Below are 113,546 nucleotides of genomic sequence, written 5' to 3' on the forward strand. Positions count from 1 at the left end.
CGGCGCGCTCTTCGAGCGACGTTTCGCGGTAGGTGGCGAAGGCCGCCTCGGCGAGTTCGCAGGCACGCTCGACCTCGGCCTTGCCACCGCCCACGTAGGTGGGCTCGAGGGTCTCGCCGGTGGCGGGGTTGACGGCGTGGATGGGCTGGGAACTGCCGCTAACGGCGTCGCGGCCGATCAGCATCTTGCCTAGCAGGGACATGGTCGCTCCTGAGTGTCCGACATGAATGAGAACGGAAGCCATCGATTCAGGCTTACTGGTACTTTTCAGGCTTCCTGGTACTTGGCGTACATGGTCCGCGCGCGGTTGAGATGCTGGAACATCATTTCGCGCGCCGCTTCGGGGTCACGGGCCAGGATCGCCTCGAGCACGTAGGTATGCTCCTCCTCCACTCGGGCGAGGTACTTGTCCGTGGCCGCGGTGTTGATTTCGATGCTCATCAGCTTGGCGCGGGGAATCACGCTCTGGCTCAGCTGTTCGTAGAAGACCTGGAAGAAGGGGTTCTTGGTGGCGGCGGCGATGACATAGTGAAACCCGTAATCCTCTTCACGCGCCTGGGACTTTGCCGCTCGCGCTGCGATGAAGGCGGCGTGCTTCTCCTCGAGGATGCGACGATCCTCGGCGTCGTGCCGCTCGGCAGCCAGCGCTGCCGCCGCCGGCTCGAGATGTAGCCGCAGCTCGAGCACGTGGAGGATGTCCTCGACGGTGGTCGGACTGATGCGCTCGGCCGGCATCGCCTCGACCGTGGTCGAACGCAGCACGGTGGTGCCGACGCCGCGGCGCGTCTCGACCAGCCCCAACGACTTGAGATGGGTGATGGCCTCACGGATCACCGTGCGGCTGACGCCGAAGGCATCGCACAGCCCGTTCTCGGTCGGCAGCTTTTCGCCCACATTGATATTGCCATTGACGATCAGCGCCTCGAGCTGGTCGGCGACATGCAGGGACAGGCTTCCCTGACGTGAAAGCTTATGGACTTTCAGCGGCTTCGAGTCAGTCTTGAAAACGCTTTTGCCTGTCATGTCACCATCCATCGGTCATGGGTCGCCGTCGTTGAGGAGTATCTCGCCACCGGGCCGTCATCAGTCGTCGGGGTGCCCGGAGGTGGCAAACGGTCCACCCTGGTAGATGACCGCCGGATCCTTGGGGTCGAGATTGGCATCGAGCGCTTCCATCTCTTCGCGCCACGGCTCCGAGCTGTCCTTCGGCACCCAGCCGAGGAAGGCGGCCTTGCTGTTGTCCCACCAGCGTTCGGCGTTGTTCGAGAAGCCGTAGACCACGGTATAGGCCAGGCGCGGCGTGACGATGGCACGCTGCACCAGAGCGACGAAGTCCTCGGCGCTCAGCCAGATCGCCAGCTTGCGCGTATCGGTCGGCTTGGGGTGGCACCAGCCGATGCGCACGCTGAGGGTCTCGACGCCGAACTTGTCATGATACAGACACGCCAGGTCCTCGCCGAAGCACTTGGTCACGCCATAGAGCGAGTCGGGCCGACGCGGCACGTCGGCATCGATCCGCTGCGTGCGCTCGTAGTATCCGGTGGTGTGGTTGGAACTGGCGAAGATCACCCGCGGCTTGCCGTGCCGACGCACCGCCTCGTACAGATTGTAGGTACCCACGATGTTGGCCTGCAGCAGGCTCGCCCAGGGTTTCTCCAGCGAGACGCCACCCAGGTGCACGATGGCATCGCAGCCCTGGACCAGCGCATTGACGGCTTCGGCATCGGCGAGGTCGCACGCCATGAGCTCCTCGTGGTCGGCCGCCTCGCCGAGATCGGCAATGTCCGACAAGCGCACCGTACGGGCCAGCTGCGCCAGGTACGGACGGATGATGCGGCCCATGCCGCCGGCGGCACCCGTTACCAAAAGACGATCTATCATGCATTTCCTCCTCTCATCGGATAAGGGTCAGAAGCCGTACAGGGCGGCGGGGTTGTCGACCAGGATGCGACGGCGATCCTCGGGACCGGCCCACTCGAGCAGCACGTCGAGCTGTTCGGCATCGTCCGGGTACTGCTCGCGCGGCACGCCGACGTGAGGCCAGTTCGAGCCCCAGATCACCCGCTCGGGGGCATGGCCGATGACCCGGCGGGCGATCACTCCCACGTCCTCGTAGCGCGGCCCGCCGGTCAGGCTCGCCTCGTAGCCGGCGCAGACCTTGAACCAGGCATTGCCGCGGTCGAGCAGCCGCAGGATGTCGTCGACACGGCGATCGTCTGCCGCCACCGGCGGCATGAACTTGCCGATGTGATCGATGATGTACTCGCCCTCGATGCGCTGCAGGCCTTCGAGATAATCGTCCAGCTGCTGGCCGTTGAACTGCACCATCAGATGCCAGCCCAGCGGACGAATCCGGCGCTCGACCTCGAGCATGCTGGCATGGGTCACCGCACCGCCAGGCAGGTTCATGATCCGCGCCCCGCGCACGCCCTTCTCATGCCAGGCGCGCAACGCTTCGGCAGGCGTTTGCGGTGACACCGCCGCCACACCGCGGGCAGACGTCGTTCCCAGTTGGGTCAGCGCCTCGAGCAGAGCGCCGTTGTCGAGCTGATAGGCGTTCGGCTGGGTGATTACCACCCGCTCCAGCCCCAGGCGCGCCTGCACGCGGGCGTAATCCTCCGGCGTCGCCAGCTCGGCGATACCGGGCCCGCCGGGCTGGGCCTCGAAGCCGGGCAGGTAGAGATGAATGTGGCAGTCGGTGGCGCCCGGCGGTGTTCCGAGCCGCGGCGCCGGCCCTTCCAGCGGCCGGGTATTGGCAGGTATCGCTGTCACGTCGTCATGCCTCCTTGAGGGCGAAACGGCTGAGCGTCTCGCGGTCGATCTCGATGCCGAGCCCGGGCCCATCGGGAATCGTCACCACGCCCCGGTCGTGCTCGATGGGCGTGGTCACTACCGCTTGGCGGAAGGGGTTGACGGTGCGGTCGAACTCGAGAATCGGCTCGATCGGGCTGCGCCGCGGCGGGCTGGGTGGCAGCGCCGCCATGAATTGCAGGCTGGCGGCCAGGCATACGGCGGTGCCCCACACATGCGGCACCAGGCGTACGCCGTGCAGCGCGGCCATGTCGGCCACGCGGCGAATCTCGCTGAAACCGCCGACACCGCAGATGTCGGGCTGGAGAATATCCACGGCGCGGGTGGCGAGTGGCTCCTGCATGGCATAGCGGCCGTGCCAGGTCTCGCCCCCGGCGACGGGGATCGGCTGGTCGGCGCGCACCGCGCGATAGGCCGAGACGTGCTCGGGCAATACCGGCTCCTCGAACCAGTCGATGCCGAACTTCGCTGCCCTGCGGCCCACCTCGACGGCTTCGAGGGTGTCGTAGCCGTGATTGGCGTCGATCATCAGGCGCATGTCGGGCCCGATCGATTCGCGCACCGCCTCGATGACGCGCAGGTCCTCCTCGACGTCGAAGCCGATCTTGATCTTCACCGCATGGAAACCCTCGCGGCGGTATCCCGCCACTTCCCGCGCGATGTCCTCGACACGATCCACGCCCTCCCGGCGGAACGAACCGGTGGCATAGGCCTGCACGCTGTCGCGGAAGCGGCCGCCGAGCAGGGTCGCGACCGGCACCCCGAAATGCTTGCCCTTGATGTCCCACAGGGCGATGTCGATGCCGCTCAGGGCAGTGACGGTCAGGCCGCGCTGGCCCTGGTCACGCAGCCGATTGTAGAGATCGAGCCAGACCTTCTCGGTCTGCAGCGGGTCCTGGCCGACCAGGGCGGCGGCATAGGCCCGCACGACGGCGGCGTTGGGCTTGGCCGGGCCCAGGCACTCGCCCCAGCCCGTGGTGCCGTCGTCGCAGATGACCTCGACCAGGCAGTGCTGGCGCCGGGTGAAGTGCATGGAGGCGCTTTCGAAAGCGGTCTCCAGCGCATGGTCGAGGATATGAGTATGTACGGCTGCAATCTTCATACAGGGAGTCCGTTGTACGGTTCGGTCGTTGGATGCTCAGCGGAACAGCGCAGGCAGCGACAGCGAGACGGCCGGCACGTAGGTCACCAGCATCAGGGCGACGAACAGCGCCAGGTAGAATGGCCAGATGGTACGCACGGCCTGCTCGATCTTGATCTTGCCGATCACGCAGCCGACGAACAGGCAGGCCCCCACCGGCGGCGTGCACAGGCCGAGGCCCAGATTCATCATCATGATGATGCCGAACTGGATCGGGTCCATGCCGAACTGCATGGCCACCGGCAGGAAGATCGGCGTGCAGATCAGGATCAGCGCCGCCATGTCCATGATCATGCCGAGCCCCAGCAGCAGCAGGTTGAGCAGCAGGAAGATGACGATGGGATTATCGGAAAGCGCCATCAGCACCTCGGTCAGCAGCTGCGGCACGTTGTACAGCGCCAGCAGGTAGGAGAACGCCGAGGCGCAGCCGACCAGGATCATGACCAGCGCCGTGGTTTTCACCGACTGCAGCACCGCCGCCTTGAACGACGCCCAACGCAGCTCACGGTAGACCAGCGCAGTGACCACGATGGCGTAGATGGCGCCAAAGGCCCCGGATTCGGTCACGGTGAGAACGCCCGACAGCACCCCGCCGACAATGATCACGGCGGTCAATAGGCCCGGCAGGGCCGCGGCAAGGCTGATGACCAGCACATTCCAGCCGGGGAAGGTCTCGCCCTGGTAGCCACGCTTCACCGCCACCAGGTAGGCCGCCACGGCCAGGGTCAGACACATCAGAATCCCCGGCACGATGCCGGCGATGAACAGCTGGGTGACCGAGATACCGCCGCCGGCCGCCACGGCATAGAGGATCATGTTGTGGCTCGGCGGTATCACCACCCCGGCGACCGATGAGGTCACCGTGACGTTCACGGCATAATCGGCGTCGTAGCCCTTCTCCTTCATGACCGGCACGAGGATCGAGCCGAGCGCCGACGTATCGGCCACGGCGGAACCCGAAATGCCGCCGAAGAGCATCGAGGAGGTGACGTTGACGATACCCAGGCCACCCCGCACCTTGCCCACCGCAGCCGACGCCAGACGCACCAGGCGGGTGGAAATACCGCCATGCAGCATCAGTTCGCCGGCAAAGATGAAGAACGGGATGGCCAGTAGCGAGAAGACCGAAATGCCCGACAGAATGCGCTGGAAAGCGACGAACAGCGGCAGCCCCTCGTAGAGGAAGGTCGCGACGGCAGCCAGCCCCACGGCGAAGGCCACGGGCGCGCCTGCCAGCAGGCCGAGAAAGAAGAGTCCGAACAGAATGGCAAGGCCCATGGTCAGTTGCCCTCGTCAGAGTCGTTGCCGGAGAGTCGCGACACGATATTGGCCACGGCGAAGAACACGATCAGTCCACCGCAGATCACCAGTGGCGCGGCACGCCAGCTCTCGGAGAGACGGATCATGGGAATCGCCCGCTCAAGGTTGGTCATGACCAGGCCCCAGCCCTGGTACGCCATGAAGGCGCCGAAGGTCACGATGAAGAGATCGGCGATATAGCGGAAGATCGTCCTGAAGGGCTCGGGCATCCCCTCGCGCACGAAGTCGATGCTCAAGTGGGTGTTTCCTCTGACGCCGGCCGCCGCCCCCAGGCAGGTGACGTAGACGACGAGCAGCAGGGAAGCCTGCTCGACCCAGGTTGGCGTGTTGTTCAGCACGTAGCGGCCGAACACCAGCCAGCCGAAGATGGCGATAAGGAAGACCAACAGTACGCCCGCCACCGCCAGGCAGAGATTGGCGATGGCGTCCAGTATCCGGCTTGTCCGCTTTCGCAGCTGGGGAGGATTCACAGCGACCTCGTGGTCAGCATAGGTTCTCAAGGCGTCAGCCTCCTTCCCCCTCGGCGCGCCTGGCGCCGAGGGGGACGTCACGGCGAAGCTCAGTTTGAGTTCCGGATGGCGTCGATCAGGCTCTCGAGGTCAGGATTCTCCTCGATGAAAGCCGCATAGACGGGTTCCATCTTCTCCTGGAAGGCCGCCTTGTCCTCCACTTCGTTGATCTCGATACCGGCATCCAGCACGATCTGCCGGCTCTCCTGAGAACCCTCGACCCACAGCTGTCGCTGCAGCTCGGACGCCTTGACGGCCTCCTCGCGCACGATCTTCTGATCTTTGGGCGAGAGCGCTTCCCAGCTTGCCTTGGCGATGCACAGGCACTCGGGAATGATCAGGTGTTCCGTGAGAGAGTAGTAATCGGCGGCCTCGTAGTGGTTGCTGGACTCGAACGAGGGATAGTTGTTCTCCGCTCCATCGAGCACCCCGGTCTTGAGCGCCTGATAGACCTCGCCGTAGGCCATCGGAGTGGCATTGCCGCCGAGGGCCTCGATCATCTCGACGTACAGGTCGTTGTTCATGACCCGGATCTTCAGGCCCTGCACGTCCTCGGGCGTGTGCACGGGGCGTTCGGTGTTGTAGAGACTGCGCGCACCTGAATCGAACCAGGAAAGGGCGACCAGGTTCTTTTCCGCCAGGGCGTCGGCGAATTGTTGACCGATCTCGCCGTCCATCACCTCATGCATGTGCTCGACGCTGCTGAAGATGAAGGGCAAGGAGAGCACGTTGGTTTCCTTCACGATGGGGCCCATCGGCCCCATGTTGAAGTTGGCGAAATCCAGCGCGCCGTTACGGGTCTGCTCGATGGCATCGGGCTGATCACCGAGTACGCCGTTGTTATAGACCTGTACCGTGAGCCGCCCCTCGGTGCGCTCGGTCACGTTCTCGGCAAAGGCTTCCAGCGCCTCGGTATTGGGGTAGCCCGGCGGGTGGATGTTCCAGCCGCGCCAATCCTCGGCCTGGGCCGGCAGCGACAACGCCATCACGGTGGCGGATACGGATACGGCAACAGCACTCATCGTCTTGGTCGTTGTATTCATGTTTTTCACGACGCACTCCTCTGAATTGTTCTTGGTGTTGTGGTTGGTGAACCTCCAATCGGTTCCGCTCTTCCAGGGTGGGCATGACCAGAGGCGCTCGTACGCTTCCGGCCGGGCGGCCAATGATTTCGGCACCCGCCTTGATCAGGCTGACGGCATACCCCGCTTTTCGGTCCCTGAGATCGACGAAGGGAATGAAGAAGTCGTTGGTGGATAGCTGTCGGCATCGAAGCGGCCTTCATCACGGCGGCTCTGGAAAACGTCACGATCATTCCTCTTGGTCGACGCGCCTTACCGGTTCTCTCCGTGAAGCTTTGTAGAAAGCTTTCTTTTTATAATACATCATACAACATACAAGCTAATCGCCCGCCTCCAGGCTTGCAAGCCAGCCCATGGTCGAACTCGACTAAAGTACAAGCGGAACGCTACGCGGCTTGCCGCCATGGCGATCGCAACTGAAAGGTGCCAGCAAGGCTCAGCGCACCAGCGCCGGTTTCTTCGGATCGAACTCCCAGCCGGGAATCAGGTACTGCATCGCCATGGCGTCGTTGCGCTGCGTCACGTCGAGTCCTTGATAGAGGCGATGGGCCTCCATCAGCTTGTCTTCGTCGAGCTCGATACCCAGGCCGGGCGTTCCGGGCACCGCCAGCTTGCCGTCGCGGATGCGGAACGGCTCCTTGGTGATGCGCTGGCCGTCCTGCCAGATCCAGTGGGTGTCGATGGCGGTGATCTCGCCGGGGCAGGCCGCGGCCACATGGGTCATCATCGCCAGCGAAACATCGAAGTGGTTATTGCTGTGCGAGCCCCAGGTCATGCCCCACTCATTGCACAGCTCCCCCACCTTGACGGCGCCCTGCATGGTCCAGAAGTGGCAATCCGCCAACGGGATGTCCACGGCGTTGAGCTGCACGGCGTACTGCAGCTGCTTGAAGTCCGTCGCGATCATGTTGGTCGCGGTGGGCAGGCCAGTACGCTTCTTGAACTCGGCCATGGTTTCGCGCCCCGAGTAGCTCTCTTCCTGGCCGCAGGGATCCTCAGCATAGCTCAGCAGGTGCTTGATCGGCTCCAGCACCCGCACCGCCTCGTCGAGCGTCCAGGCGCCGTTGGGGTCGAGCGTCAAGCGCGCCTCGGGGAAGGCTTCGTGAAGGGCGCGAATGCAGTCGGCCTCTTCCTCGCCACGCAGCACGCCGCCCTTGAGCTTGAAGTCCTTGAAGCCGTAGCGCGCATAGGCCGCCTTGGCCAGGTTGGCGACCGCCTCCGGGGTCAGCGCCTCGCGGCAGCGCACCTCGTCCCACTCGTCGCTGGGGTTCTCGGGCCGGGGATAGGGCAGGTCGGTCTTGGCCGGATCGCCCAGCAGGAACAGGTAGCCCAGCGCCTCGACCTCGTCGCGCTGACGCCCGTACTGGCCCAGCAAGTCGGCCACCGGCCGCTGTACCGCCTGGCCATAGAGGTCGTACAGGGCCGACTCGATACCGGTGATGACATGCACCGCCACGCGCAGATCGAAGGTCTGACGACCGCGCTCCTCTCGCCCGTTCCTGGCCAGCAGCAGGCGCGCCTGGTTGAGGGTCTGCTTGATGTCGTTGACGCGCGATCCCTCGACCAGCGAGCGGCACTGCTCGAGCCCCTTGAGGATGCCGGCGCTGGACGGGATCTCACCGACGCCCTGGTGACCTGCATCGTCCTCCAGGATGACCACGCAGCGAATGAACCAGGGCGCATGGCCACCACTGAGGTTCAACAGGAAACCGTCGTAGCCGGCAACCGGGACGATGCGCAACTTCTTGATCTTGGGAAACATGAGACGTTCTACCTGTGAGTCTGGATTGGGGCCCGGTCTGTGCATCACGTCACGGGGGCCGGATTGAAAAGCGCCAGATCGTTGTGGATACCCAGCCGGTCGGCCGCGGCCTGCCGGCGTCCGCTCGCCACATCGAGAATGAGCCGGAAGAGTTCCCAGCCCACCGCCTCGATGCTGGCATCGCCGGTGGCGATGCGACCCGCGTCGAGGTCAATCAGATCGTGCCAGCGCCGGCCCAGCGTCGAGTTGCTGGAGACCTTGAGCACCGGCACCATCGACAGGCCATAGGGTGTGCCGCGTCCGGTGGTGAACACCTGCAGGTTCATACCGGCCGCCAGCTGCAAGGTGCCGCAGATGAAATCGCTGGCCGGCGTGGCGGCGAAGGTCAGCCCCTTGCGACGCAGCCGCTCGCCGGGACCGATGACGTCGACGATGGGCGAGCTGCCGGACTTGATGATCGATCCCAGCGCCTTCTCGACGACGTTCGATAGGCCCCCTTTCTTGTTGCCGGGGGAAGGGTTGGCGCTGCGATCGGCCTGCCCCTGGGAGAGATAGTCGTCGTACCACGCCATCTGCTCGATGAGCGCCCGGCCCACCTGTTCGTCTATTGTCCGGGGCGTCAGCAGATGGATGGCATCGCGCACCTCGGTGACCTCGGAGAACATCACGCTGCCCCCGGCGCGCACGATCAAGTCAGTGGCGAAGCCCACGGCGGGGTTCGCGGTAACGCCCGAGAAGGCGTCGCTGCCGCCGCACTGCATGCCCACCACCAGGTCGGAGGCCGGGCAGGTCTCGCGACGGCGGCGATTCAGCCGCTCCAGGTGGCGCTCGGCCATGGCCATGATGCCCTCGACCATCTCGCCGAAGCCGTGGAAGGCGTCGTCCTGCAAGCTCAGCACGTTGGCGTCGGGGTCTGCCGCTTCGGTGTTCGTGTAATTCCTGACGGGGCGGTCGTCGACCAGCGTGGAGGGTTGGAGCTTCTCGCAGCCCAGGCCGATGACCATTACCTCGTTACCGAAGTTGGGGTTCAAGGCGATGTTCTTGAGGGTGCGGATCGGCACGATGGCGGCCGGTGCGTTGATCGCCACCCCGCAGCCGTAGGTGTGGTTGAGCCCCACCACGTCGTCGACGTTGGGATAGCGCGGCAGCAGTTCGCGCTTGATGCGCGCCACCACGTAATCCACCGTGCCGGCCACGCACTGCACGCTGGTGGTGATCCCCAGCACGTTCTTGGTGCCTACGCTGCCGTCCGGGTTGCGGTAACCCTCGAAGGTGAAGCCCTCGAGCGGTTCCACGTCCGGGGCCGGCCGCGTGGCCAGCGGCAGGTCGTCCAGCGCCGGCGCCTCGGGCAGCCGCACCCGGGCCTCGTCGACATGCTCGCCCCGGGCGATGGCGGCCACGGCGTTACCGATGACCTCGCCGTAGCGCACGATGGGAGCGTCGATGTCGATATCCCGCAGGGCCAGCTTGTGGCCCTGCGGGATCCGGCCGGCCGCAACCAGCCCGTCGCCCAGCGCCTGGCCTTCAACGAGGCCCCCTGCCTCGACGACGATGGCGACGTTGTCGTCGGGGTGGACCTTGATGATCTTGCCTTCGAAAGCGCGCATAGGGTTCCTCTTCGCTATGCCTGGGTCATTGATCAGCCGAGCAGTTCATGACGATGCTTGGCGCGATTCTTCAGGCTCATCGTGATCGAGAACGCCACCGAGGCCAGAATCAGCAGCCACAACACCACCGCGATGGGGCTCTTGGTGAAGAAGATCGTCAGGGTTCCGGCCGATTCGAGACTCTTGACGAAGTAGACCTCCGCCTGGCTGCCCAGGATGAAGCCGATGATCAGCGGCGCCACCTCCAGGCCGACCTTCTGAATCAGATAGCCCAGCACGCCGAAGATCAGCAGTGTCCAGACATCGAACATGATGCCGTAGTTGATGGCGTAGGCCCCCACCACGCACATCATGACGATGATCGGGAACAGGATGTGCTTCGGCACCATCACTACCTTGGCGATGGTCTTGATGGCGTAGAACATCAGGAAGAACATCACGACGTTGGCGAAAATCAGCGCCGCCATCATGACGTACCAGGTCTCGGCGTTCTCGGGGATGAACAGCGGCCCCACCTGGATACCCTGGAGGGTAAAGGCACCGATCAGCACGGCGGTGGTGGAATCGCCGGGAATGCCCAGCGACAGCAGCGGGATCAGGGCTCCGCCGGTCAGCGCGTTGTTGGCCGATTCGGAGGCGATGAGCCCTTGGGGCGCGCCCTTGCCCATCTGCGAAGAGTCGCGCGCCAGGTTCTTTTCCTGGGTATAGGCCAGCACCGAGGCGGCGCTGCCACCGACCCCCGGCAGCATGCCGACGAAGGTACCGATGAAGGAGGAGCGCACCAGGTTGGTCAGGCGCCCCTTAAAGAGGGCCAGCGAGAAGGTGGCGCCCGCTCCCTTGCCGATTTTCACCCGCTCGTCGCTCAGGTCGCTCTTCACCCCCTTCTCGGCTTCGAGAAGAATGGTGGAAATGCCGAAGATGCCGATCAGCACGGGCAGCAGGGAGAAGCCTTCGAACAGGTAGGGCTCCATGAAATCGAAGATCAGACGGGTCTTGCCGTTGCCGCCGTCCGAGATGCTGTAGTCCCCGATCAGGCTCAGCCAGATACCGATCACACCGCTGAAGATGCCCACCAGCATGTTGTGGGACAGGGAGGCGATGACCGTCAGGGCCAGCAGGATGATCAGGAACTTCTCGATATAGGAGAACTTGATGGAGAAGTCGGCCAGCAGCGGAGCGAACAGGAACAGCACGGCGGCACTGATCAAGCCGCCCACCAGGGAAGCGACCACGCTGATCTTCAGGGCCCGCTCCCCCTCACCCCTGCGCGCCATGGGATAGCCATCGAACGTCGTGGTGATCGACGAGGGGGTGCCGGGAATGTTGAGCAGCACTGCCGGTACCATACCGCCCGAGATGCCGCCCACGTACAGGCCGAGCAACAGGGCCAGGCCATGGTTCAGGCCCAGCGCATAGGTCAGCGGCAGGCACACCGCCACCGCCATGGTGGCGGTCATGCCGGGAATGGCACCGAACACGATCCCGACCAGGGCGCCCAGCGCGGTCAGGAGGAAGAAGGTCACATCGAGAAGTGAAAGGATTTCCATGGTGGCACTCGCTTCGGTCACGGCAGGGTGATCTGGAACAGCTTGGCCAGGATGAGCCAAGCCAGGCTGGGCGCAGCGAAGGCAGTGAGTGTCACGATGACCAGTGCTTTCCTGGTCCATTCATGCAGATACAGAAGCGACATGAGAAAGACGAAAGGTATCGAGACGAACAGAAACCCGTAACCCGTATAAGGGAACATGTCCCCCACCACCGTCATCAGGTGGAAATAGGCCACGATCAGCGCGAGCGTACCGAAGAAACGCAGGCTATCCATGGATTCGCCCAGGATGGGCAGCGCGCGCTCACCGCGCCTGACAGCAGCCAGGAAGGGGACGACCTGGGTCACGACCACCAGGACGAACAGTACGGCCATGATCCAGGTGATCAGGGTCGGGAAGAACAGATGAGAAGTCCCGAAATCGATCGAGACACTGAGCAGATCTGACAGACCTGATTCCATAGCCGCTCCGTTAGAGACAGGTCGACCTGCCTATCGTTGTTCTGGCGTTGCGTTGTCCGGACCGGGTGCCGACAGCGAATTCGTCGACACCCTGGCACTGATTTACTGGATGTTTTCGATGATTTCCTCGTAGCGAGACCGCTTCTCTTCCAGGTACTCCGACGCTTCGCCCGACGGACGGAAGTTGGGGATGAAGAAGGCGCTCTTCTGGATTTCCTGGATCTCGCCCTCCTCGAAGATCTCGGCGAGCGCCTCGTCGATCTGCTCGACGATGCCCGGATCCATCTCCTTGTTGTAAAGGAAGAAGAACTCCTTATCGAAGGTGAAGGTCTCGTCGTCGCCCATGGTCACGTGCACGTTGGGCTCGACGAATTCCAGCAGCTGCTCGCGGGTGGTCTGACCGAGCCCCTCCTCCGGCGCCTGCTGGATGGTCTCCTGGCGGGCCGTCAGCCAGACGAAGCGCATGGCCTTCTGATCGTCTTCCGGCAGGCGGGTGTACTGTTCGTTGGCCTGCACGGAGCCGTTGATCAGATCGACCTGATCATCGAAGAGCAGTTGGTTCTTGTCCGACTGGGAGCCGGTATTGACCGCCACCAGGTTGTCTTCCTGCCCCGGATGCTCGATGGCGATGGCATTCTTCAGGGCGCTGAAGCCGATCTCGGAGACACCGCCCGGCTGGATCGCCACGCGCACGGTCTCGCCCTCGCCCACTGCCGCGATGATGTCGTCGAGGGTCTCGTAGGGCGAATCCTTGGGCACCAGGTAGGCATTGCCCGGGTTGATGGCGACGGTCGGCCCGATGGTGTACTTCTCGAAGATGTCGGCATAGCCCTCCACGCCATACAGGTGGCCCAGGTAGGACTGGTCGTGGAAGATCATCAGCGTGTTGCCGCGGGCATCGCGGTCCAGGGTACGGAATGCCGAACTCGCGCCCACGGCGTCGACCTTCATGTTGATATCGAGCTTCTCGGCCAGCTGGTCCACCACGATGCTCGAGTTCTGGTAGGTGTCGCCACCGGTCGAGGTGGAGCCGATCACGACCCGTACGTTGCCCCGCAGCTGGCCCTCCTGGGCCTGGGCGGCGCCGATCCCGTAGGACAGCGACGTCATCAGGACGGCCGACCCCAGTCCTACGATAGTCTTCTTGAATACTGGCATGCTTCACCTCATCAGCTTCGTTGTTGGTTTATAGTTGCCTGGCCTTCTCTACCAGCGTCGCGAGCTGCTGGCGCTCCTCGATGGAGGGCATGGTCAGCGGCGCCCGGACGCTGCCGGCCGGGCGGCCGATGATCTCGGCACCCGCCTTGATCAGGCTGACGGCATACCCCGCTTTTCGGTCCCTGAGATCGACGAAGGGAATGAAGAAGTCGTTGGTGATTTGCTTCACCACCTCACGATTGCCCTTGCGCAGTTCCTTGTAGAACCTGACCGCCATGTCCGGTACGAAGTTGAACACGGCGGAGGAATAGGTGTTCACCCCGATGGAGAGGTAGGCCTCGGCGAAGATCTCCGCAGTCGGCACGCCACCGACATAGACCAAGCGATCTCCTACCGTCTTGATGATCTTGTTGAGCAGCTGGATGTCGCCCTTGCCATCCTTCAGGCCGATCAGATTGGGGCAGGAATCGGCCAGCGCCTGGACCGAATCGGCGTTGAGGATGCCGTTGCCGCGGTTGTAGTAGATGACGTTGAGCTCGGTGGCGTCGCAGATCCGGCGGGCATACTCGACGAGCCCCTCCTGCGGGCATTCGGTCAGGTAAGGCGGCATCAGCAGGATGCCGTCGGCCCCCGCGTCCTCGGCGGCCTTGGCATAGGCCCTGCCAGTCTCTACGCTCAGTCCGGCGCTGGCGATCACCGGCAACTTGCCGCCAACCGTCTCCACGGCCACGCCCACGACGTCACGGTACTCATCGAGCGAGAGATTGAAAAACTCCCCCGTGCCGCCGGCCACGAACACGGCGGAAATGTCATGGCTGACGAACCACTCCAGACGACGGCGATAGCTGTCGGCATCGAAGCGGCCATTATCATCGAAGTCGGTGATGGGGAACGACAACAGCCCATCCCCCACGGCATCTACCACTGCTGCTCTGGAAAATTTCACGAACGCTTCCTCTTGGATTGGCACGCACCGCTGGCCAAGGACCCGCTGCGGCCGATGCACTGTCAGAATGACCGCCACTAATCGTCATACATCATACAACGTACAAGTTAATGAAGGGCTTCCACGCCTGCAAGGCGACGCCTGGAAAAATAGACGAAAGTCTAGAGGGAGCGAAAATTAGCCTTGACGAATGCTGCCATGGACGGCTTGACGTTCAGCCCAGATCGCCGAAGCGATACTGCAGCAGTGACAGCGCCACCACGGGGGCGGTCTCGGTGCGCAGGATTCGCGGGCCGAGGGAGAGAGGTACGAAGCCGGCGGCCGTGGCGGCCGCGATTTCGCTGACGGAGAGCCCCCCTTCGGGGCCGATCAGCAGCGCCACGGAGGCGGGAGCGCCGTTTTGTTCGAGAGCCCCTGCCGTACCGGGATGGAGCACGAGGCGCAGCGATTCGACTCGGTCGCTGAGCCAGGCATCGAGAGGCTGCGGTGGATGAACGGGAGGAACGGTGGCACGGCCGCACTGCTCGCAAGCACTGGCGGCCACGGCTTGCCAGTGGGCAAGCTTCTTCGCCTCGCGCTCGCCCTTGAGTCGCACATCGCCGTGCTCGGTGTAGAGCGGCGTGATGGCGGCAACACCGAGCTCGACGGCCTTCTGGATGGCATAGTCCATGCGGTCGCCCTTGGAGATCGCCTGGCCCAGGTGCACCGCCAGCGGCGATTCGCCACGGCCCGCCTCGACGGCCTCGATGCGCGCCACTACGCGCTTGCGGCTCGCCTCGACGATTACCGCGAGGGCTTCGTGGCCGACACCGTCGAAGAGCCTTACCGGCGCACCTTCGCCCAGGCGCAGCACGCGCGCCACATGGCGTGCAGGGCCCTCGGGCAGAACAACGTCGCCGCCGACAATGAAGTCGGCGGCGACGTGGATGCGCGGGTTCGTTGCCATGGCGGACAAACCTACTGCGCTGGCTGCTCGCCCTGTTGCTGGGCCTGCTCGGCCTGACGCTTCTTCTTCTGGGCGTAGATCGCCTCGAAATTGACCGGCGCCAGCATCAGGGGCGGGAAACCGCCGCGATTGACCAGATTGTCGATACATTCGCGAGCATAGGGAAACAGCATGTTGGGGCAGAAAGCCCCCAGCGTGTGTTCGAGCTGTGCCCCTTCGATGCCGCTGATGCGGAACAGGCCGGCCTGCTCGATCTCGGCCAGGAAGGAGGTGGTGCCCTCCTCGCTGTGGCGAACCTGCGCGGTGACCTTGAGCGCGACTTCGTAGAGTTCCTCGCCGACCTTTTTGCTGGAGGTGTTCAGGTCAAGGCCAACCTTGGGTTTGAACGGCTGCTGGAACACGGCAGGCGAGTTCGGCGCCTCGAAGGAGATGTCCTTGACGTAGATGCGCTGAACGGCGAACTGAAGCTGCTGCCGGTTCTGCTGATCGGCGGCCTGGCTGCCGCCGGCGGCGTTCTGGCTGTTCTCTTCGGCCATGGGAAGATCCTTTTGCGTCTTGTGTATTGGCTATTTCTTGACCATCGGCAAGCCGTCGGCCTGCCACTGCATCATGCCGCCCTTGAGCTTGTAAACACGGGAGAAGCCGGCCTTGACCAGCTTGGCCACGGTGAGGCCGGACGTCTGCCCGCTCTTGCAGACCACGATGATCGGCTTGTCCTTGGTTTTCTCCAGCTCCCCGAGGCGATCATCGATGCGGCTCTGAGGGATGTTGCGTGCGCCGGCGATATGCCCGGCCTTGAAGTCCCCCGCCTCGCGGGTATCGATGACCACGGCATCCTCGCGGTTGATCAGCTGGGTGGCCTGGCTGGAGGTCACGCCACTGGAGGCGCTGTTACGCACTTCGTAAGCGATCCAGGCGGTCAGCACCAGCAGGAAGGCGCCCACCAGGAGTGGGTGATTCTGAACGAATTCGAACAGCTGATCGATCATGGGTCCGGCACACTCTTTATCGGGAATGTCCTGTCTCGGACATCGGAAATGTCGCTGAACGGATCTGGGCGACCCGGAAGGCGGAGATTATACACCAAGCCATGGCACCTGCGGCATGGACTCGCCGACGCCCCGCTTGGCCATGACGCTTGCCCGCACCGTGCGCTATGATGCCGCAAGCCGACTCAAGTCGCGACCCCCGTCGCCCCGGTTCTGTCACGCCCGGCGCGGACAGGCTCCCGGACGGTTCCAGGTCGCGCCGATAACGTATGCGAGGCCCACTCCCCGATGACGACCGAGACCCCCCCACGCCCCGTCGCTTTGATCATTCTCGATGGCTACGGCCACAATCCCGACCCCACCGACAATGCCGTGGCCGCGGCACGCACGCCGAACATGGATCGCCTATGGCAGGAGCGCCCTCATGCGCTGCTGCATACCGACGGCAGGTACGTGGGACTGCCGGAGGGTCAGATGGGCAACTCCGAGGTCGGTCATATGAACCTGGGCGCAGGCCGTGTGGTGTACCAGGAACTCACCCGCATTTCCAAAGCGATCGAGGACGGCGATCTGGACACCATCGCTGCGCTGACCGACGCCATCGACGCCGCAGTGACCGCCGGACGCGCCGTGCACTTGCTTGGCCTGCTGTCGCCGGGCGGCGTGCATAGTCACGAGGATCACATCCTGGCCATGGCCGAGCTGGCCGCCCGTCGCGGCGCCCAGCGCATCTACGTGCACGGCTTCCTCGACGGCCGCGACATGCCGCCGCGCAGCGCCCTGGCTTCCATCGAGCGCACCAACGCCCGACTCGCCGAATTGGTAGGCGCCGACAACGGCTTCGTCGCCTCGATCGTCGGCCGCTATTTCGCCATGGACCGCGACAATCGCTGGGATCGCGTCGAGAAGGCCTACCGATTGCTCACCGAGGGGGTCGGCGAATTCGAGGTCACCAGCGCCGAACAAGGGCTGCGTGACGCCTACGCTCGCGACGAGAACGACGAATTCGTCTCGGCCACCGTTATCCAGGCCGAGCACGGCCCCGCGACCATTGCCGACGGCGACGCCGTTATTTTCATGAACTTCCGCGCCGACCGCGCCCGCGAGTTGACCCGCGCCTTCGTTGAGGACGATTTCGACGGCTTCGAGCGCCGCGCCCGTCCGGCGCTGGCCGGTGGCAGCCTGGTCACCCTGACCCGGTACGCCGCGGACATTTCCGCCCCGGCCGCCTTCCCACCGGCCGACCTGCACAATACCTTGGGCGAAGTAATGGAGAGCCGCGGCCTGACCCAGCTGCGTGTCGCCGAGACGGAGAAGTACGCCCACGTCACCTTCTTCTTCTCTGGCGGCCGCGAGGCCGAATTCGAGGGAGAGACCCGCGTGCTGGTGCCCTCGCCCCAGGACGTCAAGACCTACGACGAAAAACCGGAAATGAGCGCCGTCGAAGTGACCGACCGCCTGGTGGAGGCGATCGACTCGGGCCGGTACGACCTGATCGTGTGCAACTACGCCAACGGCGACATGGTCGGCCATACCGGTGACTTCGACGCCGCGGTCAAGGCGATCGAGGCGGTGGACGCCTGCGTCGGCCGCGTGGTAGAGGCAATCGAGCGCGCCGGCGGCGCCTGCCTGGTTACCGCCGACCACGGCAACGCCGAGCAGATGGTCAACCCCGACACCGGTGTGGCCCAAACCGCCCATACCACCTTCGAAGTGCCGCTGATCTACGTCGGCCCCCGCTCCGTGAAGCTGCTCGACGACGGTCGCCTGTGCGATATCGCGCCGACCCTGCTGACCATGATGGAACAGCCGATTCCCGAGGAGATGACCGGCAGGGTGCTGATCGAACCGGCATGACGGGTCACGGAACCGACTTGCCATGAACCGAGGCCGGCACCATCCCGTCCCGGGAGCCACGCTGCTGGTTCTCATCGCGCTGCTGGGGAGCGTCACGCTCGGACTCAGCCCTTCCCGCGCGTTCGCCGAGCCCAGCGAGCGGGAAGCCCGAGAGCGCCTCGATGCCATCGGTAGCGAGATCCAGGCGGTCAATCGTCGCCTCGGCGACACTCGTGAAGCCCAGGGCGAAGCCAGCCGTGAACTGCGCGAAGTGGAAACCGCCCTGGCCGACACCCACCGCCGGCTGGATGAGATCCAGGCCGACCGACGCGATACCGCTGCTGAGATCGACGCGCTGGAGACCTCACGCGACACGCTGCAGGACGAACGCACCGAACAGGTCGAGGCGCTCAACGTTCAGTTGGGTGCCCTCTACCGCCTGGGCCTCACGCCGCAGCTCAAGCTGCTGCTCAACCAGGACGATCCGGCCCGCCTCGATCGGCTGCAGACGTATCTCAATCGCCTGGCCAGGGCGCGCAACGAGCGGCTCGACGAGATCGCCCGGCTCGACGCCGAGCTGGCCGAAAACCGTCGCGAGCAGTTGGCTCGCAGTGCGCGCCTCGACGAGCTGGCCGACGAACTGGCCCGACGCAGCGCCGAGCTGGCCGAGCGGATGCGCGAGCGAGAGACGCTGTTGGCCGATCTGGATCGACGTTACAGTGACGAGCAGACGCGCTTGGCTCGCCTGAGCCAGGACCGACAGGAGGCGGAGCGTGTCCTGGAACGGGTTCGCGAGGAGCTGGCCCGGTTGGAACGGCCCCCGCCCTCCACCGCCATCGAGCGCACTCGGGGCGACCTGCCCTGGCCGGTACAGGGCAATGTCGCCTCGGGCTACCGTCACGACGATGGCGTGCACCGCAACGGCATGCTGATCGAGGCGCGCGAAGGCACGCCGGTCACGGCGGTACATGCCGGACGCGTGGTATTTGCCGACTGGATGCGAGGCTTCGGCAACCTGCTGATTCTCGACCATGGTGACAACGTCATGACCCTGTATGCTCACCTGCAGCATTTCAGCGCCGACGTCGGTCAGGCCGTCTCGCGCGGCGATGCCATCGGCACGGTGGGCATGAGCGGAGGCCACACGACGCCGGCACTCTATTTCGAGGTGCGCCGCAACGGCGACCCCATCGACCCCCAGGCCTGGATCGCACGGAGATGATCATGAGAGGGATTTCACAAGCCCCGGACCACGGGATATGCTGGACAGCCTCGCCTCGAAACTGCGGAGTTCGCATGCCTTCACGCCCTGCCCGCCCACTGTCCGCACCACGACGCCTGTTGGCGACGCTGCTGCCGATGGCGCTGCTGGCCCTGCCCCTCGTCGCCCCCCCGACCCAGGCGCAGGCCGAGCCGACGGTGGACGAGCTGCCGCTGGAGGACATCCAGACCTTCGCCGAGGTGTTCGAGCGCATCAAGCGGGCCTACGTGAAGGAAGTCGACGACAGCACTCTGCTGCGCAACGCCATGCGCGGCATGCTCAGCGAACTCGATCCCCACTCCGCCTACCTTGACAACGAGGAGTTCCAGAGCCTGCGGGAGTCCACCGAGGGAGAGTTCGGCGGCATCGGTATCGAAGTCGGCCTCGAAGAGGGCCGTCTGACCGTCATCACGCCGATCGACGATACCCCGGCGGCACGTGCCGGAGTGCAGGCGCGCGACGTCATCCTGGGGATCGACGATATCCCCACCGAGCGACTCTCGCTGCAGGAGGCGGTCACCCTGATGCGCGGCGAGCCGGGTAGCGAGATACAGCTGACCCTTCAGCGCCGCGGCGAAGACGCCCCCATCGAGGTCACCCTGACCCGCGAGGTCATCCGCACCGAAAGCGTGCGCAGCGAGCTGCTGGAAACGGGTTACGGCTACCTACGCGTCAGTCAGTTCCAGAATCGCACGGGTGATCAAGTCAACGATGCGATCCGCCGCATGGAACGTGACGGACCGCTCCAGGGACTGATCCTCGATCTGCGCAACAATCCCGGCGGCGTGTTGCAATCTGCCGTCGCCGTCGCCGATGCCTTCCTCGAGGGCGGGTTGGTGGTCTATACCGAGGGTCGCCTGCCGGATACCGAGATGCGTTTCTCCGCCAGTCGCGAGACGGCCGCCCCCGACGTACCGCTGGTAGTGCTGATTAACGGCGGCAGCGCCTCGGCCGCGGAAATCGTGGCCGGTGCGCTGCAGGACCAGCGGCGGGGGATCATCATGGGCACCGGCAGCTTCGGCAAGGGTTCGGTGCAGCAGGTGATGCCGCTGGGCAACGGCGAAGGTCTCAAGTTGACCACTGCCCTCTACTACACGCCCAACGGGCGCTCGATCCAGGCATTGGGCATCGAACCCGACGTCACCGTGGTACGCGGCCGCATCGAGGTGACCGAAGGCAGTCGCCAGTTGCGCGAGGCCGACCTGGAAGGCCATCTGCAATCGAGCAGCGAGCCGCGTACGACGAGCGAGATGCCCTCCCAACTGCGTGAGGATTACCAGCTCGGTGAAGCGCTCAACCTACTCAAGGCGCTCAATGTCCTGGAGCGACGCGAGCGCTAGAAACGCCGCTCAGCGACAGGAAGCCGGCAGCGTTCCGCGCTGGCCGATCGCCTGCTGCATGATCAGCCGCTTGACCGGCATGAGCCGGTCAACGCCGGATAGCCCCAGGTTGCGCAGCAGGGTGAGCGCCGGATGACGGGTACCGAACAGCAGCCGGAAGCCGTCCATCAGCGCCAACATCGCCGCGTTGTCGCCGCGCCGCCGGCGCGCATAACGCTCCAGCAGCCGGGGCTCGCCCAGCGGAACGCCGCGCCGCCGCGCGGCAAGCAGTTCCTCGGCCAGCACCGCCACGTCCATCAGGCCTAGGTTCACCCCCTGACCTGCCAGCGGGTGAATGCTGTGCGCTGCATCGCCTACCAGGGCGAAGCCCGAGCGAACGTAGCGCTCCGCGTGTCGCTGGGTCAGCGGCACCGCCAACGCCGGGTCGATCACCTTCACCGCCCCCAGGCGAGACTCGAAGGCGGCTTCCAGTTCGCCCGCAAGCGCCTCGGGGGGAAGCGCCGCCAACCGCGTGGCCTCCTGGGGCGAGGTGGACCAGACGATCGAGCAGTATCGCTTGTCGTCGTCCACCGTCAGTGGCAGGAAGGCCAGCGGTCCCGACGTCAAGAAGACCTGGCGCGCCACGCCGCCGTGCGGCCGGCCGGTGCGCACCGTCGTGACCACGGCCACGTGACCGGTATCCCGCTCACGTACCTCGATGCCGGCCAGTTCGCGCAGCGGCGAACGCGCGCCGTCGGCTGCCACCACCAGCGGCGCCACCAGGCGGCGACCATCCTCCAGCGTCACTGCGCACCCGTCCGGCGATTTCTGCAGCCCCGTCACCCTGGCGCCGAACCACTGGCGGACGCTGGGCAGCTCGGCCAGGCGCGTCTCCACGGCTGCCAACACCACGTCGTTCTCGACGATATGGCCCAGCATCGACACACCGGCTTGCTCGGCGGAGAATCCCACCTCGCCGCTACCTTCGCTGTCCCAGACCTGCATGAAGTGGTAGGGCGTCACGCGCCGCGCCTGCATCCAGTGCCAGGCGCCGAGTCCTTCCAGCAACCGCTGTGAAACCGGCGTCAACGCACTGACGCGCACCGCCGGCGCTCCTCGCCCGACCCGCTCGGCCACCAACGGGGCCGGGCGTGCATCGAGCAGCGCCACGCTGACGCCCGCCTGGCCCAACAGTGCCGCCAGCGTCGCGCCCACCATGCCGCCGCCGACCACGATGACTTCGAAAGGCGTCAGCGCCTGACTTGACTCGTCCTTCATCCCGTCTCCTTTGCGCCCCGGTATATCGGGTGCGCTTCGCCGATTGCCGGCCGTGTCATGTAGCGAATCATCAGCGCTCCAGCCCCATGGCCCGACGCGCCAGACCCCGCCGCAAAGGCCCCAGCAGATTGAGCCCGACCAGCCCCGCGGCGCGCGCATGAGCCAGCATGCCGCTGTCGACGCCGAACAGCCGTACGAGCCCATCGCTGAAGCGAATCACCTGATGTCGGTCGACGATGCGCCGTGCCTCGAAATCGCGTAGCACCAGCATGCCGCCGGGCGACTCGCCCTGAGCCAGCGCCTGTTCCAGCGAGGCCACCAGATCGGTGACGCCGCGCAGCGCCAGGTTGAAGCCCTGCCCCGCCACGGGATGCAGCGAATGAGCGGCATTGCCCAGTACCGCCAGGCCGGGACGAATGGCCTCGCGTGCAGTGACCAGGGTCAGCGGGTAAGCATGGCGAATGCCGACACGGCGGAAGCGCCCGGCACGATCGCCGAAGGCGCGCTGCAGCTCGGCCAGGAAATCGCCGTCACTGAGCGCTAGCCGCGGTGCCTCGCGCCCCGCCGGATGAGTCCAGATCAATGCCATCTGCTGCCCGGGTAGCGGCAGCAGGGCGATAGGGCCTTCGCGGGTGAAGCGCTCGTAGGCGATACCCGCGTGGGGCCGGCTTATTTCGACATTGGCGATCAGCGCCACCTGGTCGTAGGGCACGGCGTCGCTGGCGATCCCCAACTGCTCCTTGAGCCCCGAACACCCACCGTCGGCCAGCACCGTCAATCCCGCATGCAGCGTACAGCCGTCGGAAAGGGAAAGTCGATAACCCTGCGCCTCGGGCACGATGGCTTCCACGCTGGCGGGGCAGTGCCAGGCCAGCGGAAGATCGGCTAGGCGCCGATGCAACACCCGCCCCATCCAGGCATTGGGAACGACGTAACCCAATGCCGGCTGGCCAAGCTCCGCGGCCGTCAGCCGGGTTACGCCCAGCCGGCCCCGCTCGCTGACATGGATATGTTCGATGGCGGCGGCCTGCTCCGCCATGGCCTGCCATACCCCCATGCCACGGAAGCGTTCCGCCGATCCCTGGGCGATGGCACTGGAACGCGCATCGAAGCTCGGCTGCCATGGGGCCTCGGCGAGCTCGGGCAGCGGTGCGGCCTCGATCACGGCTACCGTGAGCGTATGGCGTGAGATCAGCGGAGCCAGAGCGCAGGCCAGGCTCGCCCCCACCAACCCGCCACCAATGATGGCGATATCCACGCGTCGGCGCGTCGCGAGGTTCATTCCAACCCTCTACGACAGGCCGTATCGTAATGTAAATTACGTAATAACACAGCCGTACCCCTCCTTTGTGATCATTTTTTGGCCATCAGCGCTTCTATTTCAGCCACGCGTTTGGGCACGGAAGCTGTCAGCACTTCATGCCCCTCGTCGGTAACCGCCACATCGTCCTCGATGCGGATGCCGATCCCACGGTAGGGCGCGGGTACGTCCTCATCGTCGGGAAGATAAAGCCCGGGCTCGATTGTCAGCACCATCCCCGGTGCCAACGGCCGAGACTCGCCCTCCTGGCGATAGTCGCCCACGTCGTGCACGTCGAGCCCCAGCCAGTGCGAGGTTGAGTGCAGATAGAAACGCTTGATGCTGTCATCCTCGATGCGCGCCTCCACTTCGCCATCAAGCAGCCCCAGGCGAATCAGACCGGCGGTCAGGTCACGCAATACGCCGTCGTGTATCGCTTGCAGCGTGGCCCCTGGGCGAACCGCGGCCACCGCTCGCTCCTGGGCCGCCAACACGACATCGTAGAGCTCGCGCTGGGCGGTATCGAAGCGTCCACCAACCGGGAAGGTTCGGGTGATGTCGCCAGCATAGAGGTCGAACTCGGCTCCGGCGTCGATCAGCACCAGCTCACCGTCACGTAACGGTTTGTCGTTTTCAATATAGTGCAGCACGCAGGCATTGGCGCCTCCGCCCACGATGCTGTCGTAGGCCGGCCCACTGCCGCCGTGCCAGCGGAATTCATGTTCCAGCTCCGCCTGAAGGTGAAACTCCATGAGCCCGGGGCGAGCCGCTCGCATGGCTCGCACATGGCCGCGCGCAGAAATCTCGGCGGCATGGCGCATCAACGACAGTTCGCTTTCACTCTTGATCAGGCGCTGCTCGTGAACCAGTGGTGTCAGGTCGGCGAAGGCGCGCGGCGGGCGGGCGCCACGCCGCACCTTCGCAACGAGCCGACCACGAAACGCCTCGGCCAGTGCCAGCGCTTCGGTATCGTCCAGCGGCAGGTAGAGGGTCGTGCGGCCATCGAGCAGTTCTTCCAACCGCTCATCGCGCTCAGCGTTCTCGAAGGCCTGATCGATGCCGTACTCGCGCACCGCTCCTTCGGCCCCCAGCCGCCTTCCCGTCCAGGCTTCCCGCATGGGATCACGATCCTGACAGAACAGGACGCTTTCACCGTCGCTGCGCCCCGGCAGCAGCAGCAGCAGCGCCTCAGGCTCGGGAAAACCGGTCAGGTAGTGCAAGTCGCTACGTTGACGGAAGGGATAGTCGCTATCGTGGGAGCGGGTAATGAGCGAGGCGCCGGGCAGCAGCACGGCGGCGTCCGCCGGCAGCTGTTTCATCAGCGCTTCTCGACGGGCACGGTACTCGTCGTTGCCGATCGGCGCGGGGCGGGGAAGGGGATCGGACAGCATCATGGCTCCTTGCGTGCTCGGAAAATGAATCCTAGTGGCGGGTGGGCTCGCTGCTTTCCACCTGCGGTTGGCCGGGATGCTGCTCGGTGTAGAGCAGCATGGCGGCCATGCGAGCATGTTCGCTCAGGGCGAACAGATCGTTCTCGTTCTCGGCGCTGTCGTCGATGTCGGTCTCGATGTCGGCGATCCCGGCAAGGTCATCCACGGCCTCGCGCAGAGCAGCGGACCAACTCTCGCGCGGGTCATCGCCGGCGTCGGCGATGACCTCGAGGAAGCCCAGCGTCCATTCCTGCAGGCCCCGGGCGCGCTCGGCCAGGGAGAACAATTCGTCGGGCAGCAGCGGCTCATAGTTGAGGTCACTGTCGGCGAGCGCCTCGAGCGTCTGCCGGCGCCAGGCCAGCAGCGTCTCGGCGCTCTCGCGGTCGCGTGGCTGCTCCACGCCGAGTCCCAGACAGACCTCTTCCAGCCAGGCCTCGGGCCCAAGGTCGTGAAGCGCCAGTTCGGCGCACAGTCGTCCGTCGAGAAAGGAAGGCGACTGCATGCTGCCATGAAGCAGGAAGAGATCGGCCAGCGTGGAGAAGTCGGGGCGTTCATCAGTCGGTGACATGGAATAATCCCTTGTCGGATGGCGGCGAGAGGCGTCGCGTTGACCGCTCGCAAACGGCTCTCTTATAGTGGATGATCGAAACGATCCTGCGTGATTGACAGGATGTTAACGCATCGGGCAGACAAGCCGACACCGGAGCCCTCCATGAGCGATGACGCCTCCCGGCCTACCGCCGAGGTGACCCTGCTGGGCCGCCACTATGTGTTCGCCTGTAACCCCGGCGAAGAGCAGAAGCTACAGCGGGCCGCCCGCTATCTCGACCGTGCCATGCAGGGCATCCATGCACAGAATAACCTGCTCGGCAGCGAGCGTGTGGCGCTCATGGCCGCGCTGAACATCACCCACGAGCTGCTCGAGACCATGGATACGCGGCGCAGCGAAGAGCAGCAGCTCGACCATCTCAGCGAACGGCTGGAGCGGGCCATGGCGGGAGCGCCACGCCACGGACGCACCGCTGCCGAATGACATTGGACGCATCCCGCTCCTCTGTTAGGATGAAGAGGTTCCCTGGGGTGTTGGCCAGTCGTTGAAGTCCCTCGAGCCTATGAGCAATACCCAGGGCGGCCATTTGCTAGCCGGACCCGTGTGCATGTCCGTGCGTCGGAAAGCCTGACGGTTCGGCTGCGGCCACCCACCTTGAACCAAGGGTTCAAGGGCCAGAACGACAGCGGCACTCTGGGGAACCTCTGCACGCCATGAGCCACCTGAGCGACGATCCCACCTCTCGCACTTCACGCCGTCATCTGCGTCAGCAGCTGCGCAGGCGCCGGCGCGCGCTGACCCCACAAGAGCAGGATCAAGCGGCTCGAGCCCTTTGCCGACGGCTGCGCCGGCAGCCCGAAGTGCGACGTGCCAGGCGAATAGCGCTCTACCTGCCCAACGACGGCGAGATCGATCCACGGCCGCTAATTCCCTGGCTGACTGGGCGGGGTGCCCGCGTCTACCTGCCGGTACTCAAACCCCTGTCCGACAACACGCTCTGGTTCGTCCATTATCATCCGGGCACGCCCATGCGGCGTAACCGTTTCGGCATTCCCGAACCCGAGACGCGCCATGGCGCCCATCGCGCCCGCCGTCTGCCGGCCTGGGCGCTGGATCTGGTCCTGCTGCCATTGGTCGGCTTCGACGACCTTGGACAACGCATGGGCATGGGCGGCGGCTTCTACGATCGCAGCCTGGCCTTCACCCGCCGCGGCGGACCCCGCCCGACGCTGATCGGGCTGGCTCACGAGTGTCAGCGCGTGGAACGCCTGCCGACCGAACCCTGGGACGTACCGCTCGATGCTATCGCCAGCGATGCGAAGATACTGCGGCCCGGCCGGATGCCGTAAAAACACCCAGCGAAAACACAAAAAAAACCGGCCGAAGCGGGGCTTCGACCGGTTCCGAACAGTCTCTGATCATGGCACTGGCGGCCGGCTCAACCACCGGTCATCAGCGCCTGGGCATAACCGGTTACCACCACGCCAATGCCGAAGGCCAGCACCAGTGCCATGACCAGATCGGGCTTACGCTTCATTATTACCTGCTCCCTGACGCACTCGAAGGATGAGACATCGCCGCGGGGGCCCGCGGTTGGGCAGACTATAGGGCCTGTGACGCTAGGGTGACAACCGCTCAAGGCAATGATTACACAATGAAACCTAAGCCATTTCTCGGCTTTGGCGTAAGTCGGTGCTCACCAACGTGATCGCATCACCGGCTCAGGCCATGAACAGGCGATAGGCCGCGTTGTCTGATTCCTTCCAGTAGCGATAGCCAATGGCATCGAAATATTCCTCGACATGGGAGCGATCCCCATTGGGGACCTGCATGCCCACCAGCACGCGGCCAAAAGCGGCGCCATGGTTGCGATAATGAAACAACGAGATATTCCAATCCTGGGGCAAGTGGGTGAGAAAGTTCATCAACGCGCCCGGACGCTCGGGAAACTCGAAGCGGTAAACTTCCTCATCGAAGTGCTCCTTGGGCCGACCGCCGCCGAGATGTCGAATATGCAGCTTGGCCAGCTCGTTGTCGGTGAGATCGACCACCGGATAACCGGCCTCGCGCAATCGTTCGATCAACGCTTCGCGGTCCTCACCGCCCGGCTTGACCTGCACGCCGACGAAGATATGCGCGGCCTCGGGATCGGCGTAGCGGTAGTTGAATTCGGTCACCATGCGCTTGCCGATGGTGCGACAGAACTTCTTGAAGCTGCCGGGACGCTCGGGAATGGTCACCGCCAGGATCGCCTCGCGCTGCTCGCCCAGCTCGGTACGTTCGGCGATGTGCTGTAGGCGGTCGAAATTGGTGTTGGCGCCCGAGTTGATGCATAACAGGGTCTGATCCACGACCCCGGTCTGCTGGACGTATTTCTTCAATCCCGCTAACGACAGCGCCCCGGAGGTCTCCGACACCGCCCGCGTGTCGTCGAAGATGTCCTTGACCGCCGCGCACATCTCGTCGGCATTGACAGTCACGACGTCATCGACAAGGTCGCGCACGATGGAGAAGGGCACCTTGCCGATCTGGGCCACGGCGACGCCTTCGGCGAACACCCCGACCTGTTCCAGCGTCACGCGTTTGCCGGCCGCGAGTGCCGCCTTGAGACAGGCGCTATCCTCGGCCTCCACACCGATCACCTTGATGTCGGGGCGCAGATACTTGACGTAGGCCGCCACGCCGGCGATCAGGCCGCCCCCCCCCACCGGCACGAAGATGGCATCCAGCGGTCCGCTGTGCTGGTGCAGGATCTCCATGGCCACGGTGCCTTGGCCGGCGATCACGTCGATGTCATCGAATGGGGGAATATAGGTGTAGCCGTGCTCGCGAATCAGCTCCTGGGCATGGTCGGCCGCCGCGGCGAAGGCGTCGCCCTTGAGCACCACCTTGGCCCCACGGGCGCGCACCGCCTGGACCTTGATGTCCGGTGTGATCCGCGGCATCACGATGATCGCCTTGACCCCCATCTGCTTCGCCGCCATGGCCAGTCCTTGGGCGTGATTGCCGGCCGAAGCCGCGATCACACCCTTGGCCTTCTGCTCATCGGTAAGTTGGGCCATCTTGTTGTAGGCCCCGCGAATCTTGAACGAGTAGACCGGTTGCAGGTCCTCGCGCTTGATCAGTATCTGGTTGTTGAAGCGCCGTGAAAGGAAGGGGGCCGGGGAGATCGGCGTTTCCCGGGCGGCGTCGTAGACCCGGGCCTGGAGAATCTTCTTAACGGTGGCTTCGAGCATCCTGATGTCCCAGAAGGAGAGTGGCGCGAAATACAGCCGCTCGGAAAACGCCGCACGTATCGACAGGCGGCATGCTGCGCTGCAGAGAACCCCTATAGGTAGCATTTTCGCCGCCTTGTCGTCCAGCGGCGGCGTCGGCACGGGGCGAGGCCTGGTCTATAATGCGCCGCACCCGCCCATCCACTGGCAACGAGCGAGACATGACCCAGGACGAACTGAAGGACGCCGTCGCCGCGGCCGCCATCGATGAGATCGCCTCCCGGCTCGAGCAGGATACCATTCTCGGCATCGGCACCGGCTCCACCGCCAACCGATTCATCGATCGCCTGGCCCGGTTGCGCCACCATTTCCAGGGTGCCGTGGCCAGCTCCGAAGCCAGCGCCGAGCGTCTGCGCGGACATGGCATCGAGGTATACGAGCTCAACAGTGTCGGCACCGTTCCCTTCTATATCGACGGCGCAGACGAAGTGAACGCTCACTTGCATATGATCAAGGGAGGCGGTGCGGCGCTGACTCGCGAGAAGATCGTGGCGGCCTGCGCCGAGCGCTTCATCTGCATCGCCGACGCCTCGAAGAAGGTCGCGCGCCTGGGGGCGTTCCCACTGCCGGTGGAAGTGATCCCCATGGCGCGCTCCTACGTGGCGCGCGAGCTGGTCAAGCTGGGCGCCGACCCGGTCTATCGCGAAGGAGTGATCACCGACAATGGCAACCAGATCATCGACTGCTACGATTTTCTGATCGATGACCCGGTGGCCATGGAAGCGCGCCTCAACGCCATCGTGGGGGTGGTCACCAATGGCCTGTTCGCCGCCCGCGGCGCCGATGTCTTGCTGCTGGGCAGCGAGCGCGGCGTGGAGCGCCTGACTCCGGCCTGACACTAGCAAGCGCTCACTTACCCGGTAGCAGGCGCGCCAGACCCTCCAAGGTGCGCGCCAGCGCTCCCCGATTGGCAGCAACCACTGCCAGGGCCGCATCGGCCAGGCGGTGGCGCTCGGTCTCGTCGATGAACAGAGTGGCCAGCGCTTCGGCCAGCGCCGTGCTATCGGTTACCTCCACCAGGGCGTTTCCTTCGCGCAGCGTCGCGGCGACATCGGCGAAGTTGGCCAGCTCGGGGCCGGTCAGGACCGGCACGCCCATGGCAGCCGGCTCGAGCAGGTTATGTCCCCCCACCGGCACCAGGCTGCCGCCGACGAAGGCCAGGTCGGCGGCACCATAGAGAGTGAGCAACTCGCCCATGGTGTCGCCCAGGTAAACGGCGGTGCGGGTATCGGGCCATTCCTCCAGGGAACGCCTCGCCAACGCCATGCCGCGCTCATGGCATAGCGCGGCTACCGCCTCGAAGCGCTGCGGATGTCGTGGCACCAGAATCAGCAGGGCTTCGGGAAAGGTGAGGCGCAGCCGGGCATGCGCCTCGAGCAGTACCTCATCCTCGCCAGGGTGGGTGGAACCCGCCACCCACACGGGCCGTGATCCCAGCCGGGTGCATAGGCGCTTGCTCGCCTCGATCGCCGACGCCTCGGGTGTCAGGTCGTATTTCAGCGATCCCACCACCTCGAGCCGCGTCGGCGCCATGCCCAACGCACGGAAACGCTCGGCATCGTCGCGCGACTTGGCGGCCAGCCAGTCAACGCAGGCGAGCGCTGTCTCCAGCAGTGGCCGCAGACGTCGGTAGCCGCGAAAGGCGCGCGGCGAGAGGCGCCCGTTGACCACCGCAACGGGGACGCCGCGGCGTCGACAGGCCGCCAGCAGGTTGGGCCACAGTTCGGTCTCGAAGAAGATGGCGAGCGATGGTGCCAGGCGCGTGACGAAACGCCGCGCGGCACCGGGAAAATCGAGCGGTACGAAGCGATGTTCCATCCGTTCGGGTTCGCCGGCCTGCCGTCGCGCCTCGATCAGCGCGTGGACGCGCTCGGCGCCGGTAGCGGTCATGGTGGTGATTAACAGGCGGTGGTGCGGATAGTGGGTCAGCAGGGCGTCGATCAGCGATCGCGCGGCCTGTACCTCACCCACCGAGGCGCAATGCAGCCACACGGTTGGCCTTCCGCCAGGCATCCTCAGGTTCAGTCCAAGCCGCTCGCGCCGCAGGTTAGTGAGCGCATGCTCACGCCACGCGCGTCTCCAGATCAAGGGCGAGAGCAGATAGAGCGCTACCGAGTAGAGCCAGCGGGGCCAGTGGCGGGCACGCAGCGTCATTACCCCTCGCGATCGAGGATGGTGGCGATCATCGCCGTGGTGGAGACGCCGTCCTCGAAGCCCAGCACTTTCACCTCGCCGCCGGCGGCACGCACCGCCTCGCCGCCGGCGATCTCCTCGGCGCGGTAATCGCCGCCCTTGACCAGCACGTCGGGCAGCACCGCCTCGATCAGCCGCTGCGGGGTGTCCTCGCTAAACGGTACCACCCAATCCACCGCACCGAGGCCGGCCAGTACCTGCATGCGACGGGAAAGCGGGTTGATCGGTCGCCTGGGCCCCTTGAGCCGGGCGATGGAGGCGTCGTCGTTGACCGCCACCACCAGGCGGTCGCCGAGCTGGCGAGCGTGCTCCAGGTAGGCCACGTGGCCGGCATGCAGTATGTCGAAGCAACCGTTGGTCATTACCACCCGCTCGCCGCGCAGCTGCGCGGCACGCACCGCTTCGATCAGCGGCGCCTCCTCGATGAGGCCGAACTCGGCCAGCTTGTCGCCATGCACGGCGGTATAGAGCTCGGCGATGGAAAGCGTGGCGGTGCCGGGCTTGGCCACCACCAGGCCGGCGGCCAGGTTGGCCAGGGTCATGGCTTCGGGGAAGCCGTGTCCGGCGGCCAGCGCCAGCCCCAGCACGCCGATCACGGTATCTCCGGCGCCGGTGACGTCGAAGACCTCGCGTGCCCGTGTCGGCAGGTGCAGCGGCTCATGGCCACCCCGGATCAGCGTCATGCCTTTTTCACTGCGGGTGATTAGCAGCGCCTCGAGATCAAGCTCGGCGCACAGCGCCGCGCCCTTGGCGGACAGCTCGTCATCGCTTCGGCAATGGCCGACCACCGCTTCGAACTCGGCCAGGTTGGGGGTAATGACGCTGGCGCCGCGGTACTTGCCGAAATCGCTGCCCTTGGGATCGATCAGCACCCGCTTGCCTGCCGCACGCACCCGAGCGATGAGTTCCTCGACCCGGTTGAGGGTCCCCTTGCCGTAATCGGAGAGAATCACCAGATCGCAGTCGGGCAGCCCTTGTTCGACACGGGACAGCAGGCCACGGGTATCGAGCTCGCCCAGGCCGTCCTCGAAATCAAGCCGGATCAGCTGCTGGTTGCGGCTCATGACCCTCAGCTTGGTGATAGTGGGAATGCCCGGGCTGCTCTCGAAGTAGGTGTCAACGCCGGCGGCGTCCATACGGGCCACCAACCGCCGGGCGTTATCGTCGTCGCCGACCATGCCGCTCAGGGCGGCGTGAGCGCCCAGCGAGGCGATGTTGAGCGCCACGTTAGCCGCGCCGCCGGGGCGATCCTCGCATTCCTCCACGCGCACCACCGGCACCGGCGCCTCGGGAGAGATGCGCGAGGTGGCGCCGTGCCAGTAGCGGTCGAGCATGACGTCGCCCACCACCAGTACGTGCGCCTGCTCCAGCGCGGTCAGGTCAAGCTTCATCGGTTTCATCCTCTTGCTTGCGGCCGTTCGGGCGTGTCAACAGCGCATCGAGTTGGCCGATCACATCTTCGATGCGGATCAGCGTCATGGCGTCGGCATGACGAACACGCTGGCCCCAGTGGATCTCGTCGGGCTCGCGATGCAGGTAGGTGCGCACGGCATCGGGATAGCGATTGACGACGTAATCGCGCCATCGGTAAGGCGCTGCCCGGTCGGGGTTGGTGGTGGCGAACAGGCCTACCACGGGCGTGCCCATGGCATTGGCCATGTGTACCGGGCCGGAATCGGGAGCGATCACCGCGCGAGCCCGGCCGATCAGTGCCAGCAGGCCCTTGAGCGTGGTACTGCCGATGGCATCGATAACCGCCTCGGCATGGCTGAGTGCGACAATGCGCTCGCCCATCTCCCGTTCCTGCGTGCTGCCGCCACCGCTGAGCACCGTCTTCAGGCCGTATTGAGTCCAGGCGTGCTCGATGACAGCGGCATAGCCCTCCGCCGACCAGTTGCGGAAGTTGCGCAGGCGCGGATTGGCGCAGGGGCTGATCAGCAGGTAGGGGGTATCGCCGGTCAGTGCAGCAGCCTCCTCGATGGCTTCGGCCGGCACCGGCAGGTTCCATTCCAGCGTGAAGTCCTCGACGCCCAGCAGGCGGGCGAAGTCGAGAAACGACTCCAGCACGTGGGCACGCGGATGCGGTGCCAGCTGGTAATGAGTGAACCAATGCTGGGCATCCTTGGCCCGCGCCTTGTCGTAGCCGATGCGCACCCCGGTCTTGAATCCCAGCGAAAGCACGCTGGCGCGCAGCGCCTGCTGCATGTGGAGCAGCACGTCGAAGTGAGTGTCGGACAGCTCGCGCCACAGGCGGCGCATGCCAGCAAAACCGCTGGCTTTGTCGTAGACGATGAACTCGACCCCCGAGAGGCCGGCCAGTAGACTGTGTTCCGCCTTGCCGATGATCCAGGTGATGCGGGCTTCGGGCCACTGCCGCTGCAATGCGCGTACGGTGGGGACCAGGTTGCACACGTCGCCGAGGGCGGAGAGTCGCAGCACGGCGATATGGCGGGGTTGGGCAGGCAGAGGATGCTTCATGCACTTGGCAACATGTCGAACGGGAAGGCTTTTCATTCTATATGATGCGGACAGTGTATGTGACGCCGACCCGACGCCACAAATCGGCCCGCTGCTCTTCGACCCTGACCACTGGCAACGAGAGGGACGTGTCGTAGGCGAAGCCCCCGGGCGCGGCAGCAGCCTGTTCCTCGACGCCGGACCCGAGCAGTGGGTGCTACGTCCTTATCGCCGTGGCGGCCTGATGGCCAGGTTGAGCGAGCATCGCTACCTGTGGACGGGGCTCGAGCGCACCCGTGCCTTCCGCGAGCTTCGCCTCACCGCCGAACTCTTCGCTCGCGGCCTGCCGGTGCCGCACCCTGTGGCGGCGGGCGTTACCCGCCATGGCCCCACCTATTCGGCGGCCTTGATCACGGTGCGTCTACCAGGCGCCCGTTCCCTGGCGGACTGCCTGAACGACGCCGACCCGGCCCTGCTCGAGCGCGTCGGGGCGACCGTGCGGCGTTTCCACGATGCCGGTCTCGATCATGTCGACCTCAACGCCCGCAACCTGCTGGTCGACGCCCAGGGCAAGGTCTGGCTGATCGATCTCGACCGCTGCCGCCTGCGCTCCCCCGGGCAATGGCAAGAGGCCAACCTGCAGCGCTTGGGGCGGTCGCTGGCGAAGTTCGGCGCGTCGGATGCCCTGCCCCTCATTCGCCAAGGCTACGCCGGTAGCGAGCCGGCCTGACACGCGCTACGCGTCTCCAGCGTACTCCCCGGTCAGGGCACGCACGTGGGCGCTCATGCCGAACCTCTCGACGGCCCTCGCCCGGGCCGCCTGGCCCAGGCGTCGGCGCAGCCCGTCGTCCCGGCCGAGCGCTTCCATCGCCTGCGCCCAGGCCTCGGGCGACTCGGGATCCGCCAGACGACCACAGCCGGTGTCGAGCAGTTCCGGAATCGCCCCGCTATCGGCACCGATCACTGCCTTGCCGGCCGCCATCGCCTCGACCACGGTAAGGCCGAAGGCCTCGTTGCGCGAGGGCACGCAGACGATGTCCAGCGCCTCGAATAGCCGCGGTAGGTCGGGCCGAAAACCAGCGAAGGTGATTCGTTCCTCCAGCCCCAGTGCGGCCACCTGTCGCTCGAGACTTGCCACATAGACCTCGTCGCTGCCCTCTGCTGCCGTCAGCCCGCCGATCAGCACACCGTGCCAGTCGAATCCCGGCGTCCACTGACTCAGCCGGGCCAGTCCCTCGAGCCAGGTACGCTGGCCCTTGCCACGAGTCAGGCGACCGGGCAGGCCGATCGCCACACTGCCGGCCGGCACGCCAAGCTCGCGTCGCAGCGCGTCGCATGCCGCTGAGTCCAGCTGCGGTGAATAGGGTGCCAGGTCGATGCCCAGGTAGAGCCGCCGGATGCGTTCCGGTGGCAGCGGAAAGGCCGCCAGGTTGCGTTCGCGCGTGGCCTCGCTAATGGAGAAGAGCCGCGTGACGCGGCCATAGGCCCAGCGATGATAGAGATCCTTCTTGGGCCGGGTGACGCCCATGTGGTCGGTGAAGAACAGCTTCAGACCCGGGCGCAGGGTCGCCAATAGCGCCCCCAGGCGAAGATCACTGGATTTGTGGCAGTGCAGCACCTCGATGGCATGTCGACGAAGATGGGCCAGGATTCTCCCTACCTGCAGCAGCGCGCGGCCCCGGCTGGGCACGGTCAGCGGTGCGATGCCCGCCGACGCCATGCTGTCGGCGACTCGCGAGCCGCTCAGGGCCAGTCCATGGGGCTCCCAGCCCTGGCATTGCAGCTCGGGTATAATCCGCGCAGGATACATTTCGAGTCCGCCCCAGCCGTCGGACAGGCAGATGTGCATGACCTTGTGCGCCAAGGCTGTCTCCTTCTTCGTACCGGGGCCCGGGAGCCCAGATGATCTTTTCTTCACCCATGGCCGATCGCAACGCAACGGATACGGCACCGCGCATCCTGGTGGTGCGCAACGATAAGCTCGGCGACTTCATGCTGGCCTGGCCGGCGCTCGCCTGTCTCAAGGCAGGAGCGCCCGACGCTCGGATCAGCGCGCTGGTGCCGGCCTATACGGCACCGCTGGCCCAACTCTGCCCATGGATCGACGAGGTGATCGTCGACCCGGGCGCCGCCGCCGGCCGGCAGGGCCAGCGCTCACTTCTCGTCAGCCTTCGAGAGCGGCGCTTCACGGCCATGCTGACGCTGTTCTCGACACCCCGTGTTGGCTGGCTGGGCTGGCGCGCCGACATTCCGCTGCGCATGGCGCCGGCGACCAAGTGGGCACAGCTATTCTACAACCGGCGCGTCACCCAGCGCAGGTCACGTTCGGCCAGGCCCGAGTACCACTATAACGTCGAGCTGGCCGAGGCGCTGCTGGTCGCATTGAACCGTCAGCCCACACCTCGGCCCGAACCGCCCTACTGGCCACTTCCCCCCGCGACCGCCGATGCCCAGCGCCGCGCCATCGCCAACGAACTGGCTATCGATGCGTCACGGCCCTGGCTCTATCTGCACGCCGGCAGCGGCGGCTCGGCGGTCAACCTGACGCCGGTCCAGTACGCCGAGCTGGCGGTGACGATCGATACGCGACTGCGCGGGGCGGATGAACGTCGCCCGTTGTGGCTGCTGACCGCGGGCCCCGGCGAAGAGCACGGCGCCGAGGCCCTGGCCGGAACCTTGACGGCTCGGGGCCTGACGGCCGCTGTGCTGCCCCCGCGTCGCGGGCTCGGCGATTTCGCCCTGGCGCTCGCGGCAGCCGATCTGTTCATCGCCGGCTCCACGGGCCCGCTGCATATCGCCGGCTGCCTCAATCGCCCCACTGCCGGTTTCTATCCGGCCCGTCGCTCGGCGACCGCGCTACGCTGGCAGACCTGCAACGAGCCATCGCGTCGCCTTGCCTTCAGTCCTCCCATCGAGGCCGAAGAGCTGGATATGGGCAGTATCGACCTGTGCGCTGCCGCTGCGAGCATCTCCACTTTTCTACAGACCCATGGGTCCCGAGGCCACCCTCTATGAAACCCATCACCGGCATTGTGATTACGCTGAACGAGGCGGAACGAATCGGCGGCTGCATCGATTCCCTCAAGCGAGTCTGCAACGAAATCCTCGTTGTCGATTCGCTCAGCCAGGACGACACCGTGCGTATCGCCGAAGAGAAAGGCGCCAAGGTACTGCTTCAGGAGTACTTGGGCGACGGCCCTCAGAAGGCGCATGCCGTCCCGCTGGCATCGAACGACTGGATTCTTGCCCTGGATGCCGACGAGCGCTTGGACGATGACGCCGTCGAAGCGATACTGACGCTTACCCTCGACGATCCTTCCTTCGCTTACAGCTTCAGACGGCGAAACTTCTGCGGCTCTCACTGGATCAAGGCGGCCGGATTCTATCCGGACGAGGTGGTGAGGCTCTACAATCGCACAACCGGCGGTTATCTCCCCAAAAAGGCTCACTCGTCGGTGCAGGCACCGAAGTACGCAAGCACAGGCACACACCTCCTTCATTTCACCTACGAAAACCTCTCTCACTGGGTTCAGCGAATCGACCAGCTCTCGACCCGGGATGCCTGGGCAATGAAAGGCAAAGGCATCCCGCCATCGTCGTTTCGCCCTGCGCGGCACGCCCTGAGCGCGCTGGTTCGCAAGCTGCTTTTCAAGGGTGGGGTATTTCAGGGGAGCGATGGATTCACGGTTGCGCTAACGACGGCGTTTCATGCCTACATGAAATACGCCAAGCTGAACGAGCTGTATGAGAACGAGGCGGGGCCCAAACAACACTAGACTTAACCGGACACGATGGGCTCGCCCGGGAAGGCCTAGGAAAGATGCCAGTGATGCGAGCCCTGACAAGCCGACAGTCGAACTCAATGGATGATTCGTCAACATGTCCTTTTCGTCCTCGCTTCATATCCTGACACGTCCGCGCTGGCTGTCGCTGATGGTCATCGGGTTCTGTCTGGGATATGCCATCATCGTTCTGACTCGCGTGCCCAGGTGGGGCCTGGCCCCGCTGATGCTGGCCTGGATAGGGCTGGGGCTCTGGTTTCGCTGGGGAGCGGCACACAAGATGCCGCGCTCGGCCGCGACACGCCGATGGCCCTGGTCGCTGCTGCCCATCGCCCTGTGGGGGCTGTATCTTTATCTGACCGAGAGTTTCGGTATCGTCGATCTGAGCGCGGTCTTCTTCCATTTGCAGGCCGGTATGGCCGATCACGGCGGCGTCAGCCGCGTCGGGGCGGCCTTCTTCTATATCCTCAGCATGGCCCTTCTGCTGGCCTCGTTCACGTGGCTCGTGCGCCACGATTGCCACTGGCATCGCGGTGAGCCGCTCCTCGCCCTGGTGCTGCTGGCCAGCAATCCGCTGCTGTATGGCGTCGGTCAGCGCGGTGCCGCACTGGTGACCAAGCCGGGGGCCTGGCTGGAACGTCAGTACGTCGAACCGGTGATTCTCGAGGCACCGCGGGAGCCGCCCAACCTGCTGTTGATGTATCTCGAGAGCATCGAGCGAACCTACGCCGACCGCGAGCGCTTCGGCGACGCCTATGCCGACCTGGATGCCATCGGCGAACGTGGCCTGGTCTACGAGGGCATCACCCAGATCGACAATACCGGCTGGACCATGGCCGGTATGATCGCCAGTCAATGCGGCACGCCGCTGATGCCCGCCGGGTTGCTTCACGACCGTCAATTCTCGCCGCTGGAAAAGGTAGTACCCGGGATCGACTGCCTGGGAGATCTGCTCTCGGCACAGGGTTATCGGCTCACCTATCTGGGTGGCGCCAGCATCGCCTTCGCCGGCAAGGGGCTGTTCTACGAGGGGCATGGCTTCGATCGGGTCCTGGGTCGCGAGGAGCTGCAGCCCTTGCTCGACGACCCTGAATATGTCAACAACTGGGGCCTCTACGACGATTCGCTCTATGATTTCGCCCTTGAGGAGTTACGCCGTCTCGATGCGCAGGACGATCCGTGGGGGATGGTCAACCTATCGATCGCCGGTCACGCGCCCAACGGCTATCCCGCCCAAGCCTGTCTTGACCGCCAGGGCGAATTCGATGGAGTGGACATTCTCTACTCAGTGAAGTGCTCGGCCTGGCTGGCACGCGATTTCCTCGAACGCGCCGAGGCCGAGGGGCTGCTGAACAATACCGTCGTCGTCATTGCCAGCGATCACCTGACCATGCGGGTATCGGCCTGGGAGGCACTGATCGAAGGTGAACGCGACAATACCCTGATACTGCTGGGCCCCGGCCTCCCCAACGAGCGAGCGCATCGCGAAGCCACCATGATCGACGTCTTTCCCACCATTCTCGAGGCCATGGGCTTTACCATCGATTGGCATCGTGCCGGTCTCGGCGTGTCGCTGCTCTCCGACGCGCCCACGCTGATCGAGGAGCACGATAAGGAATTCCTCAATGACCGCATGCGGGAAGAGACCGCGCTCCAGGAACGGCTGTGGGAGGGCCTTGCCCCGTCGCAGCCGGAAGCCCCCGAACCGGAGCCCCCCGAACAGATCGTGGAGACGCCCGACGATGCCACCGGCGAGGCGCCCGCCCAGGTGCAGTGAGCGACTCAGCCGCGAGCGAGCACCTCCGCCGACGACGCCAGCAAGGCACCCAGCACCCGCTGCGGCGAGAGCTGTACCAGACAGTTGGTATGCCCGAGCGGACAGGTCCGCTCGAAGCAGGGGGAGCAGCTCAGCCCCAGGAAGTGGATCTTTGCGCTATCGGTCAGCGGCGGCGTATAGCCCGGCGACGAGGAGCCGTAGAGCGCATGCACGCGCGTACCGACCGCAGCGGCCACGTGCATCAGCCCCGAGTCGTTGGTCACCACCTGCTGACAGTCGGCCAGCAGGTCCACGGCATCCGCCAGGCGGGTCTGGCCGCACAGGTTGTGCACGTGCACCAGTCCCTTGGCGATCGTCTCCCCCGCATCGGCGTCCTTGGGACCGCCCAGCACGCGCACCTCAAACCCCTCCGCCTCGAGGCGTCCGGCCAGTTCGCGAAAATGACCCAGCGGCCACTGCTTGGCGGGCCCGTACTCCGCGCCGGGCATCACGCCGATGGCCGGACGCGAGGTGAGCCCCAGCCGAATGCGCAGCTCGACCAGATTGCCGGGATCGACCCGCAATCGGGGACGGGGAACAGGGAAGCCACCTGTCGACGCCTCGTCAGATGGCAGACCGAGGGCGACGAAGCGCTTCACGGTCTGATCCAGCACCTCCCTGTCCAGTTCACGGCGCTCGCTGATCAGGCCATAGCGCTGCTCCCCCGTGTATCCCACCCGCTTGGGTATGCGTGCCAGGAACGGCACCAGGGCCGACTTCCACGAGCGCGGCAGCACGATCGCCATGTCGAAACGTCCCCGTAGCCGGCGTGCCAGGGTACGTCGGGTTGTCCAGCCGAACTGGCCATGTTCCACGTCCAGCGCGATCGCCTCGTCCACCTCGGCCATGCGCGCCAGGATCGGCTGCGACCAGCTTGGGGCCACCACACCGATGCGACAGCGTGGATGGCGCTGTCTCAGCGTCATGAACAGGCTCTGCGCCATAACCATGTCGCCCACCCAGGAAGGGCCGACCACCAGAATACGGGGCTCCAGGGTGGACGCCTGACTCATGCAGCGGCTCCGCTCAGCCAGCCGAGATAGGCCTTGACGCCCTCGGCCACACTGCGGAACTCGCGTTCGTAGCCGGCCTCGCGCAGTCTCGAAATGTCGGCTCGGGTGTAGCTCTGGTAACGCCCCTTGAGCTCGTCGGGAAAATCGATGTACTCGATCCGCCCACGCCCGTGGAAGTCGATCACCGCCTCCCCAATGGCCTTGAACGGCTCGGCGCGACCGGAGCCAAGATTGAAGATACCCGACTTGTCGGGATGCTCGAGGAACCATAGGTTGACATCCACCACGTCGCCCACGTAGACGAAATCACGACTCTGCATGCCCGCCTCATAGCCGTCCCAGGCGCCGAACAGCTTGAGGTCCTGGCCCGCACCGATCTGGGTTTGGTGGTGGTAGGCGACGCTGGCCATCTTGCCCTTGTGCTGCTCGCGGGGACCGTAGACGTTGAAGTAGCGAAACCCCACCACCTGGCTGGTCAGTTCGTTCCAGTGCTGACGCACATACTGGTCGAATAACAGCTTGGAATAGCCGTAGACGTTGAGCGGTTTTTCGTATTCGGGCGCCTCGCGAAATACCTGGCTGCCGCCATAGGTCGCCGCCGACGAGGCGTAGAGGAAGGGAATGCCCTGCTGCTGGCAGTAATGCAGCAGCACCTTGGAATATTCGAAATTGTTATCGAGCATGAAGCGCCCGTCCCACTCGGTGGTATCCGAGCAGGCACCCTCGTGGAAGATCGCCTCGATCCGCGGCAGTCGCGAGGGTTCACCGCGCAGCGCCGCCTCGACACGAGCGCGGAAATCGTCCTTGTCAAGGTAATCGCCGAGGGTGCAATCCGCCAGGTTGACGAACTTCGTGCCATCGCGCAGGTCGTCGACGACCAGCACGTCGTACCGTCCGCGCTCGTTGAGAGCCTTGACCAGATTCGAGCCGATGAAACCGGCGCCACCTGTCACTACGATCATTATGAACCTCGCTGGGCGCAAGCGCTGCGCCTATAACCGATGTGCCTGTGATTGTATACTTGACGCCCTGTGAATTCATGGCCAACGGTGCTTCCGCAATGACTCCCTCGCCAAACCCGTCGCAGACGCTCTCGACACCCACGTCGACCTCGGCATCAGGGTCGACGCCAGACGTGACCACCTTTCAGGGGCTGATACTCGCCCTGCAGCAGTACTGGGCCGAACAAGGCTGTGTGGTGCTCCAACCACTGGACATGGAGGTCGGCGCCGGCACCTTCCATCCCGCCACCTTCCTGCGCTCCATCGGTCCCGAATCCTGGAACGCCGCCTACGTCCAGCCCTCCCGACGCCCTACCGATGGCCGCTACGGCGAGAATCCCAACCGGCTGCAGCATTACTACCAGTTTCAGGTGGTGATGAAGCCTTCTCCGGACGACCTGCAGGAACGCTACCTCGGGTCATTGGAGCGCCTTGGCCTAGACCCCCTGGTCCATGACATCCGCTTCGTCGAGGACAATTGGGAATCCCCTACCCTGGGCGCCTGGGGGCTCGGCTGGGAGGTCTGGCTCAATGGCATGGAAGTGACCCAGTTCACCTATTTCCAGCAGGCGGGCGGACTCGAATGCTATCCCGTAACCGGCGAGCTGACCTATGGTCTCGAGCGTATCGCCATGTACCTGCAGGATGTCGATAGCGTCTACGATCTGGTCTGGACCATCGCCCCGGATGGCGCCAAGGTCACCTACGGCGACGTCTATCTGCAGAACGAGCGCGAGCAGTCGGCCTACAACTTCGAGCACGCCGACGTGCCGGCGCTGTTCGCCGCTTTCGACCATCATGAACGCGAATGCACCAAGCTGCTCGAGGCTGGCTTATCGTTGCCGGCCTACGAGCAGGTGCTCAAGGCTTCGCACACCTTCAACCTGCTCGATGCGCGCCATGCCATCTCCGTCACCGAGCGGCAGCGCTTCATCCTGCGGGTACGCACCATGGCCCGCGACGTGGCTCATGCCTACTATGCCTCGCGCAAGGCTGCCGGTTTTCCGCTGGCGTCCGAGGCGCTGCGCCAGGAACTGCTGGCCAACGAGACGACCGCCGAACAGGGAGGAGACGCGTGATGGCCGCCACCACTCTATTGATCGAACTGGGCGTCGAGGAGCTGCCGCCAGGCGCTATCGATAGCCTCTCCGACGCCCTTGCCGACGGCATCCACCGAGGCCTTACCGAGGCAGAGGTCGATTTCGGCGAGATCCGCGCCTACGCCACGCCGCGGCGGCTGGCGGTGCAAGTCGCCGAGCTCGGCGACAAGCAGCCTGATCGCGAAATCGAGCGTCGCGGCCCCGCGCTCGCCGCCGCCTTCAAAGATGGCCAACCGACCAAGGCCGCCGAAGGTTTCGCCCGCTCCTGCGGCGTGTCCGTGACCGAGCTGGTCCACCTGGAGACCGACAAGGGCACCTGGCTCGGCTATCGCGAGCGGCAGCAGGGTGAAACCACCACTGTCCTATTGCCCGCCATCGTCGACAAGGCCATTGCCGGCCTGCCGGTGCCCAAGAACATGCGCTGGGGAGCCTCTCGAGTCGAATTCTCGCGCCCCGTGCACTGGCTGGTGATGCTCTACGGCAGTGACGTGGTCGACGCCGAGCTGCTGGGCCTCAGGTCCGGCCGCACCACTCGTGGGCATCGCTTCCACGCCCCCGACCCTATCGAGCTGGCTCACGCCGATGACTACCTCGACGTTCTCGAGCACGCCTGGGTGCTGGCCGACCGCAACCTGCGACGCGAGCGCATTCGCGAACAGGTACTGGCCGAGGCCGAAGTCCAGGAGGCCAAGGCAGTCATCGACGAGGAGCTGTTGGGCGAAGTCAGCGGCCTGGTCGAGTGGCCGGTGGCCCTGGCCGGTAGCTTCGACGAGCGCTTTCTGGAAGTGCCCGCGGAGTGCCTGATCTCCTCGATGAAGGCCAATCAAAAGTACTTCCACCTGCTCGACGAAAAGGGCCGTCTCAAGCCGCTGTTCATCACCATTGCCAACATCGATAGCCATGAGCCGCAGCGAGTCGTGGAGGGCAACGAGAAGGTGATACGTCCGCGCCTTGCCGACGCCGCTTTCTTCTACGACACCGACCGCAAGCAACCGTTGGCCGCACGCATCGACGGCCTGGCCAGTGTGGTCTTTCAGAAACAGCTCGGCACGCTGGCCGACAAGGCACACCGTAGTGCCGCTGTAGCCGCCTTCATCGCCGGACGCATCGGCGGTAACGTGGCCCAGGCAAGACGCGCCGCCGAATTGGCCAAGTGCGACCTGGTAACCGAGATGGTGCTCGAATTTCCCGAACTGCAAGGCATCATGGGCCGCTACTATGCGACCCACGACGGCGAGCCCGCTGAGGTGGCCCAGGCGCTCGAGGAGCAGTACCTGCCCCGCTTCGCCGGCGATGCCATCCCCCAGACCCCGGCGGGGCAGGCATTGGCACTGGCCGACCGCCTGGATACGCTTACGGGTATCTTCGGTATCGGACAGCGGCCGAGCGGCACCAAGGATCCGTTCGCCTTGCGCCGCGCCGCCATCGGTGTGCTCAATATCATGATCAAGGGCGAGCTGGACCTGAACCTACGCGAGCTGCTTGAACTGGCCGCCGCTCAGCACCGGGATCTCCCCTATGCAGAGAACCTGGTCGAGGAGGTGCTAGGCTACATGCTCGACCGTTTCCGCGCCTGGGGGCAGGACGAAGGCATTCCCGCCGAGGTCTATCTGGCGGTGCGAGCCCGCCCGGTCACCAAGCCGCTGGATTTCGCTCGCCGCTTACGGGCCGTTCATGCCTTCACTCAGCGCGAGGAAGCCGCTGCCTTAGCGGCCGCCAACAAGCGGGTTTCCAATATCCTGGCCAAACAGGCCGACGAAGTCAGCCGCCAAGTTGACGTCAGCCAGCTGCAGGAGCCCGCCGAGCAGGCCCTGTACGATGCCGTCTCGTCGAGTCGCGGACGCGTCATGCCGCTGTTCGCCGAGGGGCGCTACCACGAAGCGCTGGATATCCTTGCGGGACTGCGGACTCCGGTGGATGGTTTCTTCGATGATGTCATGGTCATGGCCGAGAAGGACACCATTCGCCGCAACCGGCTGGCGTTGCTGTCCGATCTGCAAGCCCTGTTTCTCGAAGTCGCCGATATCGCCCTGCTGCAGCAGTAGCGACTCGGCCCTCTCCAGGCCGGCAAGCCCTCCCGGGCTCGCCGGCCTTTTTTCGTCATGTTCCATGTGAAACATTCCGCCGGATCAGAGCGTCTTGGCAGGAGGCGTTTCACGTGAAACACTAGTGATCAAGCGACTACTTGCAGGACTTCACGATGCCCTACGATGCGTCCCGAATCGTCATTCTCGATCGAGATGGTGTCATCAACCGGGACTCCGAGGCTTATATCAAATCGCTGGAAGAGTGGCAGCCCTATCCTTCCTCCATCGAAGCCATTGCACGCCTGACCCGTGCAGGCCTGACCGTGGCCGTCGCAACCAACCAGTCGGGAATCGCACGCGGCTTCTATGATGAGGCCACGCTGTCACTGATGCATGCGGAGCTTCGGCGTCGCGTCCAGGAAGCCGGTGGTAACATCGCTCACATCGCCTACTGTCCGCATGGGCCTGGTGACGCTTGCGATTGCCGGAAACCGCTGCCGGGCCTACTGGAACAGATCCGAGAGGCGCTGGGACTGGATAATTTAAAGGGCAGTTGGATGGTAGGCGACAGCCTGCGCGACCTACAGGCCGGCGAACCCATGGGCTGCCGTCCGGTATTGGTCAGGACCGGCAAGGGCAGCCAGACCGAGGCCAAGGGGGTGGGTCTGGAAGGTACGCTTGTCTTCGACGATCTGGCCGGCTTCACCGACTGGTTGCTCGCAAACGAGCGACCGTAGATCAACTGCGGTAGAGCGTAGCGCCAATAGAGAGCGTAAAAAAGGCCAGCGTTTGCGCTGGCCTTTTCTTTTTACCGGTCATGCTCCCCTACCGGCGGCATCCCTCTGACGATGTTCCACGTGAAACGTTTTAGCCTCACACGTCGAGGTTAGCGACCAGAGCATTGCTTTCAATGAAGGCGCGACGCGGTTCCACTTCATCTCCCATGAGGGTGTTGAACATCATGTCGGCTGCGACAGCATCCTCGATCGAGACTCGTAGCAGGCGTCGCGTCTCAGGGTCCATGGTAGTTTCCCATAACTGGTCGGGATTCATCTCACCCAACCCCTTGTAGCGTTGCACCGATAGGCCACGCTGCGCTTCCGCCATCAGCCACTCCAGCGCCTGGTAGAAGCTGCTCACCGTCTTCTTACGCTCGCCACGAGCGATGTAGGCACCTTCTTCGAGAAGGCCGTTCAACGTCGTGCCCAAGGCCGCCATGGCGCGATAATCGGCGCTGGTGAAGAAGTCGATACCCCACACATAGTCGGTACTGACCCCATGCGCCGTCAGCGTCACCGCCGGCAGAAAGAGTTCACGCTCCGTATCCTCCTCGAGGCGGAAGGTATAGCGCGGCCCCCCCTCGTACGCGACCAGCGCATCCATCTCCCTCTGCAGAAAATCGATCCAGTTTTCCATGGTGACGCGATCCTTCAGGCTGCTCTCGCCATTCAGCGTGGCCGCGTGGACCACCTTGCGCAGCACCTCGTTGGGGTAAACTCGCGACAGGCGGTCGATGCGCTTCATCACATCGCGATACTGGCTGACCAGCGTTTCCAACTGAGCACCGGTAACCGGCGGCGCATCCGGATTGACGTAGAGGCGTGCTCCATCCATTGCCGTAGTGGTGAGATAGTCGATCAGCGCCTGCTCGTCCTTGAGATAGGTTTCCTGCTTGCCGCGCTTGATCTTGTACAGTGGCGGCTGAGCGATGAAAACATGGCCGCGCTCGATCAGCTGTGCCATCTGACGGAAGAAGAAGGTCAGCAGCAGCGTGCGGATGTGGGAGCCGTCGACGTCCGCATCCGTCATGATGATGATCGAATGGTACCGAAGCTTGTCGGGATTGAACTCCTCCCGCCCAATGCCGCAGCCCAGCGCTGTGATCAACGTGCCCACTTCGGCGGAAGAAAGCATCTTGTCGAAGCGAGCCTTTTCGACATTGAGAATCTTGCCCTTTAGCGGCAGGATGGCCTGGGTTCGACGATCACGGCCCTGCTTGGCGCTGCCGCCGGCCGAATCGCCCTCGACCAGGAACAATTCGGAAAGACTCGGATCCTTTTCCTGACAGTCGGCCAGCTTACCGGGCAGCCCGGCGATATCCAGAGCCCCCTTGCGTCGCGTCATGTCGCGCGCCTTGCGTGCCGCCTCGCGCGCCCTGGCCGCATCGAGCATCTTGTTGACGATCGACTTGGCCTCGTTGGGGTTCTCGATCAGGTAATCCGAAAGCAGCCGCCCCATCTCTTGCTCGACGGCCGTCTTCACCTCGGAGGAGACCAGTTTGTCCTTGGTCTGCGAGGAGAACTTGGGGTCCGGCACCTTGACCGAGATAATCGCGGTCAGTCCTTCCCTCGCGTCGTCTCCGGACGTGGCGACCTTGGACTTCTTCAAGAGCCCCTCGGACTCGATGTAGCCATTGAGCGTCCGCGTCAACGCCGCCCGGAAGCCGGCCAAATGTGTCCCACCATCACGCTGCGGTATGTTGTTGGTATAGCAGTAGATACTCTCCGTGAAAGCGTCGCTCCACTGCATCGCCACCTCGACCACGACGCCGTCATCGCGCTCGGCTTCGAAGTGGAAAACCGGATTGAGCACGCTCTTGTTGGAGTTGAGGTGATTGACGAAGGCCTTGAGCCCGCCCTCGTAGTGAAACAACTCCTCCTTGCCGCTGCGCTCGTCGATCAGACGAATCGCTACGCCCGAATTGAGGAAAGAGAGTTCTCGCAAGCGCTTGGCCAGGATATCGTAGTGGAACTCGATATTGGCGAAGGTCTCCGATGACGGCTTGAAGTGCACCCGCGTACCGGTCTTCTCGGTCTTGCCTACCACACTCAGCGGGGCTTGAGGTACGCCATGCCGGTAGACCTGTTCATGCACTTGTCCGGCGCGCCAGATCGTGAGCTTCAGCTCCTCGGAAAGTGCATTGACTACCGAAACGCCGACCCCGTGCAGGCCGCCCGAAACCTTGTAGGAGTTGTCGTCGAACTTGCCGCCGGCGTGCAGCACCGTCATGATGACTTCCGCTGCCGAAACCCCTTCACCTTCATGGATATCGGTGGGAACGCCACGCCCATTGTCGCTGACGGTGATCGACTCATCAGGATGAATGATGACACGGATCTCGCTGCAGTATCCGGCCAGGGCCTCATCGATGGAATTGTCCACCAGCTCGAAAACCATGTGATGCAGGCCTGTCCCGTCGTCGGTATCGCCGATATACATGCCGGGACGCTTGCGCACGGCATCCAGTCCCTTCAGGACCTTGATGCTCGATGAGTCGTAAGCTTGTTCGCTCATTGACTACTCCGTCGTGAAGTCTAACCGTGCCTGCGGCACGAGCTGCCCTGCTCCCGCATTGCTGTGTTTCACGTGAAACATTGTCAGCGGCGTATGAGACTGCCATGTCTCCGCCAGGGCGTCATGTTCGACACTTGTAATGAATGCTTGGCACTGCATCGCCTCGAGCAGGCGGCAAAAGACACGCCGATGTTCGGCATCCAACTCGGCCGGGAGATCGTCGACCAGGTACAAGCAGCGACGTCCGGTCGTCTGCTCGAGCAGGCGGCCTTGGGCCAGCTTGAGCGCACTGACGACCAGCTTCTGTTGGCCGCGCGATAACACTTCGACCGCCGGGTGCCGACCCAGGCGGATGCGCAGGTCGGCACGCTGAGGGCCATTTTGGGTAAAGCTCATCTGGTGATCCGTCCCTCGCCCCTGTTCGAGAACTTCCAGCAGGCTTCGCTGTGGATCCCAGCCTCGCGAATAACGCAGCGTGAGCGCAGGCAATTCAAGCAACCGGTGCAAGGTCTCCTCGAAGACTGGCACAAAGGCCGTCATCCACTCACGCCGAAAAAGGTCGACCCGCTCGCCCCACAGTGCCAACTCCCTCTCCCAGGCGGACAGGGCATTGACGTCTATTCTATCACGCCTGAGCAAGGCATTCCGATGCTTCAGCGCGCGGCGCGTCCGACGCCATGCATCGAAAAAGCCGTGTTTCATGTGAAACACACCCCAATCGAGAAACTCACGACGCCCAGCCGGACTCCCCTCCAGCAGACGAAAGGCATCGGGATTGACGAGCTGGAGCGGAAGCGCTTCGATCAATTGCGCCAGTCGAGCTACCCGCTCGCCCCCCAGGCGCATCTCGAGTTCTGACGTATCGCGTGATCGCCGTACGCCCATGGGCAGTGCCGGCTCGCCCTGAAGGCGCGCAAACAAGGTCATGACCGAGGCGTCGTGGGCAATGACATTCTTGAGCTGGCGCGTGCGAAAGGACCGCCCCATGCCCAAAACGTGAATGCCCTCGAGCAGGCTGGTCTTGCCACTGCCGTTGGGCCCCACGATCAAATTGATTCCCGGGCTGGGCGAGAAATCAAGCGCCTCGAGATTACGCAGCCCGCTGAAAGCCAGACGCTCAAGTAACATACTGCGAGGCACTCGGCAGGTGGCGCTCCGCTGCGCCGACGTCGCCGGACGCGCAGCAAAAAACGGGGAAAAGCAGCGCCTCAGAGGCGCATCGGCATGACGACATAAAGGGCATCGCCGCCACCAGGCTCCTCCATCAAAGCACTGCTGCTCGAATCGGCCAGGGTCATCTGAACCCTGTCTTCGCCAAGAACATTGAGTACGTCAATGAGATAGCCGACATTGAAGCCTATCTCCAGCGAGTCGCCGCCATATTCAACCGCCACGTTCTCTTCGGCCTCCTCCTGCTCCGGATTATTGGCCATCACCTGCAGATTGCCTTCCTGGAGGTGCAACCGAACGCCGCGATACTTCTCGTTCGAAAGAATTGAAGTGCGAGACAACACCTGTCGCAGCTCGGCGCGTTCGGCAATGAAGACCTTGTCACCGCCGCGGGGAACCACACGCTCATAGTCGGGGAACTTGCCGTCGACCAGCTTTGAGGTGAAAGTGAAATCACCGGTATGCGCCCGCACGTGGCTGGCACTTAGCGTCAGGGTCACCGGCTCGTCGCTGTCATCGAGCAGACGCACCAGCTCGAGCACCCCCTTGCGCGGCACGATCAGCTTGCGTGCCGGCTCGACCGAAATCTCCGACGGCCGCGAACAAACCGCCAACCGATGGCCATCGGTCGCCACAGTACGCACCAGATTGGAGCGCAGCTCCAGCAGCATGCCATTGAGATAGTAGCGTACGTCCTGCTGTGCCATGGCGAAGGAGGTGGCATCGATGAGATGCTTGAGCGTGCCCCGCGGCAGGCTCAGCTCCAGGTCGCCGGCTGTATCCTCGATATTGGGGAACTCCGCCACCGGCAGCGTCGATAGGGTGAAACGCGAGCGACCGCTACGCAGCACGGCGCGCCCTTCTTCCAAACTGAAATGAAGCTCTGCCTGATCGGGCAAGGACTTGCAGATATCCATCAGCTTACGGGCAGGCACGGTCACGGCACCCGGTACCTCGACCTGTGATGCCGCCGTACGGCCGATCAGCTCCACTTCAAGATCGGTGCCGGTCAGAGCCACCTGTTCCTGATCCACCTGGATCAGCACATTGGACAGCACGGGTAAAGTCTGGCGGCGCTCCACTACGCCGGCCACCAGGGCCAGCGGCCGGAGCAGTGCCTCGCGGGTAATGGAAAATCTCATGTCGGCTCCACGTCTCGTCCTGTAGATAGGTGTCGGGCAGTGCTGGGCACTGCGAAGCCCGCCGCTAGCTGGTCAGCAATCGCAACAGGTTCTTGTAATCTTCACGGATGTCCGCGCTCTCTTCCTGTAGCGCCTGCACCTTGCGGCAGGCATGCAGCACCGTCGTGTGATCGCGCCCCCCAAAGGCATCGCCGATCTCGGGTAGGCTATGGTTGGTCAGCTCCTTGGCCAAGGCCATGGCCACCTGACGCGGTCGCGCCACCGAGCGTGAGCGACGCTTGGAGAGCAGGTCGGCCAGCTTGATCTTGTAGTACTCGGCCACGGTACGCTGGATGTTATCGACCCCCACTTGCTTGTCCTGCAGGGCGAGAAGATCCTTGAGCGACTCGCGGATGAAATCTTGGGTGATCGGCTTGCCCATGAAGTGAGAATCGGCAATCACTTTCTTCAGCGCGCCCTCCAGCTCACGAACGTTGGAGCGAATCTTCTGCGCAATGAAAAAGGCGGCGTCATGAGGCAGGTCGACCTTGGCCTGGTCAGCCTTCTTCATCAGGATCGCCACTCGGGTTTCCAGCTCCGGCGGCTCGATCGCCACGGTCAGCCCCCAGCCGAAACGCGACTTAAGACGCTCCTCGACGCCGCTGATCTCCTTGGGATAGCGATCCGACGTCAGGATCATTTGCTGACCGCCTTCAAGTAAGGCATTGAAAGTATGGAAAAATTCCTCCTGTGAACGCTCCTTGCCGGCAAAGAACTGGATATCGTCGATCAGCAACGCATCGACGCTGCGATAGAAGCGCTTGAAGTCGTTGATGGCGTTCAGCTGCAGCGCCTTGACCATATCGGCCACGAAGCGCTCGGAGTGGAGGTAAACGACCCGTGCGTTCTCGCGTCGCGTCGCCAGCGCGTTGCCAACCGCGTGCATCAGGTGGGTCTTGCCCAGGCCTACCCCGCCGTACAGGAACAGCGGGTTGTAAGCGCCGCCCGGGTTTTCCGATACCTGCCGCGAGGCGGCACGAGCGAGCTGGTTGGATTTGCCCTCGACAAAGGTTTCGAAAGTGAAGTTGGGGTTGAGGCCGCTGTTATGCTTGAGGCTGCCCTCTACCTGTACTTCACGTTCTCCGGACCGGCGCGAGGAGACCCCCTCTTCACGCAGTTGATCGATCTCGCGCTCATCACCAATGTCGCCCCTGGGCGGCACCTGCACGGCCGGCGCCAGTGGAGAGTGGGGATTGGCCGAAACCGGTGCTCCCAAATCGCGCGGCTGCGGCTTGAGCGCAGCAGATTGCCGGCTGCCGACGGTCAGCATAACTCTGGGCGGCTTGGCTGGTGCCAAATCTCTTAGCAACTCATTGATGCGCTTGGCATATTTGTCGCCCACCCAGTCGCGTACGAAGCGATTGGGCGCCAGCAGACGCAGCTCATTCCCCTCCCCTTCCTCGGCCTGAAGCGGGCGAATCCAGGTATTGAACTGCTGAGCGTTCAACTCGTCCTGCAGGTAATCCAGACATTGTTGCCAGAGAGCAAGTGACACTCGACCTCACCATCCCCGTTGATGCATGACCGGTCATTGTATCCTTCGCTCGCCGGGTTATCCACACGCGACAGGTGGCGGAAAAAGGTTGTGGAAAAGCCCGTTCGCTTGCATGCCACCAAAAAAACCTACCAGCAGCCGGGCTCAAGGGGGCCGAGGATGGCTCGGCATGCCTTAATTCCCTCCACAGCCTGACCACCGGCTCCGAACCGGTTTTCCACAGCACAGTTTCTACTACAACCCACTGTCAAATAAGACATATACGTTCTTATCAACAGGCAGGTTCCCCAGTCTTAATCACAGTATCGAAGAATGAACACACACTCTTGCCAGTGGCCTCTCCCGGCAAGCGCTTCATCGAAAACCAAGGCCAGGAGCGGAACGATTGCGTCGCGCTGCCGAAGTCTCTACAATTTCCGGTCTTGAATCGAATCTCCCCCTGGCTCCCCGTGCGAGCCAGGGCGTTCCTGTCAAACGTTCCGTCCAACTCATCACGTGGGAATCAGTTATGAAACGCACTTTTCAACCCAGCGTTCTCAAGCGCAAGCGTGTGCATGGCTTCCGTGCGCGCATGGCCACCAAGAACGGTCGCGCCGTGCTGGCTCGCCGTCGTGCCAAGGGCCGTAAGCGCCTGAGCGCCTGATCGCGGATCGCGCGTGTCCGGTCATGGCTTCCCCAAGCGACTGCGACTGCTGTCGGCCGGGGATTATCGATACGTCTTCGATCACGCTGCATTCAAGGTACATGGCAAAGGGCTGATGGCCCTGGCGTGCCCCAATGGACTGGACCACCCCCGCCTTGGCCTGGTCATCAGCAAGAAAAACGTCCGCAAGGCTGTGGATCGCAACCGTCTCAAGCGATTGACGCGCGAATCCATTCGTCTTCAGCAGCGCTCGCTCCCTGCCGTCGATATTGTGCTCCTGGCACGGCGCGGCGCGGACGGACTGGACAACGCCACGCTTCATCGCCAGCTGTTCGGCATGTGGCGTCGTTTGGAGCGTGACGTACGCAAATCGATGGCATCCTGACCGGATGCGGTGCCTGCCGCCGCCACGATAGCCTGCCTCGGGCAGGCTATCGCCCTTTCCACATGGCAGCGGATATCGTTCCAGCGACATGTTCACTACCCACCGGGCAGACCCCTCATGGACGTAAAACGACTCCTATTGCTGATTCCACTGGCCGTACTTGCCTACCTGCTGGTCGTGCAGTGGAATCAGGACTACGGTCAGGTTGCTCCTGAACCTGAAGCACCTTCTTTCTCCGCTCCGGCCCCTGGCGACGAAGCGACGCCTCCCGACGAGGACGGATTGGCCGTTCCCGCCTCCCCCCGAGCGGATAGCGTGGCGGGCGACATGCCGGGTGAAGCGGAACAACCCTCCGCGACTCGCGACCTGATCGCCGTCGCCACCGACGTCCTCGATGTGCGCATCGATCCCCAGGGAGGCGACATCGTCTATGCCGCGCTGCCTCAGCATCGCATGACGCTGAATTCCGAACGGCCTTACGTGCTGCTCTCAGATAACGAGACCCGCAGCTACGTGGCCCGCTCGGGCCTTCAAGTGGACGGCCATGCCGGGCGGCTCGCCTTCACGCCGGAACAGACACGCTATCGCCTATCCGACGATGACAATCGTCTTGAGGTCGACCTCGCCGCTGACGTCAACGGTGTCGATGTCATCAAGCGCTATACCTTCGAGCGCGGCAGCTATGCCGTCAACGTCGATTATTTTCTGGCCAACAATACCGAGGAGCCGGTCACTGCGCGCTTCATCGGCCAGTTGGCGCGAGACAACAGCCCCGACCCCTCCAGCGGCGTCTCGATGGGCATGAGCTCGTATCTGGGCGCTGCTTACTCGTCACCGGAGGATCGCTACCAGAAGATCGATTTCGACGAGATTCAGAAGGGCAACTTCAACAATCGTGACGTTCAGGGCGGCTGGGTGGCGATCATCCAGCACTATTTCGTCTCGGCCTGGGTGCCACCGCAGAATCAGCAAAACCTGCAGTACGCCACCACGGACTCGCGCAACCGCAACGTGGCGGCCTTTGCCGGCCCGGTCACCACAGTGGCGGTCGACGGTGAGACACGCTTGGGAGCCACCCTCTACATGGGGCCCAAGGTGCAGAGCTATCTCGAGGAAGTGGCCCCCAACCTACGCCTGACCGTCGACTTCGGCTGGCTGTGGTTCATTGCCAACCCATTGTTCTGGCTGCTCGATCATATCCAGAACATCATCGGCAACTGGGGTTGGTCGATCGTTGTCCTGACCATTCTGGTCAAGCTCGCCATGTGGCCGCTCTCCGCCAAGGCCTACAAGTCGATGGCCCGCATGCGCAAGCTGGGCCCCGAGATGCAGCGCCTCAAGGAGCAGTACGGCGACGATCGCCAGAAGATGTCCCAGGAGATGATGAAATTCTATCAGAAGGAGAAGATCAATCCGCTGGGCGGCTGTCTTCCGATCCTGGTACAGATGCCGGTCTTCATCGCCCTCTACTGGATGCTGCTGGAATCGGTCGAACTGCGCCATGCGCCCTTCGTGTTCTGGATTCAGGACCTGTCAATGAAGGATCCGTACTTCATACTGCCGATCCTGATGGGCGCCTCGATGTTCGTTCAACAGCTGCTCAACCCGACGCCGCCGGACCCCATGCAGGCGAAGATCATGAGGATGCTGCCGATCGTCTTCACTTTCTTCTTCCTGTGGTTCCCGGCCGGTCTGGTCATTTACTGGGTGGTCAACAATGTCATCTCGATCGCGCAGCAGTATGTGATCACACGCAAGATAGAGAACGATCCCAGTGTGGGCAAGGCGGCCAAGCGCTGAGCACACGCTTCACGTGTCACACCCGGACCCCCGCCTTGGCGGGGGTCTGGCGTTTCAGGTCCCGCGACAGGACAATGCCGCGAGTGCCGTTGCAAATCAACAGGGCTAGCCAATGTCGGATCCGCTCTATCATCAGGACACCATCGCCGCGCTGGCTACCCCACCGGGCCGCGGTGGGGTGGGGATCATTCGGGTCTCGGGGCCGCTGTGCACCGTGATCGCCGAGGCCGTGGCAGGGCGTTGCCCCTCACCGCGTCATGCGCACTACGGCCCTTTTTACGGCGAGGACTCGGTGATCGACGAGGGGATCGCACTGTTTTTCGCCGGCCCCCACTCTTTCACCGGTGAGGATGTGCTCGAGCTTCAGGGACATGGCGGTCCGGTAATCATGGACATGTTGCTGGAGCGCTGTGTACGGCTCGGCGCCCGCTTGGCCCGCCCCGGGGAGTTCTCCGAGCGCGCCTTTCTCAACGACAAGCTCGACCTTGCCCAGGCCGAGGCCATCGCCGACCTGATCGAGGCCAGCTCACGGGCCGCCGCAGAAAATGCCGTGCGCTCCCTGCAGGGGGAATTCTCCCGCCGCGTCGAGGCGCTCGTCGCTCGATTGATCGAGTTGCGCATGTACGTGGAAGCCGCCATCGACTTTCCCGAGGAGGAGATCGATTTCCTGGCCGACGGCAAGGTCGCCGAGAGGCTCGCGGCGGTACAAGCGGAACTCGCCGAGGTTCGCGCCGCCGCCGGCCAGGGAGCGCTGATGCGCGAAGGCATGAACGTGGTGATCGCCGGGCGTCCCAACGCAGGCAAGTCGAGCCTGCTCAACGCCCTGACCGAGCAGGAAACCGCCATTGTCACCGATATCGAGGGTACGACCCGCGACGTGCTGCGCGAGCATATCCACCTGGATGGCATGCCGCTTCACGTCATCGACACCGCCGGGCTGCGCGATACCCCCGATGCCGTCGAACGGATCGGCGTGGCTCGGGCCTGGGCCGAGATCGAGAAAGCTGACCGCGTGCTGCTGCTGGTCGACGCTGCGACTACCGAAGCGGTGGATCCCATGGCCATCTGGCCGGAATTCGTCGCCCGACTACCCGAGCCCGGGCGTCTGACGCTGGTACGCAACAAGATCGACAGCAGCCACGAGGCGCCCGGGCTAGACCTGACAGCCGCCACGCCGATCGTGCGCCTCTCCGCCCTGACCGGAACGGGCGTGGCGCATTTAAAGGAACATCTGAAGGCAGTGATGGGCTATTCGGCGACCCCGGAGGGCCGCTTCTCAGCACGTCGACGCCACCTGGACGCACTCGACCGGGCGCAGCGAGCGCTCACTAACGGCGAGGAGCAACTGTCGGGCCACGGCGCTGGTGAGCTGCTGGCGGAGGATCTGCGCGACGCCCAGCAGGCACTGGGCGAGATCACCGGGGAGTTCAGCGCGGATGACCTGCTGGGGGAAATCTTCGGCAGCTTCTGTATCGGTAAGTAATTTCGCCTACTCTTCGACCCACCAGTCGGCGCGGTAGCGGCATGCTTCGCCGAGTAGCGGTGTCACTCGCGCCATGACCGCCGCCAGGCGCTTGTCGAGCCCCCAAGGAGGGTTGACGACCAGCATACCGCTGCCGTACATGCCACGCTCCTCGTCCGGTGCGCGCAGCGTCAGTTCGCTGCGCCAGATCTTGCGCAGCCCACCCTCGCGCAGCCGCTCCAGCAACGCATGGTGACGACCCGCCGGCAGCAGCGGATACCACACCAGCACCACGCCATGGCGCGCCTTGCGCATTGCCGTGAGCAGCGTCTCGGCGGCCCCGACGTACTCCTCCTTGCGCTCAAAGCTAGGATCGATCAGCACGCAGAGCCGCGGCGTCGATACCGGCAAGGCCTGGATCAGCCCCCCCAGGCCATCACCGTGAATGCGCTGGGCATTCGGCGGCAGCGCCTGCTGCAATAGAACATCGTGCTCGCCAGGGTGTAGCTCATAGAGACGCAGTCGATCGCCGCTGCGCAGGCGCTGGGCCAGCCACCAGGGCGAGCCGGGATAGCGCTCGAGCCGAGACCCACCGCGCTGCAGGCGGGCGATGTCATCGAGCCAGGCCGAGAGCAGCGGTTCGTCAGCCAGGCGATCCCGTGCTTGCCACAGCGGCAGCACGCCATGACGATATTCACCGAGGCGCAGGGTCTCGGGGGCGTCCAGCGGATAGACCCCTCGCCCGGAGTGAGTATCGACGAAGGTGACCGCCGAACGCTTGCGCAGCAAGTGGTCGAGGACGGCGTGAAGCACTAGGTGCTTGTGAACGTCGGCGAAATTGCCGGCGTGATAAGCATGCTGGTAGGAGAGCATGGACGGAACCTCACGCAGGACGAAAGCGGCAAACGAGCAGGCCCGCCACTCTGCCAGTGGCGGGCCTGCAAGGCAACGCTATCGCGTTCAGCGCTTACTGCTGCTGGAACTGGGACTCGATCGGCGTCAACGTGATTTCGACGCGACGGTTCTGGGCCCGGCCCTCCTCGGTGGCATTACTGGCGACCGGTTGACTCTCACCATGGCCGATCATGGAGAGACGATTACGCGCCACGCCCGCCTGGGCCAGGTAACTGCCCACGGACTCGGCGCGGCGCTCGGATAGGCGCTGATTGTAGCTATCGTCGCCCGTGCTGTCGGTGTGGCCGGCGATGTTGACACGCGTATCGGTGTACTGGGTCAGCACCGAGGCCACGTCATTGAGAGCCGTCCGCGCATTCGGCGTCAGCTCGCTGGAATCGAAGCCGAAGGTCACGCTGCTCGGCATGTTGAGCACGATGTCGTCGCCGCGGCGTTCCACGTCGACGCCGGTACCGCGCATGCTTTCGCGCAGCTGCTGTTCCTGGCGATCCATGTAGGCGCCGATGCCTGCTCCCGCAGCGGCGCCCACGGCCACACCGATCAGCGCACGGTCGCGACGGCTGGTGCTGCCATCACCCGACAGGGCGCCGGCGGCCGCGCCCACTGCCGCGCCGATACCCGCCCCCGTCAGGGTGCCGGAGCGTTGGGTCTGACCGGAATAAGGATCGTTCGAGGCACAACCGACGAGCAGAAGCGCAGCCGCCATGGGAGCCACGAATCGTGATGCTTTGAGCATTAGTTTCTCCAGTTGGGATCGCAAGTTCATTCCGTGCCGGCGCCCTCGATAAGCGCCAGCAATTCGTTCAAGAATAATAGACCTCGAGGTGAAGCCTGCAGACGCGGCACCTTCTCCTCGAGAAGTCCTTTTTGTCGCGCCGCGCCGAGCCGCGCTTCCAGCACGTCCAGGGGACGCCCGGTGTGAGCCGCCCAATCCTCGAGCGACACACCCTCGACCAGACGCAGGGCATTCATGGCGAACTCCAGCGGCAGCTCGTCTTCGCCGACTTCGTCACGCCCTGCGACGAAGCCACGTGGATCCTGGCGACGCCGCAGGTAGGCCTCGGGCTGACGCGTCTTCCAACGCCGTTCGATGCACAGCCGGCCCCCCTCCCCCGGCGCACTCAGCTTGGCGTGACTGCCCGCCCCGATACCCAGGTAGTCGCCGAAGCGCCAATAGTTAAGATTGTGCCGCGAACGACGCCCCGGCCGAGCATAGGCGGAAATCTCATAGCGTGCGAGCCCCTCGGCCTCGAGTCGCTCATGGCCGAGATCCTGAATGTCCCAGAGCACCTCCTCTTCGGGCAATACCGGTGGGCGTGAGTGAAACTCGGTGTTGGGCTCCAGGGTCAATTGGTACCAGGAGAGATGTTCCGGCGCGAGTTCCAGGGCGCATTCCAGGTCGGCCAGGGCCAGCTCAGGCGTCTGTCCCGGCAAACCGTGCATCAGGTCGAGGTTGAGGTTGTCGAAACCGGCCGCACGCGCCTCCTCCACCGCGGCAACGGCATCTTTGCCACTATGGATCCTGCCCAACACTTCGAGCTGGGACGACTGGAAGCTCTGCACTCCCAGCGACAGGCGATTGATTCCCGCCTCGCGATAACCACGAAAGCGGCCGCGCTCCAGCGTGCCGGGATTGGCCTCCAGTGTGATCTCGATGCCGTCGGGCAAAGACAGGCGACGGGTTATCCCCTCGAGCAGGCTGGCATAGAACCCGGCCGACATCAGGCTCGGTGTCCCTCCGCCGATGAAAAGGCTGGTCAGCTCGCGATCACGTGCCAAGGGCAAGTCAGCATCGAGGTCCTCGAGCAGCGCCGCGAGATAGGCGGCTTCCGGCAGCTCGCTATTCCGCCCGACGCCATGTGAATTGAAGTCGCAATACGGACACTTGCGCACGCACCACGGCACGTGCACGTAGAGCGACAGGGGCGGTAGCGCCGTATCGCCCTCCGTCATCCTTGCCATCAACGTTGCCTTTCCTCATCCAGGGTCGCGACCAAGGCTTCGAGGGCGCGGCCGCGGTGACTCAACCGGTTCTTCTCCTCGGCAGCGAGTTCAGCAACGCTGCGGCCTTGTTCAGGCAACCAGAAAAGCGGATCGTAACCGAACCCGCCCTCGCCCCGTGGCTGCTCGAGAATCTCTCCCTCCCAGCTGCGCTGCACGATGATCGGCACCGGATCATCTGCGTGGCGCAGATAGACCAGAACACACCAATAGCGAGCACTGCGTTCCTCGCGTGGCACGTCGGCCAGCGCCTCGAGCAGCTTGGCATTGTTGCGCGCATCGCTCTTCGGCTCGCCGGCATAACGCGCCGAATAGATGCCCGGCTGCCCCTGCAGGGCGTCGACCTCGAGCCCCGAGTCGTCAGCCAGGGCGGGCAGGCCGCTGACCCGGCTCGCCTCGCGGGCCTTGAGCAGTGCGTTCTCGACGAAGGTGAGTCCGGTTTCCTCAACGTCATCGACACCGAACTCCGCTTGAGGCCGAACCGAAAGGCCAAGCGATTTCAGCAGTTGACCGAACTCCCTGAGCTTACCGGCATTACCGCTGGCCAGAACTAATGCATGAGTGACAGACACTGCGTTTCCTCTTCGATCTCCGTTCGGAAGCGCCATGGTACCTGAGGTCCATCATCAGGCTGTACCCTTTCCGAACGAGAAGCCCTTGCCTTCCCGCTTCGCCTAGGCGCTTGAAAGCGCATAGAAAAAAGGTTGAATGCCGGATAGGCGAGCTTGTTGCGAAGCAAACGGTAACCTATCTTTACAGCCTGTCTCTCAAGATTCCAACCTTCCAAGAAACGGACGTGACAGGACATGACGGAACGACAATCAGCGAAGAATGGAGCTTACTTACATTAGGAATTACGAAAAGGATACATCGTATCGCTACGGAAAAGTGCTTGATCGGGTAATGCGAAGGAAGCCAAAAATCGACTCAGGGCAGCCGAGAAAGCAAAGGACTTGGGCAGGCCTGCCTGATATCGAAGGATTGAAAAAAGGGACGAGCGAATGGAAAACAAGGCAAGACTCTTGATGGTAGGCACGTTTGGCGAAAACCAACAGGATGTTGTCCGAATCATGGAAACCAAGGGTTGGTCGATCAGCGTCGTCCACGATCTGTCGCGAGCCGTCACCCTCTTGGCCCGGGAAGAATACGATGCAGGCCTGTGCTGTCTGCATGCGCTGTCAGAAAACGAATTGAAGGAGCTGGAACCACTCGTCATGCGTTCCCGCATGGAATGGATGGCATTGATCAAGGAAACCGAGCTGGAAAATCCTTTCGTGTGCAAGGCATTGGCGAAGCTCTTCATGGCCTATCAGGTCGAGCCCATTGATATCGAACAGGTCGATTGCTTGATGAACCATGCCATGGCCATGAAGCAACTCCGGTTCGAGAGAAGCGACCCACTCCTGACGGATGGTGACTCCGAGTTCGAGATGGTGGGCGCCGCTCCGGTCATGAAAAAGGTTTTCAATACCATCCGGCGTGTCGCCAGCGTCGATGCCCCGGTGTTCATCAGCGGCGAATCCGGTACGGGCAAGGAACTCGCTGCGCGCGCCATCCATGAACGCTCCCAACGTGCCTCAGCCCCCTTCGTCCCGGTTAACTGCAGTGCCTTGCCAAGCAGCCTGATCCAATCCGAACTGTTCGGTCACGAGAAGGGCGCCTTCACTGGCGCCAGTCAACAGAAGATTGGCCAGATCGAAGCCGCGTCCGGCGGCACTCTTTTTCTCGACGAGATCGGCGATCTGCCCCTGGAACTCCAGGTCAACTTGCTTCGCTTCCTCGAAGAGAAGACTATCCAGCGCATCGGCGCCCTCGATGAAATCGAGGTCGACGTGCGTGTGCTCTCAGCGACCCATATCGATTTGGAGAAGGCCGTGGCGGAGGGGCGCTTTCGTGAGGATTTGTATCATCGCCTCAACGTGCTCCAGGTCGATATCCCGCCGCTGCGGGAACGCCAGGAAGACATCGAGATACTCGCCAGGTTCTTCTTTGATAAATTCATCGAGGAGAAGTCGATGAACGTACGGGGCTTCAGCCAGGAAGCCCTTGTGCTCATGCGGCAATACCACTGGCCGGGGAATATACGCGAACTGACCAATCGTGTGCGCCGGGCAATGGTGATGTGCGACCAGCGGCTGATCAAACCGGCGGACCTGGGCCTTGAGCGCCGCACCGCAAAGCGCCATGCGATGACCTTGGAAGAGGCGCGTAACTGCGCCGAGAAGGAGGCGCTGCTCAGCGCTCTCAATCGCAACAAGCACAAAGTGAAGAAAGCCGCCGACGAGCTGGGTGTGTCGCGGGTCACACTCTATCGGTTAATGGAGAAGCACAACCTCGAGCGCAAGGGCGTAGGCACTTCATCGCTCACTTCGGCCTGACGACAGCTCCCTTTCCCTGTGTGCCGCCAGGGAAGGGCAGGATGCGGCAGTCTCGCTTGGCGACATCTTACACGTATCACTGGCGCTACCGATCGTTGCCGTGGCCCGCATGCCGTCGGTTCCCTGGGTCAGTGACCACTCGGCCATCGCCCCTCGTGCTAGAGAATCACACCTGAGGACCCGACGAATCCGATGTTGTGCGATGGGACGGGCGGACCGCGGCTGCCCAGGCGCTGTGTGTCCGTTCCTGCTCCGCCAGGCTACCAGGCTCACGACTGCACGGATGGCACTGCATGCGGTCCACTTTCTTATTTTTCTCATCATCAACGAATCTGCGTGTGTAAAGAACACGAAACAGACAAAGCGTTTTCCTATATTGAAGATAGTATCGAAAGGTTCCTCGTGGGCCGAACGAGCGGAAACAAGAGCGAAAAGGAGCAAAGTGGAAACTTAATGTAACAATGATTTATGTAAACCATCGCTCACTATTAGTAGGTAATTGAAAACGCATGATTTTCGTCCTGAAAGCAGGGCAATGGTCTCTCCTAAAAGCATTAAGCACACTAACCCATTGTATTTATTGAAAAACTAAAAGTGATAAGAAAGGCGTATCTTTATTTCAAAAATTTCTTAACACCTTTGGGGTTTTTGGACAAGAATCGAAGGGGTAGCATTTCTTTACATTTCTTTACATCACAATTAACTCATAAAGGACGGAGGGGTCTCATGGAGAATAAGCCTTATCGGATCATGTTGGTCACGGATATCAACCCTCAGTCGAAGCTGTTCATCGAACATCTGCAGGAGCATATCGGCCATGCGGTTACTGCCGTCAGTACCGATGAGTTGCCGCCCCTAGAGGATGGGCAGGTGGCGTTGGTCATCCTCGACCTCGATCATCTGAGCGAAGCGAGCATGCAGAAATGGCAAGCCGCCGCCGGAGGAAGGGATGAGATCAGTCTCGCCGCCTTCAATGTTCGCAGCGAGGACCATGCCGTCGAGCTGCTTTCCTCGCTCAACCTCCAAGGAATCTTCTACCGCAACGACAGCGTCGAGCTGATCTGCAAGGGACTCGAAGCACTACGGCTCGGCAATCTGTGGATGTCGCGGGCACTGATGTCGCGCATGATCCAGTTGCTACGCCGGCAGCAGATGAACTCTTATCGGCCCGCCTGCGGCCTGACCCAGCGTGAACTCGAGATCATCGGACTGCTAGGCACCGGTTCGACCAATTCGGAGATCGCCGAAAAACTGTTCGTCAGCGAACACACGGTCAAATCTCACCTCTACAACATCTTCCGCAAGATCAAGGTACACAATCGCTTGCAGGCGATGAACTGGGCACGGCGCAATTTGTTCAGCGTTCCACCCAACCACAAGCGAGAAGCGAGGCATTGACCGAGTGAAGGGTCGCCGTTGTCGACGCACAAACGACAGGCGCCGGCATGGGCTGTCCCGAAGGCTCCTCGAGTGGCGGTGCGTCCGACATACCGTACGGCCATGGAATGGCCGTACGGCTGCCGCCTCACGGACTTCTTGCCTCTCTCCGGGACACCTCGATGAGGCGGAAAAGCCATTCAACATTCAGTCGAGAGCGGTAATGGTTTTCCTACGTGACCTGGCAATGGCTGCCATCCTACTGATTCCCTGCGGCTCCCTGGCCTGGGCGGAAACGCACGCACCCGCTCCGACCCAACCTGCCGCGCCACCTGAAGCATCGGTCCCCGAAGACTCGCTCGGGGAAGACGACGTATTGGAAGAGGGAAAGGCGGCAGAAGAGCTTTCACGCCAGTTTCGCCTGGGCGAGCCGGGCCTCTCGGGGGTCATCGTCGACCGGACAATCACCATGATGGGCAAGACCTTCTACCGCCGTTTCAGCCAATTGAGCGTCGAGAGTCATATCCTGACCCGTACCACGCTATCCATCCATGAACGACCCGACGCTCGCTGGGGCAGTCAGGTATGGGTAGCGGAAAACAACCGGATTCTGTTCCAGGCCACGCTGCCACCCCGGCTAAGCGACATCGACCGCTATGCCGAAGCGGCCATCGAGCAAGTGGAACAGTTGCTGATCCAGCGCTCCATCATGGAGGCCCTGGGGAGCGATCCAGATCTCGCTGATGAAGAAATCTAGAACCAAGGGAATGCACATTGGAGGGCAACGTATGAATATTCTCTATCGTGTGACAGCACTATGCTTGGGCGCCTTACTCACTTTGGCTGGGATGGCACAGGCTGGGGAGCTGATTTATCGCCCCATCAATCCTTCATTCGGAGGGGATCCCCTCCTGGGCAACCACCTGCTCAACAAGGCTCAGGCTCAAGATACCCACAAGGACCCTAATGCCCCCGATTTCGGAGGCTTCTCGGAAGTGGATTTTTTCTTGCAGGAACTGCGTGCCGATCTGATCAACCGCGCCATCGATGATGCTCTCAAACCCAACAATCCCGGGGGCAGTGAGAGCGTGATCGACAATTCATCGCTTAATGTCAGGTTTGTCAACGTGGGTCGTGGTGCCTTCCAGATGGTCATTACCGATAAGACAACGAATGAAGTCACACGGATCGACTTCGGATTACCATACTGAGAGAGGCCAGCACATGAAAGTATTGAGACTCGGTCTGATGATCGGACTGCTATTGTTGGGAGGCTGCGTCGGTATGGTCACCTCTCCGGAGGGCTTGGAGGGGGCACCGGCAACCCTGGCCCCTCGATCCGGCACCTATGTCGATTTGACCAGTCTGCCGCGTCCGGCCGCACCGATCTATACCGCCGTTTACGACTTTAGGGATCAAACCGGTCAGTACCGCCCACAGCCCGCCAGCACCTTTTCCACGGCCGTCACCCAAGGCGGAGCCGCCATGCTGAGTTCCGCGCTTGCCGATTCCGGCTGGTTCATACCGCTCGAGCGCGTCGGACTCCAGAATCTGCTCACGGAGCGCCGCATTATCCGCGCCAACTTGGAGCGTGATGGTCGTGAACAGGAATTGGGTTCTCTCAATGCCGCCCGCATCCTGATGGAAGGGGGAATCATCGCTTACGATTCCAACATGAAGACGGGGGGAGTAGGGGCAGAGTACTTCGGCATAGGCTCATCCGGGCAGTACCAAGTGGACCAGGTCACCGTCAATCTGCGTGCCGTGGACATCGCTACCGGAGAAGTCCTCGGTAACGTTACTACCAGCAAGACGGTTTATTCCTACGAGGTTCGCGCGGGAGTTTATCGTTTTGTCAGTTTCCGACGGCTCTTGGAGGCAGAAGCCGGCTATACACACAATGAACCCGTGCAAATGGCAGTAATGTCAGCCATTGAATCTGCTGTGATACATCTTGTTACTCAGGGAGTGGACCGAAATTTATGGAACTTGGCCAATCCCAGCGATAGCCACCACCCCGTTCTGGTGGCTTACCGGGAAGCTTCCTCGCCCTTGTTGTGACGCTCATCCTTCAGCCAAGGCGCCAACTCGGCGCCTTTTTTATGAGCAGGGCGAAAAATCTCATCTCCCTTGGATGGTTTCGCTAAAACAAAACAACAAAGGAAGCACTAAGGCGGCAATACACAAATTTCATCTTTATTTATGATGGCAATCCTTTTTCCTCCCAACGATTATGTAACTTAAAGTAAGTGACATGGGGCGGAGAGTTATGAAACTTTACTTAATTGTTACATTTCCAATTGGGGCGGCAGTGCTGGCCCATGCCGTCGCCGCCGCCGATCTCATCGAAAGTTCTGAACTCGATTTGAAGCCGAGAAAAGCGCTACCTCAACAGAGCGCCACGATCCACCAGGAAGGGTACGGCAACGACGCCGCCATACTGCAGCAAGGTGGTCACAACAACGCCCTCGTTGCGCAGCATGGCATCGACAGTCATGCCGTGGTAAGCCAGATCGGACGAGGCCATGGTGCAAGGGTAATCCAGAGTGGCGCCCAGTTGGAGGCTTCCATATTGCAGTATGGACAAGCCCATGATGCCAGTATCGTCCAGTCAGGCTACGGCAAGGAGGCTGCCATCGTCCAGCACGGTATTTCCGGCAGCGCAGGAATCCATCAGCTTGGAAACGGACAAGGGAATCCCATCACCGTCACCCAATTTTCACGCGGAAGGGCAGCGGTCCAAGTCTATCAGTATTAACTGGAATGCCTGCCTTGTTAAATGCAGTACGCGGAAACGGTAGACGACCTGCTGTTTCCTTACTCACCCTGGCGGCCGAAATAGCCTCACCAGGGCATCATGAAAGGGGAACCAAAATGAAACTGAAAATGACCGTCTTGGCAGCCGCCATTGCCTTCTCAAGTACAGCCATGGCAAACGAAAACGAATCCTATATCGATCAGGAAGGCGTTGGCAACAACGTAAGTGTAACGCAACTTACCCAAGGCTGGGGTAGCAATAATTCTAATGTAACCCAAACGGGTATGAACAACGACGCAACCGTACTTCAGAAAGGATGGCAAGGGGATAACGAATCCGATATCGTCCAGGAAGGCTTGGGGAACCGTGCCGATGCGTTACAGCACGGGACGAAAAATCGCTCTAGCTTGACGCAAACAGGAGGATTTAACGCCTCCGATAGCCAACAGTTCGGTAGCCGGAATGCCCTTCAGGTTGATCAGGAAGGCGTAAAGAATAACGCTACCACGTATCAGAACGGCTGGAGAAATTTCGCTGATATCAGTCAGAGCGGCAGCTTCAACGACTCTAACGTGGTTCAATTGGACGACAAGAATGTCGCGCTGGTAGACCAGGATGGAACGAAGCTCTCCTCCGACATCACGCAATCGGGCGATTATAACGTTGCCGACGTTGACCAGAGCGGCAGTTTCAATGTTTCTTCAATCGACCAGAACGGCACTCGGAACCAGGCAGGGGTGCGTCAGAGCGGCCTGAAGCATACTGCCGATATTTCACAGGAAGGCAAGTACAATACAGCCTCGGTGGATCAGAGCAACATTAACAACGATGCCTCCATCGTTCAAAATGGTCGTTATAATAATTCCGAGGTGACGCAGAGCGGCTATAACGACTTGGCGTACTCCTCCCAGACTGGCCTGGGCCACGATTCCACCATCACCCAATCGGCGTTGCCGGGCTTCTTTGGGGGTCTGGCGAGCTTGGCCAGCAACAGTGCGACCCATGTGCAGATGGGTGTCAACAATATTGCCGTTACCACTCAGGTGGGTGGCGGCAACACGGCCCACGTCTATCAGAACTGAGCCCACCACAAAGGGTCTCGCTCATGCGGGACCCTTTTTTCGATGTTCTCAGCTCAAGATTAGCGCACTTGCAGCCTAAGCCGGCTGTGTTCACCGCTTGAACTCGAGCGGCTTACATTTCCCCCCTTGCGAACCTCAACCGTCAAGCCACCTTCAGGACTCGTCTGACGCACGCTGGCTTCCAGCGCCTCTCCTTGATAACGGTACTGGCTAGGAACGGCTTCCTCCAACTCATGAGTCTCGATTTCACCATCACGATGAATCGTCAGCGTCGCCACGAAACGTGTGCCCGGCTCGCCATCGAACAGGATTTCGATCTGGTTCGAGTTCTTTTCCACCGGCATCACTCCCCTCGACTTGGCGTTGTCTCCCGCTGCGATTGCATTCATCCCGAGCCAGGCAATCAGCAGGAGGGACGTAAACCGTATCATGTTAGCCTCAGCTGTAGTTCAATCTGATACGTTTGTCGACGAGCGCTGCCAGCGTATCGCCCGCATTTTCGGCAGTGGTGTCGAGTCGCAGCAGATGCTGGCGCTCCTCGTCGCTGAAGCCTTCGAAGACGGCCTGCTGACGCTGCAGCACGGCGAGACTGGCCGCCGGATTGGCGCCCTGTCGCCGGGCGCGCTTGGCGATACGCGCCTTCAAGGTTTCCTCGTCCGCCTCGAAGCTGACGATCAATACCGGCAGACCTCGTGCTTCACCCTGCTGGCGAAGCCGCCCGCGCTGCTCCCGGGTCAGACAGGTCGCATCGACACAGGTGGGTATGCCGGCATTGAGCAGAATACCGGCCAGACTCGCCAGGCGTTGATAGGTACGAGTGGTCGCCTCGTCAGAAAAGATATCCACAGACGGTTCCTGTCCCACCGCCTGTGGATCGATGCCATAGAGACGTCGTCGCTCGGCATCCGAGCAGAGCCGCACCGCCCCCAGCCGCTCCACCATCTCGGCCATGAACCGGCTCTTACCGCTGCCCGAGACACCGACCCCGATGATCAGGGGCGGAAAGCGGAACTGGGAGACCCATTCAGCCAAGGCGAGGTAGCGACGCGCCTCCGTCATGATTTCAGCCAGATGAAACGACCGGGAATGCTCCGCCTCCCGGCGCTGCAGTGCCCTGCGTGCGCCCGCCAGCGCTCGACACACTCCGTAGACCGATAGCAACCGGGTCAAGGCGTAGTCGCCGGAGAGGCGTAGGTAACGATCCAAGGCATAATGCGCCAGCCGTGTCTCATCGCGTATGTACAGCCCCACCAGTAACGACACCAGATCGAAGCCGGGATCCAGGCAGCGCCTGGCCAGCGAATCCGCGGGATCGAGATCCAGCGCATTGGTCATGATCAGCCGCTGACGGTCGCACAGCGACATGATGCGACGTCCCACCACCCAGCTCGGCTGCGGCTCCTCGCGTTCGAGGAACTGAGGTTCAAGACGCACCAGTTCCTGCGCCAACCAATCCTTCAGTTCAGCGAGCCGAGCCGCATCCTCCTCACCGATAAGATGTCGCTCGAGCGTGCCCAGCTCCTCCTCGATCAGAGCTCGGGTCGCCGCCAGGCAACTGGTCGATGACACATAGGGCAGGTCGACGACAAGCGAACGATGCGATTCCACCAGCGAATCGACCAGCTCATCCAAGCCGAGCACAGTGGATGCTGCCGGAGAACAGCTCGCCGATGTAGCCTCCATGTTCACTCCTCCTCGTGGCGTTCCTGCCTCGTCAGGGCTGGTGCAGCTGGGCAAAGGCCCTCTCGGCGGCATCCAGCGTCAATTGAATGTCTTCCGGCGTATGTGCGCTGGACATGAAGCCCGCCTCATACGCCGAGGGCGCCAGATAGACCCCCTCGTCCAGCATCGCGGCGAAGAAGCGCCGAAAGGCGTCGGCATCACAGGCCGTTGCCTGGGCGAAATTGTCGACCCGCGTCTGCCCGGTGAAGAACAACCCGAACATGCCGCCCACCCCTTGGGTGATCATGTCGATGCCGGCCGCATCGGCACGCTCCCGCAGTCCATGACACAGCGTATCGACTCGCTGTGCCAGCGCATCGTGAAAGCCGGGCTCACGCAGCTTGGTCAGCAGTGCGATGCCGGCGGCCATGGCCAGCGGATTGCCGGAGAGCGTACCGGCCTGGTAGACCGGCCCCAGCGGCGAGATTCGTTCCATGATGTCGCGCTTGCCGCCGAACGCCCCCACCGGCATGCCGCCACCGACGATCTTGCCCAGACAGGTCAGGTCGGGCTCGATGCCGAAGTGCGCCTGAGCGCCGCCCATGGCGACACGGAAACCGGTCATTACCTCATCGAAGATCAGCACACTGCCGTACTCGGTGCAAACCCGGCGTAGGGTTTCGAGAAAACCGGGCAGCGGCGGAATGCAGTTCATGTTGCCGGCGACCGGCTCGACGATGATGCAGGCGATCTCGCTGCCGATTTCCTCGAAGCACGCTTCGACGGCGTCGACATCGTTGTAGGACAGGGTGATGGTGTGTTCGGCCAGCGATGCCGGTACCCCAGGCGAGCTGGGTTCGCCATGCGTCAGGGCACCGGAACCGGCCTTGACCAGCAACGAGTCGGAGTGGCCATGGTAGTTGCCCTCGAACTTGACGATCTTGTCACGTCCGGTGAATCCCCGCGCCAGTCGAATGGCCGACATGGTGGCCTCGGTCCCCGAATTGACCATGCGCACCATGTCGATCGACGGGATCATCCCGCAGATCAGGTCGGCCATGGTGGTCTCGATGGCCGTCGGCGTACCGAAGGAGAGCCCATTGTCGAGCCGTTCGCGCACGGCTCCCAGCACCTCCGGATCGGCGTGGCCGGTGATCATCGGCCCCCAGGAGCCGACATAGTCGACATAACGATTGCCCTCCACGTCGTAGAGGTAGGCGCCCTGGGCCCGCTCGATGAAAATCGGGGGTCGATGCAATCCCTTGAAGGCGCGCACCGGGGAATTGACCCCGCCGGGAATGTGGCGACAAGCCTGTTCGAAAAGCGTGGCGGAAGTGGTCATGTGAGCCTCTTTGCAGTCGCGTAATGTTGAAGAAGGGCTGTGGATAGTTTTCTGGATAACCTCGGCATGGCCGGTGAAATAGCGGTGATCTTCGTCTAGGTCGAGCCGATCCGGCTGGCTCCTCACGGCTTCATCCTCGCGCATCGCTTCGCAACCCGCCAAACGCCGGGGCAGCGCTTGCCCGACGGGAGGCTGCCAGGCCCGCGTCAGGGCGCGCCAGGTAAAGGCCTGGGCCTGCTCACAGGCCTCATGTAGCGATTCGCCCACTGCCAGGCGTGCCGACAGCGCCGCAGCCAGCGTGCAACCCGAGCCGTGGTAGCGGCCCGTCAGCCGCGGCCAGCGCCAGGCAAAGCGTCCATCGGCACAGTAGAGCACCTGCTGCACTTCGCCGGTCGGTACCTCCACCTCGGGATCGTCGCTACCGGTCACCAGCACGGCACCGCAGCCCGACGTCAACAAACGCTTGGCGCGAGTCGTGTCATCCTGCCCCGCGCCTTTCGTCAAGCGCTCTAGTTCGAGTCGATTCGGGGTTAGGACATCCACAAGCGGCAACAACCGTTCACGGAACGCCTCGATCAGTTCGGTTGTGGATAACTCTGCGCCACCGCCCGCCTTGAGCACGGGATCGACCACTACCGGGATGCCGGGACGGTCGCGCACGATGGCCACCACCGCGTCGAGTGTATCGCTGCTGGCCACCAGCCCCACCTTGATCGCCGCGATCGGCAGCGATGACAGGCCGCCGGCCATGCCGCGAATCAGACCGGCATCGACGGGGACGACGCGATGAACGTCACGACAATCCTGCACCGTGAGTGCCGTAGGAATCGTCACGGCCCAGCCGCCGCAGGCGGCGATCGCTTCGCTGTCGGCCACGAGTCCCGCCCCTCCGGTAGGATCGTGACCGGCCAGCACCAGCACCACCGGCGGATTCGGTCCCTGTCTCACGTTGCGCATGTCAGAACGGCTTCAGCACGACCAGGATGACGATGCCCAGCAGCGCCAGCACCGGCAGCTCATTGAACACGCGAAAGAACGTATGGCTGCGTTGGCAACGTTCCGTGGCGAACTGCTTGAGGTAGACCAGACAGACATGATGGTAGACCACCAGCAGCACCACCAGCGTGAGTTTGACGTGCATCCAGCCCATGCCGAGCCACCCGGGATTGAGGTAGAGCAACCAGGCACCCAGCACGATCACCGCGATCATCGAGGGAGTCATGATGCCGCGGTAAAGCTTGCGCTCCATGACGCTGAAGGTTTCGATGACCTGTCGTTCGCCCTTGTCGCGTGCCAGGGCATGGTAGACGTAGAGCCGGGGCAGGTAGAACAGCGCGGCGAACCAGGTCACCACGGCCACGATATGCAGAGCCTTGATCCAGAGGTACATGGGTTCTCCCAAGATGGAGGTTGCCGACGGCCAAGCCCGTGGGACAACGCTATCCTACCGAAGCGAATAGTAACGCTCGATGGCCTCGCGGGTGATGATACCTGAAATCCGCTGATGCTTCGGCCGCCGCCCGTGCTCCACATAGAGCGCATCGACCGACTGGTCGTTGAGTCGTTCGAACGCTTCCGACAGGGTGGCCTGTAGATGGATCGGAGCCATTTCCATTCGCTGCCCCGGCACCTCGAGCAGGTCGATCCGTGCATCTCCCGTCTCGGCCTCCTCGGCAATCTGCTCGTCTATCAACGCCCGCGCCAGATCGGCAGCCTTGAGCGCCAGGGTCGGCTTGTCGTCGGTGGAGCGCAGGATCAGAATCCATTGCGGCTTGGCATCGAGCAGCGTTCGCGCCTGCTCGCGGGTGACCATGCGCGGCGTGGTCGCCAGGCTGCGCTCCATGACGGCCGGCACCGAAATCCGCGAGAGCGCCTGCATCAACGGCTGCTGCAGCGGATGCAGACCATGGCGGGTCATGCTGATGAAAAAACCGTCGCAGCGGCACAGCTGACGGGTCGTCAGCCCCGAAACCACCACTGCCAGCATGCCTGGCAGGATGATGTTGGGGTTGTGAGTCAGTTCCAGCAGCGCCATCAACGCGGCCAACGGTGCCTGCAGAACCGCTCCCATCATTGCCGCCATGCCGAGCATCGCGTAGAAGCCGGGCTCCACGCCCAGTTGGGGAAAGAGCCACGCTCCCACCAGATCGGCCAACGCTCCGGCCGCGGCCCCGACCACCAGCATCGGCCCGATGATACCGATGGGAATGCCGCTGGCTACCGTCAGTGCCGTCAGCAGCAGTTTGGCCATTACCAGCGCCAGTAGCACGTCCAGCGCCACGCTGCCGGCCAGGGAAGCGGCCAGGCTGTCGTAGCCGATCCCCTGAACGTCGGGATACCACCAGGCCACCGTGGCCGTGGCGATCCCCACCATCGCCAGCCTAACCGCGACCGGCAGCGCGGCGATGCGCTCACTTCTCGCCACACGAATGAAGAGACCCGCCAGGAGCCCAATGAAAAGCGCCGTGATGACGATCCAGGGCAGGTTCATCAGTGACCCGAGACTGACGCTGATCACCTCGAAGGCCGGCTCGGAGCCGAACACCAGCATGGCGACCAGTGCGCCCACGGTGGAAGCAAGGATCACCGGCATGAAACCAGCGATGGTGTACTCCATCATCACCACTTCCATGGCGAAGATGACGCCCGCAATGGGGGTGTTGAACGATGCCGAAATGCCCGCCGCCGTGCCGCAGGCCACTAGCACCCGAAGACTGTTATGCGGCAAGCGCAACCACTGGCCGAGTCCGCTGGCCGCGGCGGCACCGAGATGGATTGCCGGTCCCTCGCGGCCGGCCGATAGCCCGCCCAGCACCGACGCCACACCGACCCACCACTGATTGAGCCAGTTACGTAGCGGAAAACGTCCCTGGTGATGGGTCAAACGCTCGATAACATGCCCCACCCCGAGCTTGCGCGCCGCCGCAGGCTGGCGCCAGAGGAGAATTCCGATGAGAGTCACCGCCAGCAGCGGCAGGACCGTGCGCAGCATGGGCGACAGCGCCTCGAAAGCTTCGGGATCGTTACCGGGCATGAAAATGAAGCCGCCCAGCTCCAGCAGCAGGCGGAAACCGACCATCACGGCGCCAGTCAACAGGCCGGAGACGACCCCAAGCACGCACAGCTGCGGCAAAGCGTCGACGCTGGCCAGCTTGCGACGGAAACTTTCCAGGCTGAAAGCGGGAAACGAGAGGTGCAACACGGCGACGTTCCTGTACATGTCTCGAGCGGGAGGGACGGCTGGGTGGTCCCCCCTCCCTTGTGTATCATATCCGGACAGGGCGGTCCCGTGAGCGACCGCTTCGCCAGGCAATCATTCGAGGAGTCCCGTTGTGATCAAGGTCGGAATCGTCGGCGGCACCGGTTACACCGGCGTCGAACTGCTCAGGCTGCTGGCCCAGCACCCCGCGGTCGAGGTCGAGGCCATCACCTCGCGCTCCGAGGCCGGCGTACGCGTCAGCGATATGTATCCCAACCTGCGTGGCCACTACGACGCACTGGCTTTCAGCGAGCCGGATACCCGCCGTCTGGGGGCTTGCGACGCGGTGTTCTTCGCCACTCCCCATGGTGTCGCTCACACGCTGGCCGGCGAGCTTCTCGCCCAGGGAACCCGGGTGATCGATCTCTCCGCCGACTTCCGGCTGCGCGACGCCGATGAGTGGGCCACTTGGTACGGTCAATCTCATGGCGCTCCCGAGCTTCTCGAGCATGCCGTCTACGGCCTGCCCGAATTGCACCGCGAAGCGATACGCGAAGCGCGTCTGATCGCCGTGCCCGGCTGCTACCCGACGGCGGTTCAGCTTGGCCTGATGCCGCTGCTCGAGACGGGGCTGATCGATGCCGGCCACCTCATCGCCGACTGCAAGTCCGGCGTGACCGGTGCCGGCCGCGGTGCCAAGGTGCCGTCGCTGCTGGCCGAGGCGAGCGAATCGATGAAGGCCTACGGCGCTGGCGGTCACCGCCACCTGCCGGAAATACGCCAAGGCCTGGCCGATGCCGCCGGCGGCCAGGTCGGGCTGACCTTCGTGCCGCATCTGACGCCGATGATACGCGGTATCCATGCCACGCTATACGGGCGCCTGACAGTTGAGCCAGGCGACCTGCAGGCACTGTTCGAGCGGCGTTTCGCCGACGAACCTTTCGTCGACGTGATGCCCACCGGTAGCCATCCGGAAACGCGCAGTGTCAAAGGGGTCAACGTATGCCGCCTGGCGGTGCACCGGCCCGGCGACGGCGATACCGTGGTCGTGCTGTCGGTGATCGACAATCTGGTCAAGGGCGCATCGGGACAGGCCATACAGAACCTCAACCTGATGTTCGGTTTCGACGAGAATGCCGGTCTCGCCGCGCCTGCCCTGATGCCCTGAGGCGACGCGGCACCAGCCCCTCCCCGGCAATAGTTGACCCTTTTGCTAGGGATTGGGGATAATGGCATGTTAACCATCCATTCAGCTCAGGGGAGGATGCCCATGAGCGGCGCAGAATCTTTCGTGCCCACCCCCATGATGCTATCCGAGGCTGCCAGGAAGCGGCTCCAGGCGCTCATCAAGGACGAAGGCAAGCCCGGCCTCAAACTGCGCGTCTATGTGACGGGAGGCGGCTGTTCGGGCTTCCAGTACGGTTTCGACTTCGCCGATGCGGTCGGCGAAGACGATACTCTCATCGAGTTCGGCGAGGTCGCGCTGGTGATCGATGAACTTTCCTACCAGTACCTGGTGGGCTCCACCGTGGATTACGAGGAGGGGCTGGCTGGCGCCCGCTTCCTGGTGCAGAACCCCAACGCCACCACGACCTGCGGCTGTGGCGCCTCCTTCATGGTGTAACCCCTTGACTTGACGCTTCCCGGTGAACTCGCCATGGTTGAAAGGCTAACGCCACAACAATTCACCATGGGGAAACGTATGAAACGACAAGTGAAGACGGCCACCCTGGTCTCCGGCATCGCCTTAGGACTCGGCCTCTCCGGCATGGTCGCCGCCAACGAAACGCTCGACGTGGTCACCGACCCGAGCTTCGTCCCCTTCGAGATGATGGACCAGGAGTCCGGCGAGATGGTCGGCTTCGACATGGACATCCTCGCCGAGGTCGCCGAGCGGGCAGGCTTCGAGTACGAACTCGAAACCATGGATTTCAACGGCATCATTCCCGCAGTGCAGACCGGCAACGTGGATATTGCCATCGCCGGCATCACCATCACCGACGAGCGTGCCGAGATCGTCGACTTCTCCGATCCTTATTACGATAGCGGCCTGAGGATCCTGGTACGCGCCGATGAGGACGGCGTCGAGGAGATCGACGACCTCAAGGGCAAGAAGATCGGTACCAAGGTCGGCTCCACCAGCTACGACTTCCTCGTGGAGAACCTCGGTGATGAAGCCGACGTCACCCCCTACCCGGGCAGCAGCGACATGTACATGGCCCTGCTCGGCGGCAGTGTCGATGCGGTCTTCTATGATGCGCCCAACGTCGGCTATTTCTCCCAGACCCGCGGCGAAGGACGGGTAAAAGTGGTCGGCCCGCTCTACGAAGGCCAACAGTACGGCATTGTCTTCGTCAAGGGCAGCGAGTGGGTCGAACCCTCCAACGAGGCGCTGGCAGAGATGCGCGAGGACGGCACCTACGACGAGATCCACGAGAAGTGGTTCGGCAGCGCCAGCGAAGAATGATGCCGCGAGCATCCTGAAGCGGGGTCGGGTCGCTGAACCCGACCCCGCTGCGTTGTCACTCATGCCACCCCGAGACGCATCCTGACGGGAGAGCCCACGTGGACGTCACCTTCCAATTCGACTGGGAGGCCGCTTTCGCCTCCATTCCCTTTCTGCTGAAAGGGATACCCTACACCCTGCTGATCTCTTTCGGTGGCTTGGCCATCGGGTTTCTCATCGGCATTCTCTTCGGCCTGTTGCGCATCAGCCCTATCGCCTGGCTGCGGATACCGGCCGTGGCCTATATCGAGATCTTCCGCGGCACACCGGTGCTGGTGCAGGTACTGTTCATTTTCTACGGCCTGCCCCAGCTCCTCGGCGGGCCCATCAACGCCCTGGTAGCGGGTATCGCCGCCATCGCGGTCAACTCCGGTGCCTATATTTCCGAGATCGTGCGTGGCGGCGTCCAGTCGATCGACCGCGGCCAGCGCGAGGCCAGCCTGTCGCTGGGTCTCTCGCGCACCCAGGCGTTCCGTTACATCATATGGCCCCAGGCATTCCGTCGAATGATCCCTCCGCTCGGCAACCAAGGCATCATCAGTATCAAGGATACCTCACTGTTCTCGGTGATCGGCGTGGGCGAGCTGGTGCGCCAGGGCCAGGTCTACATTGCCACCACCTTCAATGCCCTGGAAGTCTACCTGATGGTCGCCCTCCTCTATCTGGCGATAACGCTGAGCCTGTCTTTCGCCTTGCGGCTGCTCGAGCGCAAGGGCTTGGTCGGACAATAAGGAGCGCGACATGACCCAGGACAACTCACCTTCCAGCGCCGAGCCCATCGTGCACATGGCGAAGGTCAACAAGTCTTTCGGCGACCTGCATGTACTCAAGGATATCGACCTTACGATTCAACCCGGCGAGGTGGTCGTGGTGATCGGTGCCAGCGGTTCCGGCAAGTCCACCCTGATTCGCTGCATCAACGGCCTCGAGGAGTTTCAGCACGGCCATATCGAGGTCGATGGCAACGAACTGCTGCCCAACGGCAGGAGCAGCCGAGCACTGCAGCGGATTCGTACCGAGGTCGGCATGGTGTTTCAGCAATTCAATCTCTTTCCCCACCTCAGCGTGCTCGACAATGTCTCGCTGGCGCCGATGAAGGTGCGAGGCTGGAGCCGCACCGACGCGGTCGAGACTGCCGAACGTTTGCTCGAACGGGTCGGTATCGCCGATCAGGCGCGCAAATACCCCAGCCAGCTCTCGGGCGGCCAGCAACAGCGCGTCGCTCTGGCGCGGGCGCTCGCCATGGAGCCACGCCTGATGCTGTTCGACGAACCCACCTCGGCGCTCGACCCGGAGATGATCGGTGAGGTCCTCGATGCCATGCGTGAGCTGGCACGGGAGGGCATGACCATGGTGGTCGTTACCCATGAGATGGGCTTCGCTCGCGAGGTCGCCGATCGAGTGGTCTATATCCACAAGGGGGAAATCGTCGAGCAGGCCGCTCCCGACGTGTTGTTCGACTCGCCACAACACGAACGTACCCAGAACTTCCTGTCGCGGGTGCTCAAGCACTGATAGCGTTCCTGCAAGCAGGCCCTGTCGGCACCGACAGGGCTTTTTTTTGGTTGTGGATATCTTTTTTCGCTTCCTCCCCTTTTTCCCTCCGGAGCCGCGCAGCTACGCCATTGCCGTCGGCAGCATGCCGTTGTTCACAGCTGCGGTGACAACCGCGGTAGCCGACAGTGGAAAAAGCGTGTAGCGTCTCGCCTGTGGGCAACCAGCCCATTCATCCACAGGCTCGTCACCCTCCACTCTCAGGACATCAGCCGCTTTCCCCCGCATCCGTCAACAATGCATCCTAATGTTGCGAAAGTAGTTTTTCAGGTTATCCACCGTTTTTGTCCACACCAGTAGTTACAACCACAACAGAACTTCTCTCTTTTAATCATTCTGTTTTGTTTAGTCTGGTGAATCGGCAAGTCCGTTGGCAAACGCGATGTGGAAAACCCCTGACGCTTACCCACAGGCGGTTTATACTGGCAGGCTGTTTTTCGCCCCCTTTGGAATATCCGCGCTCAAGCGCAACGAGGTGTAACGTGGAGTATCCCGACCGCTTTGACGTCATCGTCATCGGCGGCGGCCATGCGGGAACCGAAGCCGCTTTGGCCTCCGCCCGCATGGGCTGTCAGACCCTGCTGCTGACCCACAACATCGAGACTCTCGGGCAGATGTCCTGCAATCCCGCCATCGGCGGGATCGGCAAGAGCCATCTGGTCAAGGAGATCGATGCGCTGGGCGGTGCCATGGGGCTGGCCACCGACCTCGGCGGCATCCAGTTTCGCGTGCTCAACGCCCGTAAGGGGCCGGCGGTGCGGGCGACCCGCGCTCAGGCGGATCGCGTACGCTACAAGGCGGCCATTCGCGGCATGCTGGAGAACCAGCCCAATCTAATGCTGTTCCAGCAGGCCGCGGGCGATTTGATCGTCGACGGCGATACGGTGCGCGGTGTGGTGACCGAGACCGGCATTCGCTTCCATGCCGAAACGATCGTGCTGTGCACCGGTACCTTCCTCGGTGGCGTGATTCATATCGGTCTCGAGCAAAGCCGCGGCGGTCGCGCCGGCGATCCGCCCTCGAATGCCCTGGCATCTCGGCTGCGTGCGCTGCCGTTCCGGGTCGACCGGCTCAAGACCGGGACGCCGCCCCGGCTGGATGCCAAGAGCGTCGATTTTTCCGCCCTCGAGGAGCAGCCCGGCGATATGCCGACGCCGGTGATGTCCTATCTGGGAAGGCGCGACATGCATCCGCGCCAGGTGAGCTGTCATATCGCCCACACCAACGAGCGCACCCACGAGATCATCTTCGCCAACCTCGACCGCTCGCCCATGTACTCCGGCATGATCGAAGGCGTCGGGCCGCGTTACTGTCCCTCGATCGAGGACAAAGTGCACCGCTTCGCCGACAAAGCGAGCCACCAGGTGTTCATTGAACCGGAAGGGCTCGATACCCACGAGCTCTACCCCAACGGCATTTCCACTTCGCTGCCTTTCGACGTGCAGCTCCAGGTGGTGCGCTCGATCGAAGGGCTGGAGAACGCCCGCATCACCCGGCCCGGCTACGCCATCGAGTACGATTTCTTCGACCCGCGTGACCTGAAGCATTCGTTGGAAACGAAATTTATCCACAACCTGTTCTTCGCCGGGCAGATCAACGGCACCACCGGCTACGAGGAAGCCGGCGCCCAGGGGCTGCTGGCGGGGCTCAACGCGGCGCGGCGCGCACGCGGGCTTGAAGCCTGGTGGCCGCGGCGCGACGAGGCCTATCTCGGTGTGCTGGTCGACGATCTCATTCGCTTGGGGACCAAGGAGCCCTACCGCATGTTCACCTCGCGCGCCGAGTATCGCCTGCTGCTGCGCGAGGACAACGCCGACCTGCGCCTCACCGAAGCCGGTCGCGAGCTGGGTTTGATCGACGATGCGCGCTGGGCCGCGTTCAGCGACAAGCGCGAGGCGATCGAACGCGAGAGTGCCCGGCTCAAGTCGGGCTGGGTCCAGCCCGGCACTGCCGCCGCCGCCGCCGTCGAGGCGAAGACCGGCCAGCCGCTCGCCCGTGAATACAGCCTGCTCGACCTGCTCAAGCGCCCCGAGCTCGGCTACGCTGACGTCGCGGGGCTCGTCGGTGAGCCGGTAAGTGACGAGGCAGTGGCCGAACAGGTGCAGATCCAGGCCAAGTACCAGGGGTACATCGACCGTCAGCAGGACGAGATCGACAAGCTCAAGCGTCACGAGGCGACGCCGCTACCGGCCAATCTCGACTATTCCCGGGTCGAGGGGCTCTCCCACGAGATTCGCCAGAAGCTCGCCGAGGCACGCCCGCAGTCCCTGGCCCAGGCTGCCCGCATCTCCGGCGTGACCCCGGCGGCCGTATCGATCCTGCTGATTCATCTCAAAAAACGGCGCCTGCTCGACGAACAACAGGTAGCCAACGGATGAGCGATGCCTTGACCCCGCAGGCAGCGGAGCGGCTCGATGCCGGCCTGGCGGCATTGGGCATCGACGTGAACGCTGGTCAGCATGAGCGCCTGCGGCGATTGGTCGGGCTGTTGCACAAGTGGAATCGCGCCTATAACCTCACCGCGGTACGCTCTACCGAGGACATGGTGTCCCGGCACCTGCTCGATAGCGCGGCCGTGCTGCCTTTCGTGAGCCATGCACCGTTGCTCGACGTCGGCGCCGGCCCCGGCCTGCCGGGACTGGTACTGGCGATTCTCGAGCCGAGACTTGCGGTCACGCTGCTCGACAGCAACGGCAAGAAGGTTCGCTTCCAGCGTCAGGCGGTGATGGAGCTCGGCTTGGACAACGTCACGCCGGTACAGGCGCGTGTCGAGGCCTTCAGGGCGCCACCGGGCGGCTTCGTCCAGGTGATCTCCCGCGCCTTTGCCAGCCTCGCGGACTTCACGCGCCTGACCGAGCACCTGGTGGCGGCCGACGGTTGCTGGCTCGCCATGAAGGGACCGGCCGTCGATGAGGAGCTGGCCGATCTGGCCCCGGGGCTGACGATACGTGAACGTCACGCCCTGACGGTTCCGTTCACGGCAGGCGAGCGTGCGTTGCTGATCGTCGAGCGAATCGATTCCAATCCAGGCCGCCACTGAGGGCCGTCGTTGCAGGGGAAATCGTCCGTGACCCAGATTATCGCCTTGACCAACCAGAAGGGCGGCGTGGGCAAGACCACCACCGCCGTCAACCTGGCCGCCAGCCTGGCGGCGCTGGATCGACGCGTGCTGCTGGTCGATTTGGATCCTCAGGGGCATGCCACCATGGGTAGCGGCATCGACAAGCACACGCTCGATGGCAGTGTGCTCGATCTGCTGCTGGGCGAGAAGCGCGCCACCGAAGTGATGCTCGATTGCCCCACCGCGGGGTATACCCTGCTGCCCGGCAATGGCGATCTCACCGCCGCCGAGGTCGAACTGCTCGACCGCGCCGAAGGGCGCGAGCGCAGCCTGACCGAAGCCCTGGGCAGCGTCGCGGCGGAGTATGACGTCGTGCTGATCGACTGCCCCCCGTCGCTCAACATGCTGACCGTCAATGCCCTGACCGCGGCCAACGGTGTGTTGATACCGCTGCAGTGCGAGTTCTACGCTCTCGAAGGGCTCTCGGCCCTGCTCGATACCGTGGAACAGATCAAGGATAGCGTGAATCCCGACCTGGCGATCTATGGCATCCTGCGCACCATGTTCGACGGTCGCAACAGCCTGACCCGGGACGTCAGCAAGCAACTGCGCGACTACTTCGGCGAAACGCTGCTGAAGACCACTATTCCGCGCAACGTCCGGGTGGCCGAGGCGCCGAGCCATGGTCTGCCGGTGACCAAGTATGCCCGCTTCTCGCGGGGCAGCCAGGCCCATCGGGTGCTGGCCAAGGAACTGATTCGTCGTCTGTCGCTCTAGGTGACCGGCACGTTCTGCTCGTGTGACACGCTCGTTGTGATGAGGGAATGCTGATGACGCGTAAACGCGCCCTGGGCCGTGGCCTGGATGCCCTGATCGGCGCCGGCGCCCGCCGCCGCGACAACCTCGAGCTGCCCGAGGTGGAAATTCCCGCTGCCGAGGACGGCGAGGTCGCCGTCGCTCCCGTTGCCGCCGAGGAGCGGCTCGAGCGCCTGCCGCTGGGCCAGCTCTCCCGCGGCAAGTACCAGCCCCGCCGCGATATCCAGCCGGAAGCATTGGAAGAGCTGGCCGACTCGATTCGCGCCCAGGGCGTGATGCAGCCCATCGTGGTACGGCCCATCGGCGAGTCGCGCTACGAGATCATCGCCGGCGAGCGCCGCTGGCGCGCCGCCCAGCTCGCCGAGCTCGACACCATTCCGGCGGTGATCCGCGAGGTCAGCGACGAGGTCGCCCTGGCGCTGGCGCTGATCGAGAACATCCAGCGCGAGAACCTCAACCCGGTGGAGGAGGCGATGGCGCTCAAACGGCTGCTCGAGGAGTTCGAACTCACCCAGCAGCAGGTGGCGGACGCCGTGGGCAAGTCACGCGCTCAGGTCGCCAACCTGCTGCGCCTGCTCGCACTCGACCCCGAGGTTCAGACGTTGCTGGAGCGCGGCGATCTGGACATGGGCCATGCCCGTGCCCTGCTCGCCTTGCCGGGAGCCAAGCAGCGCCGAGCGGCTCACGAGGTGGTCAACAAGGACCTCACCGTGCGCGATACCGAGGCATTGGTGAAGCGCCTGGCCCAGGGCGAACCGAAGAAGGCGGCTGAGGCGCCGAGCCCTGACGTGGCGCGACTCGAAACGCGGCTCGGCGAACTGCTCGGCGCTCCGGTCAGGATCAAGCACGGCCGCGGCGGCAGAGGACGATTGACCATACGCTACTCGAGCCTGGACGAACTGGATGGCATCCTCGAACACATTCGCTAATCGACGAGCAGTGTCGACAATGGGGTCCATCTTTGGTCGCAGAGCCGTGCCATTCGCCGTCAAAAGCGCCTTGTCTGGTTGAACAGGCTTGGGCGCTTCCCTATAATCCGCCGTTGTTTGCCTGAGCGATAGGCTCGGACTGGCCGGCGCTCAATCCCTGCCTGGCAGGGCAGGAATGTCGACAGATGCAGAAACACGCTGCCGGAAGACGCGGCCGCCTCGATGTCGCTCGATTGCTTCGCCTGCAAGGGGCCGTAACGCTGATACTGACGGGCATCGGTGCACTGGCTTCGGGGAGCGGGAGCGCTCTGTCGGCGTTGCTGGGAGGGTTGGCCGGCCTGATTCCCTCCCTCTACTTCGCCTGGCGTATCGGCTCGGTTCGAGGAGGTAAGCGGGCTAGGCGCTTTGTCTCGACGCTGTACCGAGCCGAGGCGGGAAAGTTCGGTTTGACGGTGGCGCTGCTGGCCATGGTGTTCGTGGCAGCGCCCCCCTCAAACCCGATTTTCTTCTTCGTCGCATACGTGGCGGTTCTGTTCACGCATTGGCTCGCGCCCTGGTTCAAGCGTGAAAAGGCCGGCTCCTGAATCGAGGTAATGACAGCATGGCAGCAGGTAACGAAGTTACGGCAGCGTCCTATATTCAGCATCACCTCCAGAACCTGACCTTCGGTCGCCACCCCGAGAACGGCTGGTCGATCGCCCACTCTGCCGAAGAGGCCCGTGAAATGGGCTTCTGGGCCATTCACCTGGATACCATGGGGTGGTCCATCGCCATGGGCCTGCTGTTCATCTGGCTGTTCCGCAAGGCCGGCAAGATCGCCACCACCGGCGTGCCTGGCGGGCTGCAGAACGCCGTTGAAATGGTCATCGAATTCATCGAGGGTCTGGTGCGTTCCGCCTTTCATGGCAGGAATCCCATCATCGCGCCGCTGGCGCTGACGCTGTTCGTGTGGATCCTGCTGATGAACACGTTGAAGATCATTCCGGTCGACTACCTGCCGGAGGTCTTCGCGCGTCTCGGTGTCGAGTACATGAAAATCGTGCCCACCACCGACGTCAACGCTACCCTGGGCATGGCGCTGGGCGTCTTCATCCTGATTCTCTACTACAGCTTCAAGGTCAAGGGAGTCGGCGGCTTTGCCCGTGAACTCTCGCTGACGCCGTTCAATGTCTGGCTGCTGGTTCCTTTCAATCTGGTTCTCGAGATCGTTGGCCTGATCGTCAAGCCCTTCAGTCTCGCGATGCGACTGTTCGGCAACATGTTCGCCGGTGAAGTCATCTTCATTCTGATCGCCCTGCTGCCGTTCTGGGCCATCTGGCTGCTCGACGTGCCGTGGGCCATCTTCCATATCCTGGTCATCACTCTCCAGGCCTTCATCTTCACCATGCTTACCGTGGTCTATCTCAGCGCTGCACACGAGCATCACTGAAACGAGCAACTTGCAATTCCCCTTAACCCTAAACCCTTGTAAGTCAATACGAAAACTAGGAGCACATCATGGATTATATCTACCTCGCCGCTTCCCTCATGATCGGTCTGGGCGCTCTGGGTACCGGCATCGGCTTCGCCCTGCTGGGTGGCAAGCTGCTGGAGTCCACCGCTCGTCAGCCCGAGCTGGGCGACCAACTGCAGACCAAGACCTTCCTGATGGCCGGCCTGCTCGACGCCGTGCCGATGATCGGCGTAGGTATCGCGATGTACCTGATCTTCGTCGTCGCCGGTTAACGACGCTGCCGAGCGCTGAAGCGCTCGGTTTGCTCGTTTCCGGTCGCCACGAACCTGTCAGAGGTACATACCCGTGAATATCAACATGACGCTTATCGGACAAACGATCGCCTTCGCGATTTTTGTCTGGTTCTGTATCAAGTATGTGTGGCCGCCGATCAGCACCGCGCTTCACGAGCGCCAGAAGAGGATCGCCGAGGGTCTCGATGCGGCCAGCCGGGCGTCACGTGATCTCGAGCTCGCTCAGGAGCAGGCGTCCCAGACACTGCGCGAGAGCAAGGAGCAGGCTTCGCAAATTCTCGAGCAGGCCAACAAGCGCTCGGCGCAGATCGTCGAGGAAGCCCGCGAGCAGGCTCGCGCCGAGGGCGAACGCATGATCGCCAGCGCACGTGCCGAAATCGACCAGGAAATCCAGCGTGCCAAGGACGAGCTGCGTGCCCAGGTGTCCAGTCTCGCCGTGGCCGGTGCCGAACGCGTCCTGGAGGCCTCCGTCGACGAGAAGGCGCATCGCAAGCTGCTCGACAAGCTTGCCGCTGAACTGTGAGGAGGTGATCCATGGCGGAACTGTCTACCGTCGCGCGACCCTACGCCAGAGCGGCGTTCGAGTACGCACGCGATCACCAGGCGCTGGACGGCTGGTCCGAATGGCTCGACACGTTGGGTCAGGCCGTTGCCGTGCGTGACGTGCAGAAGCTTCTGTCCAGCCCGCGTTTCTCACCTGAGCGCAAGGTGGCCATGCTCGTCGAGCTCACCGAGGTCAAGCTCGACGACTCGGCGAAGGCTTTCCTCGACATGCTGGGCGAGAAGGGCCGGCTGATGGCGCTTCCCGCGATCGCGGAGCGGTTCGCGTATCTGCGCGCCGAGCACGATCAGCGCATCGAGGTCACCGTCGTCTCGGCCTATGAGCTCGATGACACGCAGCAGAACAAGCTCGCCGGCGCGCTCAAGAAGCGGCTGAATCGCGAAATCTCCATTACCACTCAGGTGGATCCGAAGCTAATCGGAGGCGTCATCCTGCGCGCCGGCGATACCGTCATCGACGGATCGGTGCGCGGTCGATTGAACCGGCTCTCCGAAGCTCTTACCGCCTGAGTCTGAGGGACATGGCATGCAGCAACTGAATCCTTCCGAGATCAGCGACATCATCAAGCAGCGTATCGAAAAGCTGGATGTCGCATCCGAAGCTCGTAACCAGGGCACCATCGTCAGCGTATCCGACGGCATCGTGCGTATTCACGGCCTCGAAGACGCGATGTTCGGTGAAATGATCGAATTCCCCGGCGGCATCTACGGCATGGTGCTCAATCTTGAGCGCGACTCCGTGGGCGCCGTGGTGCTGGGCGACTACCTTCAGCTCGAAGAGGGCATGACCGCCAGCTGTACCGGTCGCATCCTCGAGGTGCCGGTGGGTCCCGAACTGGTCGGCCGCGTGGTCGATCCGTTGGGCAATCCCATCGATGCCAAGGGCGACGTGGGGGCCAAGCTCACCGACGCGGTGGAAAAGGTCGCCCCGGGCGTCATCACCCGTCAGTCGGTGGACCAGCCGATCCAGACCGGTCTCAAGGCGATCGACGCCATGGTGCCGATCGGCCGCGGCCAGCGCGAACTGATCATCGGCGATCGCCAGATCGGTAAGTCGGCGATCGCCATCGATGCCATCATCAACCAGAAGGGCAAGGGCGTCACCTGTATCTACGTGGCCATCGGTCAGAAGCAGTCGACCATCGCCAACGTGGTGCGCAAGCTCGAGGAGCATGGCGCGATGGAGCACACCATCGTCGTCGCCTCCGGCGCCTCCGACCCGGCTCCGATGCAGTTTCTGGCCCCCTACGCCGGCTGCACCATGGGCGAATACTTCCGCGACCGTGGCCAGGACGCGCTGATCGTCTACGATGATCTGACCAAGCAGGCCTGGGCCTACCGTCAGGTGTCGCTGTTGCTGCGCCGTCCGCCGGGCCGCGAAGCCTACCCGGGCGACGTCTTCTATCTCCACTCGCGCCTGCTTGAGCGTGCCGCTCGTGTCAACGCCGACTACGTCGAGAAATTCACTAACGGTGAAGTCAAGGGCAAGACCGGCTCGCTGACCGCGCTGCCGCTGATCGAGACCCAGGGCGGCGACGTTTCCGCGTTCGTACCCACCAACGTGATCTCGATCACCGACGGCCAGATCTTCCTCGAGACCGACCAGTTCAACGCGGGTATCCGTCCGGCCATCAACGCCGGTCTGTCGGTATCCCGTGTGGGCGGTTCGGCCCAGACCAAGATCATCAAGAAGCTCGGCGGCGGCGTGCGTCTGGCACTGGCCCAGTACCGCGAGCTGGCGGCCTTCTCCCAGTTCGCCTCCGACCTGGACGAAGCCACTCGCAAGCAGCTGGAACACGGCCAGCGCGTCACCGAGCTGATGAAGCAGAAGCAGTACTCGCCGCTCTCCGTGGCCGAAATGAGCCTCTCGCTCTTTGCCGCCAACGAAGGGTTCCTGGATGACGTCGAGGTGAGCAAGGTGTTGGACTTCGAGCGTGCCCTGCACGATTACATGAAGTCCGAGCACGCCGAGCTGCTCGACAAGATCAACCAGACCGGCGACTACAACGACGAGATCCAGCAAGGGCTGAAGCAGGGTCTCGAGCAGTTCAAAGCCACTCAGAGCTGGTAATGCCGCCGGCCCGCTCGACAGGGCGGGCCATGGACATTCTTCTGAGGGCCACGAACGAGGTAGATCGCTATGGCAGCTGCAAAAGAGATACGCACCCAGATCGGGAGCATCAAGAATACGCAAAAGATCACCAGCGCCATGGAGATGGTCGCTGCGTCGAAGATGCGTAAAGCGCAAGATCTGATGAAGGCCAGCCAGCCTTATGCCCGGCAGATCCGCAACGTGGCCAGCCACCTTGCCGACGCCAACCCCGAGTACAAGCACGACTATCTGGTCGAGCGTGACGAAGTGAAGCGGGTCGGCTACATCGTGGTATCCACCGACCGCGGCCTGTGCGGTGGCCTGAACGTCAACTTGTTCAAGGCAGTGGTCAAGAGCGCCGTGGAATGGCGTAAGCAGGGCGCGGAGCTCGATTTCTGCGCTCTGGGCAGCAAGGCGAGCGGCTTCTTCCGCAACTACGGCGGCAACCTGGTCGCCGCCAAGAGCGGCCTGGGCGAAAAGCCCGAGATGGAAGACCTGATCGGTAGCGTCAAGGTGATGCTCGATGCCTACGACGAGGGGCAGCTGGATCGCCTCTACGTGGTGTACAACGAGTTCGTCAACACCATGACGCAAAAGCCGGTGGTTCGTCAGTTGCTACCGCTCGACCCCGACATGGGGGCTGGTGCGGACGACGAGGACAACAAGCGTCCCGGTAGCTGGGACTACCTGTATGAGCCGGATGCCAAGGCGCTGTTGGATAGCCTGTTGGTTCGTTTCATCGAATCCCAGGTGTATCAGGCGGTGGTCGAGAACGGAGCCTGTGAACAGGCAGCCCGGATGATCGCCATGAAGAACGCCACCGACAACGCCGGCGGGCTAATCGACGATCTGGAGATGGTCTACAACAAGGCCCGTCAGGCCGCCATCACCCAGGAGATATCCGAGATCGTCGGCGGCGCCGCTGCCGTATAGCGCCTCGGGAGCGACGCCGCTCCCGGCACACAGGTTTCATTTGCAGGTTTTTGAGAGGATCGCAAGATGAGCGGACGTATCGTACAAATCATCGGCGCGGTGATTGACGTCGAGTTTCCGCGGGACAGCGTGCCCAAGGTCTACGACGCGCTCAACGTCGCCAACTCCGAGACCGTGCTCGAAGTCCAGCAGCAGCTGGGTGACGGCGTGGTACGTACCATCGCCATGGGCTCCACCGAGGGCCTGCGGCGGGGCATGGACGTGGCCAACACCGGTGCCGCCATCTCCGTGCCGGTGGGCAAGGAGACCCTGGGCCGCATCATGGATGTGCTGGGCCGTCCCATCGACGAGGCCGGCGATATCGGTGAGCAGGAGCGCATGCCCATTCACCGCCCCGCCCCCACCTATGCCGAGCAGGCGGCTTCCAACGAGCTGCTCGAGACCGGCATCAAGGTGATCGACTTGGTCTGTCCGTTTGCCAAAGGCGGCAAGGTCGGCCTGTTCGGCGGCGCCGGCGTGGGCAAGACCGTCAACATGATGGAGCTGATCCGCAACATCGCCATCGAGCACAGCGGCTACTCCGTGTTCGCCGGTGTCGGCGAGCGGACCCGCGAAGGTAACGACTTCTACCACGAGATGACCGAGTCGAACGTTATCGACAAGGTGTCGCTGGTCTACGGTCAGATGAACGAGCCGCCGGGCAACCGCTTGCGCGTCGCCCTGACCGGCCTCACCATCGCCGAGAAGTTCCGCGATGAAGGTCGCGACGTGCTGCTGTTCGTCGACAACATCTACCGCTACACCCTGGCCGGTACCGAGGTATCCGCACTGCTGGGCCGTATGCCCTCCGCGGTGGGCTACCAGCCGACCCTGGCCGAGGAGATGGGCGTATTGCAGGAGCGCATCACTTCCACCAAGGTGGGCTCGATCACCTCCGTGCAGGCGGTCTACGTTCCCGCGGACGACCTGACCGACCCGTCGCCGGCCACCACCTTCGCCCACCTGGACGCCACCGTGGTACTGGCGCGTTCGATCGCCGAGTTGGGTATCTATCCGGCGATCGATCCGCTGGACTCCACTTCGCGCCAGCTCGATCCGCTGGTCGTCGGCGAGGAGCACTACGACACCGCGCGCCGCGTGCAGAACGTGCTGCAGCGCTACAAGGAGCTCAAGGACATTATCGCGATCCTGGGCATGGACGAGCTGTCCGACGAGGACAAGCAGACCGTGGCCCGCGCGCGCAAGATCCAGCGCTTCCTGTCGCAGCCGTTTTTCGTCGCCGAAGTCTTTACCGGCGCGCCTGGCAAGTACGTGCCGCTGAAGGACACCATTCGCGGTTTCCAGGGCATCCTCGACGGCGAGTACGACAACCTGCCCGAGCAGGCCTTCTACATGGTGGGCAGCATCGACGAAGCCGTCGAGAAAGCCAACCAGATGAAGTAATCCCGTCCATTGGGGGACTTCGCTATGGCGAAAAGCTTCACATGCAATATCGTCAGCGCCGAGGCCTCGATCTTCTCCGGTGAAGTCGAGCAGATCGTGGCTTCGGGTATCATGGGCGACCTGGGCATCCTGCCCGGGCACGCCCCGCTGTTGACCGAGCTGCAGCCTGGCCCCGTTCGCGTGATCCACGATGGCGGGCAGGAGGAAAACTACTACGTGTCAGGCGGCTTCCTCGAAGTGCAGCCGGATGTGGTGACCGTGCTGGCCGATTCGGCCGCGCGGGCGGGCGATCTCGACGAGGCCGCTGCGGAGGAGGCACGTCAGCAGGCGCTGCGCGCCTTCAACGAGAAATCGGCGGAGATGGATTACACCCGTGCCGCCGCCGAACTCGCGGAAGCCGTGGCGCAACTGCGAACGATTCAGCAATTGCGCAAGAAAGGCGGCAAGAGCTGAGCCTATCGTCTCCTGCAGCGACAACGCCCCCCGAAGCCACTTCGGGGGGCGTTTTTGTCTCTGTTATCATGCTGCCACCGGTCTCGGAGAGCCCGAGCCACATATGCGACCTCGTCGTGCCAGGAGCGGCCAACGGCGAGGGAGAGCCAGGAGAGAGCCATGTCGCTGAGCGAACCGCTGCAGGAGCACAAGGAAACGCTGCTGACCGCCCTTGAGCAGGGGCAGCGCGAACGTCTTGACGAGCTGCTCCCTGAGCTGCGCGCCGCGGATCTTTCCGAAATCCTCGAGGAACTGGTCGAGGAGGAGGATGACCTGGCCAGCGTCCTCAGCCTGCTCGATTGCTTGCCGCTGGAGCGGCGAGCCAATGTGCTCGGTTACCTGCCCGGCGAAGTACAGCTCGAAGTCGCCCAGTCGATGTCCGACGAGCTGCTGCTCTCGGTGCTGGAGGAGATGGGCTCGGACGAACGCGCCGACCTGTTCAACCTGCTCGACGAGGATCGCCAGGAAGTCTTGCTGCGTCGCATGGCGCGCCAGGAACGCGAGGATCTCAAGCGGCTGGCAAGCTACGAGGAGGGAACCGCCGGCGCGATCATGACCTCGGATTACGTGGCCATTCCCAGCGGCATGACCGTCTCCCAGGCGATGATGCGGGTGCGCCAGACCGCACCGGATGCCGAAACCGTCTACCAGCTCTACATCGTCGACCCCGAGGGCAAGCTGGCCGGGACGCTATCGCTGCGACAGCTGATGGTGGCACGCCCCGGGGCCAGGGTCGACGACCTGATGATCAAGGACGTGATCCGCATCTCCGTCGACGAGGCGCAGGAGGAAGTGGCCCGCCTGGTGGCGCGTTACGATCTGTTGGCCATGCCGGTGATCGATCATGACGACAGGCTGGTGGGAATCGTCACCCATGACGACGCCATGGACGTGGTCGAATCCGAAGCGACCGAGGACTTTCACAAGGGCATGTCCATCGGTCAGCTCGAGGATGGCGTCAGCCGGGTGCCGCTCTGGAGTCTCTATCGCAAGCGCGTGACCTGGCTGGTATTGCTGGTGTTCGCCAACTTGTTTTCCGGCGCCGGCATTGCCTATTTCGAGGACACCATCGCCGCCCAGGTGGCGCTGGTGTTCTTTCTGCCGCTGCTGATCGGCAGTGGCGGCAATGCCGGTGCTCAGGCGGCGACGTTGATGGTGCGCGGCATGGCCACCGGTGACGTGGGCGTCAAGGACTGGGGCAAACTGCTGGGGCGCGAGCTGCTGGTGGCGGGCTCGCTGGGCCTGACCATGGCACTCGCGGTGGCGCCCATCGGTGTGATGCGAGGCGGCGAAGCGGTAGCCATGGTGGTCGCCACGAGCATGGTCACCATCGTACTCTTTGGCAGCCTGCTGGGCATGTGCCTGCCATTCGTGCTCAATCGCGTCGGCTGGGACCCGGCCACGGCTTCAGCCCCACTGGTGACGACGCTCATCGATGCCAGCGGCGTGCTGATCTACTTCACCATCGCCACCGCGGTGCTGACCGGGGTGTAACCCCTCGCTAGCTTTCGCTCGCACGGCTGCCCGCCACTGACGCGGCGATTCGGCACGGGGCCGCAAGCCCCGTATGCCCTGCGAAGTCGACGGACAGCTTAGGTCGTAGCGAGAGACGGCGGACAAGCGGCGACGGTCCGTGTATCCTCTTTGCGTTCCTTTCCGTGCACGCCGCGTAGACGCGGCGCGAGATGCTTGTCGTCAGGAGAAATGCCATATGGATTGGCTTCAGGTCGTTGTGCTGTCCGTGATCCAGGGGTTGACCGAGTTCCTGCCGATTTCCAGCTCCGCCCACCTGATTCTGGTACCGGTTCTCACCGATTGGACCGACCAGGGGCTGACCTTCGACGTGGCTGTACACTTGGGCAGCCTGCTGGCCGTGGTGATCTATTTTCGCCATGACCTGAAGCGAATGGCAGTGAGCTGGGTCATGTCCCTGAACGTCAGGACGCTACGCCAGGGCAATGACGATTCGGATGCCCGGCTGGCCTGGTGGGTGCTGTTGGCGACCGTTCCGGTGTGCTTGGCGGGCCTCGCTCTGCACGATCGTATCGAGGTCGGCATGCGTTCGCCGCTCTGGATTGCGTTCGGCCTGATCGCATTCGGCCTGGTGCTGGCCTATGCCGACTGGAACAAGCGCGCGGGTCGAAGCGAGTATCAACTGTCCATGCGCGATGCCTTGATCATTGGTCTGGCGCAGGCGCTGGCGCTGATTCCGGGCACGTCGCGCTCCGGCATTACCATTACTGCGGCATTGCTGCTGGGGCTGAGCCGGGAGGGGGCGGCGCGCTTCTCGTTCCTGCTATCGGTACCGGTGATCGTTCTGGCGTCGGGTTTGGAGATAGTCGGCCTGGTGCAGTCGCCGAGCCATATCGACTGGTCGGCGATGGCAGCAGGAGTGGTCCTGTCAGGGCTGAGTGCCTATTTCTGCATCCATTATTTCCTCGCCTTCATCGCGCGAATCGGCATGCAGCCCTTCGTGGTATATCGCATCGTGCTCGGATTATGGCTGCTGTGGATCTTCGCCTAGTCATGCCACACGGAGTCAGGAGTCCTGCTACCATGAGTTTCGTCCTGCGCCTCGCCGTCATCGCCATCATGTGCCTGGGACTGCTGGTCGGTTGTTCCGAGAGCGAGCGCCCGCTGGATTCGCCGGTGCGCCTCGAGGGCGACATCTTCGGTTCCTTCTACCAAGTGACCATGGCGGATCCCCTGACGCAGGGGCGGGCACAAGAGCTGGAGGCGGGGCTGCTGGAGGTTCTCGAACAGGTAGACGTCGCCATGTCGGTCTATCGCGACGACTCGGAACTGATGGCCTTCAACCAGGCACCGATTGGCGAATGGCAGCCTCTCTCCAACGAACTGATCGAAGTGCTGGCGATCAGTCAGGCGGTGGCCGAAGCCAGCGACGGTGCCTTCGACATTACCGTCGGAGGGCTGGTGAACCTATGGAGCTTCGGCTCCGAGGCGCGTCCGCGGGAGGTTCCCGACGACGAGACGCTTCGGCAGCGATTGGCCCAGGCTGGCCCCGACAGCATCGAGATCGATGTCGACGAGCTACAGGCACGTCGACTTCGCGATGTGTTCGTCAACCTTGGCGGCGTGGCCAAGGGGCATGCCACCGATCGGGTGGCCGCCTATCTCGACGCCCAGGGAATCGAGCATTATCTGGTCAATCTGGGGGGGGATCTGATCGTTCGCGGCTACCGGGATAGCGAGGAGCAGCCTTGGCGCATCGGCATCGAGGCGCCGCTCGACGACCGGCAGGAGGCGATCCATGTCGTGCCACTGCACGACATCTCGGTGGCCACTTCGGGCGATTACCGCAACTATTTCGAGGAAGGCGGCAAGCGCTACTCGCATACCATCGATCCGCGTACGGGGCGTCCGATCGAGCACCGCGTGGCTTCGGTGACCGTGGTACACCCCTCTAACGCCTGGGCCGATGCCTGGGCCACGGCGATGATGGTGCTGGGCGAAGAGGAGGGGCTGGCGCTGGCTCGGGAGGAGAATCTTCGAGTGCTGTTGCTGGTGCGTGAAGGCGATGGCTGGAGCAGTATGGCGAGCCCCGCTTTCGTCGACTATTTCGGCGACTCGCTGCCCGAGGAAATGGAGCTGGAGGTGCGCTGAGCGCCGCGTTGAGAACGCCGTGTGCGACCCCATCATGATGAAACGGGCGAGCCGTCGGCTCCCTGTGTTGGACCCAAGCGAATGGACAAGGAGTCTTCGATGACCCTCGATGTGGTGATTTTGGCGGCCGGGCAGGGGACGCGGATGCGCTCGACACTGCCCAAGGTACTGCATCGTCTGGCCGGCAAGCCGATGGTTCGCCACGTGCTCGATACCGCCCGGCAGCTCGAGGCGGACCGGTTGCACGTGGTAGTCGGTCATGGGGCCGAGCGGGTGCGCCAGGCGCTCGACGATACCCCGGCACGCTTCGCTCTGCAGGCCGAACAGAAGGGCACCGGCCATGCGGTGGCCCAGGCTCTGGAGGGTCTCGGTGATGGCAAGGTGCTGGTGCTCTATGGCGACGTCCCGTTGATCCGGCGCGACACCTTGGCGACGCTGCTCTCCCGGGTCGACGAGGCGTGCATGGGATTGCTTACCGTGACACTCGACGACCCCACCGGCTACGGGCGCATCGTGCGCAACGCGGCGGGCGAAGCGGTGGCGATCGTCGAGCAGAAGGACGCCAGCGAGAGCGAATTGGCGATCCGCGAGTGCAACACCGGTATCATGGCGATGACGGCGCAACAGTTGCGCCGGTGGTTGCCGCGGCTCTCTGCCGACAACGCCCAGGGCGAATATTACCTCACCGACGTGATCGCCATGGCCGCCGCCGAGGGGGTGGATATCGCCACCGCGCAGCCGGCCGATCCGCTCGAGGTGGAGGGAGTCAACAACCGGCAGCAGATGGCACGGCTCGAACGAGCGTACCAAGCGCGCATCGCCGAAGCGTTGATGCGCGAAGGGGTGGCATTGCTCGATCCGGCACGTCTCGACGTGCGTGGTCGCCTGACCTGCAGTCACGACGTGGATATCGATGTGGGCTGCGTCTTCGAGGGCGAGGTGGAGCTCGGCGAGGGGGTACGCATCGGCCCCCATTGCGTGATCCGCGACAGCCGTATCGGTGCCGAGACCGTGATCGAGGCGCATAGCGTGATCGAAGGAGCCGTGGCCGCTGGCCTCAACCGCATTGGTCCCTTCGCCCGGTTGCGCCCAGGGACTCGGCTGGCACCGGGCGCCCGGGTGGGCAACTTCGTCGAGACCAAGAATGCCGAGGTCGGCGAGGGCAGCAAGATCAATCATCTCAGCTACGTGGGCGATGCGCGGCTGGGGCGCGACGTCAACGTCGGTGCCGGTACCATCACTTGCAACTACGACGGGGCCAACAAGCATCGCACCGATATCGGCGATGGGGCCTTCATTGGCTCCAATACCGCTCTGGTGGCGCCGGTCAGCGTGGGGCGTGGCGCCACCGTCGGCGCGGGCTCGACCATCAGCAAGGACGTGGCCGACAATGCCCTGGCCGTCTCTCGGGGACGTCAGGTCAGCAAGCCCGATTGGGCGCGTCCGGCCAAGATCCGGGATCACTGAACCCAACAGCGCGAGGAATCGTCATGTGTGGAATCGTCGGCGCCGTCACCGGGCGCAATGTGGAAGGCATCCTGCTCGAGGGACTGCGGCGGCTCGAATACCGCGGCTACGACTCGGCCGGCATGGCGGTTCTGTCACCTCAGGGAGCGCTGCAGCGCAGCCGAGCGATGGGCAAGGTGGCCGCACTGGAGACTCGGCTTGAGAGCGAACCCCTGCCGGGTCGATGCGGCATCGCTCACACCCGTTGGGCCACCCATGGCCGGCCCAGCGAGGAAAATGCGCATCCGCACCAATCGGGCGACCGGCTGGCCCTGGTGCACAACGGCATCATCGAGAACCATGAGTCGCTGCGTCGCGAACTGCAGTCGGCGGGCTATGGCTTCGCTTCAGAAACCGATACCGAGGTCGTGGCGCACCTGATCGACCAGGAGTTTCGCCGTGGCGGCGGCTTGTTGGCCGCGGTGCAACGTGTGCTGGCGCGACTCGAGGGTGCCTATGCGCTGGCGGTGCTGCACGCCGACGAACCCGATACCATCGTCGGCGCGCGCAAGGGCAGCCCACTGGTAGTGGGGGTCGGCATCGACGAGGCCTTCCTCGGCTCGGACCCGTTGGCGCTGCTGCAGGTCACCGATCGCTTCGTCTACCTGCAGGAGGGCGATGTGGTCTGTCTCTCCGGTGCTGGACGGATCGATGTCTTCGACGCACGCGGCGAGACGGTAAACCGTCCGGTGCAGACCTTCGAACACGGCGACGGAGCGGCCAGCAAGGGCGACTATCGCCACTTCATGCTCAAGGAGATCTTCGAGCAGCCCGAGGTGATCGCTGCCACGCTCGAGGGGCGGCTGGGTGAACGTTCGGTGCCGGTGGAGAGTTTCGGCCCCGACGCCGAGACGTTGTTCGAACGAGCGAAGCAGGTCCATATCGTTGCCTGCGGCACGAGTTTTCACGCCGGGCTGGTGGCGCGCTATTGGCTCGAGCGCTATGCCGGGGTGCCGGTGCAGGTGGAAGTTGCTTCCGAGTATCGTTACCGCACGGTAGTGGTCCCTGAAGGCACTCTGTTCGTGACCCTGTCGCAGTCCGGCGAGACGGCCGATACCCTGGCGGCGCTTCGCTTTGCGCGCGAACAGGGGTATCTCGGCAGCGTGGCGATCTGCAACGTGCCCGGCAGCTCGCTGGTACGAGAATCGGATCTGACCCTGATGACCCAGGCCGGGCCGGAAATCGGTGTCGCCTCGACCAAGGCCTTCACCACGCAGCTCGCCGCGCTGATGCTGCTGACGCTGGCATTGGGACGAGTCAAGGGACTCGCGACAGAAACCCAGGCGGAGCTGGTCGGCGCCCTGCGTGAATTACCGAAGCGGGTGAGCCAGGTGCTTGAATTGGATGGCGAGATCGAGGCGTTGTCGACGGCCTTCGCCGAAAAGCACCATGCCCTATTCCTCGGTCGCGGTGCGCACTTCCCCATCGCACTGGAAGGAGCGCTCAAGCTCAAGGAGATCTCCTATATTCATGCCGAGGCGTACCCCGCCGGTGAACTCAAGCACGGTCCGCTGGCACTGGTCGACAGCGAGATGCCGGTGATCTCGGTCGCACCCAACGATGAGCTGCTGGACAAGCTGAAATCCAACCTGCAGGAGGTGCGGGCCCGTGGCGGCGAGCTGTTCGTATTCGCCGATGAACGTGTGGGCATCGAGGCGCAGGAGGGGGTACACGTCCTATGTCTGCCCCACGTGCACGACGCCCTCGCGCCGATCCTGTATACCGTACCCTTGCAGCTGCTGAGCTACCACGTGGCGGTGCTCAAGGGCACCGACGTGGACCAGCCGCGCAATCTGGCCAAGTCGGTGACGGTGGAGTGACGCTTTATCGCTTCGTTATCGGCTTCTTCTGAGTTGCCATGTCTCGACTGTTTATGGGCCTGCCCATGTGGGCCAACCCCGAGTGGTGTGGCTCACTCTACCCGCCCTATGCCGGCCAGGAGAGCTGGTTGGCCGACTATACCCGCGTATTCTCAGCCGTAGAGGGCAATACGACTTTCTATAGCGGTGCACCCAGACCGAAGACAGTGGCCGGCTGGTCACGCCAGGCCCCGCCGCACTTCCGCTTTTGCTTCAAACTGCCGGCCGAACTCACCCATGTGCGACGTTTGCGTGAGGTTCAAGCGGCACTGGATGCCTTTTTCGCTGCGCTGGCGCCGTTGCACGATCGCCTGGGCCCTGTGCTCGTGCAGTTGCCAAGGGATTTTGGCCCCGACGAGCTGCCCCGGCTCGAGGCGCTACTCGCACACTGGCCGTCCGGCATTCCCAACGCGGTCGAGGTGCGTCATCCGGAATTTTTCCACAAGGGCTCGGCCGAGACGGCGCTGAACCGCATGTTGATAACTTATGGTGTCAACCGGGCGATGCTGGATGTCAGGCCTCTCTTTTCGACCTCTGCCGTCGGCCAGCCGGACCTGGCCAAAGCCCAGCAGGAAAAGCCGAGATGCCCATTACACGTGATTTCCACGGCGGATCAGCCGCTGGTGCGCTTCATTGGACACCTCGACGAAGCGATCAATCTGCGCTACTTCGTGCCTTGGGTAGCGCGGCTGAAGCTGTGGATAAGTCAGGGGAAAACCCCTTTTTTCTTTGTGCACACCGCGAATAACCGCCAAGCGCCGGAGCTGGCCAGGCGGCTATACGAAGCACTCTCCCGAGACGCCGCCTTGCCGCCCCTGAGCGATTTCGCCGGCGAGCGCCAAGCTCCGCTCTTCTAAGCCTCGCTGCTGGTCTTCTAGCCTTTGATCGGATAAATTTGCCGGCATTCGGGTGGAAAACCATGCGATCTGCTGCGTTTTTTACCTTGAGAGAGATCAACGACCCGTTACACAACAACAGGTGATGTCATGTCGAAACTGGTACATGCGCAATGGTCATCCAAGATGACCTTCGTGCTTGCGGCCGCTGGCTCGGCGGTGGGGCTGGGCAATATCTGGAAGTTTCCTTACATGGTCGGCGAGAGCGGTGGAGCGGCTTTCGTACTGGTCTATCTGCTCTGCATCGCCGTCATCGGGTTGCCGATTCTCGTGGCAGAGTGGTTGATCGGCCGGCGTGGCCAGGAGAACCCGATCAATGCGATGTCCGATCTTGCGCGCCGTGGCGGCCACCTGCCGATCTGGGTGCTGGTGGGTATCGGCGGTGTCCTCGGTGCCTTCCTGATTCTCTCCTTCTATAGCGTGATCGGCGGGTGGTCGCTCTCCTATACGCTGGGGTCGATCACCGGGACGTTCAGCGGTCAGGACGCCGAGGGAGTCGGGGGTGTCTTCACCGGCATGTTGGCCAGCCCCGGCGTGCTGCTGCTGTGGCACACCCTCTTCATGGTACTGGTGATCGGCATCGTGGCCCGAGGGGTGACCAAGGGACTCGAAGGCGCGGTACGCACCATGATGCCGGCACTGGTAATCCTGATGTTGATCCTGGTGGGCTACGGCATGACGACCGGTCACTTCGGCGAGGCGCTCTCCTTCATGTTCCGGCCCGCCTGGGGCGCCATCAATGGCGAGGTGGTGCTGGCGGCCATGGGGCAGGCCTTCTTCACCCTCTCGCTGGGCATGGGCATCATGATGGCCTACGGCTCCTACCTGGGCGAGGAGGTCAATCTGCTGGGAACCGCACGTACGGTCATTCTTCTCGATACCGGCATCGCACTGCTGGCGGGCCTGGCGATTTTTCCCATCGTGTTTGCCAATGGGCTGGATCTCGATTCGGGCCCCGGCCTGATCTTCGTTACCCTGCCGCTGGCCTTCGGCAACATGACCGGCGGCACCCTGCTCGGCCTGATGTTCTTTCTGCTGTTGACCTTCGCCGCCCTGACCTCGGCCATTTCCCTGTTGGAACCGGTGGTGGAATTCGTCGAAGAGCGCACGCCGCTCTCGCGCGTCGTGGCCACTCTGGTCAGTGGTGCGGCGGTGTGGGCGCTGGGCATCCTCGCCCTGCTTTCGTTCAACGTATTGGGAAATGTGCTGATCTTGGGGCTCAACATCTTCGATCTTCTGGATACCTTTACCAGTAAGATACTGCTTCCCCTGACGGGACTCGGCGCGATCCTGTTCGTCGCCTGGTGCCTGGATCGCCAGGGCGTGGCCGCCGAGCTCAATCTCTCCGGCGGCCGCGAGTCGCTGTGGCTGGTGGTGGCGCGCTACGTGGCACCGCTGGGCGTGGTTGCGGTGTTTCTGCACTCGTTGCTGGGCTAAGGCGCTTCGCAGCCCCGTTCCCAGGGCTGGCGCTTATTTCGAACGACCGTCCGCGGGCGGTCGTTTCAGTGCCTTTCGTCGTCGGACAGATTGGCGATATTCCGTTCCAGCTGTTTGAATTCGTTGTGCAGCTCAATGCCACGGCGGGCTCGCAGGTTGCGTTGGGCAGCGCTGCGGGAGCGCTTTTCATGCTCGGCGACGTTGATGCTCATGAAGATATCGAGAAGTTCGTTCTTGACGGAAGTGATCCGTTCGACCTTACGCATGATCGACTCCTTCTTTCTTCTTCTGTGCCTGTTCCTACACAGCAAGATTCATTTACAGCATCTTTACTATACCCCACTTGACAAAATCATGACGAAGCGGTCCTTCCACGCTGTGGGGTGAAATTCCCCATGCGAGGCGGTATGAGGCATACTGAGCTTCCGCTTCGTCAATCAAGGAGTTCAGCGTGAGCCGCGCCCTGTTCGATGAAATGAGACGCCGCATGGAGCACTTCCGCCGCTCCGAGCAGAAAGTGGCGCGCTTCGTGCTGCGTAACCCTGATGAAGTGATCCACATGCGTATCGTCGACCTGGCCACCGAGGCCAAGGTCAGCGAACCGACCGTGGTGCGCTTCTGCCGGGCGCTGGGCTGCAATGGCTTCCAGGACTTCAAGCTCAAGTTGGCGCAGATGCTGGCGTCGGGCAGTCAGTTCGCCCAGTTCTCGATGAACGACGACGACTCGGTCGCGGAGTTCTCCCAGAGCATTTTCGACTCTACGGTAGGCACCCTGCTGTCGGTGCGCGATCGGCTCGACAACGACGCCCTGAGTCGAGCGATCCAAGCGCTGGCCATGGCCAACCGAGTGGAGTTCTACGGCTTCGGCGCTTCCGGTGCGGTGGCTTTCGATGCCCAGCACAAGTTCTTCCGTCTACAGATATCCACTGCGGCCTACGCCGATCCGCACATGCAGAACATGTCGGCGGTGACGCTCAAGGAGGGCGACGTGGTCGTGGCGATTTCCCAGACGGGCCGCACCCGGGCACTGGTGGCCAGCGTGCGTCTGGCACGGGAGGCCGGCGCCACGGTGATCGGGCTGTGTCCCAGCGGCTCGCCACTGTCCGAGGAAGTGACTCTGCCGCTGTACATCGATGTACACGAGGACACGGAGATCTATACGCCGATGAGTTCGCGCATCGCCCATCTGGTGTTGGTCGACGTGCTCGCCGTGGGCGTGGCCAAGACCCGCGGGCCGAAGCTCGCCGAGCAGCTCAAGGCAGTGAAGAGGAGCCTGACGCCGTTGAGGTTTCCTGAGCAGGAAGGCAAGCCCTGACCCGGCTTCGCCGCTCTTCCCGCTTCCCGCGCCCCAGCGGGCGGATGTGATAAGCTGACGACCCATTTTTCAAGCAGCGATGCCTTCCCCATGGATGACGTCACGGCGATTCTCGATCCGTTGAACCCGGCGCAGCGTGAAGCAGTGAGCGCGCCCCAGGGCAACATGCTGGTGCTGGCCGGGGCCGGCTCGGGCAAGACCCGGGTACTGGTGCACCGCATCGCCTGGCTGATGCAGGCCGAGGGCCTGTCGCCCTACGCGGTTCTGGCGGTGACCTTCACCAACAAGGCGGCGCGCGAGATGCGCACGCGCCTCGAGGCGCTGCTTGGACTGTCGCTACGCAACGTCTGGGTCGGTACCTTCCACTCCATTGCCCATCGTCTGCTGCGCACCCATTGGCAGGACGCGCGGCTGCCGCAGCACTTCCAGATCATCGACAGTGACGATCAGCTTCGTTTGATCAAGCGGCTGCTCAAGGAGTACCGGGTCGACGACGAACGCTTTCCGCCGCGGCAGGTCCAGTATTTCATCTCCGGTTGCAAGGAGGAGGGCCTGCGGCCGCATCAGGTCGACGCCGACGGCGACGCTTATCTGGCCCAGATGGTCGAACTCTACGAACGCTACCAACTCACCTGTGAGCGCGGCGGGCTTGTCGATTTCGGCGAGCTGCTGCTGAGAAGCCTGGAGCTGCTGCGCGACACGCCGGCGCTTCTGGCTCACTACCGGGAGCGTTTCGCCCACGTGTTGGTCGACGAGTTTCAGGATACCAACACCCTGCAGTACGCCTGGCTCAAGCTACTCACCGGAATGAGGACGCCGATGACGGTGGTGGGCGACGACGATCAGTCGATCTACGGCTGGCGCGGAGCGCGGATCGAGAACATTCGTCGCTTCGAGCAGGAGTTTCCCACCACCCATACCGTGCGTCTGGAGCAGAACTATCGCTCCACCAGTGCGATCCTCGACGCCGCCAACGCCTTGATCAGCCACAACGCCGAGCGCATGGGCAAGGAGCTGTGGACGGCTGGGGCGCGCGGCGAGCCGATTTCGGTCTATGCCGGGTTCAACGATCTCGACGAGGCACGCTTCATCGTCGATACCATCCGCGAACGGGTCGAAGAAGGCTGCCGACGTCGTGATGTCGCCATCCTCTATCGCTCCAATGCCCAGTCGCGGGTGCTCGAGGAAACGCTGATACGCCAGGGCATGCCTTACCGTATCTACGGCGGACAGCGCTTCTACGAGCGGCTGGAGATCAAGAACGCCTTGGCCTACCTGAGACTGTTGCTCAATCGTGACGACGATGCCTCGCTGGAGCGCATCGTCAACGTGCCGCCCCGCGGCATCGGCACGCGCACGGTCGAACTGCTGCGCGAGCGTGCCCGGATGACCGGCGTGTCGCTATGGCAGGCCTTGCACGATGGCATTAGCGACGCCTCGCTCAAGGGGCGTGCCGGCGCTTCACTGCAGGCCTTTGCCGACCTGATCGAGCGGCTCGACAACGACACCGCCGGCATGTCGCTGCACGAAATCATCGCTCACGTGAACGAAGCCTCCGGTCTGATCGAGCATCACCTGAGCGAGAGGGGCGAGAAGGGCCAGGCGCGTGTCGAGAACCTGGAAGAGCTGATCAACGCCGCGCGCGCCTTCACCCAGGGCGAGTCTTTCGATCCGCCCGAGGCGGGCGAGGGCGCGGTGGCGCTGGAGGCCTTCCTGGCCGAAGCGGCGCTCAACGCCGGCGAACACGAGGCCGATGAGTTCGAGGACAGCGTACAGCTGATGACGCTGCATTCGGCCAAGGGGCTGGAATTCCCGGTGGTGTTCGTCGCCGGTGTCGAGGAAGGGTTGTTCCCGCACAAGATGTCACTGGAGGAACCCGGCCGCCTCGAGGAGGAACGTCGTCTCTGCTACGTCGGCCTGACCCGGGCCATGCGCAAGCTCTACCTCACCTACGCCGAGATACGCCGGCTACACGGCAAGGAGACCTTCCAGCGGCCCTCTCGCTTCCTGCGTGAGATACCCACCGAGTACCTGGAGGAGGTGCGCCTGCGCGGACAGATCTCGCGCCCGGTAACAGCCGTTCGGCCGGCAGTGGGGCTGTCGCGGCAGACCCACGTGGACGGTGGTGCCGAGCTGCCCAGCCTGAGCCTGGGGCAACGCGTCAGTCATCCCGTATTCGGCGAAGGCGTGATCCTCAATGCCGAAGGCGATGGGGAGCGCGCCCGGGTTCAGGTCAGTTTCGAAGGGGAGGGCGACAAATGGCTGGTGCTGGGTTTTGCCAAGTTGACCCCTCTGTGAGCTTCGGTCGAGCGAGCTGTGTTCGGCCTATTCTTCGCTATGAATCGCGGATACGTTGACGTCTACGTCAATGAGTCGGCTTGCCGGTTAAATCGCCCTTGCCGCATACTCACGAGCGGACACACCGCGTGACATAACGCGGCTCAGAATAATTTACCCCGGGAGTCATGCTCGCCATGCAACGCCGCAACTTCTTAAAGACCGTCGGCCTCGGCGCCGCCGGCGCCGTCGCCGCGCCTTTCGTCTCCACCGCCAAGGCGCAGGAGACGATCACCTGGAACATGGTCACCTCCTGGCCGACCAACTTCCCGGCCCTGGGCACGGGCGCCAATGAATTCGCTCAGCGTATCGAACAGCTCTCCAACGGCCGCATGCGGGTGCGCGTGCATGGGGCCGGCGAGCTGGTGCCGCCGCTGGAGGTCTTCGACGCGGTCGCCGCCGGCACCGCCGAAATGGGCCACTCCGCCGCCTATTACTGGCGTGGCAAGGTGGCCGCCTCGCAGTTCTTCACGGCCGTACCCTTCGGCATGAACACCGTCGAAACCAACGCCTGGCTCTACCATGGTGGCGGTCAGGAATTGTGGGACGAAATCTACGGAAAGCACAACCTCAAGCCGTTCCCGGTGGGGAATACCGGTACCCAGCCCGGCGGCTGGTTCAAGAAGGAGATCAATTCCCTCGACGATCTTCAGGGCATCAAGCTGCGCTTGCCGGGGTTGGCCGGCGAGGCGATGAACCGTATTGGTGTGACGACCGTTAACATGCCGGGCGGTGAAATCTTCACTTCGATGCAGACCGGCGTACTCGATGCCGCCGACTGGGTGAGTCCTTACAACGATCTGGCCTTCGGCCTGCATCAGGTGGCGGATTACTACTACACCTCGGCCTGGAACGAACCGTCGGCGGTGCTCGAGGGAACCGTCAATCTGGATGCCTGGAATGCGCTTCCCGACGAACTCAAGGCGGTGGTGACCGAGGCGGCGCGGGCTTCCAACCTGGCGATGTACAGTGAGTTCACGTATCGCAACGCCCAGGCGCTGGAGACGCTGGTGGAAGAGCACGGTGTGCAGCTGCGCACTTTCCCCCAGGACGTCATGGAAGCCCTCTACGAGGCCTCTCAGGCAGTCATTCAGGAGCAGGTGGAGAACGATCCCGATTCGGCCAAGGTCTACGAATCCTACGTCGCCTTCCAGCGACTGGTTCGCCCTTCCAACGATGCCGGCGAGTTCGCCTACCTCAAGGCCCGCGACAGCATCGTCAACTGAGCGCAGGTCCGTCCGCATCAAGCCCGAGGGCGCCATGAGGCGCCCTCGTCGCATTGTCGAGGAAGCGCCGCGGGTTATCAGGCCGTCTGCTGGACGGCGCGGATGCGCCCCTTGTCGTCGAGGGCCACCATCACGAAGCGGGCCTCGGTGACCTTGTGCAGTTCGCTGGTCTCGCGTTCGTGGGGCTGACGTATCCATACTTCGACATCGATCTTGACCGAACTGTGGCCGATCTCACGCACGATGGTGAAGATATGCACCATCGAACCGACGCGCACGGGACACAGGAAGTCCATGGTCTCGATGGCAACGGTGGCGGTGCGGCCGCGCGCTTCGCGACCGGCGGCCAGTTCGGCGGCCTGATCCATGTGGTGTACCAGCCAACCGCCGGGAATATCGCCGTAGAGGTTGGTATCCTGTCGGTTGGCCAGTAACTTGAGAGTCAAATGGCCTTGGGGGGCGGGCACGTCGTCGAGGTCGGTCATGGCGTCTGGTCGGCTCGGCTTGTTGTTGTGACGGTCGTTATGGCAGTCCATCAGGCTGCTGCAGTGCGCCATCTTATACGCCAAGTCATTGCCTCACCAGCATCGCAATGACCCATCTCATGGCGCATCTCCCATGGCGGATTCGTTTCCTTGCGACAGGAGTGTCGAATGACGTTTCAGGGCAAGTGGAGGTTGCCTTGCGCATGCCTGGCAGCGCTGTGGCTATCGTTATCTTTCTCGGCCGCTGCCAACGAGCCGGTGGGCACCCTCGGTATGGTGGGTTCCGATACCATGGCGGGGTTGATGCTTCGCTGGGGCGAACAACTCGCCGAGCGTCATCCGGGCATTCGTCTGCAGTTGCAGGCCAGCGGCTCGGCCAGTGCCCCGCCCGCGCTGGCAGCAGGGACAACGCGAATCGGGCCCATGTCGCGATCCATGCATGACCACGAGCGTGCTGCTTTCATCGAAGCGCATGGCTACGCGCCGGTGGGAGTGGAGGTGGCGCGCGATGCGCTCGTCGTGATCGTGCATCGTCACAATCCGCTGGAGTTCCTGACCCTGGCGCAAGTCGACGCCATCTTCTCGCGTACACGCCGGTGTGGTGCCGAACATGAACTCACCCGCTGGGAGCGACTGGGCGTCGAGGCGATCGAGGGGCGCATCGAGCTGCATGGTCGCAACCCGGCTTCCGGCAGCTATGGGCTGTTTCGCCAGCGCGCCCTTTGCGGTGGCGAGTATCGTCGCCGTCTCAACGAGCATCCCGGCGCGGCGGCAGTGGTGGCGGCGGTGACCGAGAGCCCCGAGGCGATCGGCTACGCCGGGCTCAATCATTTGACGCCCGGCGTCAAAGCGTTGGCGTTGGAGGCGGACGGTAATCGGTATCGCCCCGATGCCGAGCGTGTGCGCCAGGACGACTATGCGTTGAGCCGCTCGCTCTATTTGTATACCAACCTGCCGCCCGGTGAGGTCTTGTCGGGTCCCGAGCGGGCCTTGCTCGACCTCATCCTGTCATCCGAAGGGCAGGCCACCGTGACCGAGCTGGGTTTCGTCGCGCTGTCGGACGAAGCGCTGGTGCAGCAGCGTCGCCGGCTGGGGTTCGATACGCCTGCGCCGTAGCCTGTCATCCAACTGTCATCACGCCGTTATACGCTCCGACCATGATAGAGTCTTCCCGTCTCTCCTCCCCTTCGCGATCTCTCTGGCGACACCAGCGTGATCGGCTTGCTACCGGCCTGATTGCCGCCGGTGGCATCGGCGTGGTCCTGGCGGTCATGGCCATCGGTGCCTTCCTGGCTTTCGAGGTGCTGCCGGCGCTCGTCGGGGGCGGACTCGATGTCGGTCGGCTTCGAGACTCGCTGACACCGATGGCCTGGGGCACGCTCAAGGCGGCCCTGTGGGCGATGGTCTTCGCCATTCCGCTGGCCCTGGGCGCCGCGATGCACTCGGCGCTGTTCATGTCACAGCGGTTACGCAGCCGCATGAAGCCGACGCTCGAGATGATGGAGGCACTGCCCGGGGTGGTGGTGGGGTTCATCGCCGGATTGGTGCTGGCGCCCTGGATCGAACGCCACTTGGCGGGTGCGCTGGCACTGCTGTTTCTGCTGCCGTCAGGGGTATTGCTCGCCGCGGCGGGCTGGCGTCGGCTGCCGGTGAGTGCGCGCCGCCACATGTCGTTGTCGCGGGCCGGGTTGTGGCTGATGCCTTGGCTGGCCCTGCTCGCCTACGCCAGCTTCGCACTGGCGCCGATGGTGGAAGAGAGGCTATTCGGCGGCGATCTGAGGTTCTGGCTGGATGCCGAGCTGGGGCTCGATTATGCCACGCGCAACGCGCTGATCGTCGGCCTTGCGATGGGCTTCGCCATCATGCCGAGTGTCTACGCACTGGCCGAGGATGCCTTGTCCGGCGTGCCGTCGCGACTCGGAGAAGGTGCCCATGCACTGGGGGCGACCCGCTGGCAGACGCTATGGCGAGTCGTACTCCCGGCCGCCGCACCCGGCATTTTCGCCGCGGTCATGATCGGTGCCGGACGCGCGGTGGGCGAGACCATGATCGTATTGATGGCCAGCGGCAACACCGCGCTGATGAGCCTGAATCCCTTCGAGGGTATGCGTACCATGGCGGCGGGTATCGCCGTCGAGATGCCCGAGGCGGTACCGGGCAGCGAAGAATACCTGTTGCTCATGCTGGCGGCACTGCTCTTGTTCGCCTTCACTTTCCTGGTCAACACCCTGGCCGAAGTGGTGAGAAGCCGGTTGCGGCGACGCTACCGCTGGCTGGGTGGCGTACCATGAAGCGCCGCATAAGACGACCTCTGCCGCGCTCCGAGGGCCCTTGGGCCTGGCTGACGGCCGGCAGCGTTGCGGTCTCGCTGCTGATGCTGGGTGGCTTGCTGCTGCTGATCAGCGTGCGCGGGCTGGGCCACTTTTGGCCGGCGCCGGTGACACTGGTCGAACTGGAGGATGGCCGCGCGATCGCCGGCCGTGCAGTGCGTGAGTTGCCATTAGTGGGGCAGGCAGGGAGCGAGCGGCTCTACTTCACCGGCAATCGCGACCTCGACGGTCGCGTATGGGAGTGGGTGCCGGTGAGCACCATTGCCTCGCAGGAGCGACCCGTGGACCTGGTGGTACTGGAGCGGCGGCGATATGGTGACTTCATCGGTCGTCTCGTGTCGGTGGGCCCGATCGAGCCGACCGCCCATCCGCTCGACCAGAAGGCGGTGTGGTCAAGACTTCAGGCCCGCCTGCAGGCTCAGATGACGCTACGCGACGAGCGCGACCGGATCGAGCGCGATACGCTGCGCCCGCTGGTGCAGCGTGTCGAAGCCAACCCGAGCGATCGCGAAGCGCGCGAGGCGTTGGCCGACGTCAATGAGACGTTGCGTGCACTGCAGGCCGCCATGCACGGCGAAGTGGTGATCATCGAGAGCGTCGACGGGCGGCGCCTGGAGCAGCCTCTCGACGAGGTGCTGCACGCCTGGCGGCCCAACGCCATGTCGACGGTGGAGAAGATGATGGCCTGGGGACAGGGTGTGTGGCGCTTTCTCTCCGAGGGGCCGCGCGACGTCAACGCCTCAGGGGGCGTTTGGCCGGCGATCTTCGGTACCGTGCTGATGGTGGTGCTGATGTCGCTGCTGGTTACCCCCTTCGGCGTGCTGGCCGCGATCTACCTCAATGAGGTGGCGCACCAAGGGCGCATGATTCACCTGGTACGGATCGCGGTGCGCAACCTGGCTGGCGTGCCCTCGATCGTCTACGGCGTGTTCGGCCTGGGGGTGTTCGTCTACGGCATCGGCAGCTCGCTGGACGAATGGTTCTTCAACGATGCACTGCCGTCGCCCACCTTCGGTACCGGGGGATTGTTGTGGGCGTCGCTGACCCTGGCGCTGCTGACCCTGCCGGTGGTGATCGTGGCCACCGAAGAGGGGCTGGCGCGGATTCCCGCCGAGCAGCGCGAAGGCGCCCTGGCGCTGGGCGCCACCCGGCTGGAAACGCTGACCCGAGTGGTACTGCCGATGGCGTTACCGGCGATGCTGACCGGGGTGATCCTGGCGATTGCCCGTGCCGCTGGCGAGGTAGCGCCGCTGATGCTGGTCGGCGTGGCCAAATTGGCGCCACAGGTGCCGGTGGACGGCGAGTTTCCCTTCCTGCACCTTGAACGCAAGTTCATGCATCTCGGCTACCACATCTACGATACGGCGTTTCATGGCAACGATGTACAGGCGGCGTTGCCGGTGGTCTATGCCACGGCGCTGCTGCTGGTGCTGGTGATCCTGTTGCTTAACCTGACTGCCATATTATTGCGTCATTATTTTCGCGCGCGGCACGGCGTGCTGGCGCGTCAACCTTGAGGAAGCGTCGCCCGATGTCCAGGCCGCCCCGACTCCAGCCCGCCACTTCGGGTTCGATCATTGACTTCCCGTCCGAAGCCAGCTGCCTCGCAATCGAGGGGCTGAGCCTGGCCTATGGCGGCAAGCCAGCGCTGCGCGATATCTCCCTGCGTGTGCCGCGGCACCGTGTCACGGCGTTCATCGGTCCGTCGGGGTGCGGTAAATCAACCCTGCTGCGCGCACTCAACCGGCTGCACGATCTCAACGAAGAAGCGAGCCATGAGGGCCGCATTCTGCTCGAGGGTCAGGACATCCACTCCCCCGAGGTCGCCGTGGATGAGCTGCGCCGGCGTGTCGGCATGGTATTTCAGGTGCCCAATCCGTTCCCCATGTCGATCTACGAGAACGTCGCCTTTGGGCTGCGCCTACAGGGGGGGCTGACACGTCGCCGCATGGACGACATCGTGGAATGGGCGCTCGAAGCCGCGGCGCTGTGGGGCGAGGTGAAGGACCGGCTGCGTGCCTCGGCCTGGTCGCTCTCGGGCGGCCAGCAGCAGCGCCTGGTGATCGCTCGCGCTCTGGCGGTGCGTCCCGAGGTGCTGCTGCTCGACGAACCGGCCTCGGCGCTCGATCCGATCTCGACGTTGAAGATCGAGGAACTGATTCGCGGTTTGAAATCGCAACTGACCCTAATACTGGTCACCCATAACATGCAGCAGGCGGCACGAGTCTCGGACTACACCGCCTTCCTGCAGGATGGCGAACTGGTGGAGTACGCTCCCACCGACAACTTGTTCACCAACCCCAGCCTGCGCCGCACCGAGAACTACATCACCGGTCGCATGGCCTGACGTCACGACGGGCAAGGGCCCGTGGCCCGAGGAGAGAACGAATGGATATCACCAGCGACACTCATAGTCAGCACATTTCCCGCCAGTTCAATCAAGAACTGGAGGCGCTCAAGACCCACCTGATGACCATGGGCGGTCTCGTCGAACAACAGGTTCAGGAGGCGATTCTCGCCCTGCTGGAGGGGGACAGCCGCCTGGCGGAGAAGGTTCGCGACAAGGATCGCGACGTCAACGCCATGCAGCTCAAGATCGACGACGAATGCACCCGGATTCTGGCGCGGCGCCAGCCGGCCGCCTCCGACCTGCGATTGGTGCTGGCGGTGATCCGCGCCACTGCCGATCTCGAACGCATCGGCGACGAGGCAAGCAAGATCGCGCGCAACGCCCTGACCCTGATTGAAGGCGGCAACAACGTGCGTGGTCTGATCGAGGTGCGCCATATCAGCGAGCACGTGCGGCGCATGCTGCGCGACGCGTTGACCGCTTTCGCCCGTTTCGATACCGAGCTGGCCCTTCAGGTGGTGCACGAGGACGATTCGGTGGACGACGAGTACGGCAGCGCCATGCGCTCGCTGATGACCTTCATGATGGAGGACAGTCGCGCCATCGGCCCGGTGCTCAGCGTGATGTGGATCTTGCGTGCGCTGGAGCGGGTCGGCGATCATGCGGACAACCTCGCCGAGTACGTCATTTATCTGGTCAAGGGGCTCGACATTCGCCACATGGCCCCCGAGCAGCTCGACGAGGACGCCCTGAAGCGCAAGGAATGATCCACCGCAGAGGACCTCGATGCTCGATGCCCTGACGGCGCTCAGTCGCGGGACGCGGCTGGTCTATGGCCGCGGCCTGCGCCGCTACGTATACGTCCCGATTGCCATCAACCTGGTGGTCTATTCGGCCATGCTCTACTACGTGGTCAGCCACTTCGGCGGCTGGCTGGATGGCTGGATGGCCCTGGTGCCGGCCTGGCTCGGCTGGCTGGATTGGCTGATCTGGCCGCTTTTCGTGATCAGCCTCGTGCTGATCGTGTTCTTTACCTTCACCTTGGTGACCCACCTGATCGCCGCTCCCTTCTACGGTTTCCTGGCGGCCAAGGTGGAGGTTCAGGTCACCGGCAGGCCGCCGCTCGACGATCGCGGCCTGGCTCGCACGGCTCTCGACGCCCTGGGGCGCGAGCTGGTCAAGCTTGCCTATATCATGCCGCGGGCACTGCTGTTGCTGGTGATCAGTTGGATTCCAGCGGTCAATGTCGTCGCTCCCTTGCTATGGGCGCTGTTCTCGGCCTGGATCATGGCCATCACCTACCTCGATTATCCGATGGACAACAACAAGGTGAGTTTCGCCGACATGCGTCGCCGGCTGAGCTCGCGTTCGTGGCAGACGCTCACCTTCGGTGGCTGGGTGACGCTGATCACCTGGATTCCGCTGGCCAACCTGTTCCTGCTGCCTGGCGCGGTGGCCGGGGCGGTGCTGATGTGGGATCGGTACTATCGCGGCCAGCGTGATATGGCTCCTTCCTGAGAGACGGGACGCACCGATCAGCCGGCCGTCGTCTGTGGCGGGGCCAACCGGTCGTCGGGAAAGACGCAGCGGAACAGGGCGCCTTCGCCGGGATGGGATTCGATCTCGAGGCTGGCGTCGTGTCGCAGCAGTACGTGCTTGACGATGGCCAGCCCCAGCCCCGTGCCACCGGTCTCGCTGCTACGGCCTTTGTCGACCCGATAGAAGCGTTCGGTGAGTCGGGGAATATGAACCGGATCGATGCCTTCGCCGTCGTCTTCCACCTCCAGGCAGGCGCCCTTGGGGTGAGGGCGCCAGCGCAGCGTGATGCGGGTGCCTTCCGGCGTATAGCGCACCGCGTTGGAAGCGAGGTTGGACAGGGCACTGTGGATTTCCGCATCACTGCCCACCAGACGTCGGGGCTCCTCCACCTCGACCTCGATCCGCTGCTGGCCCGCCGATAGCGCCTCGGCGTCGCGGCGCACTTCCTCAAGCAACGACGTCATGGCCAACGGCACGTGATCCTCGCCGCCCTGATCGATCTCCAGGCGTGACAGCAGCAACAGATCGTTGACCAGGTTCTGCATGCGATCGGTCTGCTCGCGCATGCGGGACAAGCCCTGGGCCAAGCGTGGCGGCAGCATGCCGGCAGCGTCGGCATAAGTCTCGATGTAGCCGGCCAGTACGGTCAGTGGCGTTCTCAGCTCATGGGAGACGTTGGCGACGAAATCGCGGCGCATCTCCTCCAGGCGATGCAGCCGCGTGATATCGCGCGCCATTACCAGGCGCTCGTCATCGCCATACAGGGTGATCTGGAACTGCAGTACCTTGCGTTCATCGACCGGCGAAGCCAGAGTCAGCGGCTCACGGTAATCGCGGGCGTTGAAATAGGCGACGAAGCGCGGGTCCCGCACCAGGTTGGTGATGTGCTGGCCGCGATCGTGGGTCGCCTGAAGGCCCAGCATGCGCTCGGCGGCGCTATTCCACCACTCCAGGTCGCCGCGCTGGTCGAGCATGACCACGCTATCGCGCATGGCCTCGGAGGATTCCTGGATACGCCTGAGCGTGGCCTGCAGGCGGGTCTGGGTGTGACGCTGTCCCTTCTGGTAACGGTAGAGCCGGTCGAACAGCTCGCCCCACAGGCCGGTGGCCGCGGGCGGTTCGTTATGCGGATTGCGCGAGAGCCAGCGGCGCAGCGCATGTAGCTGGTGCAGGTGATGGATCAGGCGCAGGGCGACTCCCGCAGCCAGCCCGAGCCCTGGCGAGGATAGCAGCCAGCCGACCAGGGCGCCGGCGATGGCCAGCAGGCCGATGCGCCAGAGTTCGTGGCTCCAGGGACGCACGTCAACCCTTGTTGGAGAAGCGGTAGCCGGTGCCGCGCACGGTCTGGACCAGATGCTGGTGGGCATCGCCCAATGCCTTGCGCAGGCGGCGGATGTGCACGTCCACGGTGCGTTCCTCGACATAGACGTTGCCGCCCCATACTTGGTCGAGCAACTGGCTGCGCGTGTAGGCGCGTTCCTGGTGTGTCATGAAGAACTGCAGCAGGCGATACTCGGTGGGGCCCAGTTCCAGCGTCTTGCCGTCGGCGCTGACTCGGTGGCTGACCGGATCGAGGCGAAGTCCGTCCACTTCCACCGGTTCCTCGACGCCCTTCGGTGTGGTACGGCGCAGCACCGCCTTGAGTCGAGCCACCAGCTCACGGGGCGAGAAGGGCTTGGTGATGTAGTCATCGGCGCCGGCCTCAAGGCCCTGGATCTTGTTGTCCTCTTCGCCCTTGGCGGTGAGCATGATGATCGGCAGCTCGCGTGTCGCCTCCTCTCGCTTGAGACGGCGAGCCAGCTCGATACCGCTGGTACCGGGCATCATCCAGTCGAGCAGCAGTAGGTCGGGCTGGTGATCGACGATCAAGGCGTGTGCGCTCTGGGCGTTGGCCGCCTCCAGTACGCGATAGTCGGCCATTTCCAGGGCCATGGCGATCATCTCGCGGATGGGCGCTTCATCGTCGACAATCAGAACGGTCTTGGCGGTCATCCCGAAGCCTCGCGGTCAGTGACGGGTCGGTGACGATCTCACCACGTCACCATGACAGTTGGATGACAGCGAGGCCAGCATCATCCGCTACCCATCGCGGGCCACAGGCTCAGGGCGATGCCGGCGAACACCAGCAACCCCGACCAGTGGTTGTTGAGGAAGGCCTGGAAGCAGCGATCCCGCTCGCGCGTGCGTATCAGAAACTGTTGATGAACGAAGGTGGCGGCCATCGCCACCAGGCCCAGCCAGAAGAAGGCGCCGAGCTCCAGGCGAAATCCGACCCAGCCCAGCAAGCCTAGCGTGGCTAGCTGCAGTAGGCCGATCATGGCGCGATCGGCACGACCGAACAGCACCGCGGTCGACTTGATACCGATGCGCAGGTCATCGTCGCGATCGACGATGGCGTATTCGGTGTCGTAGGCCACTGTCCAGGCCACATTGGCGGCGAACAGCAGCCACGCTTCCAGGGGCAGATGGCCGAGCACGGCACCGAAGGCCATGGGAATCGCCCAAGAGAAGGCGGCGCCCAGGAACAGCTGCGGCAGGTGGGTGTAGCGCTTCATGAACGGATAGATGAAGGCCAGGGCCACGCCGACCAGCGACAGCAGCACGGTGAACGGGTTGGTGAACCACACCAGCACGAAGGCCGCTGCCACCAGGACGACGAACAGGACCTTGGCTTCGCCCTCGCCGATGCGCCCGGTGGCCAATGGTCGGTTTCGCGTGCGCTTCACGTGACCGTCGAAATGGCGATCGGCGTAATCGTTGACCACGCAGCCGGCGGCGCGCATCAGGTAGACCCCGACAACGAAGATCAGCAACAGGTGGCGCTCTGGTAGCCCCGCGGAGGCCACCCATAACGCCCATAGAGTGGGCCACATCAGCAGCCAGGTGCCGATGGGGCGATCCAGGCGCATCAGGTGCAGGAAATCGGACAGCCGGGCGAGGCCGCGGGGGCGGAGCAGGGAGCGATCCATCGGTTCCTCCTCATTGGATGACGCCTATCCTAACGTGCCGGCAGCCCCAGTTCATCCGCCATTCCGTCGAGGAAGAATTCCTGTACCAGCACGGCAAAGCGAGCATGGCGGAACACCGAGCGGCGACCCCAGGGGCCGCGCTGCGGATGGAAGGAGGGAGGTGTCGGCGTGACCTCGATGGCACTGCGTTGCAGGTCGGGCTGGCGGAACAGCCAGCTGCCCAACGAGCGCTCGCCCAAACGCTCCAGGCGTTGCCCGCGCAGCTGTGTCAAGGGCGCCACCGAGCGGGCCACGACCCAGGGGCGTTCACCGAGGTACAGGGCGACCTCTCGCAGCCAGGCGAAACGCCCCAGCGGCTGGCCCAGCGCCCGCGCTTCGTCGGGGCGCGGGCGCCCCAGGCGCTGGTCGAGCAGGTGCACGCGGAAGGCACGTCCGGCGCCAGCCTCGATCAGGCGCGCGGTGAGGGAGTCGCGCGACGCCACCCAATCCCACCAAGCGGGACTGATGACGGGCCGAGCGGCGGCCAGAGGTCGCCAGGTGGGGGCTAGGACATGCGGGACGTGGCGCGCCATGGGGTTCCGGGACACCAGCACACTCCGGGTCGAAAGCGGGGTGCATAGTGTAACATGCGGTTCTGACACGATTGTCCGCGCCGGCCGTAATTCCGGCCGTGCAACGCCAAGGAGCCCCATGACCGCACCCTTGACCATCGTCGGCACCGGCATGGCAGGCATCGGCCTGCTCCGACAGCTGCGCTCGCTGGATGCCGAGCGCTCTGTCACCCTGATCACCGCCGACAGCGGTGACGACTATGCCAAGCCGCTGCTCTCTACCGGCTTCGCCAAACGACTGCCACCCGAGCGGCTGGCGACGCGCTCGGCGCTGGAGGTAGCCGACCAGCTCGGCGCGGTGGTGAGAACCCGCACGCGCATCGACACCATCGATCCGGCGACACGCTTGCTGCATATCGGCGAGGAGCGCCTGCCCTTCGGCGAACTGGTGCTGGCCACCGGTGCCGCTCCCGCGGTGCCTTTCGCCATCCCGGATGCCGTCGCTGCGCGCGTCTTCAGCATCAACGATCTCGACGACTACCGCGCCTTTCATGCCGCCCTCGAAACGCTGGGCCGCCCGGCGCGGGTGGCGATTGTTGGCGCGGGCCTGGTGGGGTGCGAGTTCGCCAACGACTTGGTCGCCGGTGGCCATGCGGTGAGCCTGGTGGCGCCGGAAAGCGCTCCGCTGCCACGGTTGCTGCCGGAGCCGTTGGGGCGCGCGCTAGGCGAGGCCTTTGCGGAGGCGGGCATGACGCTGGCTCTGGGGCACGGTCTGGAGCGGCTGGAGGAGGCTGGCGGCGACATCGGCGTGATCATCGACGGTGCCAGCGTGATCGAGGCCGACCTGGTGTTGGTTGCCACCGGTCTGCGGCCGCGCGTCGGGCTCGCCCGGGCGGCTGGCCTGGATGTCGGGCCGACGGGTATCCAG

106 protein-coding genes, 1 other RNA gene and 2 pseudogenes (1 of these 109 running past the window's edge) are annotated in these 113,546 nt (G+C 63.5%); 60 read left to right on the forward strand and 49 right to left on the reverse strand.

The genetic code is table 11. The annotated features are described in order from the left end of the window. The 18 genes and pseudogenes from F0A17_RS15475 to F0A17_RS15560 all read right to left on the reverse strand — a co-directional run. Positions 1 to 202 (reverse strand): aldehyde dehydrogenase family protein (locus F0A17_RS15475; RefSeq protein WP_223111559.1); only part of this gene is annotated, 202 nt, incomplete at its 3' end. Positions 203 to 267: 65 nt separating this feature from the next. Then, positions 268 to 1,023 carry a FadR/GntR family transcriptional regulator gene (locus F0A17_RS15480; RefSeq protein ID WP_228716933.1) on the reverse strand — a complete coding sequence of 252 codons (756 nt, stop codon included), beginning with the start codon at positions 1,021 to 1,023 and terminating at the stop codon, positions 268 to 270. 60 nt (positions 1,024 to 1,083) lie between these two features. Continuing rightward, on the reverse strand, positions 1,084 to 1,881 hold the full coding sequence (locus F0A17_RS15485; RefSeq protein WP_149329265.1) for an NAD-dependent epimerase/dehydratase family protein: 798 nt from the start codon (positions 1,879 to 1,881) through the stop codon (positions 1,084 to 1,086). Positions 1,882 to 1,908: 27 nt separating this feature from the next. Further along, the gene (locus F0A17_RS15490) at positions 1,909 to 2,772 is read right to left on the reverse strand and encodes an amidohydrolase family protein (protein ID WP_149329266.1); all 864 of its coding nucleotides are present in this window, start codon (positions 2,770 to 2,772) and stop codon (positions 1,909 to 1,911) included. Positions 2,773 to 2,776: 4 nt separating this feature from the next. Beyond that, positions 2,777 to 3,913, reverse strand: coding sequence for a mandelate racemase/muconate lactonizing enzyme family protein (locus F0A17_RS15495; protein ID WP_149329267.1), 1,137 nt, complete (start codon positions 3,911 to 3,913; stop codon positions 2,777 to 2,779). Positions 3,914 to 3,949: 36 nt separating this feature from the next. Continuing rightward, positions 3,950 to 5,230, reverse strand: coding sequence for a TRAP transporter large permease (locus F0A17_RS15500; protein WP_149329268.1), 1,281 nt, complete (start codon positions 5,228 to 5,230; stop codon positions 3,950 to 3,952). Positions 5,231 to 5,232: 2 nt separating this feature from the next. Then, the gene (locus tag F0A17_RS15505; RefSeq protein WP_228716934.1) at positions 5,233 to 5,742 is read right to left on the reverse strand and encodes a TRAP transporter small permease; all 510 of its coding nucleotides are present in this window, start codon (positions 5,740 to 5,742) and stop codon (positions 5,233 to 5,235) included. Positions 5,743 to 5,831: 89 nt separating this feature from the next. After that, positions 5,832 to 6,824 (reverse strand): TRAP transporter substrate-binding protein, encoded by a 993-nt coding sequence (locus tag F0A17_RS15510; RefSeq protein WP_149329270.1) that lies wholly within the window; start codon positions 6,822 to 6,824, stop codon positions 5,832 to 5,834. Positions 6,825 to 6,876: 52 nt separating this feature from the next. Beyond that, positions 6,877 to 7,035: pseudogene (locus F0A17_RS20825) on the reverse strand (5-dehydro-4-deoxyglucarate dehydratase); the annotation flags it as partial. A gap of 264 nt (positions 7,036 to 7,299) precedes the next feature. Further along, on the reverse strand, positions 7,300 to 8,625 hold the full coding sequence (locus F0A17_RS15520; RefSeq protein ID WP_149329271.1) for an enolase C-terminal domain-like protein: 1,326 nt from the start codon (positions 8,623 to 8,625) through the stop codon (positions 7,300 to 7,302). A 44-nt stretch (positions 8,626 to 8,669) separates the two neighbouring features. Continuing rightward, positions 8,670 to 10,232 carry a galactarate dehydratase gene (gene garD, locus F0A17_RS15525; protein WP_149329272.1) on the reverse strand — a complete coding sequence of 521 codons (1,563 nt, stop codon included), beginning with the start codon at positions 10,230 to 10,232 and terminating at the stop codon, positions 8,670 to 8,672. 32 nt (positions 10,233 to 10,264) lie between these two features. Next, positions 10,265 to 11,779, reverse strand: coding sequence for a tripartite tricarboxylate transporter permease (locus F0A17_RS15530; RefSeq protein WP_149329273.1), 1,515 nt, complete (start codon positions 11,777 to 11,779; stop codon positions 10,265 to 10,267). A 17-nt stretch (positions 11,780 to 11,796) separates the two neighbouring features. After that, a complete protein-coding gene (locus F0A17_RS15535; protein ID WP_149329274.1) occupies positions 11,797 to 12,240 on the reverse strand; it encodes a tripartite tricarboxylate transporter in 444 nt (147 codons plus the stop codon). Positions 12,241 to 12,342: 102 nt separating this feature from the next. Beyond that, entirely contained in the window at positions 12,343 to 13,398 is a 1,056-nt protein-coding gene (locus tag F0A17_RS15540; RefSeq protein ID WP_149329275.1) for a type 2 periplasmic-binding domain-containing protein, read from the reverse strand. 28 nt (positions 13,399 to 13,426) lie between these two features. Further along, positions 13,427 to 14,344: a 5-dehydro-4-deoxyglucarate dehydratase gene (gene kdgD, locus F0A17_RS15545; RefSeq protein ID WP_149329276.1), complete on the reverse strand. Its 918-nt coding sequence runs from the start codon at positions 14,342 to 14,344 to the stop codon at positions 13,427 to 13,429. 214 nt (positions 14,345 to 14,558) lie between these two features. Then, positions 14,559 to 15,290 carry a 16S rRNA (uracil(1498)-N(3))-methyltransferase gene (locus F0A17_RS15550; protein ID WP_149329277.1) on the reverse strand — a complete coding sequence of 244 codons (732 nt, stop codon included), beginning with the start codon at positions 15,288 to 15,290 and terminating at the stop codon, positions 14,559 to 14,561. An 11-nt stretch (positions 15,291 to 15,301) separates the two neighbouring features. Beyond that, positions 15,302 to 15,826: a protein-export chaperone SecB gene (gene secB / locus F0A17_RS15555; RefSeq protein WP_104205441.1), complete on the reverse strand. Its 525-nt coding sequence runs from the start codon at positions 15,824 to 15,826 to the stop codon at positions 15,302 to 15,304. A gap of 30 nt (positions 15,827 to 15,856) precedes the next feature. Beyond that, the gene (locus F0A17_RS15560; protein ID WP_149329278.1) at positions 15,857 to 16,279 is read right to left on the reverse strand and encodes a rhodanese-like domain-containing protein; all 423 of its coding nucleotides are present in this window, start codon (positions 16,277 to 16,279) and stop codon (positions 15,857 to 15,859) included. 288 nt (positions 16,280 to 16,567) lie between these two features. Between F0A17_RS15560 and gpmI the strand changes: the two genes are divergently transcribed. From gpmI to F0A17_RS15575, 3 genes are all read left to right on the forward strand, one after another. Next, positions 16,568 to 18,136 carry a 2,3-bisphosphoglycerate-independent phosphoglycerate mutase gene (gene gpmI / locus F0A17_RS15565; RefSeq protein WP_149329279.1) on the forward strand — a complete coding sequence of 523 codons (1,569 nt, stop codon included), beginning with the start codon at positions 16,568 to 16,570 and terminating at the stop codon, positions 18,134 to 18,136. A 22-nt stretch (positions 18,137 to 18,158) separates the two neighbouring features. After that, a complete protein-coding gene (locus tag F0A17_RS15570) occupies positions 18,159 to 19,337 on the forward strand; it encodes a murein hydrolase activator EnvC family protein (RefSeq protein ID WP_149329280.1) in 1,179 nt (392 codons plus the stop codon). A 74-nt stretch (positions 19,338 to 19,411) separates the two neighbouring features. Continuing rightward, positions 19,412 to 20,716, forward strand: a complete 1,305-nt coding sequence (locus F0A17_RS15575) for a S41 family peptidase (RefSeq protein ID WP_149329281.1) — start codon at positions 19,412 to 19,414, stop codon at positions 20,714 to 20,716. Between the two features lie 9 nt (positions 20,717 to 20,725). On the opposite strand, the gene F0A17_RS15580 is transcribed toward F0A17_RS15575, so the two are convergent. The 4 genes from F0A17_RS15580 to F0A17_RS15595 all read right to left on the reverse strand — a co-directional run bounded on the left by F0A17_RS15580 (position 20,726) and on the right by F0A17_RS15595 (position 25,271). Continuing rightward, complete coding sequence (locus F0A17_RS15580; RefSeq protein WP_149329282.1) at positions 20,726 to 21,973, reverse strand: UbiH/UbiF/VisC/COQ6 family ubiquinone biosynthesis hydroxylase; 1,248 nt, start codon at positions 21,971 to 21,973, stop codon at positions 20,726 to 20,728. Positions 21,974 to 22,043: 70 nt separating this feature from the next. Next, positions 22,044 to 23,255 carry a 2-octaprenyl-6-methoxyphenyl hydroxylase gene (ubiH, locus tag F0A17_RS15585; RefSeq protein WP_149329283.1) on the reverse strand — a complete coding sequence of 404 codons (1,212 nt, stop codon included), beginning with the start codon at positions 23,253 to 23,255 and terminating at the stop codon, positions 22,044 to 22,046. Positions 23,256 to 23,326: 71 nt separating this feature from the next. Continuing rightward, positions 23,327 to 24,664: a Xaa-Pro aminopeptidase gene (gene pepP / locus F0A17_RS15590; RefSeq protein WP_149329284.1), complete on the reverse strand. Its 1,338-nt coding sequence runs from the start codon at positions 24,662 to 24,664 to the stop codon at positions 23,327 to 23,329. Between the two features lie 31 nt (positions 24,665 to 24,695). Further along, positions 24,696 to 25,271: a UPF0149 family protein gene (locus F0A17_RS15595; RefSeq protein WP_149329285.1), complete on the reverse strand. Its 576-nt coding sequence runs from the start codon at positions 25,269 to 25,271 to the stop codon at positions 24,696 to 24,698. A 144-nt stretch (positions 25,272 to 25,415) separates the two neighbouring features. On the opposite strand from F0A17_RS15595, the gene F0A17_RS15600 reads away from it, so the two are divergent. From F0A17_RS15600 to F0A17_RS15610, 3 genes are all read left to right on the forward strand, one after another. Next, positions 25,416 to 25,736: a cell division protein ZapA gene (locus F0A17_RS15600; RefSeq protein WP_149329286.1), complete on the forward strand. Its 321-nt coding sequence runs from the start codon at positions 25,416 to 25,418 to the stop codon at positions 25,734 to 25,736. 36 nt (positions 25,737 to 25,772) lie between these two features. Next, positions 25,773 to 25,957, forward strand: a non-coding RNA gene (gene ssrS, locus F0A17_RS15605) — 6S RNA. Between the two features lie 9 nt (positions 25,958 to 25,966). Next, positions 25,967 to 26,602 carry a 5-formyltetrahydrofolate cyclo-ligase gene (locus F0A17_RS15610; protein ID WP_149329287.1) on the forward strand — a complete coding sequence of 212 codons (636 nt, stop codon included), beginning with the start codon at positions 25,967 to 25,969 and terminating at the stop codon, positions 26,600 to 26,602. 372 nt (positions 26,603 to 26,974) lie between these two features. On the opposite strand, the gene ilvA is transcribed toward F0A17_RS15610, so the two are convergent. Further along, the gene (gene ilvA / locus F0A17_RS15615; protein WP_149329288.1) at positions 26,975 to 28,489 is read right to left on the reverse strand and encodes a threonine ammonia-lyase, biosynthetic; all 1,515 of its coding nucleotides are present in this window, start codon (positions 28,487 to 28,489) and stop codon (positions 26,975 to 26,977) included. Between the two features lie 200 nt (positions 28,490 to 28,689). Here ilvA and rpiA point away from each other — a divergent pair, with 200 nt between their 5' ends. Beyond that, the gene (gene rpiA / locus F0A17_RS15620; RefSeq protein WP_149329289.1) at positions 28,690 to 29,364 is read left to right on the forward strand and encodes a ribose-5-phosphate isomerase RpiA; all 675 of its coding nucleotides are present in this window, start codon (positions 28,690 to 28,692) and stop codon (positions 29,362 to 29,364) included. 13 nt (positions 29,365 to 29,377) lie between these two features. Here rpiA and waaA read toward each other — a convergent pair whose 3' ends face one another. From waaA to F0A17_RS15635, 3 genes are read right to left on the reverse strand one after another with little or no spacing between them, the layout of a single operon-like run. After that, complete coding sequence (gene waaA / locus F0A17_RS15625) at positions 29,378 to 30,682, reverse strand: lipid IV(A) 3-deoxy-D-manno-octulosonic acid transferase (protein WP_149329290.1); 1,305 nt, start codon at positions 30,680 to 30,682, stop codon at positions 29,378 to 29,380. Continuing rightward, positions 30,682 to 32,112 (reverse strand): bifunctional D-glycero-beta-D-manno-heptose-7-phosphate kinase/D-glycero-beta-D-manno-heptose 1-phosphate adenylyltransferase HldE, encoded by a 1,431-nt coding sequence (gene hldE, locus F0A17_RS15630; RefSeq protein WP_149329291.1) that lies wholly within the window; start codon positions 32,110 to 32,112, stop codon positions 30,682 to 30,684. Before hldE ends, waaA begins: the two co-directional genes overlap by 1 nt. Then, on the reverse strand, positions 32,102 to 33,199 hold the full coding sequence (locus F0A17_RS15635) for a glycosyltransferase family 9 protein (RefSeq protein WP_149329292.1): 1,098 nt from the start codon (positions 33,197 to 33,199) through the stop codon (positions 32,102 to 32,104). The genes hldE and F0A17_RS15635 overlap by 11 nt, the downstream gene beginning before the upstream one ends. Between F0A17_RS15635 and F0A17_RS15640 the strand changes: the two genes are divergently transcribed. Next, complete coding sequence (locus F0A17_RS15640; protein WP_149329293.1) at positions 33,198 to 33,908, forward strand: 3-deoxy-D-manno-octulosonic acid kinase; 711 nt, start codon at positions 33,198 to 33,200, stop codon at positions 33,906 to 33,908. The two genes, F0A17_RS15635 and F0A17_RS15640, sit on opposite strands and share 2 nt — an antisense overlap. A 6-nt stretch (positions 33,909 to 33,914) precedes the next feature. On the opposite strand, the gene F0A17_RS15645 is transcribed toward F0A17_RS15640, so the two are convergent. After that, positions 33,915 to 35,042: a glycosyltransferase gene (locus tag F0A17_RS15645; RefSeq protein ID WP_228716935.1), complete on the reverse strand. Its 1,128-nt coding sequence runs from the start codon at positions 35,040 to 35,042 to the stop codon at positions 33,915 to 33,917. A 38-nt stretch (positions 35,043 to 35,080) separates the two neighbouring features. Between F0A17_RS15645 and F0A17_RS15650 the strand changes: the two genes are divergently transcribed. The 3 genes from F0A17_RS15650 (at position 35,081) to F0A17_RS15660 (ending at position 38,737) form a co-directional block, all read left to right on the forward strand. Beyond that, positions 35,081 to 36,193, forward strand: coding sequence for a glycosyltransferase family 9 protein (locus F0A17_RS15650; protein ID WP_149329294.1), 1,113 nt, complete (start codon positions 35,081 to 35,083; stop codon positions 36,191 to 36,193). Beyond that, a complete protein-coding gene (locus F0A17_RS15655) occupies positions 36,190 to 36,954 on the forward strand; it encodes a glycosyltransferase family 2 protein (protein WP_149329295.1) in 765 nt (254 codons plus the stop codon). Before F0A17_RS15650 ends, F0A17_RS15655 begins: the two co-directional genes overlap by 4 nt. Positions 36,955 to 37,057: 103 nt before the next feature. Beyond that, the gene (locus F0A17_RS15660) at positions 37,058 to 38,737 is read left to right on the forward strand and encodes a sulfatase-like hydrolase/transferase (protein WP_149329296.1); all 1,680 of its coding nucleotides are present in this window, start codon (positions 37,058 to 37,060) and stop codon (positions 38,735 to 38,737) included. Between the two features lie 5 nt (positions 38,738 to 38,742). Here the strand turns inward: F0A17_RS15660 and waaF are convergent, their stop codons facing one another. Continuing rightward, on the reverse strand, positions 38,743 to 39,789 hold the full coding sequence (gene waaF, locus F0A17_RS15665) for a lipopolysaccharide heptosyltransferase II (RefSeq protein WP_149329297.1): 1,047 nt from the start codon (positions 39,787 to 39,789) through the stop codon (positions 38,743 to 38,745). Next, positions 39,786 to 40,751: an ADP-glyceromanno-heptose 6-epimerase gene (rfaD, locus tag F0A17_RS15670; RefSeq protein ID WP_149329298.1), complete on the reverse strand. Its 966-nt coding sequence runs from the start codon at positions 40,749 to 40,751 to the stop codon at positions 39,786 to 39,788. Before rfaD ends, waaF begins: the two co-directional genes overlap by 4 nt. Before the next feature lie 98 nt (positions 40,752 to 40,849). Here rfaD and glyQ point away from each other — a divergent pair, with 98 nt between their 5' ends. The 3 genes from glyQ to gmhB all read left to right on the forward strand — a co-directional run bounded on the left by glyQ (position 40,850) and on the right by gmhB (position 44,654). Further along, positions 40,850 to 41,869 (forward strand): glycine--tRNA ligase subunit alpha, encoded by a 1,020-nt coding sequence (glyQ, locus tag F0A17_RS15675; RefSeq protein ID WP_422671009.1) that lies wholly within the window; start codon positions 40,850 to 40,852, stop codon positions 41,867 to 41,869. Further along, the gene (glyS, locus tag F0A17_RS15680) at positions 41,869 to 43,935 is read left to right on the forward strand and encodes a glycine--tRNA ligase subunit beta (protein ID WP_149329300.1); all 2,067 of its coding nucleotides are present in this window, start codon (positions 41,869 to 41,871) and stop codon (positions 43,933 to 43,935) included. Before glyQ ends, glyS begins: the two co-directional genes overlap by 1 nt. 155 nt (positions 43,936 to 44,090) lie before the next feature. Next, on the forward strand, positions 44,091 to 44,654 hold the full coding sequence (gene gmhB / locus F0A17_RS15685; RefSeq protein ID WP_149329301.1) for a D-glycero-beta-D-manno-heptose 1,7-bisphosphate 7-phosphatase: 564 nt from the start codon (positions 44,091 to 44,093) through the stop codon (positions 44,652 to 44,654). A 136-nt stretch (positions 44,655 to 44,790) separates the two neighbouring features. On the opposite strand, the gene gyrB is transcribed toward gmhB, so the two are convergent. The 4 genes from gyrB to dnaA form a co-directional block, all read right to left on the reverse strand. Beyond that, positions 44,791 to 47,211, reverse strand: coding sequence for a DNA topoisomerase (ATP-hydrolyzing) subunit B (gene gyrB / locus F0A17_RS15690; protein WP_149329302.1), 2,421 nt, complete (start codon positions 47,209 to 47,211; stop codon positions 44,791 to 44,793). 3 nt (positions 47,212 to 47,214) lie between these two features. Further along, a complete protein-coding gene (gene recF / locus F0A17_RS15695) occupies positions 47,215 to 48,339 on the reverse strand; it encodes a DNA replication/repair protein RecF (RefSeq protein WP_149329303.1) in 1,125 nt (374 codons plus the stop codon). A gap of 80 nt (positions 48,340 to 48,419) precedes the next feature. Then, complete coding sequence (gene dnaN, locus F0A17_RS15700) at positions 48,420 to 49,523, reverse strand: DNA polymerase III subunit beta (RefSeq protein ID WP_149329304.1); 1,104 nt, start codon at positions 49,521 to 49,523, stop codon at positions 48,420 to 48,422. 64 nt (positions 49,524 to 49,587) lie between these two features. Continuing rightward, positions 49,588 to 51,057 (reverse strand): chromosomal replication initiator protein DnaA, encoded by a 1,470-nt coding sequence (gene dnaA, locus F0A17_RS15705; RefSeq protein ID WP_149329305.1) that lies wholly within the window; start codon positions 51,055 to 51,057, stop codon positions 49,588 to 49,590. Positions 51,058 to 51,565: 508 nt separating this feature from the next. On the opposite strand from dnaA, the gene rpmH reads away from it, so the two are divergent. From rpmH to mnmE, 4 genes are all read left to right on the forward strand, one after another. Next, positions 51,566 to 51,700, forward strand: coding sequence for a 50S ribosomal protein L34 (rpmH, locus tag F0A17_RS15710; protein WP_010626003.1), 135 nt, complete (start codon positions 51,566 to 51,568; stop codon positions 51,698 to 51,700). A gap of 13 nt (positions 51,701 to 51,713) precedes the next feature. Then, positions 51,714 to 52,085 (forward strand): ribonuclease P protein component, encoded by a 372-nt coding sequence (gene rnpA / locus F0A17_RS15715; RefSeq protein ID WP_149329306.1) that lies wholly within the window; start codon positions 51,714 to 51,716, stop codon positions 52,083 to 52,085. A 117-nt stretch (positions 52,086 to 52,202) separates the two neighbouring features. Further along, complete coding sequence (yidC, locus tag F0A17_RS15720; protein WP_149329307.1) at positions 52,203 to 53,885, forward strand: membrane protein insertase YidC; 1,683 nt, start codon at positions 52,203 to 52,205, stop codon at positions 53,883 to 53,885. A 112-nt stretch (positions 53,886 to 53,997) separates the two neighbouring features. Next, on the forward strand, positions 53,998 to 55,368 hold the full coding sequence (mnmE, locus tag F0A17_RS15725) for a tRNA uridine-5-carboxymethylaminomethyl(34) synthesis GTPase MnmE (RefSeq protein WP_149329308.1): 1,371 nt from the start codon (positions 53,998 to 54,000) through the stop codon (positions 55,366 to 55,368). A gap of 6 nt (positions 55,369 to 55,374) precedes the next feature. Here mnmE and F0A17_RS15730 read toward each other — a convergent pair whose 3' ends face one another. The 4 genes from F0A17_RS15730 to F0A17_RS15745 all read right to left on the reverse strand — a co-directional run bounded on the left by F0A17_RS15730 (position 55,375) and on the right by F0A17_RS15745 (position 58,835). After that, positions 55,375 to 56,220: a 23S rRNA (adenine(2030)-N(6))-methyltransferase RlmJ gene (locus F0A17_RS15730; RefSeq protein ID WP_149329309.1), complete on the reverse strand. Its 846-nt coding sequence runs from the start codon at positions 56,218 to 56,220 to the stop codon at positions 55,375 to 55,377. Positions 56,221 to 56,314: 94 nt separating this feature from the next. After that, positions 56,315 to 56,998 (reverse strand): OmpA family protein, encoded by a 684-nt coding sequence (locus F0A17_RS15735; RefSeq protein WP_149329310.1) that lies wholly within the window; start codon positions 56,996 to 56,998, stop codon positions 56,315 to 56,317. 26 nt (positions 56,999 to 57,024) lie between these two features. Next, positions 57,025 to 58,224: a radical SAM family heme chaperone HemW gene (gene hemW / locus F0A17_RS15740; RefSeq protein ID WP_422671010.1), complete on the reverse strand. Its 1,200-nt coding sequence runs from the start codon at positions 58,222 to 58,224 to the stop codon at positions 57,025 to 57,027. Next, positions 58,224 to 58,835 (reverse strand): XTP/dITP diphosphatase, encoded by a 612-nt coding sequence (locus F0A17_RS15745; protein ID WP_187774713.1) that lies wholly within the window; start codon positions 58,833 to 58,835, stop codon positions 58,224 to 58,226. The genes hemW and F0A17_RS15745 overlap by 1 nt, the downstream gene beginning before the upstream one ends. A 429-nt stretch (positions 58,836 to 59,264) precedes the next feature. Between F0A17_RS15745 and F0A17_RS15750 the strand changes: the two genes are divergently transcribed. From F0A17_RS15750 to F0A17_RS15780, 7 genes are all read left to right on the forward strand, one after another. Continuing rightward, entirely contained in the window at positions 59,265 to 60,641 is a 1,377-nt protein-coding gene (locus tag F0A17_RS15750) for a sigma-54 dependent transcriptional regulator (RefSeq protein WP_149329312.1), read from the forward strand. A 726-nt stretch (positions 60,642 to 61,367) separates the two neighbouring features. Further along, a complete protein-coding gene (locus F0A17_RS15755) occupies positions 61,368 to 62,039 on the forward strand; it encodes a LuxR C-terminal-related transcriptional regulator (RefSeq protein WP_149329313.1) in 672 nt (223 codons plus the stop codon). Positions 62,040 to 62,241: 202 nt separating this feature from the next. After that, a complete protein-coding gene (locus F0A17_RS15760) occupies positions 62,242 to 62,775 on the forward strand; it encodes a curli production assembly/transport protein CsgE (RefSeq protein ID WP_223111560.1) in 534 nt (177 codons plus the stop codon). A 31-nt stretch (positions 62,776 to 62,806) separates the two neighbouring features. Continuing rightward, positions 62,807 to 63,229 (forward strand): curli assembly protein CsgF, encoded by a 423-nt coding sequence (locus F0A17_RS15765; protein WP_149329314.1) that lies wholly within the window; start codon positions 62,807 to 62,809, stop codon positions 63,227 to 63,229. Between the two features lie 13 nt (positions 63,230 to 63,242). Next, positions 63,243 to 64,079: a CsgG/HfaB family protein gene (locus tag F0A17_RS15770; RefSeq protein ID WP_149329315.1), complete on the forward strand. Its 837-nt coding sequence runs from the start codon at positions 63,243 to 63,245 to the stop codon at positions 64,077 to 64,079. A 208-nt stretch (positions 64,080 to 64,287) separates the two neighbouring features. Continuing rightward, positions 64,288 to 64,776 (forward strand): hypothetical protein, encoded by a 489-nt coding sequence (locus F0A17_RS15775; protein ID WP_187774714.1) that lies wholly within the window; start codon positions 64,288 to 64,290, stop codon positions 64,774 to 64,776. Positions 64,777 to 64,892: 116 nt separating this feature from the next. After that, a complete protein-coding gene (locus F0A17_RS15780; protein WP_187774715.1) occupies positions 64,893 to 65,858 on the forward strand; it encodes a curlin subunit CsgB in 966 nt (321 codons plus the stop codon). 59 nt (positions 65,859 to 65,917) lie between these two features. On the opposite strand, the gene F0A17_RS15785 is transcribed toward F0A17_RS15780, so the two are convergent. The 6 genes and pseudogenes from F0A17_RS15785 to F0A17_RS15805 form a co-directional block, all read right to left on the reverse strand. Continuing rightward, entirely contained in the window at positions 65,918 to 66,289 is a 372-nt protein-coding gene (locus F0A17_RS15785) for a hypothetical protein (RefSeq protein ID WP_149329318.1), read from the reverse strand. A 7-nt stretch (positions 66,290 to 66,296) separates the two neighbouring features. Further along, complete coding sequence (locus F0A17_RS15790) at positions 66,297 to 67,541, reverse strand: AAA family ATPase (RefSeq protein WP_187774716.1); 1,245 nt, start codon at positions 67,539 to 67,541, stop codon at positions 66,297 to 66,299. Between the two features lie 31 nt (positions 67,542 to 67,572). After that, positions 67,573 to 68,862: a glutamate-1-semialdehyde 2,1-aminomutase gene (gene hemL, locus F0A17_RS20705; protein ID WP_223111566.1), complete on the reverse strand. Its 1,290-nt coding sequence runs from the start codon at positions 68,860 to 68,862 to the stop codon at positions 67,573 to 67,575. Between the two features lie 156 nt (positions 68,863 to 69,018). Then, positions 69,019 to 69,819: pseudogene (gene thiD / locus F0A17_RS20710) on the reverse strand (bifunctional hydroxymethylpyrimidine kinase/phosphomethylpyrimidine kinase); the annotation flags it as partial. Position 69,820: 1 nt separating this feature from the next. Further along, a complete protein-coding gene (hemJ, locus tag F0A17_RS15800; RefSeq protein ID WP_149329321.1) occupies positions 69,821 to 70,252 on the reverse strand; it encodes a protoporphyrinogen oxidase HemJ in 432 nt (143 codons plus the stop codon). A gap of 54 nt (positions 70,253 to 70,306) precedes the next feature. Continuing rightward, positions 70,307 to 72,064 carry a chloride channel protein gene (locus F0A17_RS15805; RefSeq protein ID WP_228716936.1) on the reverse strand — a complete coding sequence of 586 codons (1,758 nt, stop codon included), beginning with the start codon at positions 72,062 to 72,064 and terminating at the stop codon, positions 70,307 to 70,309. Between the two features lie 130 nt (positions 72,065 to 72,194). Between F0A17_RS15805 and argC the strand changes: the two genes are divergently transcribed. From argC to F0A17_RS15930, 25 genes are all read left to right on the forward strand, one after another. Continuing rightward, on the forward strand, positions 72,195 to 73,229 hold the full coding sequence (gene argC, locus F0A17_RS15810) for an N-acetyl-gamma-glutamyl-phosphate reductase (RefSeq protein WP_149329323.1): 1,035 nt from the start codon (positions 72,195 to 72,197) through the stop codon (positions 73,227 to 73,229). Between the two features lie 102 nt (positions 73,230 to 73,331). After that, positions 73,332 to 73,685: an iron-sulfur cluster insertion protein ErpA gene (gene erpA / locus F0A17_RS15815; protein ID WP_149329324.1), complete on the forward strand. Its 354-nt coding sequence runs from the start codon at positions 73,332 to 73,334 to the stop codon at positions 73,683 to 73,685. Between the two features lie 78 nt (positions 73,686 to 73,763). Next, positions 73,764 to 74,528, forward strand: coding sequence for a transporter substrate-binding domain-containing protein (locus tag F0A17_RS15820; RefSeq protein ID WP_149329325.1), 765 nt, complete (start codon positions 73,764 to 73,766; stop codon positions 74,526 to 74,528). Between the two features lie 98 nt (positions 74,529 to 74,626). Beyond that, positions 74,627 to 75,298 (forward strand): amino acid ABC transporter permease, encoded by a 672-nt coding sequence (locus F0A17_RS15825; RefSeq protein WP_149329326.1) that lies wholly within the window; start codon positions 74,627 to 74,629, stop codon positions 75,296 to 75,298. Between the two features lie 10 nt (positions 75,299 to 75,308). Beyond that, the gene (locus tag F0A17_RS15830) at positions 75,309 to 76,082 is read left to right on the forward strand and encodes an amino acid ABC transporter ATP-binding protein (RefSeq protein WP_149329327.1); all 774 of its coding nucleotides are present in this window, start codon (positions 75,309 to 75,311) and stop codon (positions 76,080 to 76,082) included. 521 nt (positions 76,083 to 76,603) lie between these two features. After that, positions 76,604 to 78,499 (forward strand): tRNA uridine-5-carboxymethylaminomethyl(34) synthesis enzyme MnmG, encoded by a 1,896-nt coding sequence (gene mnmG, locus F0A17_RS15835; protein ID WP_149329328.1) that lies wholly within the window; start codon positions 76,604 to 76,606, stop codon positions 78,497 to 78,499. Continuing rightward, complete coding sequence (rsmG, locus tag F0A17_RS15840) at positions 78,496 to 79,161, forward strand: 16S rRNA (guanine(527)-N(7))-methyltransferase RsmG (RefSeq protein WP_149329329.1); 666 nt, start codon at positions 78,496 to 78,498, stop codon at positions 79,159 to 79,161. The genes mnmG and rsmG overlap by 4 nt, the downstream gene beginning before the upstream one ends. A gap of 27 nt (positions 79,162 to 79,188) precedes the next feature. After that, the gene (locus tag F0A17_RS15845) at positions 79,189 to 79,959 is read left to right on the forward strand and encodes a ParA family protein (protein ID WP_149329330.1); all 771 of its coding nucleotides are present in this window, start codon (positions 79,189 to 79,191) and stop codon (positions 79,957 to 79,959) included. 53 nt (positions 79,960 to 80,012) lie between these two features. Continuing rightward, on the forward strand, positions 80,013 to 80,927 hold the full coding sequence (locus F0A17_RS15850; RefSeq protein ID WP_149329331.1) for a ParB/RepB/Spo0J family partition protein: 915 nt from the start codon (positions 80,013 to 80,015) through the stop codon (positions 80,925 to 80,927). A gap of 185 nt (positions 80,928 to 81,112) precedes the next feature. Further along, complete coding sequence (locus F0A17_RS15855) at positions 81,113 to 81,511, forward strand: ATP synthase subunit I (RefSeq protein ID WP_149329332.1); 399 nt, start codon at positions 81,113 to 81,115, stop codon at positions 81,509 to 81,511. Between the two features lie 17 nt (positions 81,512 to 81,528). Then, entirely contained in the window at positions 81,529 to 82,356 is an 828-nt protein-coding gene (atpB, locus tag F0A17_RS15860; protein ID WP_149329333.1) for a F0F1 ATP synthase subunit A, read from the forward strand. A gap of 68 nt (positions 82,357 to 82,424) precedes the next feature. After that, positions 82,425 to 82,652: a F0F1 ATP synthase subunit C gene (gene atpE / locus F0A17_RS15865; protein WP_104203122.1), complete on the forward strand. Its 228-nt coding sequence runs from the start codon at positions 82,425 to 82,427 to the stop codon at positions 82,650 to 82,652. A 73-nt stretch (positions 82,653 to 82,725) separates the two neighbouring features. Beyond that, positions 82,726 to 83,196 (forward strand): F0F1 ATP synthase subunit B, encoded by a 471-nt coding sequence (locus tag F0A17_RS15870; protein WP_149329334.1) that lies wholly within the window; start codon positions 82,726 to 82,728, stop codon positions 83,194 to 83,196. 11 nt (positions 83,197 to 83,207) lie between these two features. Continuing rightward, entirely contained in the window at positions 83,208 to 83,744 is a 537-nt protein-coding gene (locus F0A17_RS15875) for a F0F1 ATP synthase subunit delta (RefSeq protein WP_149329335.1), read from the forward strand. A gap of 16 nt (positions 83,745 to 83,760) precedes the next feature. Next, a complete protein-coding gene (gene atpA / locus F0A17_RS15880) occupies positions 83,761 to 85,305 on the forward strand; it encodes a F0F1 ATP synthase subunit alpha (protein WP_149329336.1) in 1,545 nt (514 codons plus the stop codon). Positions 85,306 to 85,374: 69 nt separating this feature from the next. After that, positions 85,375 to 86,259, forward strand: coding sequence for a F0F1 ATP synthase subunit gamma (atpG, locus tag F0A17_RS15885; RefSeq protein WP_149329337.1), 885 nt, complete (start codon positions 85,375 to 85,377; stop codon positions 86,257 to 86,259). 66 nt (positions 86,260 to 86,325) lie between these two features. Continuing rightward, positions 86,326 to 87,702 (forward strand): F0F1 ATP synthase subunit beta, encoded by a 1,377-nt coding sequence (atpD, locus tag F0A17_RS15890; RefSeq protein WP_149329338.1) that lies wholly within the window; start codon positions 86,326 to 86,328, stop codon positions 87,700 to 87,702. A 24-nt stretch (positions 87,703 to 87,726) separates the two neighbouring features. Beyond that, positions 87,727 to 88,155: a F0F1 ATP synthase subunit epsilon gene (locus F0A17_RS15895; protein ID WP_149329339.1), complete on the forward strand. Its 429-nt coding sequence runs from the start codon at positions 87,727 to 87,729 to the stop codon at positions 88,153 to 88,155. Between the two features lie 159 nt (positions 88,156 to 88,314). Beyond that, a complete protein-coding gene (mgtE, locus tag F0A17_RS15900; protein WP_149329340.1) occupies positions 88,315 to 89,688 on the forward strand; it encodes a magnesium transporter in 1,374 nt (457 codons plus the stop codon). Between the two features lie 217 nt (positions 89,689 to 89,905). Then, positions 89,906 to 90,718: an undecaprenyl-diphosphate phosphatase gene (locus tag F0A17_RS15905; RefSeq protein ID WP_149329341.1), complete on the forward strand. Its 813-nt coding sequence runs from the start codon at positions 89,906 to 89,908 to the stop codon at positions 90,716 to 90,718. 32 nt (positions 90,719 to 90,750) lie between these two features. Next, entirely contained in the window at positions 90,751 to 91,818 is a 1,068-nt protein-coding gene (locus F0A17_RS15910; RefSeq protein ID WP_149329342.1) for an FAD:protein FMN transferase, read from the forward strand. A 99-nt stretch (positions 91,819 to 91,917) separates the two neighbouring features. Then, complete coding sequence (gene glmU / locus F0A17_RS15915) at positions 91,918 to 93,285, forward strand: bifunctional UDP-N-acetylglucosamine diphosphorylase/glucosamine-1-phosphate N-acetyltransferase GlmU (RefSeq protein WP_149329343.1); 1,368 nt, start codon at positions 91,918 to 91,920, stop codon at positions 93,283 to 93,285. Between the two features lie 23 nt (positions 93,286 to 93,308). Beyond that, positions 93,309 to 95,144: a glutamine--fructose-6-phosphate transaminase (isomerizing) gene (glmS, locus tag F0A17_RS15920; RefSeq protein WP_149329344.1), complete on the forward strand. Its 1,836-nt coding sequence runs from the start codon at positions 93,309 to 93,311 to the stop codon at positions 95,142 to 95,144. A gap of 38 nt (positions 95,145 to 95,182) precedes the next feature. Further along, positions 95,183 to 96,040 (forward strand): DUF72 domain-containing protein, encoded by an 858-nt coding sequence (locus F0A17_RS15925; RefSeq protein WP_149329345.1) that lies wholly within the window; start codon positions 95,183 to 95,185, stop codon positions 96,038 to 96,040. A gap of 129 nt (positions 96,041 to 96,169) precedes the next feature. Further along, positions 96,170 to 97,516, forward strand: coding sequence for a sodium-dependent transporter (locus F0A17_RS15930; RefSeq protein WP_149329346.1), 1,347 nt, complete (start codon positions 96,170 to 96,172; stop codon positions 97,514 to 97,516). Between the two features lie 65 nt (positions 97,517 to 97,581). Here the strand turns inward: F0A17_RS15930 and F0A17_RS15935 are convergent, their stop codons facing one another. Next, entirely contained in the window at positions 97,582 to 97,782 is a 201-nt protein-coding gene (locus F0A17_RS15935) for a PA3496 family putative envelope integrity protein (protein ID WP_149329347.1), read from the reverse strand. A 185-nt stretch (positions 97,783 to 97,967) separates the two neighbouring features. Between F0A17_RS15935 and hexR the strand changes: the two genes are divergently transcribed. From hexR to F0A17_RS15950, 3 genes are all read left to right on the forward strand, one after another. Next, entirely contained in the window at positions 97,968 to 98,831 is an 864-nt protein-coding gene (hexR, locus tag F0A17_RS15940) for a transcriptional regulator HexR (protein ID WP_149329348.1), read from the forward strand. A 90-nt stretch (positions 98,832 to 98,921) separates the two neighbouring features. Beyond that, the gene (uvrD, locus tag F0A17_RS15945; RefSeq protein WP_149329349.1) at positions 98,922 to 101,129 is read left to right on the forward strand and encodes a DNA helicase II; all 2,208 of its coding nucleotides are present in this window, start codon (positions 98,922 to 98,924) and stop codon (positions 101,127 to 101,129) included. Between the two features lie 176 nt (positions 101,130 to 101,305). Continuing rightward, entirely contained in the window at positions 101,306 to 102,394 is a 1,089-nt protein-coding gene (locus F0A17_RS15950; RefSeq protein ID WP_149329350.1) for a TRAP transporter substrate-binding protein, read from the forward strand. Between the two features lie 77 nt (positions 102,395 to 102,471). On the opposite strand, the gene F0A17_RS15955 is transcribed toward F0A17_RS15950, so the two are convergent. Further along, entirely contained in the window at positions 102,472 to 102,879 is a 408-nt protein-coding gene (locus F0A17_RS15955) for an acyl-CoA thioesterase (protein ID WP_149329559.1), read from the reverse strand. A 168-nt stretch (positions 102,880 to 103,047) separates the two neighbouring features. Here F0A17_RS15955 and F0A17_RS15960 point away from each other — a divergent pair, with 168 nt between their 5' ends. Genes F0A17_RS15960 through cysZ form a run of 6 tightly spaced genes read left to right on the forward strand, consistent with a single transcriptional unit; the run spans position 103,048 to position 109,077 of the window. Then, complete coding sequence (locus tag F0A17_RS15960; protein WP_149329351.1) at positions 103,048 to 103,995, forward strand: phosphate ABC transporter substrate-binding protein; 948 nt, start codon at positions 103,048 to 103,050, stop codon at positions 103,993 to 103,995. Positions 103,996 to 104,036: 41 nt separating this feature from the next. Further along, complete coding sequence (locus tag F0A17_RS15965) at positions 104,037 to 105,170, forward strand: ABC transporter permease subunit (RefSeq protein ID WP_149329352.1); 1,134 nt, start codon at positions 104,037 to 104,039, stop codon at positions 105,168 to 105,170. Then, positions 105,167 to 106,726 (forward strand): phosphate ABC transporter permease PstA, encoded by a 1,560-nt coding sequence (gene pstA / locus F0A17_RS15970; RefSeq protein WP_149329353.1) that lies wholly within the window; start codon positions 105,167 to 105,169, stop codon positions 106,724 to 106,726. The genes F0A17_RS15965 and pstA overlap by 4 nt, the downstream gene beginning before the upstream one ends. A 14-nt stretch (positions 106,727 to 106,740) precedes the next feature. Then, positions 106,741 to 107,556, forward strand: a complete 816-nt coding sequence (gene pstB, locus F0A17_RS15975; RefSeq protein WP_149329354.1) for a phosphate ABC transporter ATP-binding protein PstB — start codon at positions 106,741 to 106,743, stop codon at positions 107,554 to 107,556. Positions 107,557 to 107,597: 41 nt separating this feature from the next. Then, entirely contained in the window at positions 107,598 to 108,326 is a 729-nt protein-coding gene (gene phoU, locus F0A17_RS15980) for a phosphate signaling complex protein PhoU (RefSeq protein WP_149329355.1), read from the forward strand. A 19-nt stretch (positions 108,327 to 108,345) separates the two neighbouring features. Beyond that, positions 108,346 to 109,077, forward strand: a complete 732-nt coding sequence (gene cysZ, locus F0A17_RS15985) for a sulfate transporter CysZ (RefSeq protein ID WP_149329356.1) — start codon at positions 108,346 to 108,348, stop codon at positions 109,075 to 109,077. Positions 109,078 to 109,094: 17 nt separating this feature from the next. Here the strand turns inward: cysZ and phoR are convergent, their stop codons facing one another. The 4 genes from phoR to F0A17_RS16005 form a co-directional block, all read right to left on the reverse strand. Then, positions 109,095 to 110,399 (reverse strand): phosphate regulon sensor histidine kinase PhoR, encoded by a 1,305-nt coding sequence (gene phoR / locus F0A17_RS15990; protein ID WP_149329357.1) that lies wholly within the window; start codon positions 110,397 to 110,399, stop codon positions 109,095 to 109,097. A 1-nt stretch (position 110,400) separates the two neighbouring features. Then, complete coding sequence (gene phoB, locus F0A17_RS15995; protein WP_149329358.1) at positions 110,401 to 111,090, reverse strand: phosphate regulon transcriptional regulator PhoB; 690 nt, start codon at positions 111,088 to 111,090, stop codon at positions 110,401 to 110,403. An 80-nt stretch (positions 111,091 to 111,170) separates the two neighbouring features. Then, the gene (gene ubiA / locus F0A17_RS16000; RefSeq protein ID WP_149329359.1) at positions 111,171 to 112,067 is read right to left on the reverse strand and encodes a 4-hydroxybenzoate octaprenyltransferase; all 897 of its coding nucleotides are present in this window, start codon (positions 112,065 to 112,067) and stop codon (positions 111,171 to 111,173) included. Positions 112,068 to 112,096: 29 nt separating this feature from the next. Beyond that, positions 112,097 to 112,639, reverse strand: coding sequence for a chorismate--pyruvate lyase family protein (locus F0A17_RS16005; protein WP_149329560.1), 543 nt, complete (start codon positions 112,637 to 112,639; stop codon positions 112,097 to 112,099). Positions 112,640 to 112,757: 118 nt separating this feature from the next. On the opposite strand from F0A17_RS16005, the gene F0A17_RS16010 reads away from it, so the two are divergent. Next, positions 112,758 to 113,546, forward strand: partial view of an FAD-dependent oxidoreductase gene (locus F0A17_RS16010; protein ID WP_149329360.1) — the 5' portion only. Its footprint extends 372 nt past the window's final position; 789 of the gene's 1,161 nt are visible here — the first part of the coding sequence; it begins with the start codon at positions 112,758 to 112,760; its stop codon lies off the right edge, out of view.

The organism is Billgrantia pellis (assembly GCF_008297955.1).
Lineage (GTDB): Bacteria > Pseudomonadota > Gammaproteobacteria > Pseudomonadales > Halomonadaceae > Halomonas > Halomonas pellis.

What these genes read in the sequence shown, in the direction of transcription:
- F0A17_RS15480 (WP_228716933.1), bottom strand. Translation starts at nt 1,023, where the DNA reads ATGACAGGCAAAAGCGTTTTCAAGACTGACTCGAAGCCGCTGAAAGTC.
- F0A17_RS15485 (WP_149329265.1), bottom strand. Translation starts at nt 1,881, where the DNA reads ATGATAGATCGTCTTTTGGTAACGGGTGCCGCCGGCGGCATGGGCCGC.
- F0A17_RS15495 (WP_149329267.1), bottom strand. Translation starts at nt 3,913, where the DNA reads ATGAAGATTGCAGCCGTACATACTCATATCCTCGACCATGCGCTGGAG.
- F0A17_RS15500 (WP_149329268.1), bottom strand. Translation starts at nt 5,230, where the DNA reads ATGGGCCTTGCCATTCTGTTCGGACTCTTCTTTCTCGGCCTGCTGGCA.
- F0A17_RS15510 (WP_149329270.1), bottom strand. Translation starts at nt 6,824, where the DNA reads ATGAATACAACGACCAAGACGATGAGTGCTGTTGCCGTATCCGTATCC.
- F0A17_RS15520 (WP_149329271.1), bottom strand. Translation starts at nt 8,625, where the DNA reads ATGTTTCCCAAGATCAAGAAGTTGCGCATCGTCCCGGTTGCCGGCTAC.
- garD (WP_149329272.1), bottom strand. Translation starts at nt 10,232, where the DNA reads ATGCGCGCTTTCGAAGGCAAGATCATCAAGGTCCACCCCGACGACAAC.
- F0A17_RS15530 (WP_149329273.1), bottom strand. Translation starts at nt 11,779, where the DNA reads ATGGAAATCCTTTCACTTCTCGATGTGACCTTCTTCCTCCTGACCGCG.
- F0A17_RS15535 (WP_149329274.1), bottom strand. Translation starts at nt 12,240, where the DNA reads ATGGAATCAGGTCTGTCAGATCTGCTCAGTGTCTCGATCGATTTCGGG.
- F0A17_RS15540 (WP_149329275.1), bottom strand. Translation starts at nt 13,398, where the DNA reads ATGCCAGTATTCAAGAAGACTATCGTAGGACTGGGGTCGGCCGTCCTG.
- F0A17_RS15550 (WP_149329277.1), bottom strand. Translation starts at nt 15,290, where the DNA reads ATGGCAACGAACCCGCGCATCCACGTCGCCGCCGACTTCATTGTCGGC.
- secB (WP_104205441.1), bottom strand. Translation starts at nt 15,826, where the DNA reads ATGGCCGAAGAGAACAGCCAGAACGCCGCCGGCGGCAGCCAGGCCGCC.
- F0A17_RS15560 (WP_149329278.1), bottom strand. Translation starts at nt 16,279, where the DNA reads ATGATCGATCAGCTGTTCGAATTCGTTCAGAATCACCCACTCCTGGTG.
- gpmI (WP_149329279.1), top strand. Translation starts at nt 16,568, where the DNA reads ATGACGACCGAGACCCCCCCACGCCCCGTCGCTTTGATCATTCTCGAT.
- F0A17_RS15570 (WP_149329280.1), top strand. Translation starts at nt 18,159, where the DNA reads ATGAACCGAGGCCGGCACCATCCCGTCCCGGGAGCCACGCTGCTGGTT.
- F0A17_RS15575 (WP_149329281.1), top strand. Translation starts at nt 19,412, where the DNA reads ATGCCTTCACGCCCTGCCCGCCCACTGTCCGCACCACGACGCCTGTTG.
- F0A17_RS15580 (WP_149329282.1), bottom strand. Translation starts at nt 21,973, where the DNA reads ATGAAGGACGAGTCAAGTCAGGCGCTGACGCCTTTCGAAGTCATCGTG.
- ubiH (WP_149329283.1), bottom strand. Translation starts at nt 23,255, where the DNA reads ATGAACCTCGCGACGCGCCGACGCGTGGATATCGCCATCATTGGTGGC.
- pepP (WP_149329284.1), bottom strand. Translation starts at nt 24,664, where the DNA reads ATGCTGTCCGATCCCCTTCCCCGCCCCGCGCCGATCGGCAACGACGAG.
- F0A17_RS15595 (WP_149329285.1), bottom strand. Translation starts at nt 25,271, where the DNA reads ATGTCACCGACTGATGAACGCCCCGACTTCTCCACGCTGGCCGATCTC.
- F0A17_RS15600 (WP_149329286.1), top strand. Translation starts at nt 25,416, where the DNA reads ATGAGCGATGACGCCTCCCGGCCTACCGCCGAGGTGACCCTGCTGGGC.
- F0A17_RS15610 (WP_149329287.1), top strand. Translation starts at nt 25,967, where the DNA reads ATGAGCCACCTGAGCGACGATCCCACCTCTCGCACTTCACGCCGTCAT.
- ilvA (WP_149329288.1), bottom strand. Translation starts at nt 28,489, where the DNA reads ATGCTCGAAGCCACCGTTAAGAAGATTCTCCAGGCCCGGGTCTACGAC.
- rpiA (WP_149329289.1), top strand. Translation starts at nt 28,690, where the DNA reads ATGACCCAGGACGAACTGAAGGACGCCGTCGCCGCGGCCGCCATCGAT.
- waaA (WP_149329290.1), bottom strand. Translation starts at nt 30,682, where the DNA reads ATGACGCTGCGTGCCCGCCACTGGCCCCGCTGGCTCTACTCGGTAGCG.
- hldE (WP_149329291.1), bottom strand. Translation starts at nt 32,112, where the DNA reads ATGAAGCTTGACCTGACCGCGCTGGAGCAGGCGCACGTACTGGTGGTG.
- F0A17_RS15640 (WP_149329293.1), top strand. Translation starts at nt 33,198, where the DNA reads ATGCACTTGGCAACATGTCGAACGGGAAGGCTTTTCATTCTATATGAT.
- F0A17_RS15635 (WP_149329292.1), bottom strand. Translation starts at nt 33,199, where the DNA reads ATGAAGCATCCTCTGCCTGCCCAACCCCGCCATATCGCCGTGCTGCGA.
- F0A17_RS15650 (WP_149329294.1), top strand. Translation starts at nt 35,081, where the DNA reads ATGATCTTTTCTTCACCCATGGCCGATCGCAACGCAACGGATACGGCA.
- F0A17_RS15655 (WP_149329295.1), top strand. Translation starts at nt 36,190, where the DNA reads ATGAAACCCATCACCGGCATTGTGATTACGCTGAACGAGGCGGAACGA.
- F0A17_RS15660 (WP_149329296.1), top strand. Translation starts at nt 37,058, where the DNA reads ATGTCCTTTTCGTCCTCGCTTCATATCCTGACACGTCCGCGCTGGCTG.
- waaF (WP_149329297.1), bottom strand. Translation starts at nt 39,789, where the DNA reads ATGAGTCAGGCGTCCACCCTGGAGCCCCGTATTCTGGTGGTCGGCCCT.
- rfaD (WP_149329298.1), bottom strand. Translation starts at nt 40,751, where the DNA reads ATGATCGTAGTGACAGGTGGCGCCGGTTTCATCGGCTCGAATCTGGTC.
- glyQ (WP_422671009.1), top strand. Translation starts at nt 40,850, where the DNA reads ATGACTCCCTCGCCAAACCCGTCGCAGACGCTCTCGACACCCACGTCG.
- glyS (WP_149329300.1), top strand. Translation starts at nt 41,869, where the DNA reads ATGGCCGCCACCACTCTATTGATCGAACTGGGCGTCGAGGAGCTGCCG.
- gmhB (WP_149329301.1), top strand. Translation starts at nt 44,091, where the DNA reads ATGCCCTACGATGCGTCCCGAATCGTCATTCTCGATCGAGATGGTGTC.
- gyrB (WP_149329302.1), bottom strand. Translation starts at nt 47,211, where the DNA reads ATGAGCGAACAAGCTTACGACTCATCGAGCATCAAGGTCCTGAAGGGA.
- recF (WP_149329303.1), bottom strand. Translation starts at nt 48,339, where the DNA reads ATGTTACTTGAGCGTCTGGCTTTCAGCGGGCTGCGTAATCTCGAGGCG.
- dnaN (WP_149329304.1), bottom strand. Translation starts at nt 49,523, where the DNA reads ATGAGATTTTCCATTACCCGCGAGGCACTGCTCCGGCCGCTGGCCCTG.
- rpmH (WP_010626003.1), top strand. Translation starts at nt 51,566, where the DNA reads ATGAAACGCACTTTTCAACCCAGCGTTCTCAAGCGCAAGCGTGTGCAT.
- yidC (WP_149329307.1), top strand. Translation starts at nt 52,203, where the DNA reads ATGGACGTAAAACGACTCCTATTGCTGATTCCACTGGCCGTACTTGCC.
- mnmE (WP_149329308.1), top strand. Translation starts at nt 53,998, where the DNA reads ATGTCGGATCCGCTCTATCATCAGGACACCATCGCCGCGCTGGCTACC.
- F0A17_RS15730 (WP_149329309.1), bottom strand. Translation starts at nt 56,220, where the DNA reads ATGCTCTCCTACCAGCATGCTTATCACGCCGGCAATTTCGCCGACGTT.
- F0A17_RS15735 (WP_149329310.1), bottom strand. Translation starts at nt 56,998, where the DNA reads ATGCTCAAAGCATCACGATTCGTGGCTCCCATGGCGGCTGCGCTTCTG.
- hemW (WP_422671010.1), bottom strand. Translation starts at nt 58,224, where the DNA reads ATGGCAAGGATGACGGAGGGCGATACGGCGCTACCGCCCCTGTCGCTC.
- F0A17_RS15750 (WP_149329312.1), top strand. Translation starts at nt 59,265, where the DNA reads ATGGAAAACAAGGCAAGACTCTTGATGGTAGGCACGTTTGGCGAAAAC.
- F0A17_RS15755 (WP_149329313.1), top strand. Translation starts at nt 61,368, where the DNA reads ATGGAGAATAAGCCTTATCGGATCATGTTGGTCACGGATATCAACCCT.
- F0A17_RS15760 (WP_223111560.1), top strand. Translation starts at nt 62,242, where the DNA reads ATGGTTTTCCTACGTGACCTGGCAATGGCTGCCATCCTACTGATTCCC.
- F0A17_RS15765 (WP_149329314.1), top strand. Translation starts at nt 62,807, where the DNA reads ATGAATATTCTCTATCGTGTGACAGCACTATGCTTGGGCGCCTTACTC.
- F0A17_RS15770 (WP_149329315.1), top strand. Translation starts at nt 63,243, where the DNA reads ATGAAAGTATTGAGACTCGGTCTGATGATCGGACTGCTATTGTTGGGA.
- F0A17_RS15775 (WP_187774714.1), top strand. Translation starts at nt 64,288, where the DNA reads ATGAAACTTTACTTAATTGTTACATTTCCAATTGGGGCGGCAGTGCTG.
- F0A17_RS15780 (WP_187774715.1), top strand. Translation starts at nt 64,893, where the DNA reads ATGAAACTGAAAATGACCGTCTTGGCAGCCGCCATTGCCTTCTCAAGT.
- F0A17_RS15785 (WP_149329318.1), bottom strand. Translation starts at nt 66,289, where the DNA reads ATGATACGGTTTACGTCCCTCCTGCTGATTGCCTGGCTCGGGATGAAT.
- F0A17_RS15790 (WP_187774716.1), bottom strand. Translation starts at nt 67,541, where the DNA reads ATGGAGGCTACATCGGCGAGCTGTTCTCCGGCAGCATCCACTGTGCTC.
- hemL (WP_223111566.1), bottom strand. Translation starts at nt 68,862, where the DNA reads ATGACCACTTCCGCCACGCTTTTCGAACAGGCTTGTCGCCACATTCCC.
- hemJ (WP_149329321.1), bottom strand. Translation starts at nt 70,252, where the DNA reads ATGTACCTCTGGATCAAGGCTCTGCATATCGTGGCCGTGGTGACCTGG.
- erpA (WP_149329324.1), top strand. Translation starts at nt 73,332, where the DNA reads ATGAGCGGCGCAGAATCTTTCGTGCCCACCCCCATGATGCTATCCGAG.
- F0A17_RS15820 (WP_149329325.1), top strand. Translation starts at nt 73,764, where the DNA reads ATGAAACGACAAGTGAAGACGGCCACCCTGGTCTCCGGCATCGCCTTA.
- F0A17_RS15830 (WP_149329327.1), top strand. Translation starts at nt 75,309, where the DNA reads ATGACCCAGGACAACTCACCTTCCAGCGCCGAGCCCATCGTGCACATG.
- rsmG (WP_149329329.1), top strand. Translation starts at nt 78,496, where the DNA reads ATGAGCGATGCCTTGACCCCGCAGGCAGCGGAGCGGCTCGATGCCGGC.
- F0A17_RS15850 (WP_149329331.1), top strand. Translation starts at nt 80,013, where the DNA reads ATGACGCGTAAACGCGCCCTGGGCCGTGGCCTGGATGCCCTGATCGGC.
- F0A17_RS15855 (WP_149329332.1), top strand. Translation starts at nt 81,113, where the DNA reads ATGCAGAAACACGCTGCCGGAAGACGCGGCCGCCTCGATGTCGCTCGA.
- atpB (WP_149329333.1), top strand. Translation starts at nt 81,529, where the DNA reads ATGGCAGCAGGTAACGAAGTTACGGCAGCGTCCTATATTCAGCATCAC.
- atpE (WP_104203122.1), top strand. Translation starts at nt 82,425, where the DNA reads ATGGATTATATCTACCTCGCCGCTTCCCTCATGATCGGTCTGGGCGCT.
- F0A17_RS15875 (WP_149329335.1), top strand. Translation starts at nt 83,208, where the DNA reads ATGGCGGAACTGTCTACCGTCGCGCGACCCTACGCCAGAGCGGCGTTC.
- atpA (WP_149329336.1), top strand. Translation starts at nt 83,761, where the DNA reads ATGCAGCAACTGAATCCTTCCGAGATCAGCGACATCATCAAGCAGCGT.
- atpG (WP_149329337.1), top strand. Translation starts at nt 85,375, where the DNA reads ATGGCAGCTGCAAAAGAGATACGCACCCAGATCGGGAGCATCAAGAAT.
- atpD (WP_149329338.1), top strand. Translation starts at nt 86,326, where the DNA reads ATGAGCGGACGTATCGTACAAATCATCGGCGCGGTGATTGACGTCGAG.
- F0A17_RS15895 (WP_149329339.1), top strand. Translation starts at nt 87,727, where the DNA reads ATGGCGAAAAGCTTCACATGCAATATCGTCAGCGCCGAGGCCTCGATC.
- mgtE (WP_149329340.1), top strand. Translation starts at nt 88,315, where the DNA reads ATGTCGCTGAGCGAACCGCTGCAGGAGCACAAGGAAACGCTGCTGACC.
- F0A17_RS15905 (WP_149329341.1), top strand. Translation starts at nt 89,906, where the DNA reads ATGGATTGGCTTCAGGTCGTTGTGCTGTCCGTGATCCAGGGGTTGACC.
- F0A17_RS15910 (WP_149329342.1), top strand. Translation starts at nt 90,751, where the DNA reads ATGAGTTTCGTCCTGCGCCTCGCCGTCATCGCCATCATGTGCCTGGGA.
- glmU (WP_149329343.1), top strand. Translation starts at nt 91,918, where the DNA reads ATGACCCTCGATGTGGTGATTTTGGCGGCCGGGCAGGGGACGCGGATG.
- glmS (WP_149329344.1), top strand. Translation starts at nt 93,309, where the DNA reads ATGTGTGGAATCGTCGGCGCCGTCACCGGGCGCAATGTGGAAGGCATC.
- F0A17_RS15925 (WP_149329345.1), top strand. Translation starts at nt 95,183, where the DNA reads ATGTCTCGACTGTTTATGGGCCTGCCCATGTGGGCCAACCCCGAGTGG.
- F0A17_RS15930 (WP_149329346.1), top strand. Translation starts at nt 96,170, where the DNA reads ATGTCGAAACTGGTACATGCGCAATGGTCATCCAAGATGACCTTCGTG.
- F0A17_RS15935 (WP_149329347.1), bottom strand. Translation starts at nt 97,782, where the DNA reads ATGCGTAAGGTCGAACGGATCACTTCCGTCAAGAACGAACTTCTCGAT.
- uvrD (WP_149329349.1), top strand. Translation starts at nt 98,922, where the DNA reads ATGGATGACGTCACGGCGATTCTCGATCCGTTGAACCCGGCGCAGCGT.
- F0A17_RS15950 (WP_149329350.1), top strand. Translation starts at nt 101,306, where the DNA reads ATGCAACGCCGCAACTTCTTAAAGACCGTCGGCCTCGGCGCCGCCGGC.
- F0A17_RS15955 (WP_149329559.1), bottom strand. Translation starts at nt 102,879, where the DNA reads ATGACCGACCTCGACGACGTGCCCGCCCCCCAAGGCCATTTGACTCTC.
- F0A17_RS15960 (WP_149329351.1), top strand. Translation starts at nt 103,048, where the DNA reads ATGACGTTTCAGGGCAAGTGGAGGTTGCCTTGCGCATGCCTGGCAGCG.
- F0A17_RS15965 (WP_149329352.1), top strand. Translation starts at nt 104,037, where the DNA reads ATGATAGAGTCTTCCCGTCTCTCCTCCCCTTCGCGATCTCTCTGGCGA.
- pstA (WP_149329353.1), top strand. Translation starts at nt 105,167, where the DNA reads ATGAAGCGCCGCATAAGACGACCTCTGCCGCGCTCCGAGGGCCCTTGG.
- pstB (WP_149329354.1), top strand. Translation starts at nt 106,741, where the DNA reads ATGTCCAGGCCGCCCCGACTCCAGCCCGCCACTTCGGGTTCGATCATT.
- phoU (WP_149329355.1), top strand. Translation starts at nt 107,598, where the DNA reads ATGGATATCACCAGCGACACTCATAGTCAGCACATTTCCCGCCAGTTC.
- cysZ (WP_149329356.1), top strand. Translation starts at nt 108,346, where the DNA reads ATGCTCGATGCCCTGACGGCGCTCAGTCGCGGGACGCGGCTGGTCTAT.
- phoB (WP_149329358.1), bottom strand. Translation starts at nt 111,090, where the DNA reads ATGACCGCCAAGACCGTTCTGATTGTCGACGATGAAGCGCCCATCCGC.
- ubiA (WP_149329359.1), bottom strand. Translation starts at nt 112,067, where the DNA reads ATGGATCGCTCCCTGCTCCGCCCCCGCGGCCTCGCCCGGCTGTCCGAT.
- F0A17_RS16005 (WP_149329560.1), bottom strand. Translation starts at nt 112,639, where the DNA reads ATGGCGCGCCACGTCCCGCATGTCCTAGCCCCCACCTGGCGACCTCTG.